Source organism: Kitasatospora sp. NPDC005856, from assembly GCF_040629945.1.
GTDB lineage: Bacteria > Actinomycetota > Actinomycetes > Streptomycetales > Streptomycetaceae > Kitasatospora.
This window is the reverse complement of sequence record NZ_JBEXWT010000007.1, coordinates 56,149-161,949: the sequence shown is the minus strand read 5'-3', so window position 1 is coordinate 161,949 and position 105,801 is coordinate 56,149. Positions and strand designations below refer to the sequence as shown.

Genomic DNA, 105,801 nt, shown 5'->3' with positions numbered 1-105,801 from the left:
CACCGACAGCGGCGCCGGCGCCACCGCGCTGCACTAGGCCTGCCAGGGCGGCAGTGTGGAGGTGGCCCGGCCCTGCGGGGCTGAGCCGGCGTGGGCGGTGCCGTGGGCGGTGCCGGGAGTGCTGCTGGGGGCTGCGGTCTTGGTCACGGAACGATCCTGTCCGGCCCCGGCCTGATGATCGATCACCCCCACTGCCGACTTCGGGGTGGTGCTGGGTACACCCCCGCCGGGGTGGCGGCTCCAGGTGACCGCGTGACCAGCCGTCCAGCCGTCCAGGCGGGCGGGCGGGCAGCAGGGTAGCCGGGCGCTCAGTAGGCGGCGGTGAAGCGGGCCCGGCGGTGGGCGGGCCGCTCGGCCTCGTCCAGGAGCGCGACGGCGAGGTCCTCCATGGAGATCGCCGAGTTGCCCTCGGCGTCGACCAGCAGCTCGTCGCGGCCGGTGCGGAACCGGCCGGTGCGCACGCCGGGCTCCAGCAGTGCGGCCGGGCTCAGGTACGTCCAGTCGACGTCCGGGCCGGCGGCACGGTAGCGGTCGAACTGCTCCCCGCAGGCCAGGGCGATCGGCCGGATCTCGTCGGGGAAGCCGGGGCTGTCGACCAGGGTGGTCCCGCCGCCGCCCGGGACGAGGAGGCTGCCCGCGCCGCCGACGGCCAGCAGCCGCACACCGGTGCCGGCGATCCCGGTCAGCAGGCCCTTGGTGGCGATGGCCAGCTCGTGCTCGCGGCCGGGCGCCGGACGGGTGGCGGTGATCACCACGTCCTGTCCGGCCGAGATCCGGGCGACGTCCTCGGGGTCGCGGGCGTCGCCGAGGACCACGGTGGCGGCGGACGGCAGGCCGTGGGGCTTCGCCGGATCCCGTATGACGGCGGTGACCTGGTGCCCGCGGGCCAGGGCCTCGGCCACGACCCGGCTGCCGACGTTGCCGGTGGCGCCGAACACGGTGATGCGCATGGGGTGCTCCTTGGGGAACGGTGGTGGTGGGAGAGGTGGGTGGGAACGGTACCGGCGGGACGGCGTCAGACGGTCGTGCGAATGGGCTGAGGGGTGTCCGCCGGCTCGGCTTCGGTGGCCGACTCCGCTGTGGTGCGCGGCCGTTGGGTCTGTGCGGCGATCAGCGATCCGAGCACGACCAGCGCGCCGAGCGCCTGGAGCGGGCTGAGGTCCTGGCCGAGCGCGAGCCAGCCGATCAGGGTGGCGACCACCGGGCTGAGCAGGGAGAGGAAGGAGACCGAGGTCGGCGGCAGCTCGCGGAGCCCCCGGAACCAGAGCGCGTAGGTGACGGCCGCGCCGATCAGGCAGAGGTAGGTGTAGCCGAGCACGTTGGCGAGGGTGTAGTGGGACGGCGGCGCGCCCTCGGTGAGCAGCGTGACGGGTACCAGCAGCAGTCCGCCGGCGGTGAGCTGCCAGCCGGTGGTGGCGAGCATCGGCGCGGGGGAGACCCAGCGCTTGGAGAGGACGATGCCGGCGGCCATCACCACGGCGCCGCCGAGCGCGGCGAGCAGCCCGATGGCGTCCAGCTCGGCATTGGCCCGCAGCACCAGCAGGCTGACGCCCGCGACTCCCGCGATGCCGGACAGCACGGTGCGCAGGGTGAGCCGGTCGCCGAGGATCAGGGCCGAGAGCCCGGCGGTGACCAGCGGCTGGACGGCGCCGACGGTGGCCGCGATGCCTCCGGGCAGACGGTAGGCGGCGATGAAGAGCAGCGCCTGGAACGCCCCGATGTTGAGGGCACCCAGGATCAGTGAGCGCCACCACCAACTGCCCTGCGGCAGGCGGCGGGTGAGGGCGACGAGGAGCAGCCCTGCGGGCAGGCAGCGGATGACGGCGGCGAGCAGCGGGCGGCCGGGCGGCAGGAGTTCGGTGGTGGCCAGGTAGGTCGTGCCCCAGACCGCCGGGGCGAGGGCCGTCAGCAGGACGAGGGCGAGGCGATTTCTTAGCACTAAGGCAATGTATCTCAGCGCTAAGGCATCGTTCGCCGGATCGGGCGCGTGATGTGGCTCACAGTTACCTCACCGCTAAGGAAACGAGTGGGGATCGCCTACCCTGAACCCGTGGCAGATCATGTGGACCGCGTCGTCGCGCAGTGGGGCGCCGAGCGCCCCGACCTGGACGTCTCCCCGATGGAGGTGTTCGGCCGGCTCAAACGCCTCTACCGGCTGGTGGACGCGGAACTCAACCGCACCTTCGCCGAGCACGGACTGGACGCCGCCTCCTTCGACGTCCTCGCCACCCTCAAGCGCAGCGGCTCGCCCTACCGCCTCACCCCCACCGGACTGATGCAGTCCTCGATGGTCACCTCAGGCGCCATCACCCAGCGCCTGGACCGGCTGGAGGCCCGCGGCCTGGTCACCCGTACCCGCAGCGACCAGGACGGCCGCAGCCGCGAGGTCGCCCTCACCCCCGAGGGACACGCCCTGATCGACCGCGCGCTGCCCGACCACCTCGCCACCGAGCACCGCATGCTGGCGGGCCTCGACGAGGGGCAGCGGGCCGCGCTCGTCGAGGTGATGCGCACCCTGCTGGCGGACCTCGCGGACAGTTCGGAGTAGTCCGCTCCGGCCGGTCCACGAGGCCCGCCAGGCGGGTCGATGAGCGCCGGGTCGCCGGGTCGCCGGGTCGCCGGGTCGGCTGCACCCGTGGGCGCGGTCGAGACCCCCGTCCACGACCCCGCCCACGGGCACGCTCCGGCCGGAGTCCGTCCCGCCTCCCCCGACCCGGCCCGGCCCGCGTCAGGACCGAGGCCTGACCGCCACCGCCTCGAAGAAGGCGTAGTGGAAGGTCCCGCCCGGCCCGGCCGCGCGGCGCAGCTCAGTGATGCCCCGGTCGAAGTCCTCCGGGGTGGTCAGCCCGGCGGCCAGCGCCTCGGCCCGGACGGACTCGACCATCGCGACGAAGGTCCGCAGGGTGAAGCCCTCCACCAGCGCCGGGCGGGCCCCGTCGGCGTAGACCGTGCGCGGGCGGACCGACACCCGGGCGAACCCGGCCGCGGTCAGCAACGGGTGGAGGCGGCGCCCGATCAGACCGTCGCCGCCCGCCAGGGCCTGCAACCGGACCAGGTGGTCGATGGTGCGCCGGGCCGCCGGGCCCTCGGGGTGGAAGAAGGCCGAGCCGTGGTCGCCCTCGATCACCGTGATCGTCCCGCCCGGCCGCAGCACCCGGCGCAGCGCGGCCAGCCCGGCCACCGGGTCGGGCAGGTGCTCCAGCACGAAGCACAGGAAGACGTGGTCGAACGAGGCGTCCGGGAACGGCAACCGGTGCAGGTCGCCGTGGTGCCAGGTGACGTCCGCGGCGGGCGCCTGCGCGGCGACCCGGGCGCGGGCCCGCTGCAGCGACTCCGCCGAGAGGTCTGCCGCCGTCAGCCGGATTCCCGGGTTGGCGGCCAACAGGTGCACGGTCTGCGCCCCCACTCCGCAGCCCGCCTCCAGCACCCGGCTGCCGGCCGGATACGCCGTGCCCGCGTGCAGCAGCTCGGCGAGGGTGTCGGCCTGGTCCCCGAGGCGCTGCGCCTCGGTCTGCGAGTAGCCGTGGACGTAGTCGTGGTGGTCGTCCGGGCGCTCCGGTGCTGCCGGTTCCGCGGGCGTGGGTGTTTCCGTGGTCATGGCCCCACCCTCGCCGCCACTATGGTCCGGTGAACAGGTCCAAAGTGGCGGAACCCGACCGGTCCAAAGAGACCGGTGCCGACTTCCTGCAGCTCGACACCGCCGACGCCCCGCCCGGCGGACTCACCGACTGGCTGACCGGCCGGCTGCGCGCGGCCGTCGCCGACGGTCGGCTCCCGGTCGGCACCCGGCTGCCCGCCAGCCGGGTGCTGGCAGCCGAACTCGGCGTCTCCCGCGGGGTGGTGACCGACGCCTACCAGCGCCTCGCCGAAGAGGGGCAGGTCGCCGGCCGCGGGCGGGGCGGCACGGTCGTGGTCGCGGCCCCCGCGGTACCGGCGGAGGCGCCCGCGGCACCGGTGGCGGAACCGCCCCGCCCGGCGACCACGCTCTTCCGGGCCGATCCCGGCCCCGAGGTCTTCGACCTGCTGCGCGGCACCCCCGCCCGGATCGACCTCACCCCGGGCGTGCCCGACCTCGCGGCATTCCCCCGCACCGCCTGGCTGCGCGCCGAACGCGCCGCCCTCGACGGCCTCGCCGCGTCCGACCTCGGCTACGGCGACGTGCGCGGCACCCCGGCCCTGCGCCGCGCCGTCGCCCACTGGCTGGCCCGCAACCGGGGCATCCGCGCCGATCCGGACGAGGTGCTGATCGTCGCCGGCACGGCCCAGGCGCTCGCGCTGCTCGGCCGCGCCCTCGGGCGGGCGGGCATCGACGAGGTCGCGGTCGAGGACCCGGGCTCGCTCGGCGCCCGGCAGCACCTCGCCCACTGGCTCGCCGCCACCCCGCCGGTCCCGGTCGACGCCGAGGGCATCCGGGTCGACGCGCTGCGCGCCACCGGCGCCCCGGCCGTCCTGCTCACTCCCGCCCACCAGTACCCGACCGGCGTCGTGCTCGGCGGCGACCGGCGGCGCGAACTGCTGCGCTGGGCGGAGGAGGGCGGTCTGGTCATCGAGGACGACTACGACGCCGAGCACCGCTACGACCGCCCGCCCGTCCCGGCCCTGCGCGCCGCCCTGCCGGGCCGGGTCTGCTACGCGGGGAGCATCTCCAAGCTGCTCGCTCCGGCGCTGCGCACCGGTTGGCTGCTGGTCCCGGCCCGGCTGCGGGAGGCCGTCCTGGACGCCAAGCGCTTCGCCGACCTCGGCAACCCGGTGCTGACCCAGCTGGTCCTCGCCCGGCTGATGGAGTCCGGCGACCTCGACCGCCATCTGCGGCTGCTGCGCCGCCGCCACCGTCGCCGCCGGGACGCCATGATCGCCGCCATCCGCACCCACCTGCCGGGAGCCACCGTGCACGGCGCGGCGGCGGGCCTCCACCTGATGCTGACGCTTCCGGAGAGCCCCGGCCGCAGTGACACCGAGCTGGCCGCAGCCGCCCTGGCCGAGGGGGTCAAGGTGCAGCCGCTCTCCTGGCACGCCCGGCTTCCGTACCCGCCCGGCCTGGTGCTCGGGTACGCGGCGGGTTCGGCGGCGGAGATCGCGGAGGGGGTCGCCGTCCTGGGACGGCTGGTCCGACGTTCGAGGGTGTCGCCTTGAGGATATTAAGGCGGATTATCGGATGAATCCGGTGGAGAGGGGAGTGCCCCACCGCACCCCTGGGTACGTTGACGTGCCGAAGTCACATGTCGACCCGGGAGGCCGGATGGCCCCGTTCCGAAGTCTCGCCCAGTTCGGGGTGCTGCTGGCCGTCATGGGGATCGCGCTCGGCCCGGTGCCGCTCGGTTCGTCCGCCCGGCCGCCGGGCGCTCCGGGAGCGTCGAACACTCCGGGCGCTGCGAATGCCCCGGGGGCTGCGAACGCCCCGGGCGCTGCGGGCGCTACGGGAACCGTGAACGAGAGGAGCGCGGCGATGGCCGGCCTGGAGCGGGAGGACCCCCGGGCGCTCGCCGGGCGGCGGATCGTGCTGTCGTACTCCGGCCCGACACCACCGGCCGGGGTGCTCCGGACGATCCGGGAGGGGCGGGCCGCCGGGGTGATCCTGTTCGGCGAGAACGTCACCAGTCCCGGGCAACTCGCCGAAGCGGTGACGGAGTTGAAGCAGGCCGCGGCCGAGGCGCCGCACCCGCGCACCCTGCTGCTGATGACCGACCAGGAGGGCGGCAAGGTCCGCAGGCTGCCCGGCGCGCCCGAACTCTCCGCCCGTCGCGTCGGGTTGGCGCCGGACGCGGTCGCCGCGGCCGCGGAATCCGGGGCCGGCGCCGCCCGGACCCTCGCCGACGCCGGGCTGAACCTCAACCTCGCCCCGGTGCTCGACGTCTACGACACGCCGGACAACTTCATCGACCACTCCGAGCGCTCCTACGGCCAGGACCCGACCGAGGTCGCCGAGCTGGGCAGCGCCTTCCTCGCCGCACAGCAGGGCCTCGGCGTGGCCGCGACCGCCAAGCACTTCCCCGGCCTCGGCGCCGCGCCCCGGGGCGAGAACACCGACGAGCGCCCCGTCACCCTGAACGTCCCGCTGTCGCAGCTCCGCGCCCGGGGCGAGGCGCCGTACCGGGCGGCCATCGCGGCGGGCGTGCGGCTGGTGATGGCCTCGTGGGCGGTCTACCCGGCGCTGGACCCGGACCACCCGGCCGGGTTCTCGCCCACGATCATCCAGGGCGAGCTGCGTGGCCGGCTCGGCTTCGACGGCGTGACCGTCACCGACGCCATGGAGGCCCAGGCGCTCGCCCCGTACGGCGGCACCGGCGACCGGGCGCTGGCCGCCGCCGGGGCCGGGATGGACCTGTTGCTCTGCTCCGCCCGCGACCCCCGGCAGGCCCAGGAGGCCACCGAGGCGCTGGCCGCCGCCCTGGACGACGGCCGCCTGGACCGGCACGCCTTCACCGAGGCCGTGGCCCGGGTCGACGCCCTGCGCGGCGCGCTGGGCTGAGCCGGCGGGGCGGGGGCGGGGCGGTTCGGACACGGTTCACCCGGGCTCCACGTGGGCGTTGCCCGCAAGGGTGCGGAAGTTCTGCCGGTCCAGGGTGATTGAGCCATCGAAGGGCTGGTTTCGGTCGAGCCCTCACTTCCAAGGGTAAATCTGGGTCAGTGCACAGGAATCGCATGGGAAAGTTCCTGTCGTGGACCTATGAAATGTCATATGTGCCACGCCACCTGTCCCAGTCCGTACCGCCCCCTTCGAGGAGGAACCCATGAACCGGATCGCCCGGATAGCCGCCGGTGCCGTCGGCGCCGCCGCCCTGCTCTCGGCCCCCGTCCCCGCGTTCGCGGCCGCCCCGGCCGTCGCCACCACCACCGTCACCACCTGCGGCAGCTACAGCCTGCAGGCCGGTCTGGCCACCTACGCCTGTGCCGACGTGACCGGTGACAGCGTCGCGATCTACGGGAAGATCGGCCTGGCCGGCCCGCCGTCCCCGGGCACCCCGTGGCCGCCGGCGCCGCAGGAGCTGGTGACCCACCTGTCGGCCGACGTGACCGGCGGCGCCTCGCTCGGCACCGTGAACGGCCGCACCGTGTTCCAGGTGTCCACCGTGCGGGTCGACGGCATCTCGGCCACCGTGGCCTGCGGGTCCACCGTGCACGTGTCCTTCGACGTCGAAGGGTTCTGGAGCGGCCAGGTGCCGGCCACGGTGAACGTGCCGGTGAACTGCTGACGGTTCGTCACCGTTTGAGCCGATCCCGGGAGTTGGCGGACTCCCGGGATCGGCTTTCGCATGCCGCCGAACGGCCGGGTCCCTGCGGCGGACCCGCCCGACGAGGGCCCGTCGGGCGACTTCCGCGGTCTCGCCGGAGCGCTGTCGCGGGTCGACGCACAGTGACGACTTGAAGAAATCTTCATCTGTCGCGATGATGCCTACCGGCCGCGGCATCGAACCCCGCCCGGCCGGACGACCACCGAGCCGGAACCGAGGGAGAACACGGACGATGCCGGTACCGCTGTACCAGGCCAAGGCGGAGTTCTTCCGCACCCTCGGCCACCCCGTGCGGATCCGGGTCCTGGAGCTGCTCCAGGACGGCCCCCGGCCGGTGCGCGAGCTGCTGGCGGAGATCGAGGTCGAGCCGTCCAACCTCTCCCAGCAGCTCGCGGTGCTGCGCCGCACCCAGCTGGTCACGGCGACCCGTGAGGGCAACACCGTGGTGTACGCGCTCAGCACTCCGGACGTCGCCGAGCTGCTGCGCGCGGCCCGCCGGATCCTGACCGAGCTGATCACCGACCAGGGCGCTCTGCTCACCGAGCTGCGTGCCCCCGGTGGTCGGTCCCGCTGAGGCGCGCCCGGCCCGTCCGCCCGACCCGAGGAGAAGCACCACCATGAGCGACAGCACGAGCGACGAGAAGCGGCGCCGCAAGGCGATGCTGATCCGCGCGGGCATCTACATCTTCGCCACGCACCTGTTCGCCGGTTTCGTGCTGCTGCTGTTCGCGCTCGGCGGCCGGAAGTAGCGCGCCGGGAACGGACGGCTCACCGGCGCCGCCCGCCGTCCGGCACCAGGTAGCGGTTGCTGGTGCTGGTCCAGGCCTGCACGCCGGCGACCAGCTCCCGGGTGCCGTCCAGGTACCAGCGCCCGGCCGGGTGGCGGCGCAGCAGCTCGCGGCGCAGTTCCTCGCTCTCCTGCTGCAGTCGCTCCACCCGGGCGCGCACCGCGTGGACCGCTCGGCCACGCGTCCAGCCGTGGGTCCGTTCGAGGGTGAGCACCGTGTTGAACGCGGGCCCGGCTTGGCGCTCCTCGCGCTTCAGCGAGTAGAGGTCGTTGATCAGAGTGGCGGCGTCGGCGGTGTTGGCGCGCAGCCGGTGCAGCGCGGGCTCCGCGTGCAGTGCGGCCGGGGCGTCGGCGCCGTGGACCCGTTCCAGTATGTTCATGAACGGGTAGAGGCAACTGCCGTGCCGGCGCAGCTTCATGGTGTCCGTCAGGTCGAGGCCGAGGGCGGGCACGGTGCCGCGGGCGCGGTGGTCGGCCTCGGCGGGGAAGGTGGCGAGGCAGGACCGCCACTCCCGGACCGCCCGGGCGCGCCACTCGGGGGACATCGAGGCGGTCTGCCGGGCCCACAACTCCCGCCAGGCGAGCAGCAGGTGGCTTTCGGACGGGCTGCCGCCGCGGCCTCCGTCGAGGACCGCGATCAGCGGGTCGACCACGGCGTGGGCCTCGGCGGGGTGGCGGCCGGGCGAGCCGTCGAAGCGGTCGTCCAGGATGGTGAACCAGCCCAGCACGTCCACCAGGAGGTCGAGTTCGGCGCCCCGGACGCGGGGGTAGGCGTGGCCGATCAGCTCCTGCAGTGCGTAGGCCCGGTAGCGGGGCAGTTCCGACGGGGTGAGCAGTCCGCGGCGGACCGCCCAGTCGGCGTGCCGGTCGGCGGTGCGGCGCAGGTCGCGGGGTGGCCGGGGGCCCGCCGGAGCTGTCCGGTTCGTCGGAGCCGCTGAGGTCGGAGCCACTGAGGTCGGAACAGCTGACGCCGGAGCCGCCGGGCCAGCCGGACCCGCTGGACCCGCTGGGCCAGAGGCCACGGCCACGGCCACGGGGATGATCGCCCGGGTGGCGCCCGTGAACGGACACCGGACCGGCGGTGGCTCACTGGGCGAGGAGGGCGCTGTGGCCCCAGGTGAGGACGCGGCGTCGCCCTCGCGGGAGGCCGTCGCGGTGCGTCCGCGCGGGGAGCGCGCGCCGCGCGGCGCGAGCCGCACCCGAAGGCCGTGCGCCTGGACCGTCGTCCACACCACCTCGCGGGCCCGGGAACCCGGCACCGCCACCGGCCGCCAGCGGCGCAGGATCGCCGCGGCCGCGACGGTCAGCTCGGCCCAGGCGAAGGCCTCGCCGATGCACTTGTGCTTGCCCGCCCCGAACGGCAGGAAGGACGGCCGCCCGGAGCCGCCGCCGTCCTGCCAGCGCTCGGGTCGGAAGCTCAGCGGCTCGGGGTAGCGCACCGGGTCGCGGTGCAGCGCGGTGAGGCTGTACAGCAGTTCGGTGCCGGCCGGGACGCGGTACGGGCCGAGCTCGACCGGCACCTGGGCGGTGCGCATCAGGAAGGCGTTCGGCGCGTGCAGCCGCACCACCTCCTGGGTGACGCTGCGGGTGTAGGCGAGCCGGGCCAGCGCCTCCGGGGTGGGCACGGTGCCCGCGGGCAGGTGCTCGTCCAGCTCGGCGAGGATCCGGGCCTCCACCTCGGGGTGGCGCAGCAGCTCGTCCAGCAGCCAGGTGAGCGTGGTGGAGACCGTCTCCGTGCCCGCGCCGAACATGGTGATCGCCTCGGACCGCACGTCGGCCTCGGTGAGCGGGCACCCGGTGGCCGGGTCGGTCGCGGCGCGCAACAGGGCGGGCAGGGTGCGCCGGCCCGCTCCGGGGCCCGTGGTCGCGGTCCGTCCGCGGACGGCCTGGTCGACCACCCGGTTGAGCACCCGCACGGCGTCGTCGAAGCGCCGGTTGACGGGCAGCGGCAGCCGGGCGAGCGCGGGGTTCGGGTAGAGGGACTGGACGATCTGGCCCTTCACCAGGTCCGGCAGCGCCCGGTGGAAGGCGACGGTGGCGTCCTCGCTGAGCCGGGCGTCGAACAGCGAGCGGGTCACGATCTCCAGGGCCAGGTGGTTCATCTCCTTGGCCACGTCGAGGACCTGCCCGGGGCGCCAGCGTCCGGCCCGTTCCTCGGTGACCTGCTGCATCACGGCCAGGTACTCGCCCATCCGGTCCGCTCCGAAGGCCGGCTGGATGATCCGGCGGCGGTCGCGGTGGGCCTGGCCCTCGGACATCAGCAGGCCGTCGCCGAAGGCCGTCTTGAGGGTGTCCTGGACGGCCCCGCGCGGGCAGTCGTGGGCCAGTGCGACGAGCAGGGTGTGGACCAGCCGGGCGTCGGTGACCACGCAGACGGTGCGCGGGCCGAGCCGGATGCGGACCACCCCGCCGTGGCGGGAGAGCGAACCGAGGAAGCCGAGCGGGTCGCGCAGCAGGGCGCCGGCGTGCCCGAGGCCGGGCAGGGCGCCGGGGGCCAGCGGCGGGACGGCGGAGCGGGCCAACGGGGACGGGCCGGGAGCGGTTCTCGGGGGAACGATCAGCTTCCGCGTCTCGGTCAGCAGGGACATGACACTACCTCTCACCAGAGTGGCCGGTGCGGGCGATGCCGGGTGGCAGCGGCGGGCCGGCCGGCAGGCGGGGGACCGCCCAGCGCGGGCCCCGCGCGCGCCCCCGGCGGGAGGGCGCACGTTGAGCAAACGCGCCGGTTTCCCGAGCGTTGCGCCGAATGTGCGGGGATCACTCCAACGGCCGAGTGGATCGACCCTTTCGTGCGTGCTCGAAACTCGGTGTTGACCTGCGCGGATGCGTCCGTACGGGTGGTGGCGTCCTGTCTGTGAGGCAGGGTCTTTGGACCCTCGCCGCACGGGCGTGCGAGGGACAGCATGGATGCGAAGAAGGAGGAACCTGATGACCCGTCTGCGCCACCGGCCGGCCCTCGACGTCCGGGTGGAGATCCGCGGCGAGCTGCCCCGCGAGGACGCCGAGTACGCCCGGGCCCGCGCGCTGGACACCGCCACGGCGCTCGGCCCCGACGCCCGTGCGCTGCGACTGCGGCTGACCCGCTCGCGCGACCGCTCGGTGACCCGGCCCGCGCTGGCCCAGGCGGACGTCGAGCTGGCGGACGTCGGGCCGGTCCGGGTGCAGCTGGCCACCGGCACCGCACGGGAGTCCGTCGACCTGGTGCTCGGCACGCTGGCCGGCCGGGCCGTCCGACTGCGCGAGCAGGGCGACATCGGCTTCGCCGCCGCGCACGAGAGCGCCTACCGCCCGCAGTTCGCCGACCGTCCGCTCGCCCAGCGGCGGATCGCACGGCACAAGGCGGTCGTGCTCGCCCGCCGCAGCCCCGAGCAGGCCGTGCTCGAACTGCTCGCCCTGGACCGGCGGTTCCACCTCTTCGCGGACGCCGCGACCGGGCGGGACGGCCTGGTCCACCGCTGCTCGCCGGGCGGCACGGTGGAACTGTGCGCCGCGGGCACCGGCGCGATGCCCCCGCTCGACCTCGCCGAGGCGGCCCGCCGACTCTGGCTCACCGGCGGCCCGTTCGTCGGCTGGACCGATCCCGGCGACCACCGGGCGCGGGTGCTCTACCGCCGCTTCGACGGTCACTACGGCCTGATAGCGCCGGTATCGGACGGCCGGATCGGGGCAGGAACCCTTTCGGCACAGGACTGACACCACGACGCGACGACCGCACCACGAACTCTCCACGACAAGGGGCCGGGACCATGGACTGCGACGAGGTCATGCTGACCGTCCGGATCACCGCCGCCGAGCGCGCGCTGCTGCGCGACCTCGCGCGCGGGCACGGCGGCGACGTCTCCGACGTGGCGGTGGACGGGCTGCTGGAGGTCATCCCGACGCTGCACGACGACGCCTGCGTCCTCCCGTTGCTGCGCGTTCTGGCCAGGCCGGCGCCCTTCGCGCTCACCCTGTGGCTGCCCGCCCCGGTCGCGGACCTGCTGCCGCTGCTCGGCGAGCGGCTGGTGCGGACCGGCGGCCCCGCGGCCGGGCCGGCCAGCGCCGCGCTCTCCGCGGCCCTGCGGCTCTGGCTCGCCGGGGACCGGGCCGCCCTGGCGGCCGGGCTGGCCCGGTTGCACGGGGGTTACGGCGCCGGCGCGGTGGCGGCGGTGCCGGCGTTCCGGGTGGAGCCGGTGAAGGCCGCCGCCTGATCCGACCTGATCTGATGGTTCGTCATCGCTCCCTGGTCGATGGCATGTTGGGCCGGTCTCGGTCTTCCCGGTCTGCCCGTTCGCCGTCCGGGCGACGTGAACGGCCGGGCCGGCAGCGGAATTCCGCAAGAGGTTTCCGTTATTCCCGGTTGCCCCTCCCGCTCTCCGAAGCGTCGGAAGACCCGACCCTCCCGCCATCGCGGGAGGGCGCGGGTCGTCGTGCGAGGAGAGGGGCGCGATGGGACACCCCAGCGGCGGACTTCATCGGCGGTGCCGCGGAGAGCCGCTCCCCGAGGTGGCTATCAGTCAGATCGCGCCGAATTCAGCCGACTTGAGAAGTCGAGCCGAGCGCGCACGGTGGTTCCAGGCCGGCGCGCCGGGCGGCGGCCGTGCACCTTCGCGGTCGCTCGCAAGCGGCAACTCGCCGAATCCGACCGCGGGTTCACCCCCACCGCGGGCGGCGGTGCGACGGTGCCCGGAACCGGCGGACGGTGGAACCGCGGCGGCCGGCCGCCGGAGCTGCGCCGGCCGAGCGCCGGCCCTTACCGGAACTGGTCGCTGTTGAAGACCTTGTGAGCCGTTCGGGGTAAGGCTGTTCCTGTGAGCCCGTAAAACCGGTCGGCCCGTACGCCGGCCGACCCTTCGACCCGAACCGCCGACGCCCGCGTGCCCCGAGGCCCGCGGGCCGGCAGGTCCGCCGCGCCGGGAACGGCCGCCGCCCACCCAGCGGCAGTCGTCCCCGGCGCCGGCCGTTCCCAGCATCCCTGCCCCCACACCGCCCCGAGGACCCTCCCGTATGCGAACCCACCCCCACCTCACCGCCCTCGCCCTCACCGCCGCGGCCCTGCTGGCGGCGGCCGTACCCGCCGCCGCCCACGGCGACAACGTCCACCTGGACGTCACCGGCCAGCAGAACGGCCGGGTCAGCACCGTCGCGACCTGGGAGAACGACCACGACCCGGTGACCGGGGAGTTCGCCGGCACGCTCTTCGCGACGGCCTCCGACGGCCGCACGGTCGGCCCCTGGCGCCTGGTCACCGTCCCCGGCCTCCAGGGGACGTACACCACGCGGGAGGCCCTCCCGGTCGGGCACTGGCGGGTGACGGTGGACTGCGCCTTCCCCGCCCTCGGACACGGCGAGAGCGAACTCGACGTCGACACCGTCGCCATCGCCGACCCGGTGCCCACGGACACGGCGGGCACGGCACTGCCCGAGGTTTCGCCGCGGTCCGCCGGGGTGACCCCAGCCCCGCTCCGGGAGACCACCGCAGCGCCGGGGAGCACCGCGTCCGCCGTCTCCGCCCGGGAGGCCGCGCCCCGGCCCCTCCACGCGACCACCTCGGACGCCACCACCTGGGCAGCCATCGGCACCGCCTGCGTGGCCGTCGTCCTGGTCGCCACCGGACTCTGGCTGCGCCGTCACCGAGGCTGAGCCGTCGCCGGAGGTGGGCCGTCAGCGTGGCCGAGCCGTCGCCGGAGGTGGGCCGTCACCGGGGCGGGGACGCCCGGAACCGCCCGCCCCCGGAGCGGGGACGCCCGCGCCGCGGAACCGGCCGGGTGCGAACCGACGTCCCTGCGGTCACCGGGCGCCACCGGGCGCCCGACGACCGCAAGGGAGCGTCCGCGCATGAAGAAGGTCCTGATCACCGGCGGCGCGGGTTTCATCGGCAGCACCGTCGCCTCCGCCCTGCTCGACCGGGGGATCACCCCGGTCGTGCTGGACGACCTGTCCCGGGGACGGACCGAGTTCGTCGCGGACCGCGTCTTCTACCGGGGTGACATCGCCGATGCCGCCCTGCTCGACCGGATCTTCGCCGAGCATCCCGACATCGACGCCACCGTGCACTGCGCCGCGAAGATCGTCGTACCGGAGTCGGTGGCCAAACCGCTGTACTACTACCGGGAGAACGTCGCCAAGACCGTCGAACTCCTGGACGCCCTCCAGCGCCACGGCTGCACCCGGGTCGTCTTCAGCAGCTCCGCCTCGATCTACGCCCCCACCCCCGACGCCAGGGTGGACGAGAGCAGCGCGGTCGATGCCGGCAGCCCGTACGCGCGCACCAAGCAGATGATGGAGCAGGTCCTCCAGGACTGGACCCGAGGGGAGGGCGCCGAGCGCCAGCGCGTCATCGCCCTGCGCTACTTCAACCCGATCGGCGCCGACCCGCAGCTGCGCACCGGCCTCCAGGACCTCCGGCCCACCCATGCCCTCGGCAAGCTGATCGAGGCGCACACCACCGGCACCCCGTTCACCGTGACCGGCACCGACTGGGCGACCCGCGACGGCTCCGGCATCCGCGACTACGTCCACGTCCAGGACCTCGCCGAGGCGCACGTGGCGGCGCTGCTGCGGTTCGACGAGGTGATCGCCCCGGGGGTGGCGGACCGCTACCGGGTGATCAACGTCGGCACGGGGGACGGGACCACCGTGCGGGAGCTGATCGCCGCCTTCGAACAGGTCGTCGGCACCGGCCTGGAGGTGCGGGAGGCGGGACCGCGGCCCGGGGACGTGATCGGCTGCTACGCCGTCGTGGACACCGCTCGGGACCTGCTCGGCTGGCGGCCGCGGCGCGGCCTCGCCGAGGGCGTCGCCGACGCGCTGGCCTGGCGGAGGGTCTGGTCCGCCCGGGTCGGCGTCAGCTGACGGCCGGACGTCGCCGGCGGCGCCGGCTGACCGGGTGGACGTCGCTACTTCACGGCCTCGCCGGACTTCGACCAGTTGTCGCGCAGCCGGTCGAGGTAGGACTGCGCCTGGGAGCCGATCTTGACGCCCCGGGCGAAGGCCAGCATGTTGCCCGCGCCCGCGTTGTAGCCGAGGGCGACCAGTTCGTCCCGGGTGAGTGAAACGCCCGGGCGCGCGGGCAGTTGCGCGGCGAGGTCGTGCAGGTGCCAGGCGGCCGCCTGGACGGCCAGGTTCCGGTCGTCCGGGAGCTCCTCCCACTGCCGGGAGGCGAACGGGCGGCCGGGCTTGGTGTCGTCGAAGGCGGCCCGGTGCATGTTGGCGATGCCGAACGAGGCGTCCGGCTTGCCGCGCTGCCAGGCCCGTTCGAGTTCGGGGTCGTGCGGCTTGTACGACTCGTTGTAGAGGATCGCCATCAGCAGCTGCGGGTTGACCCCGGCCTCGGCGGCGTACTGGCGGACCGGCGCCGCGTAGTCGGCCGGGTCGTAGCGGCCCGAGGGCTTCGGGGGTTTCGACGGCGTCGCGGGGGAGCCGGCCGACGGCGCGGCGCCCGCGGAGGGGCCGGAGGCGGCGGCGGTCGGCGACGGGTCGGCGGAGGCCGCGCCGTCGTGGCCGTTGCCGCGGACGAGACCGAGTCCGGCCACCACCACGACGCCGATCACCAGCCAGCGTCCCCGGCCGGACCCCTTCTTCTCCTCGCTCACCGCTGCCGCCCCTCCCCGTTCGCTCGTGCGCCCGTTCGGGCGCCGTGCGGCTGATCGCTCCCTGCGGCAGGTTACTCGGCGGGCTTCCGGTCGCCGTCGAGGTTGTGCAGGAAGTCCTTCGCCTTCTCGACTCCGGTGTCGATCTGCCCGCTGTACTTGCCGTCCGTGCGGTCGTCGATCGCGTCGCCGACCTTGTCCAGGCCCTGCCCGATCACGTCGCCGTGCTCGCGGGCGAGGTCGGTGGCCTTGTCCGCAAGGTTCTTCAGACTCTCAAACATGGTGACGCTCTGCTCCTCTGATGCGTTCCTGATGGTGTGCCGACGTGGCGGGGATCATGACCATCCTAACGACGGCCCACCAGGCGGTTCGCCGCCGCCGGGTGGCGGCGGATGACTTTGCTGAAATGGGTTCGTATGCTCCAGACAGTCTTCTACAGGAATGTAGAGGATGGGATCCCCGCCCGGACGTCACCAGGACCGAAGGCGTCCCGGCACGCGCGGCGGCGCGATCGCTCCGCCGCGGCCGCAACGATCGAGGGAAGTGCGCATGGCCGGTCAGCGGGCGAGAACGCCGTACCAGGACGCGGGACCGCGCACCGAGGACCGCGCCCTGCCCGCCCAGCGCTCCTGGGCGGCCGGTGCGGGAGCCCCAGGCACCCCCGGGGGCCTCGCGGGCCCCGGGGCGCCCCGGCCGGCCCGCGGGCCGCGTCCAGGGGCCGCCCGCCGTCGCCAGCAGGCACGTCGTCGCGGCGGGCGGGCGGTCGCGCTCTCGGCGGTCGGGCTGCCGCTGCTCGGGGCGGTCGCGGACGCGCTCGACGGGCCGGGCGTCGGACTCCTCTTCGGGGTGGGCTCGGTGCTCGGGACGGCGGCCGCGGCAGTGCTGTGCAGCCGGGCGGGTCGGTGGTGGGTGGTGACGGCCGCGCCGGTCGTGGTGCTGCTCACCGCCTCGGGCGTCGAGTACCTGGCGCACCCCGGGAAGTACCGGGGCGAGAACCTCGGCACCGGTGCGCTGCGCTGGGTGGTCGGGGCCTTCCCGGTGATGGCCGCAGCCGTGGCGGTGGCGCTCGCCGTGGTCGCGGTCCGCGCCGTGTCGGCCCGCCGCCGGCCGGCGCCGGAGCGCCGACGAACCGGCCGGACGGCCGCCCCGGTCGGAAGGGGCCGCCGTGGCTGAGCGCGGCAGCAGTCGTACCGGTGGCAGCAGCCGTACCGGCGGCCGCGATCGGCGCGGGCGCGCCCTGCGGCGTCGCGCCGCCCCGCTGACCGTCGCCGGGCGCACCCTGGCCTGCACCGTCTCGGCCGCCGTGCTCGGCGCCAGCGGCTTCACCTGGTACGAGTACCGCAGCCTGGACGACGGCATGATCAAGTCCACCGCGCTGAGCGAGGCCAAGAAGAACGCCCCGCCGCACCTCGACAAGTCCGTCAACCTGCTGCTGATCGGCCTGGACAGCCGCAAGGACATGGACGGCAACGACCTGCCCAAGCAGTTCGTGGAGGACGAACTGCACGCCGGCTCCAGCGGGATCGGCGGGTACAACACCAACGCCCTGATCGTGCTGCACATCCCGGCCAACGGCGGCAAGGTCACCGCGCTCTCCGTCCCGCGCGACGACTACGTGCAGACCGTCGGCGCGGACGGGAGGATGCACAAGATCAAGGAGGCGTACGGCATCGCCAAGGAGGCCGCCGAGCTGAAGCTGGCCGGCAAGGGGCTCTCCAAGGCGATGCTGGAACGGCAGAGCCGCGAGGCCGGCCGCTCGGCCACCATCCAGACCGTGCAGAGCTTCCTGAACGTCCCGATCGACCACTTCGCGGAGGTGAACCTGATCGGCTTCTACGACATCGCCAAGGCGGTCGAGCCGATCCAGGTCTGCCTCAACCACCCGGTGGACGATCCGATCATCGCCCGGACCGCCACCCACGAGGGCGGTGGCACCGGCCTCAAGCTCCCGGCCGGGATCAGCTCCCTCAACGCCGCGCAGGCGCTCTCCTTCGTGCGCCAGCGCCACCACCTCACCAACGGGGACCTCGACCGCACGCACCGGCAGCAGGCGTTCCTGTCCTCCGTCGAGTACAAGCTCAAGCAGCAGGGCATCCTGAACGACTTCGGGCAGATGCAGAAGCTGTTCGCGGTGGTGAAGAAGGACGTGGTCATCGACAACGAGTGGAACATCCTCGACTTCGCCCAGCAGGCGCCCAACCTGACCGGCGGCAACGTGGAGTTCAACACGCTGCCGATCAGCGGCTTCAAGACGGTCGGCGGGCAGGAGGTCAACACGGTCAACCCGGTGCTGATCAGGAAGATCGTCCGGCAGCTCTTCAACCACGAACCGGCGCCGCCCCTTCCGGCCACCACGCCGCCCGGGGACGCGCCGAGCGAAGCGGCCCCGTCGGCCTCCGCCACCCCGAGCGTGCCGCCCAAGTCGGTGGTCGACGTCAACGCGGCCGCGGGGGCGGGCGCGGCGGCCGAGGAGTCCAGGGCGCTGGCCGAACTCGGCTACCAGGCGGGCCGGATCGGCGACGCCCCGGCCAGGACCAGGTCCACCACCGTCGCGTACGGGTCCGGCGCCAAGGGCGACGCGCAGCACCTCGCCGCCCGCTACGGGGTGAACGCGTTCTACTCCTCGGCCGTCCCCGCGGGCCGCATCCTGGTCACCCTCGCCGTCACCCGGAGTCCGAGCCCGAGCCCGACGGCCGTGCCGTCGGGCGCCGCGGCCGCCGACCCCGCCGCCGACCCGGCGGCGGGGCTGCCGATGCAGGGGCCGGCGGTGAAGGCGGGCGGCATCCCGTGCGTGGACTGAGCCCGGCGCGTTCCTTCTCCCGTGCGGAACGGTCCACCCGCCGACGGCCGCCGTCCGGCACCCTGTACACGCCGAGAGGTGAGTCAGCGGCAGAGGGCCGCGTCCAGGGCGTCCGCCATGTGCTGCGCGCCGACCCCGTCCGGGATGGTGGTGACCGTGATGGTGGCGGCGCGACCGTCGTCGGTGACCCCGTTGCGGGAGCGGTAGCCCGGGGCGGTCCCGCCGTGGCCCCAGGAGAGGCCGCCACAGGAGAGCGGCTTGCTCTGCAGACCCAGCCCGTAGCGGACCCCCGGGCCCAGGAGCTCGGCGGGGACGGTGGTGCGCATCTCGGCGAGCTGCGCCGCGGGCAGGAGTCGGCCGCCGAGGAGCGCGGTGAAGAACGAGTTGAGATCGGTGTTGGTGGAGACGATCGCCCCCGCCGCCCAGGCCATCGAGGAGTCCATCTCGGTGTAGTCGATCGGAGGCGCGTCCGGCGAGCTGCGGTAGTAGCCGTGAGGGTGGGCCTCGTGGATGCGGGTGTCCCCGGGGGTGGGGAAGTAGGTGTGGCGCAGGCCGGTGCGGTCGATGACGCGCTTGGTGATCTCCTCGCCGACGGGCCGTCCGGTGACCTTCTGGACGAGGAGTCCGGCGACGATGTAGTTGGTGTTGCTGTACTCCCAGCTGGTACCCGCGGGGAAGCGGGCCTTCTGGGCGAGGGCGCCGTCGAGGAGGTCGCGGGGCTCGAAGTAGCGGTACTGCACCGTGGTGAAGTCCGAGAGCGCGGGGGCGTCCATGTAGTCGGGCAGGCCGCTGGTGTGTTGGAGTAGCTGACGGACGGTGATGTCGCGCCCGTCGATTCCGTCGCCGCGCAGCAGGCCGGGGAGGTAGGTGTCGACGGACGCGTCGAGGCCGATCCTTCCTTCGGCGACGAGCTGGAGGACGACGACGGCGGTGAAGGTCTTGGTGTTGCTGCCGGCGCGTATCTGCCCGTCCACGGGGACCTTGGCCCCGGTGGTGAGGTCGCCGACGCCGGCGGTGTAGCTGCGGGTGCGGCCGTCGCGGCCCTTGACGGAGGCCAGCGCGGCGGGCAGGCCGTCATCCTTCACCAGCGCGTTCAGACTCGACTGGACACTGTCCGGCCTGCCACCCGCGAACGCCGCGGTCGGTGTCAACGCCCCGGCCGCCACGACGCCGGCGGCCACGGCGGCCACGGCCACCGCCAACCCGCGCCGGCGTCGGTGGGCCCGGTTGTGCTGTACGAACTCGTTCACGGAGGAACTCCTCTGCGGGAGGGGCGAATTGGTGGGGCGCGCGGGTTCTGCGCGCAGGTGCGCGCAGAACCCGTTGGTCGTACCGGTGTGGACGCTCAGGCCGGATCGGGGAGGGTCAGCGGCACAGGACGGCGTCCACCGTGGCTTCCGCGTGCTGCTTGGCCGTTTCACCCGGGATCATGGTCACCGTGATGCTGACGGCGCGGCCGTCATCGGTGGCGCCCCCGTCGGTGTCGTAGCCCGGGATGGTCCCGCCGTGGCCCCAGTACACGCCACCGCACGACAGCGGCCGGCTCATCAGGCCCAGCCCGTAGCGGACGCCCGGAGCCATTCCCTCGGCGGGGACGGTGGTGCGCATCTCGGCGAGCTGCGCCGCGGGCAGGAGCCGGCCGCCGAGGAGCGCGGCGTAGAACGAGTTGAGATCGCTGTCGGTGGAGACGACGGCGCCCGCCGCCCAGCCCCAGGACGGGTCCAGTTCGGTGTAGTCGCGGAACGAGCCGTCGGCTTCCTGGTGGTAACCCTTGGGGTGGGCCTCGCGGATGCCGGTGTCCCCCGGGGCGGGGAAGTAGGTGTGGCGCAGGCCGATGCGGTCGACGATGCGCCGGTTGATCTCCTCACCGAGCGGCCGTCCGGTGACCTTCTGGATGATCAGGCCCGCCATCAGGTAGTTGGTGTTGCTGTACTCCCAGCGCGTGCCCGGGGCGAAGTGGGCCTTCTGGGCGAGTGCCGCGTCGAGCAGTTCACGCGGTTCGTAGTACCGCTTCGGACCGGAGAGGATCGCGCCCTTGTCCACGTATTCGGGCAGGCCGCTGGTGTGCTGGAGGAGCTGACGGACGGTGATGGTGCGTCCGTCGATGCCGTCGCCGCGCAGCAGGCCGGGGAGGTAGGTCTCCACGGGGGAGTCCAGGCCCAGCTTTCCCTCGGCGACGAGCTGGAGGACGACGACGGCGGTGAAGGCCTTGGTGTTGCTGCCGATCCGTACCTGCCCGTCCATGGGGACCTTGGCCCCGGTGGTGAGGTCGCCGACGCCGGCGGTGTAGTTGCGGGTGCGGCCGTCGCGGCCCTGGACGGAGGCCAGCGCGGCGGGCATGCCGTCGTCCTTCACCAGCGCGTTCAGACTCGACTGGACGCTGTCCGGCCTACCGCCCGCGAACGCCGTGGTCGGTGCCAGCGCCCCGGCCGTCATGACCCCGGCGGCCACGGCGGTCACCACCGCTACCGCCCGGTGTCGGCTGCCCCGGCGGGAGAGCGGGAAGCGGCTGTGCGGTGCGTGCTCGTACACGAGAGGACCCCTCCGATGAATGGCGCCGGTGATTCCGGGCCTTGATCAAGAGGACCATTCGGGGGCACGGGAGTTCGTCCGCACCCAGGACGAAACCGCGCCCGGGAGTGGACTCCGGGAGTCGCCCCCGGCCGGGACCGTACTCCTGGCCACCGGCTGGGAGTCGAGGGGCCGCAGGTTCAGCTCGTGTACGAGGTGCGCCTTGCGCGCTCCGGTGCACACCGGCGGCGTGGCGACGAGAGCCCCGCCCGGCGCGGGGCGCCCCTGACCGGCCCTAGGGGGTGGCCCATCCCTGAGGGGGAGTGGTCCATCGTTCGAAGGTAGGTCCAGGGTCGGAGCCGGGTTGGACCGTGGGCTGACGACCCGGTTCGCCGACACCTGTCAACGTGTCAGTTGCCGTAAATCACGGGGGTGTTGAAGTCACCCTTCGACATGGACACGGGAAGGCGGGCGGACATGGCGGAACACACGGGCGGAACGGGTCCGGGCGGTCGCGGTAGCGGGCGCACGGGGCGCCGGCGCGGCCGCCCGGCCGCGCGCCTGGTGGCGCTCGCGCTGGCGGGCGCGGGCCTGGTGGGGGTGACGGCCCCGGCGGCCGGTGCCCTCGGCGCACCGGGACCGGTCGGAGTGGTGACGGTGACCGCTGCCCAGGACCCGGCGCAGGACGCCGCCGGCCGGGGGCCGCGCAAGGGCGTCGACCCCAGGGCCCTGGACGCCGCGGTGCAGGCCATCGTCGACTCCGGCGGCGCCTCGGCCTCACTCGCCCGGGTCGGCGAGTACGGCCTCACCCGGTGGAAGGGCGCCGCCGGGACCGCCGACTACGCGACCGGCGCCCCCGCCTCGGCGACCGGCCGGTTCCGGATCGGCAGCGTGACCAAGACCTTCGTCTCCACCGTCGTCCTCCAGCTGGTCGCCGAGGGGCGGCTGGGCCTGGACGACCCGGTGGAGCGGCTGCTGCCGGGCGCGGTGCCGAACGGCCCGAACATCACCCTGCGCCAGCTGCTCAACCACACCAGCGGGCTGTTCGACTACACCGAGGACCACGCCTTCGACCCCACGGCGCCCGGCTCCCTCGAACGATGGCTGGAGTCCGGCCGCTACACCCGCTGGACACCCCAGCAGCTCATCGCCCTGGCCAACAACCACCCGGCGTACTTCCCGCCCGGCCAGGGCTACCACTACTCCAACACCGACTACGTCCTGGCCGGACGGATCATCGAGCGGACCACCGGCCGCACCTGGCAGCAGGAGGTGGAGCGCCGCATCATCCGCCCGCTGGGCCTGACCGGCACTTCCATGCCCGACCACGAGACGGCCGTCCCCGGCCCGCACGCGCACGGCTACTTCGACCTGCCCACCGGTCGCGTGGACGTCACCGATCTGGACCCGAGCATGGCGGGCGCGTCCGGCGCGGGGATCTCCACCACCGCAGACCTCAACACCTTCATCACCGCCCTGCTCGGCGGACGGCTGCTGCCCCGGCCGCAGCTCGCCGAGATGATGACGGTCACCCCGCAGAGCCAGGGCGGGTACGGCCTGGGCCTGGAGCGGACCACCACCGACTGCGGTGAGCTCTGGGGCCACACGGGCGGCATCCCGGGCTTCAGCACCTTCCTGTACACCGCTCCCGACCTGCGCCGTCAGCTCTCCGTCTCGATGAACGGCAGCGGCCTCTCGACCCCGCTGCCCACCCGGAAGGCCTTCGAGAAGCTGGTCGGCGCCGCGACGTGCACCGGCTGACCCCACTCCGCCGGGCCGCGCGGGTCGCCGTAGGTGCCCCCAGCCCTGCCCGTACTCGGCCGCCGGCCTCAGTCCGTGCGGGCCGGTGGCGGCGGCGCAGAAGGAGACCCGCGGGTCTGCACGCAGCCGGGGATGTTCCTGGCCTCGACCGCGCCGTGGTACGTGCCGTGCCGGGTGGTTCGGGGCCGGCTCCGCCCGGCGGCGCGGGCGGAGCCGGGCTGCCGTTCAGGAGGAGAGGCGGTTCAGTGCCGCGGTGGCGATGCCTTCGACGTGGGTCGGGGCGTCGGTGGGCCGGCCGGTGAGCTCGACGACGGCGACCCTGGTGCCGCTGCGCAGCACCGCGACCCCGCCGCTGACGGTGCCGTCGCCGTTGTAGGCCAGGTACCAGCGGGCGGTGCCGCCGGTGACGGTCAGGTTGTGGGCCGCGCCGTAGTACCAGTGGCCGGCGGGCTCGTCCTGGCACTCCTGAACGAGCGCGACGAGCTGCTGCTCCCAGGAGGCGGCCGCGGTCCCGGTGGGGGCGCTCGCGGCCGACTCGAACAGTCGGCCATCGGTGTCGAAGGTCCAGGTCACGGACGCGTACCCGGTGGCCTTGTCCTTGGTCAGGTCGCGCATCGTCTCCTCGCCGGAGCACGCGGACAGCCCCTCGCGTCCGGTCAGCGCAATGGTCGCGCCGACCGGGTTCAGGCCCCGCTGGAAGTCCTCGCTCTGGACGAGGTCGGCGGAGCCGAGCCCGGGCGTGGCGGCTGCGGCGGCCGCCGGGCGGGCGGCGACCGCGGTGTGGTGCGCGGCGTCGTGCGCGGCCCCGTCGGCGGTGGCCGACTGGGTGCCGACGACGCCGGCCGTGATCAGCGCGGCGGCGAGGCAGGCCGCGGCGGCGACCCGGTTGCGGCGAACGGACTTCTGCTGGACGGTCTGGTTCTCGGTCATCTGGTCCCCCTACTGGTCGGGACGCCCGGTGCGTCCTCGTACAACCGGGGAGATGCCGCCGGAGGAGGGAAAGTTGGAGCCCCGACCGGCTGTTTCACAGCTGTGACAGAGCGGTCCTGACGACGCGGTCCATCGCGGCCGTGCCCAGGCAGGCATCGACCTCCAGCACCCCGTAGTGGTTGCCGCTGCGCAGCACGGCGATGCCGCCGCAGGGCTCCTTGCCCTCGGGCGCTGTGCCGTTGGTGTTGAGGGATCCCTGGTAGGCGCCCATCCAGCTCGCGGTGACGTCCGGGGCGAGCTGCAGCGTCGTGGTCCTTCCGTAGACCCAGTGCCCCGGCGCCTGCTCCTGGCAGGGCACCTCCTCCAGCAGCAGGCGCGCGGCGTAGTTCTGTGCCAGGGAAGGGCTCCGGGCCTCGGCGGCGACCTCGCGGGCGACCTGGCCGACGCGGTCGGCGGCCACCGTGGGGTCGCCTGGGGTGGTGCGGGTGCTGGTCATCAGTCCGCGGAAGTGGGCGCCGGGCCCGCCCAGGGTCTGGGTGAGGGTCTTCTCGCCGGAGCAGGCCGCGTTGGCGTAGACCCCGTCGCCGTACCGGTCGGTGACGTGGATCCGCCGGGTGTCGATGTCCGGGCTGAACGCCGCGGGTTCCAGCAGGTTCGCGGTCGTCATCGGCCCGGTCGCACCGGTCGGCGAGGCGGAGCCGGCGGCCGAGGACGCGGGCGTCGGGCCGGACACGCCGGGCGTAGCGAGAGCGGACGCGCCCTGGGACGCCCCGTCGACCGCGGCACCCGAGCGCGCCGCCGGGTGCGCGGTGGTGCCGGGGGGCGGTGGCAGGACGAACCGGCCGGTCGCCAGCCCGAGCGCGGCGGCTGCCACCAGGGCGACGACGGCGGACCGGGGCCGGACGACGGCGTGGCCGCCACCCGCCGCGGGACCGCCGGTCACAGACCGGTGACCAGGCGCTCGCGCATGAAGCGGCGGGCCTGGTGGATGCGGTCCTTGACCGTGCCCAACGGGGCGTCCAGCTCCTCGGCCACCTGGGCGTAGGTCAGGTCGCCCAGGTCGCGCAGCACGAAGGACTCCACCAGGGTGGGATGCTGCCGCTCCAGCGCGACCAGCGCCTCCATCAGGTCGAGCCGGGTCCCGGCGATGACGCTGGTGGTGCGCGGGTCGACGGACTCGGGGAGGTCGGCGTGGCTGTCCTCGGCGCGCCGGCGCATCGAGCGGTAGGTGGACCGGGCGGCGTTCGAAGCGATCACCGTCACCCAGCCCAGGAAGGAGCCGCGGCCGCCGTACTCGCCCAGGTGCGTGCTGACGGACAGCAGCGCGTCCTGCGCGGCCTCCTCGGCGTCGGCGTGGTGGGGCAGGAAGCGCGAGCAGCGACGCAGCACCACCGGCCGCAGCTTGGCCAGCAGGTACTCCATCGACCCCGGATCCCCCGCCTGAGCAACTGCCACGAGCCGTTCCAGCTCGCCTTCCTCGAACACCCGGATCCCCCTGTTTCGCCCCGCCTGGCAGCCGACCCGTCGAACGGGAGTTCCGTACTCCCCCCGACTCCGGCAGAATGCTGCCACATGCGCAAGCTCGGCCGTTACCTCCTCCTGGAGCGGCTCGGAGCCGGCTCCTTCGCGACGGTCTGGAAGGCCTACGATCCGGAGCTCGACACCGAGGTCGCGGTGAAGGTGCTGGCCGAGAACTGGGCCGCCAACGCCGATGTGCGCGAGCGGTTCCTGGCGGAGGCGAGGCTGCTGCGCCGGATCGCCAGTCCTCGGGTGGTCCGGGTGCACGACGTCGGGGTGCAGGAGGACCGGCCCTACTTCGTCATGGACTACGTACGCGGCGGCACCCTGGCGGACCGGGTCGGGCAGTGCGACCCGCAGGAGGCGCTGCGGCTGGCCGCGGAGGCGGGCTACGCGGTCCAGGTCCTGCACGAGGCGGGCGTGGTGCACCGCGACGTCAAGCCGTCCAACCTGCTGCTCGCCACCGGCCCCGCGCCCGCCGCGGTGCTGGTGGCGGATCTGGGCAGCGCGAAGCACCTGGCCGACGCATCCGGGCTGACGGTGACCACGGGCACGCCCGCGTACATGGCGCCGGAACAGGCCTTCCAGACCGGCGGGTTCGACGGGAGGGCCGACGTGTACGCGCTGGCCGTCGTGGCCTACGAGCTGCTGACCGGGCAGAAGCCGTTCGGCCCGGGCGGACGCGCCGCAGCCCTGATGACCGACCAGCCGACCGCCTCGACGCTGCCGGCGCTCCCCGCCGGAGCGGAGCTCCCACCGAACGTCGCCCTGCTGCTACGGGCCGCGATGTCCGTCGAGCCGGCGGACCGACCGCCGACCGCCCGGGCCTTCGCAGACGCGCTGCTGGCTCCGGTCCCGCAGTGCCAGCCCCTGGAAGGCCCGGGGTGGCTGACCCCGCGCGCGGTCCGTCTGGCGTCGGGCACGGTGTTCACGGCGACGGCCCTACTGAGCTGGCTGCAGCGTTGAGTCCGGCAGGGGCCGGTCCGCACCGGCGGTCGTGTCCTGGTGTGCTCGCGGCCCGCAGGAGCCGCCTGGAGACCAGCGCCGCCTGATCCGCGATCGCTTGGCCTCCGAGGTGTCACTCCCTTGACGTCACTCCCTCGGGGAAGCCCCACCGGCCACCGGACACCGGCCGAGAACGCCTCAGTCTCCGTGCCCCGCAGCGCCGCTGTCAGTCCGTATGGTTCCGGGTTCCGCGCCCCTCCGCGGGTGGCTACCGTCCGAACCGTCGGACATCCGGCGGTCAGGACGGGCCGCCGCCACGCGCCCTCTGGAGGTCACGGTGAACCACCCCACCCGCAGGAGCATCCTCAAGTCCGCCGGCGGGCTCGGCGCCGCGCTGGCGCTCGGCGGCGCGAGCGTCCTCGCGACGGCCTCGGCCGCCCACGCCGCCGACGACGGCTTCGGCCTGCACATCACCGACCGCAACGAGGGCGACGCCCGGATGTGGTACTACCGCTTCCACACCGCCGAGATCGGCTGGGACCCGGCCGTCAACGTGCTGCTCCCCGACGACTACCACACCAGCGGCCGCACCTACCCCGTCCTCTACCTGCTGCACGGCGGGCTCCAGGACTTCATCGAGTTCGACCACCGGGGCGTCCGCGACTGGACCATCGGCAAGCCGCTGATCGTCGTGATGCCCGACGGCGGCCAGGCCGGCTGGTACTCCAACCCGGTCAGCACCAACGTCGGCCCCCGCAACTGGGAGTCCTTCCACATCAACCAGCTGATCCCCTGGGTCGACGCCAACTTCCGCACCTTCGCCGAGCCCGAGGGCCGCGCCGTCTCCGGCTTCTCCATGGGCGGTTTCGGCGCCCTGAAGTACGCGGCCAAGTACTGGGGCCACTTCGCCTCCGTCAGCGCCCACTCCGGCCCGGCCAGCCTGCGCCGCGACAACGGTGCGGTCGTGCACTGGGCCAACGTCTCCGCCGCCGTGAAGGACCTGGCCGGTGGCACCATCTACGGTGCGCCGCTGTGGGACCAGGCCAGGGTGACCGCCGACAACCCGGTCGAGCGCCTGGAGAGCTACCGCAACAAGCGGATCTTCCTGGTCGCCGGGACCAGCCCCGACCCGACCAACCCGTTCGACCAGTTCAACGAGCAGGCCGTACTGGCCGGTCAGCGGGAGTTCCGCGCTCTGCTCGACGGCGCCGGCATCCCCTACGAGGCCCACGAGGAGCCGGGCGGCCACTTCATCCGCCCCGACATGATGCAGCGCGACATCGACGGCATCATCGGCCGCCTCCGCAAGGCGTGAGGGGCGCTCCGATGGTCTCCCGCATCTCGCGGCCGGTCCTGGCCGCGGTCGCCCTGCTGCTGCCGGTCACCGTGCCGGTCGCCCCCGCCCTGGCTTCTCCCGGCGTCGCCCCCGCCACGGCCGCTCCCGCCCAGGCCGCCGGTTTCGCGGCGGCCTGTCCGGCCCGCGGCCAGATCTCCCAGCACTACTCCGCGGAGCACAACGGCATCGACATCGCCAACGACTACGGAACCCCGATCTACGCGGTCGGCGACGGCAGGGTCATCCTGTCCGGCACGGAGCCCGGCTACGGCCAGTGGATCCGCATCCTGCACCCGGACGGGACGATCACCGAGTACGGGCACATGCAGCGCCGGGACGTCTTCGAGGGCGACGACGTGACGGCCGGCCAGCAGATCGCGCTGATGGGCAGCGAGGGCAACTCCACGGGCCCGCACCTGCACCTGCGGGTCTGGGCCGACCCGAACGCGTCCCAGCGCACCGACCCGGAGCCCTACCTCGCGGATCGCGGCGTCACCGTGCCCTGCGTTCCCGGAAGCGGCCCCCGTCCCGCCCCGCTGGTGTATCCGGCGGAGTCCGGCCGGGTGGTGTCGGCGCGGTCCGCGGACGGCCGCCTGGAGGTCTTCGCCGCCGGAGCGAACGGCGTCTCCCATGCCTGGCAGACCGCGATCAACGGCGGTTGGTCGGAGTGGGAGGATCTCGGCGGCCCGGCCGGTGCGGAGCTCGCGATCGGCCCGAACGCGGACGGCCGGTTGGAGGTGTTCGCGATCAACGGTTCCACCTTCCAGCACCGTTACCAGCTCCAGCCCTCCGGTGGCTGGTCCGGTTGGGAGGACTTCGGGAGCGGTGGTCACGACATCGCCGTCGGAGCCAATCAGGACGGCCGGCTCGAGGTCTTCGCCTCCGGTCCGGTCGGTGTCTTCCACCGTTACCAGACGGCACCCAACGGCGGCTGGTCCGGTTGGGAGGGCACCGGTGGGGGCCCGGCCAACAGTGAGATCGAGCTCGGCAAGGCGCCGGACGGCCGTCTGGAGGTGTTCGCCGTCAACGGCACCACCTTCCAGCACCAGTGGCAGACCGCCGTCAACGGCGGTTGGTCCGGTTGGGAGGACTTCGGCACCGGCGGCCACGACCTCACCGTCAGCCACAACCAGGACGGCCGGCTCGAGGTCTTCGCCTCCGGCCCCGCCGGCGTCTACCACAAGTACCAGACCAACCCGACCAGTTGGTCCGGCTGGGAGGCCACCGGCGGCCCCGCCGACTCCCGGCTCACCAGCCAGCAGACCGCGGACGGCCGGGTCGAGGTCTTCGGCATCAACGGCAGCACCGCGCAGCACATCTGGCAGACCGGCCTGAACGCCCCGTACGGCCAGTGGGACACCTTCGGCACCGGCGGCACCGAGATCGGCGCCGCCACCAACGCCGACGGCCGGATCGAGGTCTTCGGCTCCAACACCGACGGCGTCCACCACAAGTGGCAGACCGGCTTCTCCACCTGGTCCGACTGGGCCTGGCTGAACACCACCCACGGACCCGCCGTCGATCGAGGAGCCACCCCGTGACCGGCCCGCAGCGCGCCCGCCGGGCGCCCCACCGCGTCCTGCTGTCCGCGATCGCCGCCCTGGGCGTGACGGGGGGCCTGATGGTCGCCGCCCCCTCCGCACCGGCCGCCACCGGCAGCGACCTGTGCGCCGAGGTCGCCTACCGGGCGGGATTCCGGGGAGAAGCCCTGGTGACCGCGATCGCCGTCGGCCTCGCCGAGTCCAGCTGCAACCCGCTGGCGTCCAACACCCAGGGCAACACCCCGAACACCTCCACCGACCGCGGCCTGTGGGAGATCAACGACCACTGGCACAGCGAGGTCTCCGACGCGTGTGCCTACGACGCCCAGTGCAACGCCGACGCGACCTACAAGATCTCCAACGGCGGCCTCGACTGGCACCAGTGGTCGACCTACAGCGCGGGCGCGCACCTGCGGCACATGGACGAGGCGCGGGCCGCCGCGGACCGGCTCGGCCACCACGAGCCCGGCCCCGCGCCGCTGGAGTACCCGGCGGAGTCCGGCCGGGTGGTCTCGGCGCGGTCCGCGGACGGCCGTCTCGAAGTCTTCGCCGCCGGCAGGAACGGTATCTCGCACGCCTGGCAGACCGCGATCAACGGCGGTTGGTCGGAGTGGGAGGATCTCGGCGGCCCGGCCGGTGCGGAGCTCGCGATCGGCCCGAACGCGGACGGCCGGTTGGAGGTGTTCGCGATCAACGGTTCCACCTTCCAGCACCGTTACCAGCTCCAGCCCTCCGGTGGCTGGTCCGGTTGGGAGGACTTCGGGAGCGGTGGTCACGACATCGCCGTCGGAGCCAATCAGGACGGCCGGCTCGAGGTCTTCGCCTCCGGTCCGGTCGGTGTCTTCCACCGTTACCAGACGGCACCCAACGGCGGCTGGTCCGGTTGGGAGGGCACCGGTGGGGGCCCCGCCAACAGTGAGGTCGAGCTCGGCAAGGCGCCGGACGGCCGTCTGGAGGTGTTCGCCCTCAACGGCACCACCTTCCAGCACCAGTGGCAGACCGCCGTCAACGGCGGTTGGTCCGGCTGGGAGGACTTCGGCACCGGCGGCCACGACCTCACCGTCAGCCACAACCAGGACGGCCGCCTCGAGGTCTTCGCCTCCGGCCCCGCCGGCGTCTACCACAAGTACCAGAGCAACCCCACCAGTTGGTCCGGCTGGGAGGCCACCGGCGGCCCCGCCGACTCCCAGCTGACCAGTGGGCGCTCGCCGGACGGCCGGGTGGAGGTGTTCGCCATCAACGGGAGTACGGCGCAGCACATCTGGCAGACCGGCGTGAACGCCCCGTACGGCCAGTGGGACACCTTCGGCACCGGCGGCACCGAGATCGGCGCGGCGAACAACGCCGACGGCCGGATCGAGGTCTTCGGCTCCAACACCGACGGCGTCCACCACAAGTGGCAGACCGGCTTCTCCACGTGGTCCGACTGGGCCTGGCTGAACACCACCCACGGACCCGCCGTCGGCTGACCACGCCCGCAACCCCTGGAGCACAGCGATGCACCCGATCAGCAGGCGCGGCCTGCTGCGGGCGGCCGGAGCGGGAGCACTCGTGCTCCCGCTCCCGGGCCGCACCGCCCCAGCGGCATCCGCCGACGCCGCCGGACCCCACCTGTGGGTCGGCGCCGGCCCGTTCCGCCAGGTCTACGACCCCTCCACCACGCGCCGCCGCTACCTCAACGACCACACCCTGGTCCGGGCCGGCGACCGATGGCACCTGTTCAGCATCGTCGGCGACAGCGCACCGCCCGGGCAGGCGCCCGACAGCGCCGCCGAGGTCTCGCTCGCCCACGCCTCGGCGCCTTCGCCCGCCGGGCCGTGGAGCAGCCACCCGGACGCGCTGACCGTCGACCCTTCGTACTTCGGCGAGGAGCACCTGTGGGCCCCGCACGTGGTCGAGTCGGGCGGCGTCCACTGGATGTTCTACGCGGCGGGCGGGCGCGCCGGGGCGGCGATCAACGCCGCGACCTCCACCGACCTGTCCACCTGGACCAGGCTGACGTCCGGGCCGCTGTTCCGCGGGACCGCCGCCCGCGACCCCATGGTGCTGCGGATCGGCGCCGAGTGGGTGATGTACTACACCGAGCTGTCCGCCCCCGGCGGGCGCCACCAGGTCTGCTACCGGCGCTCCACCGACCTGCTGACCTGGGGCGAGCCCGGCGTGGCCTTCGCCGACGCGGCCACCGCCGAGGACGGCGTCTCGGTCACCGAGTCGCCCTTCGTGGTGGCCCGGGACGGCTGGTACCACCTGTTCCTCGGGCCGCGCAACGGCTACGAGGGCACCGACGTCCTCGCCTCCCGGGACCCGTTCCGCTTCTCCCTCGACGGCCGCGCCGGCCATGTGCCCGGCCACGCCGTGGAGGTGGTCACCGACGGGCAGCAGTGGTGGACGAGCGCCGCCGGCTGGTTCCGCCGCGGCCTGTACCTGGCCCCGCTGGACTGGCGGTCCACCCCACCGCCCTGGCAGAGCCCGGACAACCCGGTCGTCGCCACGGACGTCCAGGGCCGGCTCAACGTGTTCGCCCTCGACGCGGCCGACCGGTCGATGCTGCGCCGCGTCCAGACCGACCCGGACACCGACACCTGGTCGGACTGGGAGGTGTTCGGGACACCCGCCGGCGCGGTGCCCGTACTGGGCCGCAACGCCGACGGCCGGCTGGAGGTGTTCTCGCTCGCCCCCGACGGCGCCAACCTGCACCACCGCGTCCAGCGGACGGACGGCAGCTGGACGGACTGGGAGGTCTTCGGCGGCCCCGCCGGCGCCGCCCCCGCCGTCGCCCGCGATGCCGACGGCCGCCTGGAGGTCTTCGCGCCCGCCCCCGACGGCGCCCTGATCGCCCGCCGCCGCCAGACCTCGCCCGGCTCGACCGGCTGGGACGACTGGGACGCGGGCTTCAGCGGCCCGGTGGGCGCGCCGCCGGCCGTCGCCGCCAACGCCGACGGCCGGTTGGAGGTGTTCGTGCTCGCTCCCGGGGGCGCGGCACTGCTGCACCGCTGGCAGACCTCGGCCGGCGGCGCCTGGTCAGCCTGGGAGCACTTCGGCACACCCGCCGGGGCCGCGCCACGGGTGGCCCGCGACGGCACCGGGCGGCTGAACGTCACCGCGATCGCTCCCTCCGGCACGGCCGCCTTCCAGCGCCGCCAGTCGGTGCCCAGCGGCGGCTGGGACACCTGGCAGCCGCTGCTCGGCTGGTCAACCGCCGCACCACTGACGATCGCCGGCGCCGACGGCCGACTGGAGGCCTTCACCCTCTCTCCCGGCGGCGAACGGCTGGCCCACCGCTGGCAGTCCGCCCCCGCCGGACCCTGGGCGCCGACGGACGTGTTCGGCGAGGACTTCGGCGAACCCGGCCTGCCGCTCGCCGCGCCGCCCTCGGCCGCGTCCGACTCCACCGGACGGCTCCACGTCTTCGCCGTGGCAGAGGACGGCCGGTTGCGCACCCGCGTCCAGGACCGGCCCTCCGGTGGCTGGCGGCCGTGGGCCGCCTTCGGCGACCGCCGGGTGGCACCGCTGCGTCCGGGGGTGCCGATGCCCTGACCGAACATCCGTACACTCCGCCACCGGCTTGTCAAGTAGCCTGCACCTCCGGTTTATTGTCGTACGCGAAGAGGTACCGTTCGTCCGTCCGGCCAGAGCCGGCGCGCGGAACGGGGGAGCGGTGCGCGGGGACGGAGGAACGGTGCGCGGGACGGGGCAGCTGTGAGCGGGATCGTCGTCCACCTGCCGGAGGTAGACGGCAACGACGCCGTGACCCTACGGCTCGGCCCGGGAGAGCGAGCGCGCTTCGGCCGTGGCTCCGTGCACACCCAGGTGGAGCTGCGCCTCGGTGACGAGTCGGTCTCCCGGCTGGCCGGTGAGATCCAAGCGACCGACGACCACTGGCAGTTGAGCAACCTCAGCAACACCCACGCCTACCTGGTGGAGAACCCGGAGGGCGCCGGCGAGTACCTGCGGGTGCCGCCGCGGCGGATCGGCGCACCGATCCCCTTCGAGTTCTCCCGCGTGGTGCTGCCCTCCCGCCGGGACACCCCGCTGTCCTTTCAGGTCTTCGCACCCGACCACGTCTACCTGGACCCGGACACCCGCGGCGGCTCCCGGGAGAGCCGCACCATGACGGCGTACTCCCTGGACGAGACCGCCACCTACTTCCTGGTCCTGGTCGCGCTCTGCGAACCGTGGCTGCGCGACCACTCTCCCGCCGCGGTGCCCACCACCCCGCAGGTCGTCGCACGCCTCCACGGCCACCCCGCCTGCACCCGGCTCACCGCCCGCGCGGTCAGCTCGCACCTCGACTACCTCGCCGACGAGAAGCTCCGCATCGAGCTGCCCGACGGCGACCGCGCCGACCGCCGCAGCGGCAAGCGCGAGGCCGTCGTGGGGCTCGCCCTGAAGTTCGGCATCGTCCGCGAGGAACACCTCGCGCTCCTGCCCAGCCCCGGACCCGTCCGGTCCGGACGGTAGGGAGGGCCAGTGATGCCGCAGGACCCGGTCTTCCCCGGGGACAGCGAGGAACTGCTCCCGGCCGGCCACCGGGTCGGCGAGTGGACCGTCACCGAGCCGATCGGCGAGGGCGCCTGGGCGACGGTGTACGCCGCCCACCGGACCGACCGCACGGACGACGGAGCGGATGACGACGCGGACGACACCGTCGCACTCAAGGTGCTGCCGACCACCGGACTCGCCCCCCGCCAGGCCCGCCAGGTCGCCGAAGCCGCCCGACGCGAAACCGAGTTGGCCCGCACCGCACCCCACCCCCGACTGGTCCGGCTGCTCGACACGCTCGTCCTGGCCGCCCCCGACCAGCCCTCACTCGACGGCGCGACCGTCCTGGTCATGGAACGCGCCCGGTGCACCCTGCGCGACCTGCTCGCCACCGGCGTCGACGAGGCCGAGGGCACCCGGATCGTCACCGGCATCTGCGAGGGCCTGGCCCACCTGCACCGCTCCGGCTGGGTCCACAGCGACCTCAAACCGGAGAACGTCCTCATCGGCGCGGACGGCGAGGTCCGCCTCTCCGACTTCGGCCTCGCCATCGAGCTCACCGGCACCCACGGCCACGGCGCCCCGATGGGCACTCCCGATTACCTCCCGCCGGAACGCTGGAAGGCGCCCCTCGGCGAACACGGCGTCAAGGTCCGCACCACCGCCGACATCTGGGCACTCGGCATCGTCATCCACGAGGTGTTCGCCGCCGGCGGCCGACCGTTCCCCGGCACCACCCCCACCGCCCGTTGCGCCGCCGCGCAGCAGTACGCGGAAGGCCGCGCCGCCCTGCGGCTGGCCGCGGCCGTCCCCCCGTTCTGGCGCGCCCTGTCCGCCGACTGCCTCGCGCCCACCCACACCGCCCGGGCCCCGCACACCGCGGAGAGCCTGCTCGCCCGCATCCGCGCCCACCGGCCCGACCACCCCGACCGGCGCCCGCGCCGCACTCTCAGCCCGCGCCTCCCGTACCCGCGGCCTCGCCGGCGCACCGCCCTGCTGGCCCTGGCCTCCTGCGCCACGGTCGCCGCCACCGTCACCGCCCTGTGGCCGCACCCGGGGCCGTCCGGGCAGTCCGCCCACGTCCGGGTCTTCAACGCCGAACGCGGCTGCCAGGACCGCACCGACCGCGACCCCCAGTGCAGCCTCGGCCTCGCCGTCGACCCCCTGCGCCCCTACACCGCCGACAACGTGGTCCCCGTCCGGGTCTGGCACGACGACACCCTCGACGCCGACTGCCAACTCCCCGCCGGCCTCCCCGTCATCAACGAGGAGGATCTCGCCTCCACCCTCTGGTACCGCATCCGCCTGCCGGGACCCACCACCGGCTGGCTGCCCGCCGTCCGCACCAGGGACCGCCCTGCCCTGGTCCCCTGCCCGTGAGCACCGCCGGCCGTCGCCCGCACACGTAGGGGCACCCCGAAGTACGGGCCGGCACTGCCGCCCGCACCAGCCCCTGCCCCGCCACCGCCGCGGCGTAGTCGCGAGTCCTCACCGGCGCCGCGCCGGGGCGACTATGACCGGACTTCGCTCCACCACCGGCCCGGCCGCCACGGAGTCCTGGTCCACCCGCAGATCCGTGGTCGGACACCCGCATGTGCATCCAGGCTTCATCCGCGTATGCGATATCTGTGCCCGGTACGCCCGGTCCACCTCACCGTCCCCGGCCAACAGCAACTCCAAGGTCCGACGCACATCCCCGCTGAGCGGTCCCCACACCTCTGGTGCCCTTCTTCCGATCGCTGGGTTCGGCGTTGCGACGCCCCCGTCCCTTGTCTCACGCGACAGAGCAGCCTATTCCGTGCCGACCTGCGAGATCAGGATCAGATTTCCTGGGAGCGGACGACGACCCACCGCCCGGAAGATCACAATCCGCAGCCAGTGGGTAGTCGACCTCGATCTGCCCGAGGTACTCGGGCTGGTCGGCGGTGAAGCACGACGGGCCGCGGCGACCCGCCGACGGCCTCCACTGAGGGGCCTTCAGCCCCGGCCGGGGCGGGCGTCGCGGAGGGGCTCCCGGTCGAGGACCTCGACGTACATGATCCGCCCGTCCACGACGTCCAGGACGAGCATGCCGTCGGCCGGCGAGAGTGTGACGCACCGGTGACCCGGGCCGAACGGCTGACCGACCGGGTGCGGAGCCGTCCGGAAGCCCTGGCAGAAGTCGTCGTCGCAGCCGCACGCGGCGACCAGCCGGAGGCTTCGGACGGTGGCGGCCAGTTCGCGCTCGCCCTCCTGCTCCAGGAGATCGACCAGCTCGGCGGCCAGCTCCGGGAAGACCTCGCGGACCAGCGGGTGGCTCGGGTGCTCCGGCGCCGTCACGGGCGGGGCGCCTTCACACCGTGGGCGGCGGCGTACTCGGCGGCGAGCCACGGGCCCAGGTCGTCGATGAGGGTGGCCAGGGCGGCCCGGTCGGTGGTGGGGGTGCGGGCGATGGCGGCGGCGAGGCGCGCCTGGGTGGCGCGCTCGGGGTAGTAGCCGGCGAAGACCTCGGCCGAGGCGGCGAGGTCGCTGGTCCAGCCGCCCCAGCGCGGCATGACCAGGGTGAAGCAGGTGCGGACGAGGCGGCGGGAGACAGCGCGAGAGAGGCTGCGCAGTTCGGCCTCCGTGCCGGCCGCCGCCAGGCGCTCGCGCCAGCGCGGCAGGACGAGGGCGAGGTCGCCGTTGGTCTCCCGGGCGAGCAGCGAGGTGGGGCGGTAGCGGGGAAGCCGGGCGGCGAGGTCCTCGCCGAGCAGCGGGGTGCAGAGGCAGGCGACGAACCAGCCGAGGTCATGGCGCTCGAGCTCGCCGAGCAGGGTGCCGGTGCCGGCGAGCACCACGCCGACCCCGTTCACCTGCGCGAACTCGCCGTCCAAAGCGGCTTCGAGGGCGTCGGCCCCGGCCCGGTCCGCGGCGGTGGGCTCGTGGTGCAGGGCGAGCAGCAGGTCGAGGTCGGAGACACCGGGGACGGCGGTGCCGCGCGGGACGGTGCCGTAGAGGTAGACGCTGTGCAACCGGTCGGGGGCGAAGGCCGCGGCGATCCGCTCCCGGGCGGCGGCGACCACCGGCGCGAACGCCGGCGGTACGCGGTCGAGCGAGCCCTCCCGTGCGATGCAGCCGTCCCGGTCCAGCCCCTGAGTCGTGGTCATGGGGGCACTCTGCCCCACCGCGAGGATGCTGACCAGCGAATATCCGCAGGCCGACGGAATTGTCAGTGGGGCGTGCAAGCATCCGTCGCACACGAACACGAACGGCGTGAGGGGACGGGCATGGGCACCTGGGACATCGGGCACTTCGACAACGACTCGGCGGCGGACTTCGGCGGCCGCCTGGACGGTACGGCGCCGGGCGAGCGCGAGGCGGTGCTGTGGTCGGTGCTGCTGCTCGCCGTCCAGGCGGAGGAGTACCTGGACTCGGACGAGGCGACGGACGCGGTCGCCGCCGCCGCGCTGGTGGCGGCGCAGTGCCCGGGCGGGGCGGCGGTGACCACCGCATACGGCCCGAAGGAGCCGGTGCCGCCGCTCGCCGCCGAGCTGCGCCCGCTCGCGGTGGCCGCGCTCGACCGGGTGGTGGCGGAGGAGTCGGAGCTCGCGGAGCTCTGGGACGAGACGGAGAGCGGTCCGGCCTGGCGCGAGGGCATACGGGAGCTGCGGGAGGTCCTCGCCGCCTCGGCGCCGTCGTCGGCGGCGGAGGCGCCGGTGGCCGGGAGCTGAGCGGCGGTCACCGGCGGGCCGCCGTCCACCAGTAGCCGAGCGCGGTGAGGCTGGTGGCGGCGCCGAGCAGGCAGACGGCCGTCCAGCCGCCGTGGTCGTAGACGACGGTGGAGAGGATCGCGCCCGCTCCGCATCCGGCGGAGTAGAGCAGCATGTAGCCGGCGGTCAGGCGGCTCCGTGCCTCGGGGCGGACCTGGTAGAGCAGGTGCTGGTTGGCGACGTGGACGGACTGCAGGCCGTAGTCGATCACCACCATGGCGAGCACCAGCCACCAGAGCGAGTGCGGCAGCAGTGCGGCCGGGAGCCAGCCGATCAGCATGGCCAACAGGCCGATTCCGGCGGTGCGTTCGGCCCGACCGCGATCGGCCTGACGGCCGGCGTACCCGGCGCCGAGCGCTCCGGCGGTGCCGGCGAGGCCGAAGAGCCCGATCTGGGTGTGGCTGAGGTTGAAGGGCGGGGCGGCGAGCGGGAGCACCATCGGGGTGAGCAGCACGGTGACGGAGGTGAAGGAGAGCAGCGCGAGGACGGCCCGGGTGCGGAGCACGCGCTCCTGGGCGAAGAGCGTGAACACCGAGCCGACCAGGCGCGGGTAGCCGATCCGCTGGGCAGTGCGGTGCCGTTCGGACGGGACGGTGGCCGCGACGGCGAGGGCCATGGCGGCGGTCGCGACGGCGGAGACGACGTAGACGGCCCGCCAGCCGGCCAGGTCGCCGATGGTTCCGGCGACGGTTCGGGCGAGCAGGATGCCGACCACGATGCCGCTGGTCACGGTGCCGACCACCCGGCCCTGGTCGCCCGGAGCAGCGAGCTGGGCCGAGTGGGCGACGACCACCTGGGCGACGACCGCGAGGACACCGACGGCGGCCATCGCGGCGAGCAGCAGCGGAGCGGAGGGGGCGAGTGCGACGGCGAGGAGGGCGAGGACGGACAGGCCGAGCTGGGAGGTGATCAGGGTGCGGCGGTTGACGAGGTCGCCGAGCGGCACGAGCAGCAGCAGGCCCACGGCGTAGCCCGTCTGGGTGAGGGTGCCGACCAGGCCGATGGTCGCGGCGTCGATGCCGAAGTCCCGGGCGATCAGGTCGAGCAGGGGCTGTGAGTAGTAGACGTTGGCCACGGCGAGACCGCAGGCGACGGAGAGCAGCCAGGCGACGGCGGGTGACAGGCCGCGTGCCGGGGCCCCGGAGGGCTTGCCCGGCCCGCCAGGCGAGTCGGCCGCGGCGGAGGCGGTTGCGCGGGCGGGAGAGGTCATGGGCGGGACTCCCTTGAAGGGCACGGTGGTTTCAAAGTGCTACCGTGCCACCATGGCATAGCCTGGTTTCGATAAGCAACCACATCCTGGTCGGTAGGCTTGGGTGCCGACCGGTGAGGGCTGAGAGGTGCCGGTGAGGGCTGAGAGGTGGGAGAAGTGCCGAAACGCACCACGCACGAGGAGTCGGCCTGCCCGGTCGCCCGTCCGCTCGATGTCGTCGGCGACGGCTGGACACTGCTGATCGTCCGTGACGCCTTCGACGGGCTGAGCCGCTTCGGGCAGTTCCAGAAGAACCTCGGCCTGGCCAAGAACATCCTGTCGGCCCGCCTGGCCAACCTGGTCGCCAACGGCGTGTTCGACCTCGCGCCGGCCGCCGACGGCAGCCCGTACCAGGAGTACGTGCTCACCGAGAAGGGTCGTGCGCTGTTCCCGGTGATCACGGCGCTGCGCCAGTGGGGCGACCAGTGGTTCTTCGAGGAGGGCGAGCCCCGGGCGCGACTGGTGGACCGCGAGTCCGGTGCGCCCGTCGCGCCGGTCGAGGTGCGCTCGGCGGACGGCCGGGTGCTCGGCCCCGAGGACGCGAGGGTGCTGCTGCCCTGAGGCGCACCGCCGCCGCCTCGCTCCTCGTGGCAGCGGGTGTGCGGGCGTCGCCGAGCGTGCCCGTCGGCCGTCGGTCACCCTGGAAACCTCACCGGGAGCCGGCCGGCTGCCGGACCGGGAGTGGGCCGGGAGCGGGTCGACCTGGAGTGACTCGGAGCCGGTCGGGCTGGGCCCGAGCCCGGCCCCGAGCCCGGCCCGACCTCCCGAGTGCCCCGCGAGCGACGAGGAGGCGGCATGCAGCAGCCCACCACCCGGGCCGCGGGCCCGCCCGGCGCCGTACGCGGCTGGCTGGACGCGCTCGCCGTCGTGCTGGCCGGACTGGTCGCGATGGCGGCGGTGGCCGCGCTCGGCCTCTGGCTGGCCGGCGTCGACGACCTCCCGGACGGCGGCTTCCCCGCAGTGCTGGCCGCGACGCTCGCGCTCGCGGTCGGGGGGACCGTCCAACTCGACGGCGGTGCGGGTGACTTCGCGGCCGTCGGGGCCGGGATCAGTGCGATGCCGCTGGGCGTCTCGGTGGTCGGCGCGGTCGCGATGGCCGAGGTGTTCCTGCGCCGGCTGCGCTTTCGCGCCGTCGCGTCCGGCGGTGAACTGCTCGGGCGGATCGGTCGGACGGCGCTGCTCTGGCTGCTCGCCCTGGCCCTGCTGACGCTCGGCGCCCGGCACAGCTTCGTCGTCCCGCTCGGCGGCGACCTGGCCGAGTCGATCGGCGGAGCGCTCGGGCTGACCCCGGAGGTCGGCTTCCACGCGGACGGCGTGACCACCGTCGGCATCGGGCTGGCCTGGCTGCTGGTGGTGCTCGTACTCACCTTCGCGGTGTCCCGGCGGGCCCCGCTGCCGCCCGCCCTGGTGCGCCACCAACTCGCCGTCCGGCCGGCCGCCTTCGCGCTCTGGCTGGTCCTGCTGGCGTACCTGGCGATCGGCGTGGTGGCCGGGGTGCTGACCGCCGTCGTCCACGGCAACACCCGGCAGACCCTGGCGGTGGTGCTGCTCGCGCTGCCGAACCTGGCCTGGACGGCCTTCGGCGTCGGGCTCGGTGCCGAATGGCAGGGTCGGCTGGTCGGTGCGCTCGGCCTGCCCGTCCCCAAGCCGCTCAGCGCCGTGCTGCGCGCCGCCCCCGAGGGCGGGCAGGCGACCATCGACCTCGGCACGCTCGCGGAGCAGGACGCCCGGAACTGGTGGCTGCTGCCGCTGGCCGCCGTCCTGCTGCTCGCGGCCGCGTTCCTGGCGGCCCGCCGTACGCCGCGTACCGTCCGGCTCTGGCAGCACGCCGTCCGGTTCGCGCTCGCCGCCGCCGTCACCATGCTGCTGGTGGGTCTGTGGACCAGGGTGGACGCCGCCTACGGGCTCTCGGTACTCGGGGTCGGCCTCGGTCAGGGCGGGCTGGCGGACCTGCTGGGCGCCGTGCTCGGCGCCGAGAACCCGCTGGCCGGGCTCGGCGGCGGCAGCCTCACCCTGCGCCCGGTGCTCTGGACGGCGGTGCCGCTCGCGGCGGGCTGGGGACTGCTGACCGGCGCGCTGGGCTCCCTGCTCGCCGCTCGGGTCCGACACCGCGGCGAGGTGCCGGCGGACACACGGTGACGGGCACACGTGACGGGCACACGTGACGGGCACACGGTGACGGGCACACGGCGCCGGGTGGCGGGTGTCGGGCGAGGGGCGCCGCATGAAGGGCTGCGCGGTCCGGCTCAGAACAGCCGGTGGCCCTGCACCCACATGGTCTTCCGCCCGTCGGCCCCGATGAGCCGCAGCTTCTTGACGCCGTCGTGGACGCCGGCGCTGAACAGCAGCGAGGGGCCGACGATCGCGCCCGCGGCGGCCAGGCCGACGAGCAGGCCGATGTTGTCGACCGCCTGCTCGTCGCCCTCCTCGACGGTCTGGCCGCCCAGCTGGATCAGCAGGGGAATGGTGGCCAGCAGCGAGAGCACCAGCAGCCAGCCCAGCGCCCGTTGGACCTGTCGCTTGACCCGCGCCTTGGTGGCGGTCTCCACCCGGACGGCGAAGGACCGCCCGCAGCGCGGGCAGATGACGCCGATCTCCCGGTCCCCGCCGGTGGGCCGGGGCGAGCCGCCCTCCGGCAGGTGAGTGATGCTCCAGTCGACCTTCGTCACGGTGGCCCCGTGCTCGACGCTCACCCGGCAGCCGAGGCTGACGACGTACCGGTCGCTGATCGGGTCCCTGGCCACGGTTGTCTCCCCCCAGCCTCCGCGACGCTCGCGGGATAGGCGGATCGTAGCCCTTCCGGGGGGCGTCGAGAATGGTGGCGTCAGCTCAGAAAGCCTCCGCCAGAAGGATGATGGCCGCCGGGACGGCCTGGCCGAGTGCGCCGCGCCACAGCTTCGGTTCCGAGGCGAACAGGGTGGTCCCTCCCGCGACCATGAACGCGGCCACGTAGAGCACCATCGCCCGCCCGGCCCCCGTGTGCCCGGTGTGCAGCAGGACCAGGCCGGTGACCAGGCCGAGCGCCAGGAACAGGTTGTAGAAGCCCACGTTGACGCGCCAGAGCCGGACCTCCGGGGCGTCCGCCGTGCTGCCGGTCAGCAGCCGGCGCACCCGTGGGTGCCCGTACAGGAAGCTCTCCAACGGCCACACGATCAGGTGGATCGCCGCGGCGACCACGGCGAAGACCTGGCTCACGGCGTTCATGGCGGACGGCTCCTCCTGGCGGGGCGACGACGGCGGGGCGACGGCGTCGGGTAGGCGACCGGGGCGGCCCGGACGCGCGACCGCGGCACCGGGGCGGCCCGGACGGGGGGCCGCGGCGGCGCGGGCGGGCCGGTGCCCGCGCGGCGCCGACGGCGGGTCGTCGAGGTGCGCCCGGGTCGGGCCGGTCAGCGGCGACTCGGTGTCGGTGACCAGTGCGGGGGGCGATGCGGCGGGTGCGCCGGGGCGCTCTCCCACGGGCGCATTCTATCGCCGGTGCCCTCGCCGCGGCGGCCGAGGGACCTGCCGGAACGCCAGATTGGACTGGACCACTGCCTTCGGGCGCCACTATCGTTCGGCGTGCCCACGGATCGCGCGCCGGGCCGGAACGCCTGCCGCCGGATCGCGCGCCGCCGCCGGAACGCATCGCGCGTCGCCGGAAGTCGTCGAGTGCCTCGGAACGGAACCCATGAGCATCTGGCCGCAGCTGCGAAGATCCCGGACCGTCCGGACCGGGCGGGCCACCGGCCGGGTGTTGCGCTGCGGACTGATGGACACCATGCTCGCCGATCTCGCCGTCTCGGTCGTGCTCTGCTTCGAGCACCCGCTGGACGACGACCGGCTCGCCGCCGGTCTGGCCCGCGCGCTGGAACGGGTGCCGGTCTTTGCCGGACGCCTGCGCACCGTCGAGGGCGTCCTGGAAGCGGTCTGCGACGACACCGGAGTCCCGTTCGAGGTCTACACCGTGGAGGGCACGCTCGCCGAGGCGATGGGCCGGGTGACGGCACCCGGTTCCGACCTGGTCGCCCCGCTGGACGCCCCCGCCGCACGTGACGGCGGCGTCCCGCTGCTCACCGTGCGCCTCACCGGCACGGCCGACGGCGGCACGGTGCTCGGCTGCTCCTGGCACCACGCGGTCGGCGACCTGCACAGTTTCATGCTGCTCCTGCGGATCTGGTCCGCGGCGGTCGAGGGCGAGCCGCTTCCGGATGCCGAACTCGTCGACGACCAGGACGAATTGCTGGCCGAGGTGCTCCCCGACGAGGACTGCGGCCGGCCCGGCTTCCGGGTGCCCTCGGCGGAGGAGGCGGAGCTGCTGGCCCGCGAGGTGGCGGCCGGGCCGCGGGCCAACCGGATCGTGCAGATCGCCTTCACCGACGCCGAAGTGGCTCGGATGCTCGAGGAGTTCGGTGCGGCCGCCGGACGGAGGCTCTCCTCCGGGGATGTGCTGTGCGCCCATCTCCTCAGCACACTGCGGGAGTTGGACGCGGACGAAGCCGAGCGGATGCTGACCGTGCCGGTCAACGCGCGCCGCTGGCTGGGTCTGTCGCCCGCACTGGTCGGCAACCTGCTGAGCGAGGTCCACGTGCCGCACCGGCCCGGGGACGGCCCGGCGGTGCTGGCGGGCGCGCTGCGCACGGCGGTCGAGCGGTTCCCGATCGAGCACCTCAACCTCCGCGCCAACCTGTGGTTCCTGGCGACCCTCGGCCGCTCACGGTTGCGCGACTGCGTGCCACTGGGCTTCGACCCGGGCGCGCGCCGGTTCAGCTTCTCCAACTGGTGCGGCTTCGGCGCCTACGCGGTGAGCTTCCAGGGGCGGCGACCGGTGCTCTTCAGTCCCGCCGCCAACTATCCGCTTCCCTGGGTGAGTTGGACGGTCGAGGGATTCCGCGGCGAGGGTCGGCTGGCCACCGTGGTGCTGCCGGCCCGGCTCGCCGCCCGGGTGCGCGGGGCGGAGGGCCGGGCGGCGCTGCACCGCTTCCGTCGGGCCGGGGATCAGTTGCCCGCGTCGGCCGGGGTGCTGCCCAAGGTGATCTGAGCGGTCGCGGAGGAAGACCTCGGAGCCACGGAGGAAGGCCTCAGAAGGAGCGCTCGATCGCGGTCCACAGCTGGAGCCGGGCGCGCAGCGCGGTGCGGACCGTCTCGGCGCAGGAGTCCCACTTGTCCTGGTCGTCGCCGCACAGATCGATCAGCATCTGCATCGCCATCGGGGTGTGCTGCTCGCCGTCGACCTCGATGTGACGGGCCAGGTAGTCCTTGAAGACGGTGAGCGAGCCCGCGGGGTCGTCGATCCGGATGACCTGGGCGAACATCTCCGGGATCAGGTCCTCGCGGCCGAAGGCGAAGGCGGCGGCCCGGCAGTGCACCGGCGCGTTCTCGACGATCGACCAGGTGGTGGTGGTGAAGTCCAGGGCCGGCTGCGGCACTCCGGCACTCTTCAGGGCGTCCGGCACGGCGCTGCCGGAGCCCAGTAGGGCCAGGAACTCCTCGATCGGGCGCGGGTCGGCGCCGGCCTGTCGCATGCCCTCCACGTACAGCTCGAAGTGGCTGGTGTAGCCCTCGCCGAGCTCGTCGCTCTCCTCCACCAGCACGATCTCGTTGATCAGCCGGCGGCTGGCGGTCGGCCCGTTCGGGACCCACGGCACGTCCACGCAGGTGAGGTCGCGCTGGAGGCTCTTGAGCAGCGACATGAAGTCCCAGACGGCGAAGACGTGGCTGTCGAGGAAGGTGCGGACGCGCTCGATGCCGGTGAGCGCGCGGTATACCGAGTGCTCGACCACCTCGCGGCGCAGCGGGTCGATGGCCTGCTGGAGGCTGGTCAGCCCCGGGTGCGAACGGTCCCAGTGGTAGCGGTTTGCGGACAACGTGACTCCTCGGATCGTTGGTCTCGGACGGTCAACGGCTGTACGGGGCAATCGGTCCAGGGTTCTACGGCGCTCGACGGTAGCGACGGGTCAGCGTGCGGTCAACGGGCCCTTCGTGCCGTCAGCGGGGCTTCATCACGAGGTCCAGCGCGTGCCGCAGCTGCTCGCGGCCGGGCTGGACGGCACGGTCCAGGGCGGGGGCGAAGGGCAGTACGGCGCCGTCCGGGCGGGTGATCCGGCGGGGCGGGGCGATCAGGCGCATCTCCTCGGCGGCGGTGGCCAGCACCTCGGCGCCGAAGCCGCAGCTGCGGTTGGAGTCGTCCAGGACGACCAGCCGGCCGGTGCGTTCCAGTGAGTCGGCGAGCGCCTGCCAGTCGAAGGGATGCACCGTGCGCGGGTCGAGGACCTCCACCGAGAGGTCCGGCGCCAGTTCCTCGGCGACCGCGAGGGCGTCGTGCACCAGGTGCCCGAGGGCGACCACGGTGACGTCGGCGCCCGGCCGGTGGATCCGCGCCCGGCCCAGCGGGACGGGGGCGACGTCCCAGGTGACGGTCTCGCGCACCGGCAGCGCGGCGGCGGGCGCGAACACCACGACCGGGTCCGGGTCGCGGATCGCCGAGCGCAGCAGCCCGTAGGCGTCGGTCGGGGTGGCGGGCACCACGGTCTTCACCCCGGCGTGCGCGAACAGGCTGTACGGGTGGTCGGAGTGCTGCCCGGCCCAGCCGTCCCGGGAACCCGAGCCGGGCACCAGGCAGGTCAGCGGGACGGCGGCCTGGCCGCCGGTCATCAGCGAGAACTTGTGGGCCTGGTTCACGAGTTGCTCGAAGACCAGGAACAGCAGGGACGGGATCTGGAACTCCAGCACCGGACGCCGGCCGGCCAGCGCGGCGCCGACCGCCATCGAGGTGAAGGCCTGTTCGGACAGCGGGGTGTCGACGATCCGCTCCGGCCCGAAGCGGTCCAGCAGGCCGAGGGTCGGCCCGGCCAGACCGGCGCCGATGTCCTCGCCGAAGACGCAGACCGCCGGATCGGCGGCGAGTTCGTCGGCCAGCGCCCGGTTGAGCGCCTTGGTGTACGAGAGCCTGGTCACGGTGTCGCTCCCGCCCGCGGCCGCAGCCCGTCGGCGTACAGGTGGTCCAGCGCTCCCGCAGGGTCCGGGTGCTCCGAGGCGAGCGCGAACTCCTCGGCGCCGGCCAGCTGTTCGGCCACCGAACGGTCCAGCTCGGCGACCGTCGCGGGGTCGAGGAGGGCGGCTGCCCGGGGGAGCGGGTCGCGCTCGCGCCAGGCCTCCACCTCCTCCGGGGCGCGGTAACGCAGCTTCATCCGGCGTTCCATGGTGTGGTGGCCCTCGTAGCGGTAGGTGCGGCAGGCCAGGAACCCGGGGCCGCGGCCGGTGCGGGCGCGCTCGACGGCGCGCAGCGCGGCGGCGCGGACGGCCTCGGTGTCCATCCCGTCCACCTCCTCGGCGGGGATGCCGAAGGCGGCGGCCCGGCCGGTGGCGCTGCCGGCGACGGCGGTGGCGGCGGGCAGTGTGGTGGCGTAGCCGTTGTCCTCGCAGACGAACAGCACCGGCAGGCGCCACATCGCGGCGAGGTTGAGCGACTCCAGCAGGACGCCCTGGTTGAGTGCGCCGTCGCCGAAGAAGGCCACAGCGACCGCTGTCCGGCCGGGACCGGGCCGCGCGGCAACGGACCCGTCGGCTATCACCCGGCCGGCCGCCGACCGTTCGGGCGAAGTGGCGGCCCGGGCCGCCGCCCAGGCGGCGCCGACCGCGATCGGGGCGCCGGCGCCCACCATGCCGTTGGCGCCGAGGATGCCCAGGGAGAAGTCGGCGGCGTGCATGGAGCCGCCCCGGCCGCCGTTCGACCCGTCGACCCGCCCGAGGAGTTCGGCGAGCAGCCGGTGCGGCGCGGTGCCCCGGGCGAGGACGTGGCCGTGGCCGCGGTGGGTGCTGGCGAGCCGGTCGCCCGGGCCGAGCGCCGAACAGACGCCGACCGCGACGGCCTCCTGCCCGATGTACGGGTGGATGCCGCCGGGGATCGCGCCGGACTTCACCAGGCCGAGCGCCAGCTCCTCGAAGGCGCGGATCAGCCGCAGCATCCGGTAGCGCTCGGCGGGGGTGCCCAATGGGGCGGGGCGGGCCTGGGTACCGTCGCCTCCCGACGGAACGGCACAGGTGCCGGCGTCGTCGGCGGCGGTGGTGCGTGCGGGAGCGGTCACGGCCGTCCCCGCCAGATCGCCGGGCAGAACCGCGGGTCCGCGTAGTCCGGCCGGCCGTCCTCCGTGCGGCGCACCAGCACGTCGTGGTTGTACACCACCGGCTCGCCGTCCGGCCGGTCGTGGCGGCGGTACTCGTTGGTGCCGTCCTGGAGGTGCAGCGAGATCGCCCGGCGCGGGTAGGAGGCCAGGTTGGGGCCGCTGCCGTGGTAGGTGCGGCAGTGGTGGAAGGACATGTGGCCGCGCGGGATCAGCATCGGCACCTTGAGCACCTGCTGCCCGTTGTGGGCGGCGTTGGCGGCCAGGATGCCCTCCAGCTCGGAGCCGTCGCGGTCGGCGAAGTGCCGGGTGGAGTCCTCGCCGCAGGGCAGTTCCCGCCAGCGGTGGCTGCCGTCGACCATGGTGATGGTGCCGTTCGCCTCGCGGCAGTCGTGGAACGGGATGAAGGCGGTGAGCATCTCGTCCGAGGTGCAGGTCTGCCAGTAGTGCTTGTCGAAGTGCCACGGCACCCGGTTGCTGGGCTCCTCGGGCACCGGGGGCTTGTAGATGAGCGTCGACTGGAAGATCCGGATCTCCTCGGTTCCGGCGAGCAGCGCGGCCACCGCGCCGATCAGCGGCTTGCGCAGGATCGCGCCGATCGCGTCGCTCTCGTGGTGCACGTAGTCGTTGTGCCGCTGGACCGGCCCGTCCTCGGGCCGCCAGGAGGCCAGCCGGGGCGGCCGGACGGGCAGCTCGTGGTCGCGGTGCCCGGCGTAGTACAGCTCGGTGGCGGCCTGGAGGGTGTCCAGTTCCTCGTCGCTGAAGAGCCTGCGGGAGAGGTACCAGCCGTGCTCGCGGTAGTGCTCCACCTCTTCGGGGGTGGGCAGCAGGGCGCGCTCGGCCTCGGTGAGCCGGAACTCGGGGGCTGCGGCCATCGGGCGGGCCTCCTTCGGATGTGCGGGGCCGTGCCGTTCGACGGCCTCGTAGAGGGCCTTGATGTTCGCGGTGCCGAAGGTACCCGCTCCCTGCCGCTCGATCAGTTCGAGGAAATAGGTGCGCCGGGGGTGTGCCGAACGGGCGAAGATCTGGAACAGCTGGCCGCCGTGGTCCTGGTCGACCAGGACGTGCAGCTCGCGCAGGGTGGCCACCGGGATGGCCGTCTCGCCGAAGCGCCCGGTCAGGGCGTCGAAGTAGGCGTCCGGGGTGCTCAGGAACTCCACGCCGCGCTCGCGGGCGGTCCGGACGGCGCGGGCGATGTCGCGGGTTCCGAAGGCGAGGTGCTGGACGCCGGCTCCGCCGTGTGCGGCGAGGAACTCGTCGATCTGGCCGGGGCGGCGGGCGGTGTCGGGCTCGATCAGGGTGAAGGTGACCCCGCCGGAGGCGCTCTGCACCACCTTGGAGTCCATCGCCTGCTCGCCGACCTCGATGTACTCCTCGAAGATCGTGCGGAAGCCCAGCGCCGTCTCGCAGAACCGCACGGCGTCCGCGAGCGTGCCGGCCGGCAGGCAGATCGCGACGTGGTCGAGGTCGTCCAGCAGGCGGGACTCCGGGGTGGGCTCGGCACCCGGCAGCGGCACCAGGCGCAGCGCGGTGTCGCCGAAGCCCCCGATCAGGGCGCCGGCCCTGTCGAGCACCCGGGCGCCGTGGCGCTCGGCCTGCTCCAGCGCGGCCGCCGGATCGTCGCAGCCGAGCGCGAGGACGGCGACGCCGTCCCCGTGCCGGGCGACGTACTCGGCCACCGGATGCTCGGGGTCGGGCGCGGAGCTCAGCCGGAGCCGGATGGTGCCCTGGCGCAGCCCGACGGTGCGGGCGCCGTCCGGCGCGGTGGTGGGGGCGTCGACGGTGAAGCCGTAGTCGGCGCGGAGTCCGGCCGCGGTCTTGTCGGCGTCCGCGCAGTGGAACTCGACGTGGGCGATGGTCTGGATGGACAACGGGATCTCCCCCCGGAGGGAATGGTGGATCGGGATCGGCGCGCTGTCGCCGCGCGGCGGTGGGCGGCGGGTGATCTCCGTCGGGTGACGGCACTCGGTCGGCGGCACTCGGCCGGCGGCGCTCGACGGCACTCTGATGACGGCACCCGGCCGACGGCCGGTGGCGACCGCTAGCGGGCGGCCCGGGTGGAGGCCGGGCCGAGGATCAGGCTGAGGTTGTGGCCGCCGAAGGCGAAGGCGTTGCTCAGCGCGGCGCGCACCGGGGCGGATCGGGCGGCGCCCCGGACGTGGTCCAGGTCGCAGGCGGGGTCGGGGTCGGTCAGGTTGAGGGTCGGTGGCAGGGTCCCCCGTGCCACCGCCAGGGCGGTCACCGCCGCCTCCAAGGCACCCGCGGCGCCCAGGAGATGGCCGGTGGAGCCCTTGGTGGAGCTGACCGCGGGCGGGTGGGCGCCGAAGACGGCGTGCAGCGCGGCGGTCTCGGCCACGTCACCGAGCCTGGTGCCGGTGCCGTGGGCGTTCACGTAGTCGACGTCCTCCGGGGCCAGGCCCGCGTTGGCGAGTGCCGCGCGCATCGCGTCGGCGGCGCCGGTGCCGTCGGGGCGGGGCATGGTCGGGTGGTGGGCGTCGGTGGAGGCGCCCCAGCCGAGGACGTCCGCGTACCCGGCGGCACCGCGCGCCTCGGCGTGCTCGGTGCGCTCCAGGACCAGGACGGCGCTGCCCTCGCCCAGCACGAAGCCGTTGCGGCGGGCGTCGAAGGGCCGGCTGGCCTCCTCCGGTTCCTCCCACCCCTGAGCCAGCGCACGGGCGTTGGTGAAGGCGGCGGCGATGGTGGGGTGCAGCGAGGACTCGGTGCCGCCGCACACCACCACGTCGGCGTCGCCGGCCCGGATCAGTCGCAGCCCCTCGGCGATCGCCTGGGCGCCGGCCGCGCAGGCCGTCACCACGGCGGAGCTGTAGCCCCGGATGCCGTGCTTGATGGCGATCCGGGCGGCGGCCATGTTGGAGAGCATCCCCGGCAGCAGGTACGGGCTGACGCCGGGTCGGCCGCGCTCCAGCCGGCGGTGCGACTGCTGCTCGAACGTCTCCAGTCCGCCGCCGCCGGTGGCCAGGACCACGGCGGTGCGGTGCGGGTCGCAGTCCCGGCCGACGGTCAGGCCGGCGTCGGCGAGCGCGTCGTCGGCGGCGGCCAGGGCGAGCAGCACGAAGCGGTCCACGCAGCGGGTCTCGGTCGGTGGCAGCACCTCCCGGCCGTCCACGGCGGGGGCGATCCCGGCGGCGGGCAGCCAGCCGTGCGCGGGGTGTCCCTCGGGGACGGCCCGCAGGCCGGAGCGGCCGGCGGCCAGCGCCTCGAACACCTCGGTCGGCTTGCGGCCGAGCGGGGAGACCAGGCCGATGCCGGTGACGACGGCACCGGGCCGCGCGCGAACCTCGCTCCGCTCACTCATGCGCCCACCGCCGCGAGGTGGGTTTCCCGCAGCAGGACCTTGCGGACCTTGCCGGTCGGGCCGAGCGGGATGTCGTCGGGGGAGACCACCAGCACCTTGCGGACGGTCGCGGCGGCGGCCTCGTCCAGGGCGGCGACCACCGCCTCGGTGCGGTCCGCGGTCCCGTCGGCGTCCGCGGCGAGGAGCAGCAGGACGTCGGTGACCACGCGCTCGCCGTCCCGTACCGCGACCACCGTGCAGTCCAGTACGTCCGGGCAGGCGGCCAGCACCCGCTCCTCCGACATCGCGGTGAACAGCCGCTTGCCGCCGCCGAGTTCCACCGAGTCGACGGCCCGGTCCACGTGGTAGTAGTAACCCTCCTCGTCCCGGTACATCAGGTCCCCGGTGAGGAAGCGGCCGCGCAGCCGGGTACGGAAGGTGGTGGCCGAGTCGTTCCAGTAGCCGAGCGCCAAAGTGGGTGAGGCGGTGGCGAGTTCGCCGACTTCGCCGGGGCCCAGCGGCTCGCCGTCCGGGCCGACCACCTCGCAGTCGACGAAGGTGTGCGGGCGGCCGACGCAGCGGCCGTAGCGCTCGGTGCCGGGGCCGTGGGTGATGAAGAAGTGCGAGTGGCCCATCTCGGTGGAGCCGAGGCCGTCCACGAACTGCGAACCGGGCAGCCGGGTGCGGCCGGCCCGGGTGACGGTCTCCCGGCTGCCGGTGGCGATCAGGCGGCGGATGTGCACCTCGTGGGCGCAGTCCCCGGTGTTCCACCAGAGCGCGACGGAGGTCAGGTCGCGGGCGGTGAGGTCGTGCCGGGCGAGGTCGGCCCAGGTGGCGGCGAAGCCGATCACCCCGGTGGGCCGCCACCGTTCGATCGCCGCCAGGACGCCGTCGCCGGACTGCCGGGAGAGCAGGGCGAGTTCGGTGTGCGAGCTGAGCGCGAGGTTGAGGGCGATGAGGGTGGCGGCGTGCGGGGCGGGCAGCGCGCTGAGCATCCGGTCCTGGCCCTGCGGGCGGGGCAGCCGCAGCCGGTGGCGGATCGCGGCGTACAGGCTCGCGTGCGAGTGGACGACGGCCTTGGGCATTCCGGTGGTGCCGGAGGAGTGGGTGATCGCCACCGGGTCGCCGGACCAGTGCCGGTACGGCTCGGGAGCGGCGTCCGGGTCACCTGCCCCGAGGGAGGCGATCTCCGGCAGCAGCGGCGCGCCGGGCTCGTGTCCGGCCAGTGCGGCCAGGTGGGCGGGGTCGGCGAGGACGCCCGCCGCGCCGAGTCGGGCGATGTAGCGGGCGGCGCGCTCGCCGTCCAGGTTGGGGTTGAGCAGTGCGGGGACGGCGCCGAGCCGGGCCAGGGCGAGGAAGGTGAGCACGTGGTCGGCGGCGTCGCTCGCGTAGACCACGACGGGGTCGCGCCGGGTGACGCCCAGTCCGTGCAGGGCGGCGGCGCGGGCCCGGACGGCGCGGTCCAGCTCGCGCAGGGTGAACGGCTGCCAGGCGGGGTGGTCGTCCACCGGGGTGTCGAAGCTGAGCAGCGGCACGTCCAGGTCGAGCCCGAGCGCGATCCGGGCGGTCAGGACGTTGCCGGCGCCCACGTCGGGGTCGTCCGCGAGCTGGGTGCGGAGGCTGCGGATGGTCACGGGGGTGGATCCCTCCCTCGGGGCCGGTGGACGGCCCGGGCGGCTGATCGGGTGGCGGGGTCGGCCGCGCGGGCGGCGGGTGCGGGCGGCCGCTCGGCCGGCTCTGGCGGCGGCCGGCGGCGGATGTCGGGACGAGGCGGGTGCGGGCGGGGCGCTGGTGTGCCGGGTGTGCGGCTGCTTCAGGCGCCGGGCCTCGATGGTTGCTACGGCCGGCGGTGGGCGGTGGGTTCAACGGGGCCGGGGCCCGCGTCCGGCCCGGCGAGCAGGACGGCGGCGGCCTGGTCTCCGTCGGGTGTCTGCTCGACGGCCACGGCCAGCACCAGGTCGGCGTCGCCGTCCTCCAGCAGCAGCGCGGCGAGTTCGAACGCCTCCGGCGGGACGCGGCCGGGTGCGGCCTCGGCCGGGCAGATCGCCGTGATGGGGCCGGTCAGGCCCCAGCGCGCCGCGATGTGCCCGAGGACGGCGTTGGGGTTGGACTGGAAGAACAGCAGCGGGCCGGTCCGCTGTCCGGGTTCGGCGCCGCGCTCGATGGCCCGCGCGGTTTCGAGGTCGCCGCTCGCGCTGGCGAGCAGCAGGGCGGTGCGCCCGGGTGTGGGCGGCTCGCCGTAGTGGGCGCGCAGGCAGCGCTCGGCGGTGTCGGCGACCAGCGGGTTGAAGCCGGAGGCGGCGAAGCCGGGCAGCGGTGGCGGGGGCTCGTCCAGGCCGGGCGCGGGTCGGCGGGCCTCGGCGAGGATCCGCAGTCCGTGGGAGTGGTCGGCAGGGGTGGTCATGGTGGTGGCTGTCATCCCGGGGCCAGCAGCAGCGCGGTGTTGGCGCCACCGAAGGCGGAGTTGAGGCTGAGGGCGTACGGGGGGCGGGCGGCGCGCGGGCCGTCCAGGACGAGGTCGAGCGCGAGGTCCGGGTCCGGGCCGAGCCAGCCGGCGTTGACCGGGAGCATTCCGATGTCCAACGCGCCGATGGTGGCCGCGAGTTCGAGCAGCGCCGAGGCCTCCAGGGCGTGCCCGTGCACGGATTTGCCGGAGCTGACCGGCAGGCGGTCGGTATGCGGGCCGAACACCCGCCGCAGGGCGCGAGCCTCGGCCCGGTCGGCGAGCGTGGAACCGGTGCCGTTGGCGTTGACGTAGCCGACCTCGGCCGGGTCGATCGCCGCGCGGCTGAGCGCGGCCCCGATCGCCCGGACGACCCCGCCGCCCTCCGGTTCCGGGCGGCAGACGTGGTGGGCGTCCCCGGCCCGGCCCCAGCCGGCCAGCCGGGCGAGGGAGCGCGCGCCGCGCCGTTCGGCGGCCGGGGCGGACTCGACCAGGACGGCGGCGGCCGCGTCGGCGAGCAGGGTGCCGGTGCGGCCGGCACTGAACGGGCGCGCCTCGCCGTCCCGGGCCAGTGCCCGTCCGGCGTCGAAGACCGCGAAGACACCCGGTTCGACCAGGTGCCCGGCTGCGACCAGGACCCGCTCGTGCCGTCCGGCCGCCACCAGGGCGCCCGCGTCGGCGACGGCGGTCGCGGCGGCCACGCAGGCGTTGGTGTACACCCGGGTGACGCCCGGCGCGCCCCAGGCGGTACGGACCCCGGCGGCCACCGCGGCAGCGGTCGCGCGGGTGCGTTCGTCGCTGTGCAGCGCGAGCAGCACCGGCAGTCCGGCGCCCTCGGCGGCGGTCAGCCCGGCCTGTCGGCAGGCCTGGCCGATCGCGTCGAGCACGGCCCCGGCCAGCGGGAAGGTGCCGGCCAGCGGCACGGTGTCGGGGAGAAGCGCGGCCCGGGTGGTGCGGCGGGCGCTCACGTCGAAGCGGGTGACCGGGCCGAACAGGGCCTGCCCGTGGGTGGCGGCCTCGGTCAGCGCGGCAAGCCCTCGCCCGGCGGCGCTGAGCACCCCGACACCGGTGACCACCGGGTGGCCGGCCGCGCGGCCCGGCGGTCCGGATCCCGTACCGGCGGGGATCACGGCCGCGCGCCCGCGCGGTCGGCGAGGACGGCCTCGCGCAGCAGTTCGGTGGCGTCGTCGACGGTGCTCACCGCGCCGAAGCGGTCGTCGTCCAGGTCCAGCTGGAGTCCGTAGCGCTGCTCGAACTCGGCGACGAGCCAGGTGAGTTCGAGCGAACCGAGGTCCTCGGGGACGGCGTCGACGGCGCGCTGCCCGAACGCCGCCAGCATGGTCAGGACCTCGGCCCGGTCCGGCAGGGCGACGGGGGGCGGGGAGGCGCTCACGCGGCGCTGCCGGAGGCGGCGGCGAGGGCGTCGATCCGGCGGGTGACGTCGGCGGTGAACTCGTCCAGCGTCATCAGCGCGGTGGTCTCCATCTCGTCCAGGTCGAACTTGATCCCGAACTCGTCCTCGACCTGGACCGAGAGGTCGGCGAGCGCGAGCGATTCGAGGTCCAGTCCGGCCGGGCCGAGGTCGGTGTCCCCGGTGACCTCGGAGACGTCGTACTGCATCTCGGCGAGTGCTGCCAGGACGAAGGCGCGGATGCGGTCCTGCATGGTGGTGGGCTCCTTGTCGGGGTGGTGGTGCGAAGGGATCGGGCGCGGCCGGGTGCGTCCTGCCGGTGGAACGCGGTCAGCCGGAGGCCGGTCGGCCGGTGGCCGCGGCCTCGCGCAGGACGGCCGGGTCGCGCAGCAGCTTTCCGGTGGCGGTGCGGGGGAGCCGGTCCAGTCGGGCGAGCCGGCGCGGCCGCTTGTAGGCGGCCAGACGGCGGGCCAACCCGTCCTGGACGGTGGCGAGGTCGGTGTCGGGTTCGGTGGCGAGGTAGGCCTCGATCGCGCCGCCGTCGAAGACCACCACGGCCTCGCGGACCTCGGGCAGCGCGGTGAGCGTCTGCTCGATCTCGGTGAGGTCGACCTTCAGGCCGCCGATCGACACCTGGGAGTCCAGTCGGCCGAGTACGGTGACCAGGCCGTCGGCGGTCAGTTCGGCGGCGTCCCGGGTGTGCAGCCAGCCGTCCGACCAGCGGGTCGGATCGTCCAGCCCGGGGTACGGGGAGGACGCCGTGCCGATCTGCAACTCGCCCTTCACCAGGCGGAGTTCCATGCCGTGCACGGGCTGCTTGGCGGGGTGGAGCGTACCGGGGAGGTCGGTGGCGATCACCCCGGTCTCGGTCATGCCGTACATGGTGCCGAGCGGGACGCCGTAGCGCTCGGTGAACAGCGCGGGCAGCCCCGGGCGGACGAGTTCCCCCGCCACGACCATCCGCCGCAGCCGGGGCAGTGGCGGGGGAGCGACCGTCCCCGCCAGCAGCTCGGCGTGGAAGGGCACTCCGATCACGGTGGTCGGCCGGTCGCTCGCGGCGACCTCGGCGAGGATGCCCGCCGCCGTCATCCGCTCCGGAACGGTGAGCGCGGCCCGGGCGTGCAGGCTGTTGAGCAGCCCGCCGACCAGGCCCAGCACGTGCACCACCGAGGAGAGCAGGACGACCCGCTCGCCCTCGCCGGGGAACTCCACCAGCCTGCGGTAGCAGTCGAGTTCGCGCAGCAGGTCGGCCGCGGTGCGGGCGATGACCTTGGCCGGACCGGTGGATCCGGAGCTGAGCTGGATCAGCGCGTGCCCGGTGCGGGCCGGGAGTCCGTCCGCCAACGGAACGGCCACCGGCTCGACTTCGGAGAAGCCGCGCAGGGTCGCCACGGAGCGATGGGCGGAGCCTACCAGCACCTGCGGGGCCAGCCGCGTCACCGCCGCGTCGACCTCGTGGTCGGTCAACCGGTGGTCGAGCAGGGCGACCTGGGCGCCGAGACGCCAGCACGCCAGCAGCGTCGCGACGAACGCCACCGAGGGCGGCAGTCGCAGCGCCGCCGTCCCGCCGGGGCCGAGCCCGGCGGCTGCCAGCCGGTCGGACTGCTCCGCGACCAGGGCGCGCAGGGCGTCCCGGTCGAGCGGTGCGCCGAGGTGCAGGCACTCCTCGTCGCCGGGGCCGGCCAGCAGCAACCGGTCGACCCAGGAGTCCGGGGCGTCGGAGTGCGGCGGGAAGGCGGCCGGAAGTACGGAGGGGGAAAAGCCGGTCAACGCGGCTCCACACAAGTGAGGGGATTTGACATGAACGCCGTTAACAAATCCAAACGGCCGATTCCGTGGCCAGACCATGGCACAGACGTTTGGTCAAATCAAGGTCTATACCAATGTGGTTGTTGCTCCTACGCTGCCCAACCGGGACCGGCCCGCGCGTGGCCGTCCTGGAACGAGGAATGCCCGTGGGAGCTCTCACGCCGGCCGGGATCGAGCGCGCGGCGCGCACCCGACTCCCACCGGAAATATGGGACTTCATCGAAGGAGGCAGTGATGCCGAACGCACCCTGGCGGCCAACCGGGAGATGTTCGCACGCCATGCGCTGCGCCCGCGCACCCTGGTCGACGTCTCCGCCTGCGACCCCGCGCTGACCCTGCTCGGCGCGCCGCTGAGCATCCCGCTCGGGATCGCCCCGATGGCCTACCACCGGCTGGTCGACCCGGAGGGCGAGACCGCCACCGCGCGCGCCGCCGGTCGGGCCGGCGCCCTGCTGGTCGCCGGGATGTTCGCCAGCCGGACCCTGGAGGAGATCGCCGCGGCCGCCACCGGCCCGCTCTGGCTCCAGCTGTACTGGCTGCGCGAACGCGCCGTCCTGGCCGCCCTGGTGGAACGCGCCGAGGCGGCCGGCTACCGCGCGCTGGTGCTGACCGTGGACGCCCCCAGGATCGGCCGCCGGCTGCGCGACCTGCGCAACGGCTTCGCCATCCCGCCCGCAGTCCGCGCGGTCAATCTGGACCAGTCCCTGATGTCCGCCAGCCACCGCGCCACCGGCGGAAGTTCGGGTATCGCCGAGCACGCCCGCGAGCAGTTCGACCCCACCCTGAGCTGGACCGATCTGGCCTGGCTGCGCGAACGCACCCGGCTGCCGCTGGTCCTCAAGGGCATCCTCACCGCCGAGGACGCCCGGCTGGCCGTCGAGCACGGCGTCGACGGCCTGCTGGTCTCCAACCACGGCGGCCGCCAACTCGACGGGGCGATACCGTCCCTGGCGGCACTCCCGGAAGTGGTCGAGGCCGTGCCCGCCGAACTGCCGGTGCTGCTCGACGGCGGCGTGCGCAGCGGCACCGACATCGCGATCGCCCTCGCCCTCGGGGCCCGCACCGTCCTGATCGGCCGCCCCGCGCTCTGGGGCCTGGCCGCCGACGGCGAGGCCGGGGTGCACCGGGTGCTCGACCTGCTGCGCGAGGAACTGGAGCACACCATGGCCCTGTTGGGCCGCCCCCGGCTCGCCGACCTGGACCGCACGGTCCTCGCGCCCTGGCCCTGCCCGGCCGGCTGACGCCGCACCCGCGGCCGTCGACCCGGTGGCGCCCCGGTCGTCGACCGGGCCGCACCCGCGCGGCCGTTGAACCGCGCCGCACCCGCGCGGCTGTTGAACCGGGCCGCACCCGCGCGGCCGTTGAACCGCGCCGCACCCGAACCGCGTTCTCCCACCAGGAGGTTCCGACACCATGACCGAGCAGAGCGAGCGATTCCCGGGCTGGGACTGGGACGACCCGGACGGGCTGGCCCCCCGGCTGGACGCCTTCAGCGAACAGGTCGCCACCTGCGAGACGCTCGAAGCGCACCCGGGCGGGCTGCCGCGCGACCACGCGGGCCTGCGCGAACTCGGCATCACCGGAATCGAGTTCGCCGCCTTCCGGACCGCTCACCCGGAGGGGCTCGGGACCGACCTCGCCACCCTGCGCAGCCCCGACACCGCCACCGGGCCCGCCACCGCCACCGGGCCCGGCACCCTCTACCGGGTCGACGGCGACCGCTGGTTCACCCGGCTGGACATCGCCGAACCGCTGCCCTTCGCCGATGCCAGCGTCGACTGGGTGTACGCCGAGCACCTGATCGAGCACGTCACCATGCCCGTCGCCATCGGCTGGCTGCGCGAGGCCCGCCGGGTGCTGCGCCCCGGCGGCGTCCTGCGCCTGACCACGCCCGACCTCGCCCGCTACCTGGTCGGCTACGCCACCGGCGACGGCTTCCTCGCCAAGCACCGGCGCCGGCTGACCACCCTCGGCTTCGGCCCGCCGATGCCCGCCCGCCCGGCCTTCCTGGTGAACCAGATCTTCCGGTACTTCGGGCACCAGTGGATCTACGATCTGGACGAACTGCGGCATGTCCTCACCCAGGCCGGCTTCGCCCCCGAGAGGATTCGTCCGTGCGCCTACCGGCAGGGCATCCGGCCGGACGTCGCCGACCTCGACACGGCCTTCCGCACCGACGAGACCGTCTACGTCGAGGCAGACCGCTGAGCCCTCCGCACCGAACGGATCCGCCCATGCCCCTGCACCCCCAGGCCGAGGCGCTGCGCGCCCGCCGTGCCGACAGCGGTACCCCGCCGCTCTACACCCTCACCCTCGCCGAGGCCCGGGCCGCCGACCTCGCGGACATCCGCGCGGCGGCCGGCACGCCCGAACCGGTCGCCGCCGTGGAGGAGCACCGCATCCCCGGTCCCGGCGGCGAACTCGCGCTGCGGCTCTACCGCCCCGAGCCGCCCGGCCGCCGACTGCCCGCCCTGCTCTACCTGTTCGGCGGCGGCTGGACGCTCGGCTCGCCCGACACCAGTGACGCGATCTGCCGCCGGCTCACCAACGCCATCGGCTGCGTCACCGCCTCCGTCGGCTACCGGCTCGCCCCCGAACACCCCTTCCCCGCGGCGCTGCACGACTGTCGCGCCGCCCTGCTGCAACTCGTCCTCCGGGCGGATGAGTTCGGCATCGACCCGGACCGGCTGGCGGTCGGCGGCGACAGCGCCGGCGGCAACCTGGCCGCCGCGCTCACCCTGCTGCTGCGCGCCGACGGCGGCCCCGCCCTGCGTCACCAGCTGCTGGTCTACCCCAACACCGACCACGGCGCCGACACCCCCTCGCTGCGCGCCCACGACGACCCGGCGCTGTTCAACCGCCGCTCGGTGGCCTGGTACTGGGGCCACTACCTGGCCGACGAGGACGACGGCGCCAGCCCGTACGCCTCCCCGCTGCGCGCCGTCACCCTGGCCGGTCTGCCGCCCGCGACCGTCCTGACGGCCGAGTACGACCCGCTGCGGGACGAGGGCGAGCAGTACGCCGAGGCACTGCGCGCCGCCGGGGTCCCGGTGGAGCTGCGCCGCTACCGGGGCATGCCGCACGGCTTCTTCGCCATGACCGGCACCCTGGACGCCGCCGCCGAGGCCCAGGCCTTCGCGGCGGAGTGTCTCCGTGAGGCACTGCGATGAAGCCCTGCTCGGACGCCCCGCACGCCTCCCCGGCCGATCCGCGCCCGGACGCGTGACCGTCCTCTACCGGGCCACCACCCGCCTGCCGGGGGCGTGGCGAAGCCGGCGGCCCGTGTGACGGCCCGAGGTCACGCGGGCGGGCCCCGGTACGCCACGGGCGGTGCGCAACGCCAGAGGGGCCCGGCTCACCGGGCCCCTCTGGCGGGTGTCGGTCGGCGGGTGTCGGTCAGCGCACCCGGGTGGAGAACAGTCGGGCCGACCAGTAGACCGCCAGGACGGTCATCACGACGACCACCAGCAGCCCCTGCCAGACCACGCTGTCCCCGGCGTGCCCGGAGAACAGCGCGCGCATGCCCTCCACGGCCCAGTAGAAGGGGTTCCACCTGGCCGCTTCCTGCAGCCACCCTGGCGCCAGCGTGAGCGGCAGCAGCACCCCCGACAGCAGCGCGATCGGCTGCGCGATGGTGTTGACCACCGGCGACATCGCCGCGTCGGTCGGCACCATCAGCGCGATGCCGAAGGAGATCGCCGAGGTCATCAGCGCCAGCAGGCCCAGCAGCAGGTAGGCGAGCAGCAGGTTCAGCGGGTTCACCCGCAGCCCGAACGGCAGCGCGATCAGGGTGATCAGGACGGCCTGCACCAGCAGCGCCACCATCTCCCGCAGCGCCCGCCCGAGCAGCAGCGCCAGCCGGCTCACCGGGGTCACCCGGGAGCGCTCGATGATGCCGGCCCTGAGCTCGCCGAGCAGGGTGAAGCCGGTGAACAGCCCGCCGAAGATGCACAGGACCGCCAACAGGCCCGGCACGTACACCTGGTAGGCGTCGGCGTAGCTGTTGGCGCCCTCCGGGGCGAGCACCTTCTTCAGCAGCGGGGCGAACAGCAGGAGGTAGAACACGGGCTGGATGATGCCGACGGCGATCCAGACCGGGGTGCGGATCATCAGCAGCAGCTGGCGCTGGAAGACCAGCCAGGTGTCGCGGGCGAGCTTCACGGTCTCCCCAGGGGGTTGTGCGGGTCCGGGCGGTACGGGGTCAGGACTGCTGCAGCGAGCGGCCGGTGCGGGCCAGGAACACGTCGTCCAGGCTGGGCCGTTGGAGCTGTACGGTGCCGGGCGTCACGCCCGCCGCGTCCAGGGCGCGCAGCAGCTGCGGGATGGCGGCGGCGCCGTCCTCCAGGTACAGCCGCAGCCCCTCGTCGCCGTTCCGCTCCAGCCGGTGCAGGTACGGTTGCGGGCGCAGCACCGCGGCCGCCCGCTCGAAGGCCGCCTCCCCGGCGTCCAGCCCGACCAGGACGACGTCGCCGGAGATCTCGCGCTTGAGCGCCTCGGGGGTGCCCTCGGCCACCACCTCGCCGTGGTCGACGATGGCGACCCGGTCGCAGAGCGCGTCGGCCTCGTCCAGGTAGTGGGTGGTGACGACCACCGTCATGCCCCCGGTGCGCAGCCGGCGGATCTCCTCCCAGACGTGCGCCCGGCTGGCCGGGTCCAGCCCGACCGTGGGCTCGTCCAGGAACAGCACCCGGGGCTGGTGGATCACTCCGAGCGCGATGTCCACCCGGCGGCGCTGACCGCCGGAGTAGGTGGCGCACGGGCGGTCGCCGAAGTCGGTCAGGTCGAAGGCCTTGAGCGCGTCCGCGGCGGCCTGGACGGCCTGCGCCTTGGCCGCGCCGTACATCCGGGCCTGGAGCACCAGTTCCTCGCGGCCGCTGACGTGGTCGGTGGTGCCGCCGCCCTGGGCGACGTAGCCGATCCGGCGGCGGACCCCGGCGGGGTCGGTGAAGAGGTCGGCCCCGGCGATGACGGCCCGGCCGCCGTCCGGGCGGATCAGGGTGGCCAGCATGCGCAGGGTGGTGGTCTTCCCGGCGCCGTTGGGGCCGAGGAAGCCGTAGATCTCGCCGGCGGCGACCGACAGGTCGATGCCGCGGACGGCGTCGACGGTGGTGCTCCCGCCGCTGCGGCGGGAGGTCTTCTTGCGGTAGGACTTGCGCAGTCCCGCGGTCTCGATCAACCGGAACTCCCGTGCGGGGATGGGCTGCCACGGCACCTGGAAAGGCGGGGCCCGGCACCTGCGGAGGGCGGTGCCGCTGCGACACCCTAGGGCGAACCCCGCCCCGGAAACAATGGCCTAGACCAATGGACGTGCGCTTCGCCGGTCTGCTAAGGGGAGGGCGATCCGGGGGCCGGCACGGGTCGAGGCCGGTCGGGGGCCGCTCGGCCGAGCGCCTCCAGTCGGTCCGCCGCGGCCGCCGCACCACCCCCGGCCAGCAGTTGGCTCCCGACCCGTACCGCCCGCTCGCGGTGGTCCGTCGAGTCGAGGACGGCCAGCAGCGCGTCCGCCAGCCGCGCCGGAGTGACGCGCGCGAACGGCACCCGCAGCCCGGCGCCCGTCGCCGCCACCTGGCCGGCCACGATGGGCTGGTCGTGCCGGATCGGCGCGGTGACCAGCGGCAGGCCGTGCGCCAGCGCCTCGCCCACGGTGTTCATCCCGCCGTGGCAGAGCACCGCGTCCAGCTCGCCGCGCGCCATCAGCTCCAGCACCGGAGCCCGGCCCACTGCCACGGCCCGGAAGGGGAGTTCGGGCAGCAGCTCGCGCGGCGCGGCGAACACCGGCTGCACCTCGTCGCCGCACAGCTCCAGCGCCCGGACGGACCGGGCGAGGAAGTCCGCGCCCAGCTCGCCGGCCAGCGTGCCCATGGTGACCAGCACCCGCCGCCGGCCGGGCAGCAGCCGCTCCCACGGGAAGTCCGGATCGTGCGGCCGCGCCGAGATCACCGGCCCGACCAGTGCGTGCTCCGGCGGCGGGGCCGAGCCGGTGAGCGCCTGACCGGTGGTCGCCAGCACCAGGGCGGGGGAGGAGCGCGGGTCCAGATACTCCTCGGAGGGCAGCCTCGCACGCTCCCACAGCCCCCGCAGCAGCCCGGTCATCCAGGCTTCGACCTGCGGCAACGCCCGGTAGGGGCGCCCCAGTTCCATCGCCCCGGGCGCGAAGGAGGCCCACGGCAGGCCGTGTCGGTGCGCGACCAGCGCGCCCGCCGGGGTGTGCTGGTCGACCAGCAGTACGTCCGGACGCCACTCCCGCACCACCGCGTCCAGCGGCTTCAGGGTGAAGCGTGCGTACGGGACGATGAAGCCCTCCCAGAGCGAGCGCAGCGCGGCCAGCCCGTGTCCGCCCTGGGCCCGGAACGCCCGGGTGCCGGTGCCGAGCACCCGGGCCTGGGGGTCGAGCAGCGGGCGCAGCACCGATTCGGTGCCGGTCCAGGCGACCTGATGGCCGCGCGCGGTCAGTTCGGCAGCGATGCCGGCGGCCGGATTGACGTGGCCGGTCAACGGCGGCATCACCAGCAGGAACCGGGTCATCGCGGGCCCTCCTCGGGGAGCAGCCGCTGCACGTCGGCGACGGTCAGGGCCTCCAGGGCGGCCAGGTCCAGCCCGGCGCGCAGCGCGGCCAGGTCGGCCTCCGGGCCGAAGCGCTCGCTCAGCCGCCCGGCCAGTTCGGCGAGTTCGTCCTCGTCCAACAGCAGGTCGCCGTCCAGCCTGGCGTCCGGGGTGACGTGACGCGCCCAGCCGGGCGGCGCGCCGGCCACCTCGACCAGCAGGGCCACCAGCTCCGGGTTCAACGGAGCTCCGGGGTAAGGGGGTTCAGGGTTGGGCATGAGAGATCTCCCACCTGCTCGACGGCACGGGGGTGAACGCCGCCGCACCGGAGGGCAGTTGGCCGGAATCCGGGGAACGGCGGCGACGGAGGGGGCCCGAGATCACTTGTGCGACCCGGCGGGCGTCGGAATACTAGCCCGCGTGACCGCACTGGAGGCAGTGGCCGTTCACCTCCCCCCGCACGCCGTTCCCATCGAGGCGGCGGGCGAGCGCATCGGCCTGACCCCACGTCAAATCCGTCTCTTCCGCCGCTTCCACGGCCTGGACCAGCTGCGTCTGGATCCGGCCGGGACGCTGCCCGACCTGCTCGACGCCGCCCTGGACAACCTGGCGGAGCTGCGCGGACGCGAACACGACATCCGCTTCGTGATCCACGCCCGCAGCATGCCGGTGGCGGTGCCCCACCCGCTCAACCCGCTGCACGACCTGCTCGACGCCCGTGGGCTGGCGCACGCCAGCGCCTTCACGGTGACCCACCACGCGTGCGCGGTGGGCCTGCTGGCCATCGACCTGGCCGGCCGGCTGCTCGCGGCCGAACCCGACCCCTCGGCGCTCGCGCTGGTGCTGACCGGTGAGAAGACCTTCACCAAGGACGCCCAGGTGGTGCCCGAGACCGGTATCTTCGCCGAGGGCGCGGCCGCCTGCCTGGTCAGCGCCGGCGGCGAGCGCCACCGGATGCTCTCCTTCGTGGTGCGCCAGCGCCCGGAGTTCGACGGTCGGCTGGCCGAGGACCCCGACCTGCTCGCCCGCTACCAGCGCGAGTACCCGAACGTGATGGTGGAGGCGATCGAGGCCGCCCTGGACCAGGCCGGTCTGGACCTCCGTGACCTGGCAGCGATCCTGCCGCACAACGTCAACCAGGCGTCCTGGCGGATGATCGCGCGCCGGATCGGCTATCCGATCGAGAAAGTCGTGCTGGACAACGTGCGGTCGGTCGGGCACAGTTTCGCCTCGGACGGCCTCATCAATCTCCACACCGCCACCACGCGGGGGCTGCTCCGCCGCGGCGACCACTACCTGATCGCCGCCGCCGGTGTCGGAGCCACCTTCTCCGCGATGGCGATGCGGTACTGACGGCCCGCCGACTCCGTCGAATCCGCCGGCGGCCGCCGTCCGTACGGCGACGCCGGATTCCCGCGCCACCTCACACCGCACCACGACACCACCCCAGAGCCCCGGGGCGCCCGCAAGCCCCGGATCACACATCCCACGTACGACGGGACGGGACACCCATGTCAGAACCCGCGGTCCAGACCACCGACCCCGAGCTGCGCGAGCGCATCCTGCACGGCATCGGCGAGCTCCTGCCGCGCGTCCTCAAGCGCGAACTGCCCGAGATCCCGCAGGACGCCTGCCTCTTCGACGATCTCGGCCTCACCTCGGCCGGCACCATCGAGCTGATCCTGGAGTTGGAGGAGTCGCTCGACATCCAGGTGGACGTCGAGCAGATCACCGAGGACGACCTGCGGTCGGTCACCAGGCTGGCCGACTACGTCGCCGGGCACGTCATCCCCGAGGACTGACCGGGTGGCCCCCGGCCCCACCGGCCTGCGGATCACCCGGGCGCTGGCCCGCCGGTTCGACGGCCGCTCGGAGACCTCGCTCGACCCGGACCTTCGGGTCTTCGTCTCCGACCTCGTCCGCCCCTACGGCCTGCCGCTGCGCGAGGACCTGCTGGGCGCGGGCGTCGGCCACTCCTACGAGGAACTGGCCGCCGGAGTGCTGCGCGAGGCGCTCGCCGAGGGCGAGCCCGCCGACCTGCTGATCCTGGCCTTCGACACCCCGGACGTCCGGCCAGGCGCGCCGTCCTCGCTGGCGCTGAGTCGGTCCGTCCCGGGCAGCCCGCTCGCCTTCGCGGTCTGCGACCAGGGCGGTGCGGCGGCCTTCACCGCGCTGCGGCTGGCCGCCGGCCACCAGCGCACCGGCACCTGTCGCCGGGCCGTGGTGGTGCTCGCCGAACAGAGCACGCTGCACTACGAACCAGCCGGACCGGTGCCCTTGCCCGAACGGCACGCGGTGGTGGTGCTGGTCTGCGAGGAGGCCCCGGGCGATGGCCTGGCCGTCCGGCAGACCCGGGGCGTGACCTCCCCGACGGAGACGGCCCGGGCCGAGGTCGACGAGCTCGGGCCGGAGGCGGCGCTGCTGCTCGGCCCGGGTTTCGACGCGGGGGAACCGCCACCGGCCCAGCCGTTCACCGGGCTCTGGGCGGAGCTGGCCGAACACCTCCCGCAGTGGCGGGCGGACGGGCGGCCCGCGCTGCTGGCCGGCTACGACCGCCGGCTCGGGGTGCTGAGCACGCTCGCCCTGCCATGACGACGATCGACCTCTGGCTGATCGATACGCGTCAACCAGCCGCCTCCGTCGCCGAGTTGTGGCAATCGCTCGACCCGGACGAGCGGGCCCGGGCGTCCCGGACGGACCCAGGGCTGCGAGAGCGCTTCACCGTGGTGCACGGCGCCGTCCGGCAGCTGGTCGCCGCCCGGCTCGGCATCCGCCCGGCCGGACTGGTCTGGCGCTACGGGCCGAACGGCAAGCCCGAGCCGGCGGGGGCCGACGGGCTGGGGGTCAGCTGGTCGGCCTCGGGCGAGGTCGCGGTGCTGGCCCTCGCCGAGGGGCGGGCGGTCGGCGTCGACGTCGAGCGGCTCCACGACCCGCGGACGGCCGAGCGGATGGCCGCCCGCTGGTTCCCGTTCGAGGAGGCGCGGTTCGTCGCCGAGCCGGTCGATCCGGCCGAGCGGGCGGCACGGTTCACCACGCTGTGGTGCCGCCGCGAGGCCTGCGTCAAGGCGTATGGCGGGCGGCTCGCGCAGTCCTTCGGCGTGCCCGTCGCCGGTCCGTCGCCGGTGCCGGTGGCCGATCCGGGTGGGCTCGGCGCCGGCCCGTCCCGGCTCTGCGACGTGCCCGTCGCGGGGCCGTTCCGAGCGGCCGTCGCGGCCCTCGGAGGATCGTCGATGCGTGTCGACTGTCATGAATGGAACGGATAGGTGCTCAACGGATGGGCGCTCACATGAAAGTGATCACCTGAAGGGATGATCACGGCAGTCCGCGGGGCGCTCACCCCCACGGGGCGCCGCGGTCGTCCGCCGCTCCCCACGGAAGGGCCTCCCAGGTGCAGGCCGAGGTCGCCCCCGAGGTGAGCCCCCACGGGCTCGGCACCTCCTCGTCGTCTCCGTCCTGCACCGGCAGCCGGTCGATCACCGCGACCAGCGCCGGCGGCAGCTGCGGGGCGAGCCCCCGGTGCACCCGGGAGAGGATGTCCCGTCGTACGTCGTCCGGCAGCAACGGCCGGTCCATCCTCAAAGCCCTCGGCCCGGGCGGACGTTCGACTGTCGCCAGCTGGTCCGACCAGGCCCGCCAGTAGTCGGCGTCGTCCGTCTCGCCGAGCATCAGGTGGTGCAGGTGCAGGCAGTAGGCGGCCGTGCCGCTGCCCGAGCCCGCCGCGAAGCGCCACCAGAACTCGGCGCCCTCCTCCTTTCCCGTGGCGAACAGCAGCGCGCCGAACACCTCGGCTCCCTCCGGTTCGATCCGGTGCGCGTTCACCAGCAGGTCGAGTCCGTGCGAGGCGTCCGGCGCGCCCAGCACCAGGGCCACCACCAGTCCGAGTTCGAAGGCCGCCTGCTCGTGCTCGGACGGCAGGTGGGCGGGCGCGGCCGTGAGCCGGGCCCGGCGCACCGCCGCGATCCGCTCCGCATGGGCGCGTTCGGCCCGGGGGACGCGGAACACCCTGTGCCCACCGTCCGCCGGTTCCGCTCCGGCCGGGGCACCGTCGTCCGGTGTGGCCGTCACAGCTCCCCCTCGGCGTCCGGGAGTTCGCCCACCCCGAGTCGGCGGGCCAGGCGGTCCCGGGCGTGCCGGAGGTTGGAGTGCACCGTCGCCGCCGGCCGTCCCAGGTACGCCGCGATCACCTTGACGTGCAGACCGAGCAGGTACCGCAGGATCACCACGTCCCGCTGCCGGTCCGGCAGTTCGAGGATCGCCGCGTACAGCCGCACCTCGTCGGCCTCGCTGTGCAGCAGTCCCTTCGCCACCTGCTTGAAGGCCCCGATCACCGCCGCGAAGGTGACCGCCTCCACCTCCACCGGCTCCTCGGCGGCCACCCAGTCCGAGACGTGCCGGTTGGCCAACCGCCAGGCGTACGCGGCCGGTTCCTCGAACCGCAGGACCTGCGGCCAGCAGCGGGCCAGATCGGACTTCACCGCCCCGACCACCAGCGCCGCGTCGGCCTGGTTGCCTATCCGGGTCAACGCGAGGGCGTGCCAGGCGGGTTCGTGCGTCTCGCAGAAGGCGGCGTAGGCGACGCCGAGGCGGAGTTCGGGGTCGGACCGTGGGGTGCGGGCGGAGCCGGCCGCCGGCTCCGCCTCCGTTCCGCGGATGTGCGCCACGGCCGTTCCGCCCCGGAACCTGCGCGCCGGGGCACCCCTGTCGATCGTCATCGAGCCTGCTTTCCGTGGCCGTCGGCTGCTCACCCGGCCACCCGAGGGTCGGGCTGTCGGTGCCATCCTCATTCCATCAGGCCTGTCACTCCAGGATGCAATCCGAATACAGATGGTCATCTCATGGGCTCCGTCGGTTGGTTGGAATGCTCCGAAGCTGTTCGGAACCGCGAACCGTCCCGCCTATCGTGGTCAGGAACGATCGATCGGGAACGGAACCGGGGGAGAGCGCGATGGGTCTCTACGACGGGGTGGACCTGCGGCTGCACGTGCCGCACTCGGCGCGGATGTACGACTACTTCCTCGGCGGCTTCACCAACTTCGCGGCCGACCGCGAGGCCGCCGGCCAGGCCCTCGCCGTCGCGCCGTGGCTGCGGGCCGCCGCCCGCGTCAACCGTGCCTTCATGCAACGTTCGACGCGTGCGCTCGCCGAGGCCGGGTTCGACCAGTTCATCGACATAGGCACCGGCATCCCCACCTCGCCCAACCTGCACGAAGTCGCCCAGAGCCTCCGGCCGAACGCCCGGGTGGTCTACGTCGACAACGATCCGATCGTGCTCTCGCACGCCCAGGCCCTGCTCACCGGCACCCCCGAGGGCCGCACCGCGTACGTCGAGGCGGACGCCACCGACCCGGCCGGGCTGCTCGCCGCCCCGGGCCTGCGGGAGACCCTCGACCTGTCCCGCCCGGTCGCGCTCTCCCTCAACGCCCTGCTCCACTTCGTCCCCGACACCCACGGCGCGTACGACCTGGTCGAGCTCCTCAAGTCCGCCCTCGTGCCCGGCAGCGCCCTGGTGCTGACCCATGTCAGCCCCGAGTTCGCACCCGAGGACATCGCCAGGCTGACCCGGATCTACGAGGCCGCCGGCACCGCGGCCCAGGCCCGCACCCGGTCGCAGATCGCCCGCTTCTTCGACGGCTGGACCCTCCTCGACCCGGGGCTCGTCCCCATCGCGCAGTGGCGGCCCGCCCCCGGTGAGGTGCCCGGCGCCGCCTCGGAGGTGTCGCTGTACGCCGCGGTGGCCCTCCGACCGTGAAGCTCCGGATGAATTCGCGCTGCTGACGAACCATCGGCACACGGACCGCGTCCTGCTGATCAAGAACGCGGCTCACGCCGCGAGCATCGAGGACATTCGATCAGAGGGGGAGCATGTACTCGCAGCCTTCGGAGGCCCGTCACAGCCGCCGCGCCGTCCTGGGCCTCGGCCTCGGCCTCGGAGCGGCCGTCGCCGTCACCGCCGCGACCGCCGTCCCGGCACTGGCGGCGACGGCGGGCGACCCGACCGCAGGGGGCGGCCTCCACCCGGCCCTCGCCGCGCTCGAACAGGAGCACTCCGCCCGCCTCGGCGTCTACGGCCGCAACCTCGTCACCGGCCGGACCGTCAGCTACCGTGCGGACGAACTCTTCCCGATCTGCTCGATCTTCAAGACCGTCGCCGTCGCCGCCGTCCTGCGGGACCTCGACCGCGACGGCGAGTTCCTGGCCAAGCGGATCCGGTACACCGCCGAGGACGTCATACGGGCCGGCGGCAAGGTCGACCCCGTCGACCGTGGGGCCGCGCCGATCACGGGCAAGGAGGAGAACGTGGCGAACGGCATGACCGTCGCCGAGCTGTGCGCCGCCACCATCGACTACAGCGACAACACCGCGGCCAACCTGCTGCTCCGTGAACTCGGCGGACCGACCGCCGTCACCCGCTTCGCCCGTTCGATCGGCGACCGCGTCACCCGACTGGACCGCTGGGAGCCCGAGCTCAACAGCGCCGAGCCCGACCGGCGCACCGACATCACCACCCCGCACGCCATCGCCCGCACCTACGGCCGACTCGCGCTCGGCGACGCCCTGCCGCCGGCCAAGCGGGACCAGCTGACCGCCTGGCTGCTGGCCAACACCACCAGCACCAACCGCTTCCGCGCGGGCCTCCCGGCCGACTGGGTCCTGGCCGACAAGACCGGCACCGGCCGCCACGGCACCACCAACGACGTCGGCATCGCCTGGACCCCGGCCGGCGCCCCCGTCCTGCTCGCCGTGCTGGTCACCAAGCCGGCGGACGAGGCGGCCGCGAAGGACGAGCCCCTGGTCGCCCGGACGGCCGGGCTGCTCGCGGGCGCGCTCGGCTGACGCCGCGCGGTCGGTTGACGCCGAGCTCCTGCCGCTCGCTCGGCTGACGCCACGCTCCCGACACCCGCCCGGCCCCCGTCACACGATGCGGGCCGGGCGGGCGGCGGGGTCATCCCAGCGGTGCCCCTCATCCCCCGCGTCCCACCCGCGCGTCCCCGTCTCCCCGGGCACAGACTGGTGGTGGATCGACGCTGCCCCGCGAGGCAGGGAGAGGCATGCTGCTGGGACTCACCACCGCGCTGGTCGCGACCGTCTGCTTCGGCTTCGGGGCGGTCTTCCAGGCGCGCGGGGCGCGGGCGGCCCCGCGCGCCGACCGGGTGCGGGTGGGGCTGCTGGCCGCGCTGGTGCGGTCCTGGCAGTTCATCCTCGGCACGCTGCTGGACATCGTCGGCTTCGCGATGAGCATCGTCGCCCTGCGCACCCTCCCGCTCTTCCTCGTCCAGGCCGTCACCAACGCGAGTCTGGCCGTCACCGCCGTGGCCGCCGTCCGGCTGCTGGGCGCGCGGCTGCGCCGGGGTGATCTCGCGGGCATCCTCGCGGTGGTCCTCGGTCTGACCCTGCTGGCGCTCGGCTCCGGCCCGGAGGGCCGCGACCACGCCGCGCCCGCCTTCCACTGGGCGCTGCTCGCCACCACCGCCGTCATGCTGCTCGCCACCGTGGTCCTGGTGCGCCGGGAGGGCAACGCGGCCGCGGTCGGCCTGGGGCTGCTGGCCGGGGTCGGCTTCGGGGTGACCAGTCTGGCCGTGCGGGTTCTGGACGCCTCCGGCCCGGTCGCCGTCCTCACCGATCCCGCCGCCTACGCCCTCGCCGTCGGCGGCCTCGGCGGCTACCTCGCCTACGCCCTGGCCCTGCAGCGCGGTACGGTCACGGCCGCGACCGCCGCCGGGACGGTGACCGAGACCTTCGGTCCGGCGCTGATCGGTGTGACGGTGCTCGGCGATGCCGCGCGCCCCGGCTTCGAGTGGTGCGCGCTGACCGGCTTCGTGGTCGCGGTGGGCGGCACCTTCGTGCTCTCCCGCTTCGGCGAGCTGGAGGGCGAGTCCGCCGAGCTGTACGCCCCGCACCGGGACACCGAGGCGGAGCCCACCGTCCCGCCCCGGTAGCCCGGACGGCTCCGTCATGCGAAGGTGACTTGCCGGACAAAACGGACGGCGACACGGCCACAGAGCGGCAGGTGCCCGATGGCGGAGGAGTCCCACTCCCGACCCCGGAGGTCAGGCCCGAAGGACCCCGAGGACCCCACGGACTCGACGGATCCCACGGCCCCGAACACCGCGGCGGCCCCGAAGGCCCCGAAGACCGCGGCGGCCCCGGAGGGCCGGTCCGACCCGGCCGACCGCCCGGTCGCGCTGATCACCGGTGCCTCCTCCGGGATCGGCCACGCCACCGCCACCCGCCTGGCCGACGCGGGCTGGCACACCCTGCTCTCCGGCACCGACCGCGCCCGCCTCGACGAACTCGCCGACCGCACCGGCGGCCGCGCCCTGCCCGAGGACCTGAGCAAACCGGACGGTCCGGCCCGCCTCGCGGAGGCCGCCCTGGCAACGACCGGCCGGGTGGACGCCCTGATCGCGAGCGCCGGTCTGGGCTGGCGCGGCCCGTACGCGCGGACGCCCTCCGACACCCTGGACCGGATGATCGAGGTCAACCTCGCCGCCCCGCTGCGCCTGGTCCGCCTCCTGCTGCCCGGCATGCTGGAACGCCGCCACGGCCGGATCGTGCTGCTCGGCTCGATGGCCGGCCAGGTCGGCGTCCGGGACGAGTCGGGGTACGCCGCCACCAAGGGCGGGCTGACGATGTTCGCGGAGAGCCTCTGGTACGAACTGCGCGGCACCGGGGTGGGGGTGCGCCTGGTCCTCCCGGGGGCGGTGGACACCCCGTTCTTCGACCGGCGCGGCACGCCGTACCAGCGCGAGCGCCCGCGCCCGGTCCCGGCGGAGCGGGTCGCGGACGTCGTGGTCGCGACCATCACCACGGAGCGCGACCGGCTCTACGTCCCGCACTGGCTCGGCTTCCCGGCCCGCATCCACGGGGTGGCCCCGGGTGTGTTCCGCCGGATGGCCTCGCGCTTCGGGTGAGCGCCGCCGCCCGCCGCCCGGGGACGCCCGTCGTCGCCCGCCGCCCGTGGGTGCCCGTCGTCGCCCGCCGCCCGGGGACGCCCGTCGTCGCCCGCCGCCCGTGGACGCCCGCCGCCGCGGCCCTCGCCGTCGCCGCGGGGGCCGAGTTCCTGCACCTCGCCCCGGCCGCCGTCCGCCTGCCGCCGCTGCGCCGCACCCTGGCCCGCCGCACGGCCGGTCACGGCACCGCACCGGGCCACGTCGCCCTGACCTTCGACGACGGCCCCGATCCGCGCAGCACCCCGTACGTCCTCGACGCGCTGGACGAACTCGGTGCCCGCGCCACCTTCTTCCTGCTCGGCGCGATGCTGGAGCGGGCCCCCGCGCTCGGCCGCGAGCTGGTGCTGCGCGGCCACGAGGTGGCCGTCCACGGCTGGCACCACCGGCAGCAGTGGTACCCGGCCCCCGTCCGCGACCTGCGCGAACTGCGCCGCGCCGCCGAGGCCGTGGCCGGACTCTGCGGCGCCCGTCCGCTCTGGTACCGCCCCCCGTACGGCGTCCTGACCGCGGGCCCGGCCCTGGCCGCCCGCCGTCTCGGCCTGCGCACCGTGCTGTGGACGGCCTGGGGCCGGGACTGGACGGCGCAGGCCACCGGCGAATCCGTCTACGCGACCGCCCGTCCGGGCCTCACCGGCGGCGCCACCCTCCTGCTGCACGACTCCGACTGCACCTCCGCCCCCGGCTCCTGGCGCGCCACCCTCGCCGCCCTCCCCCTGATCGCCGCACACTGCCGCACCCACCGCCTCACCCTCGGCCCCCTCCGTGACCACCGGGTGCCGCCGCCGTGGGGCCGGACCCGTCCGGTGTGACGGGCGCGTCGCGGGACCACGACAGGTCGACCGTCCCGGGGGCGTGAAGGCCCCGCCCGCCCCGGTCACCCCAGGCCCACCCGCCGCAGCGCCGCCCCGAACCCCGACTGCCAGGCCGCCGGCGTCGCGCCGGCGGACGGCGCGGGCTCGGGGCGGCGGAGCGCGGCGAGGGCGTTGCGGACGACCTCGGCGGGGTGGGCGGTGGCGACGTCGGCGTGCCCGAGTTCCAGTTCGTGCTGGAGGTTGTCGCGCCCGTGTCCCTGCACCACGTCGAGGAGCAGCAGCCGTCGGCCCAGCGCCCTGGCCTCGCTGCAGGTGTCGCCCGAGCTGGTGACCACCAGGTCGGCGGCGGCCATCAGCGCGGGGACGCGGTCGGTGTAGCCGAAGGGGTGCAGCCGGGGCTCCCGGCGCGCGGCGGCCCGCAGCCGGCGCTCCAGTTCCCGGTTGTGCCCGGCCACCGCGAGGACGTGCGGTCCGGCGGCGGCCAGCGAGGCGGCGGTGCGGGCGAGCGGGCCGAGCCCCCAGGAGCCCGACATCAGCAGGACGCACGCGGCGCCCGCCGGCACGCCCAGTTCCGCGCGCGCCGCGGCCCGTTCCGGCGGCTGGTAGAACGGCTGCCGCAGTGGCGCCGGCACGACGGCGATGTCGGCGTCCGGCCGGTAGCGCCGCACCGCGCATGCGGCGACCTCCGAGGTGACCAGGAACAGGTCCGTCCCCTCCTGCACCCAGAGCCGGTGCGGCGTCACGTCGGTGCAGAACACGAAGTGCCGGAACTCCCGCTCCGGCGCCTGCCGCAGCAGCCGGTTGACCGCCGAGGTCGCGGTGGCGAACACCGAGACCACCAGCTGCGGCCGCTGCGCCGCGATCAGCCCCCGCAACGCCGGGACCAGCCTGCTGCGGGCCGCCGCGTCGGCGAGCAGGGCGATCCGGGCGCCGGGCCGCAGCGCCGAGAAGTGGAAGGCGTCGTAGACCCCGGGCAGGTCGAGCAGCCGGCGGAACACGGCCTCCCCGGCCGCGCCCGAGCGCTGCCCGAGCAGGGCCATGGCGTCGACGGTGCGGGTGCTCCAGCCGCGTTCCCGCAGGGTGTCGGCGCAGGCCTGCGCCATCACGTCGTGGCCCTGCCCGAGCGAGCCGGAGACCAGGAGGGCGTGCGGCATCGGGCGGCCCCGTCAGGCGCCGGCGGCCGAGCCGACGGTGGCCCGGTACCAGTCCGCGTACTGCCGCACGCCGTCGGTGAAGTTGGTGCTCGGTGACCACCCAAGCAGCCGCTTGGCCTGCGCCGAGGAGATCCGCCGCCCGGCGTAGTCGGCCTTCCGCCCGTCGATGTGCTCGATGGTGACGGGGCCCAGCAGGGCGTCCACCGTGTCGGCGATGTCCCGCACCGAGACGGCCGTCGAGCCCTCCAGCGCGAAGGTCTGGTCCTCGGCGTCGGGGGACAGGGCCCGGACGTGGGCGTCGGCGAGGTCCTCGACGTAGACGAAGTTGCGGCTCTGCCGGCCGTCCCCGGCGATGGTGATCGGCCGGCCGGCCAGCGCGGCCTGGACGAACCGGGCGACGACCAGTTCGTCCCGCATCCGGGGGCCGTACGGGATGCCGTAGCGCAGGATGGTGAAGTGCTGCCCGTAGAGCTCGCGGTAGCTGTGCACCAGCATCTCGGCGGCGAGCTTGGTGGCCACGTACAGATGTCCGCTGTGCTCCAGCTCGATCGGCACGTGCTCGTCCAACTCCTGCTCACCGCCGTCGAGTTGATCGTCGGTGAGGGCGGCGCCGTAGACCCAGACGGTGCTCGCCAGCACCGTGCGGCTCAGGCCGCTGCGCCGGGCTGCCTCCAGGACGGCCTCGGTGCCGTCGATGTTGGTCCGCACCGCGCGGACCGGGTCGGCGCTGACCTGCTCGACGTCGGCCATGGCGGCCAGGTGGTAGACCACCTCGCTGCCGGCCAGCGCGGCGGTGAGGGCCTTGAGGTCGAGGACGTCGAGCCGCGCGTGCTCGGCGTCCGGGTTGAGGTACTTGTCGGTGGTGTCCACCGCGAGGACGTCGTGGCCGGCCGCGATCAGGTGGTCCACGACGTGTGAGCCGATGAACCCGCAGCCCCCGGTGACGGCTATCCGCACGATCTTGCTCCCTTCGCTCCGGCTACCCGGCCAGTCGCCGGTACACCGCGGAGACGGCGTCGATCACCTGCTCCGTCTCGTCCTCGGTCATGTCGGAGTGCACCGGCAGGCAGACCTGCCGGGCGCAGACGTCCTCGGCCACGGGCAGCGGCCCGCGCCGGTACGGGGCGAACACCGGCTGGAGGTGCAGCGGCAGGTCGTAGACCTCGCCGGACAGCCGCACCCCGTGCTCCTCGGCCGCCGCCCGCTTGAACTCCGCGCGGTCGACTCCGGGCGGCAGCAGTGCCACGTACTTGTAGTAGTTGCCGCGGCAGCCGGGCGGTTCGGTCACCGGGTCCAGGCCGTCCAGCCCGGCCAGCGCCGCGTCGTAGCGGCGGGCGACGGCCCGGCGGGTCTCGATGAACTCCTTGAGCCGGCGCAGGTGCACCGCGCCGATCGCGGCGTGCGGCTCGCTCATCCGCCAGGAGTAGCCGAGCTTCAGGTGGTGGTTGGTGGTGAAGGAGCCCTTGCCCTGGTCGCGGTAGATCCGGGCCTCGTCGCGCAGCTCCGGTGACTCGGTGAGGATCATCCCGCCCTCGCCGCTGGTGGTGACCTTGGTCGGGTAGAAGGAGAAGGCCCCGGCCAGGCCGAAGGTGCCGGCGGCGCGCCCGTCGAAGCTGCTGCCGTGGGCGTGCGCGGCGTCCTCGACCAGCGGGATGCCGCGCCGGTCGCACAGCGCGCGCACGGCGTCGACCCGCGGGCCGACCAGCCCTCCGATGTGCACCAGGACGACGGCGGCGGTGTCCGGGGTGAGCGCCGCCTCCAGGGACTCGGGGGAGAGCGCGAGGGTGGCCGGGTCGACGTCGGCGAAGACCGGCCGCCCGCCCGCGTGCACCACCGCGCCGGCGGTCGCGTAGAAGGTGACGGCGGGGACCACCACGTCGCGGCCCCGGACGTCGACGCTGCGAAGGATCACCTCCAGCGCCGCCGTGCCGCTGCTCACCGCGACGGCGTGCGAGGCGCCGTGCTCGGCGGCGAAGGCCTGCTCGAAGCGCTCGGTCCACGGACCGAGGGTGAGCGCGCCGGTGGTGAGCATCTCGGTCACCGCTTCGGCGACCGCCGCGCGGTCGCTCTCGTCGAACACGATGCGGGCGGCTGGAACGCCCATGGGGCACCTCCGGCGGCGGGCTGCGGAAACAGCACCGATCGGGTCGGATCCTCCCGAACCGCACGTCAGCGGACGGGTCAGGCACATCACGCTACTTCGCCCACCGGTCCGCAGCCCGTCGTCGCCGCCCGCGCGGGTGACCTGATCGGGCTCCGCCGCAGGTCCGGGACCTACTTCCGGTGCAGGGCGTGCGCTCCTCCGTGCGGGGGAGGGCACTACTGCGTCCGCAGTACGCAAACGGCCTGCGCAGGGACGACGACGGAACGGGGGTCGGCGATCAAGGATGGGTCATGCTGCGGCGGACCGCGTCCACCAGGACGCCCGGCCCGCAGTGGCGCGTCCCGTCCCCGACCGTTCCGACCGTCTCCGAGAACCTCATCCGAAGGAGTCCGCTCTCCCGTGGCCACGTTCCTCTACCGTCTGGGCCGGTGGGCCTTCGTCCGGCGCCGGCTGGTGACCTTCCTCTGGGTCGCCGTGCTGGCAGCCGTCGGAGTCCTGGCGGCCAAGGCGCCCGCCGCACCCGACGACGGCTTCGCGATGCCCGGCACGGAAGCGCAGAAGGCCTTCGACCTGATGAACGAGCGCTTCCCCGGCGGCCATGCCGACGGGGCCTCGGCGCGCCTGGTGTTCGTTGCCCCCTCCGGCCAGAAGATCACCGCCGAGCCCAACCGGCAGGCGGTCGAGCGGACGGTCGGCGAGCTCGCCGGCACCGAGCAGGTCACCGGCGCGGTGGACCCGTTCAAGATGCAGGGCGCCGTCTCCCAGGACGGCACCACCGCCTACGCCACGGTGAGCTACGCCGCCAAGGCCGGCGAGGTGTCCGAGCCCGCCACCGAGACCCTGGAGCGGGCCGCCCAGCACGGCCGGGACGCCGGGCTCAAGGTCGAGATCGGCGGCACCGCGCTGATGGCCAAGCCCGAGGCGGGCGGCAGCAGCGAGGCGATCGGCATGGCGCTGTCCGCCGTCGTCCTGGTGATCACCTTCGGCTCGCTGGTCGCGGCCGGCCTGCCGCTGCTCACGGCGATCGTCGGCGTCGGCCTCGGCATGGCGCTGATCACCGCGCTCGGCAGCACGCTCGGGCTCTCCACCACCACCGGAACGCTCGCGATGATGCTCGGCCTCGCGGTCGGCATCGACTACGCGGTGTTCATCGTCTCCCGCTACCGCGCCGAGCTCGCCGAGGGCCGGACGCCCGAGGAGGCGGCGGGCCGGGCCGTCGGCACCGCCGGGTCCGCGGTGGTCTTCGCCGGCCTCACCGTGGTGATCGCGCTCGCCGGCCTGTCGGTGGTCGGCATCCCGATCCTGGCCAAGATGGGCTTGGCCGCCGCCGGGACGGTCGTCATCGCCGTGGTGATCGCCCTCACCCTGGTTCCCGCGCTGCTCGGCTTCCTCGGCCGCAAGGTGCTGCCCCGCAAGGCCCGCAAGGCCCGGGGCGAGGCCGCCCCGGCCGCGAAGAAGGAGAACGGCGGTGCCCGCTGGGCCCGCTTCATCCTGCGCCGCCCGTTCGCGGTGCTGCTCGGCGGCGTGATCGGCCTCGGGGTGCTCGCCGCTCCGGCGCTCGACCTGCGGCTCGGCCTGCCGGGGGACGAGTCCAAGCCCACCTCCACCACCCAGCGCCGCGCCTACGACCTGCTCTCCGAGGGCTTCGGCCCCGGTTTCAACGGTCCGCTGACGGTCCTGGTGGACGCCAAGGGCGTCGCCGACCCGAAGGCCGCCGCGAACGAGGTCGCCAAGAAGGTCTCCGGCCTGCCCGGGGTCGTCGCGGTGACGCCGCCGATGTTCAACCAGGCGGGCGACACGGCGCTGCTCAACGCCGTCCCGGCGACCGGCCCGAGCGAGGCCGAGACCAAGGACATCGTGCACGCCATCCGCGACGACGCGGCCGGTCTGAAGACGGCCACCGGTGCGACGGTCCTGGTCAGCGGCACCACGGCGATGAACATCGACGTCTCGCAGAAGATGTCCGACGCGCTGCTGCCCTACCTCGCGGTGGTCGTCGGCCTTGCCGTCCTCCTGCTGATGGTGGTCTTCCGCTCGGTCCTCGTCCCGCTGAAGGCGGCCCTCGGCTTCCTGCTGTCGGTGGTCGCCGCGCTCGGCGCCGTCGTCGCGGTCTTCCAGTGGGGCTGGCTGGCCGACCTGATCGGCGTGGAGCAGACCGGCCCGGTGATGAGCATGATGCCGATCTTCATGATCGGTGTGGTCTTCGGCCTCGCCATGGACTACGAGGTGTTCCTGGTCACCCGGATCCGTGAGGGCTTCGTCCACGGCGAGCAGCCCGGCGAGGCGATCGTCACCGGCTTCCGACACAACGCCCGGGTGGTCACCGCGGCCGCGTTCATCATGATCGCCGTCTTCGCGGGCTTCATCGGGATGAGCGAGCCGATGATCAAGATGATGGGTCTGGGCCTCGCCGCGGCGGTCGCCTTCGACGCCTTCATCGTCCGGATGACCATCGTCCCGGCCGTCCTCGCCCTGCTCGGCCGTCGCGCCTGGTGGCTGCCGCGCTGGCTCGACCGCCTGATACCCGACGTGGACGTCGAGGGCAGCAAGCTGGAGACCAGTGCCCCCGAGTCGGTCCAGGCCCGGGAGTCGGTCACCGTCTAGGCCGCTGCCAGCCCTGGCCCGGCTCCGTCCGGGCCAGGGCGGGCTGCGCCCCGGCCCGGCCTCGGCACCACGCCGGCACCACGCCGGGGCCGGGCCGGTGCCGTCCGGCTCGGACACCGGTTCGAGCCCAACCGTTACCGTTGCTGTCGGGGCCCACCGCGCGCGCGGAGGCCCCGAGGCGGCCCGCCACGTCCCCACCGGGGGCCGGCGCGGCACGAACCGGAGCTGCCCGGGAGCGGGCACGGCCAGCGTCCCCGACCGGAGAGCACGACCATGAGCGACACCTGGCAGCGCCTGCGCCGCGACCACCCCCGGCTGCTCGACGCCGCCGGAGGCGTGGCCCTGATCACGGTCACCGCCCTCGGCGCCACCACCGACCAGACCGCCGGGCGGTTCGTCCGAGCCGACCCGACGACCTGTGGCATCGCGCTCATCGCGGCCGTCGCCGTGTTCTTCCACCGCCGCTGGCCGCGCGCGGTGGTCGCCGTCACGCTGCTCTGCACCATGGTGCTCGCCTGGAGCAGCCCCCGGCTCACCCCGATGCTGGCCACCCCGCTGCTGCTCGCGCTCTACTTCCTCGCCGTCCGCACCGACCGCGCCACCGCCCTGCGGGCCTCGGTCATCACCGCCGTCCTGCTCACCGGGATCGCCCTGTTGTTCGGCCCCGGCGGCCCGGTCGGCGAACGGATCAGCGTCCTGGCCTGGGCCCTGCTGCCCGGCGCCCTCGGCGACTCCATCCGCAACCGCCGCGCCCACCTCGCGGCCATCGAGGAACGCGCCGAGCGCGCCGAGCGCACCCGCGAGGAGGAGGCCCGTCGACGGGTCGCCGACGAGCGCATCCGGATCGCCCGCGACCTGCACGACGTCGTCGCCCACCACATCGCCCTCGCCAACGCCCAGGCCGGCATCGCCGTCCACCTCATGGACAACCACCCCGTCCAGGCCCGCGAGGTGCTCAGCCACATCACCGACGCCACCGGCTCGGCCCTGCAGGAACTGCGCGCCACCGTCGGACTGCTGCGCCGCGCCGAGGAGCGCGCCCCGCTCGAACCCGCCCCCGGCCTCGACCGGCTGCCCGAGCTGATCAACACCTTCGAGCGGGCCGGCCTGCCGGTCCGGTTCACCGTCGACGGCGAGGCCCGCCCGCTGTCGCCCGGCGTGGACCTCACCGCCTTCCGGATCGTCCAGGAGTCGCTGACCAACGTGGCCAAGCACGCCCACGGCGCCGACGCCGAGATCACCCTCGCCTACAGCGGCAGCCGGGTCGCGGTCAGCGTCGCCAACGGCCGCCCGACCGCGACCGGCCGACCCCGTGCCGTCCCCCTGCCTCAGCACCCGCCGACCGAGGGCGGCTTCGGACTGATCGGCATGCGCGAGCGGGCCGGCGCGGTCGGTGGCCGGCTCAGCGCCGACCGGCGGCCCGACGGCGGCTTCCTGGTCACCGCGGAACTGCCGCTGCGCACCGGCGCCCGCGACGACGGCCCCGAGGCCGCCGGCGCCTTCACCGCCGCCGACGTCGCCCGGGCCGCCAGGGCCGTGCGCGCCGCCCGTACCTCCCACACCGATCGTCCGACACCAGCCGAAGGACAGGACGGCGCCGCCCGAGCGGACGACGCCGTTCGAGAGGAGAGTGACCACGCATGACCATCCGGGTACTGCTCGCCGACGACCAGGCCCTGCTGCGCGGGGCCTTCCGCCTGCTGATCGACGCGGAGGAGGACATGGAGGTGGTCGGCGAGGCCGCCGACGGCCGGGAGGCCGTCGCGCTCGCCCGGGCCACCAAGCCCGACGTCGTGCTGATGGACATCCGGATGCCCGGCGTCGACGGCCTCGGCGCCACCGCCGAGATCTGCGGCGACGAGGAGCTGTCCGGCACCCGGGTGCTCATCCTCACCACCTTCGAGATCGACGAGTACGTGGCCCAGGCGCTGCGCGCGGGCGCCGGCGGCTTCCTCGGCAAGGGCGCCGACCCGAAGGAGCTGCTCGCCGCCGTCCGCACCGTCGCGGCGGGCGAGGCACTGCTGTCGCCGGCCGCCACCCGGGCCGTGATCGACCAGTTCCTGGCCCAGCCCGAACCGGCCTCCGCGGCCTCCACGAGTGAGCGGCTGGCCGTCCTCACCGCCCGTGAGCGGGAGGTGATGTCGATGGCCGCCACCGGCCTCACCAACGAGGAGATCGCCGAGCGGATGTTCGTCAGCCCGTTCACCGTCCGCACCCACGTCCACCGGGCGATGTCCAAGCTCGACGCCCGCGACCGCGCCCAGCTCGTCGCCATCGCTTACCAGACCGGCCTCGTCCCGCCCGGCCGCCAGGTCTGAGTGCCCCGAGGGTTCCCCTCAGACCCGGGCCCGCTCCGCGCCCGGGCGCGGTGGGCGGACCCGGGGGAGCCCGAAGGCGGACATCTCCTTCTCGTCGTAGTCGTAGGAGAGGAAGCCCAGCGAACGGTAGAAGGCGTGGTTCCGCACGCCCTCCTGGGTGGACTCGTGGTCGGTGGAGAGCAGGAAGAACCGGCAGCGCGCGTAGCGGTCCGTCAGGTGCTCCATCAGCTCGCGCCCCACGCCCTCATCGAACGGGCCCGCCCTGTTCAACGTGGTCTGGACCAGTGGGTTGAATCCGTGGACCGGCCGGCGACGTGGTGTCCGGCCGGCGCGCCTCGTCCGCGTCGTCGCCGTCAGGGCTTGCGGGCCACCCCGCCGTACATGCTGACGCGGTCGGCGCCGGGGCCCGGGGCGGTGTCGGGGCGCCAGAGGGGGACGGTGGTCACGCCCGGGTCGAGCAGGTCGAGGCCGTCGAAGAAGGCCCGGACCTCCTCGCGGGAGCGGCCGACGAGGGGTGCGGTGGCCTTGTCGTAGACGCCGGTGACCCGGTCGCGGATCTCGGACGGGATGAAGTCGGCGGTGCCGTGCGAGAGGACCAGGTGGCTGCCGGCGGGCAGGGCGTCCAGCACGGCGGTGAGGGCCCGGTGGGGCCGGTCCTCGTCCCGCAGGAAGTGGAGGACGGCGGCGAGGACGAGTCCGACCGGGCGGGAGAAGTCGAGCAGCTCCACCGCCCGGACGGCGTCCAGCAGGGCGGCGGGCTCGCGCAGGTCGGCCTGGATGACGGTGGTGCGGCCGGGGCCCGAGCCGGCCATCAGGGCGCGGGCGTGGGTGAGCACGATCGGGTCGTTGTCCACGTAGACGACCCGCGCGCCGGGTCTGGCCGCCTGGGCGATCTCGTGGGTGTTGCCGGCCGTCGGGATGCCGGTGCCGATGTCGAGGAACTGGTCGACGCCGAGGTCGGCGACGCACCGCACCGCGCGGGTGAGGAACCCGCGGTTGGCGACGGCGGTGGAGCGGAACTCCGGGTTGGCGGCGAGCGCCTTCTCGGCGGCGGCGCGGTCGGCGGGGAAGTTGTCCTTGCCGCCGAGGTAGTAGTCGTACATCCGGGCCGGGTGCGGCACGTCGGGCCGCAGGTCGGCCGGGATGCCGGCCTCGCCGGACTCCCACATGTTCTCGTATCCCACGACTGCCGTCTCCTTCGTCCGGGCGCCACTGACGATCCACTCGCGGCCCTGCTGGCGGACAGCCTAAAGCCCAGGTCACGGCCCTGGTGCCGGTTGGTCGGGTCACCCCCGTATGTCCCTTTCGCCGGGCGGGAGGGCTCATGGGCTCGCCGCGCGCCCCGGCCGCTCCCGGCGCAGGATGGGAGACCGGGGCAGTGGAACAGCCGGGGACGGGAGGCCGGGCCATGGTCATCGCGATGGCGGACATCCGCGAGTGGCGCGGCCACGCCGTGGTCGACGAGAAGAGCCGGCGCATCGGCTCGCTGGAGTCGGTCTACGTGGAGACGGCCAGCGACGAGCCGTTCTTCGCCACCGTCGTGGTCGGGTTCGCCGGCCGGCGCCGCCTGGCGTTCGTCCCGCTGGAGGGGGCGATGGCCGGACCGGACTACCTCCGGGTGGCGTACCCGCGCAATCAGGTCAAGCAGGCTCCGGCGATCGGCACCGACGACGTACTGCCCGCCGAGGACGAGCCCGCCGTGTTCGCGCACTACGGGCTGCCGTACGCGACCGGCGCGGGCGGGGAGCGCCGCCTGGCCCGCCGCTGAGCCGCGTCCGTTCCCGTTGCCGATCCGCGCCCGTTCCCGTTGCCCAGCCGCGCCCGTTCCCGCTGGCGACCGCGCCCGGGCGGGTGGGTCGGGCACGATGTTCGCCACCCGGGAATGAATACCCCGCCGGGTACACTTATCCATCGACAGTCGATGTGAAAGGCGGCCCCGACATGCAGGTGGACGAGGAGGCGGTCGGCGCGGTCCTGAACCGGCTGCGTCGCGCGCAGGGCCAGTTGGCCGGAGTGATCGCGATGATCGAGGCGGGCCGGGACTGCAAGGACGTGGTCACCCAGCTCGCCGCCGTCTCGCGCGCGCTCGACCGGGCGGGGTTCAAGATCGTCGCGAGTGGCATGCGCCAGTGCATGGCCGCCGCGGACGAGGACACCCCGCCGATGAGCGAGGCCGAGCTGGAGAAGCTCTTCCTCGCCCTGGCCTGACCAGCGGCACACGCCTCAGGAGCACGGCCCGACGAGGGTCGCGGTGGACCGGTCCGCCGCGGCCCTCGCGCCTGTCCGGGGAGGTGCCCGCCGCCCCGTGCCCCGAAGTGCCCGCGCCGCAGGCCCGCCGCCGCCCGCGGAAGCGCTTGCGCCGGCCCGCGGGAGCGCTTGCGCCGGCCCGCGGGAGCGCCCGCACCGGCCGCGGAGGCACCCGCGCCGCACGCCCGCAGCCGCACCCATCGAAGTTCCCGCACCGCCCGACACTCCGTCATGCGTCGTTCATGCGCTGGTCGCCGGCCTTCGGGTGAATGAGGCCGCCCGCAGTTGTACAGCCAACTGAGGGTGCCCCTCCTCCTCCCAGCCTCCGTGACCAGCCGTACCCGGCCCGGCGAGCCGTCCCCCGGCGGACCCGGTCCCGGGCGGCGGACAGGACAACCGTGGCCGCAGGCAGCGCCCTGACGCTCAGTTCCTCCGACAAGCCCACCGAAGGCGACCGGCTCACCTTCCACTGGACCACCGACGCCCCCGACGCCAAGAACTGGGTCGGCATCTACGACGGCGGCCGCCAGCCCGGCAGCGGCGGCTCGCTGCTGTGGAAGTACACCCCGGGCACCTCGGGGGACGTCCAGCTCGACACCTCCGCGCTGACCGGCGGCCCGTACACCGCCTACCTGCTCGCCAAGGACGGCTACGGCATCCTCGCCCGGACCGAGCCGTTCACCTTCCGCCCCGAGCCCGCCGTCGTGCGCCCGCACGCCGCCGTCGACGCCTTCACCGCCACGCCCGTCGCCCCGGGCGCCGCCGTGACGGTCCGGATCGGCGGCCTCTGGTCCCGCCCGACCGGCAACCCGGCCGGCTCCGCCACCCACCGCAAGCTCGCCGGCCCGGCCTGGGCCTCCGTCAGTGCCGACGGCACGCTCACCGGCACCGCCCCCGCCGCCCCGGGCAAGAACCCCGAGCTGGTGGTCGTCGGCGTCAAGGACAGCACGGGCGCCACCGACACCGTCACCGTCCTCGTCCCGGTCGTGGATCCGGCCGCGCCACTGCGCCTCAAGACCGCCAGCTGGAACCTGCACGACGCGGGCGCGGCCCACACCGACGCGCTGGAGAAGCAGCTGCGGGTGGTGCTCGCCCAGGGCTTGGACGTGCTCGCCCTGCAGGAGACCGCGGGGGAGCGGGCCAAGGCCCTGGCCGACGCCCTCGGCTGGTACGCCTACCAGAGCCCGGGCAGCGTCGGCATCCTCAGCCGCCACCCGCTCACCGACGTCACCGCGCCGACCGCCGAGCTGCCCGCCGCCGCGGCCACCCTGCGGCTGCCCGGCGGCCGCAGCGTCCGTTTCTGGGCCGCCCACCTGGACGAGGCGGGCTACGGCCCGTACGCCGTCCAGGACGGCCGGACCGCCGCCGAGGTGGAGGCCGCCGAGAACGGCTCGCTGCGGCTGAGGCAGGCCAGGGCGCTGGCCGCCGCCGTCCGCGCGGACATCGCCCGGCGCACCCCGGTGGTGCTGGCCGGTGCGCTCTCCTCGCCCTCGCACCGCGACTGGACGGCCGCCACCGCCGCCGCCCACCAGGGTGTCGGCCCGCTCGCCTGGCCGGTCACCGTGGCCCTCCAGGGCGCCGGACTGACCGACGCCTTCCGCGAGGAGTGCCCCGACCCGGTCAAGGCCCCGGGTGCCACCTGGTCGCCCACCCGCAAGCGGCGCGGCGACCGCCCCGAGCCGCAGGATCGGATCGACTACGTCCAGTACGCGGGCCCGCTGAAGCTGCTCGAGGCGCACACCCTGGTCGCCGACTGGCCGCAGCCCGAGCCCGGATCCGCCGCCAACGAGTGGCCCTCCGACGCCGCCGCCGCGGTCGCCACCTTCCGGCTCTGAGCTCCCCGGCTCCCCAACCCCCAGCTCCGAGAGGCCAGTTCGTCATGCCCGAGCTCTCCCGTCGCACCTTCGTCGGGGCCACCGCGGCCGCCGGCGCCACCGCCCTGACCGGTCTGACGGCCACCCAGGCCGCCGCCGCCCCGGCCCCGGCTCCGGCGCCCGCCGTCGGTGCCAAGCCCGCCGCCCCGCTCACCGGCACCGTCAAGGACGTCAGGCACGTCGTCGTCCTGATGCAGGAGAACCGTTCCTTCGACCACTACTTCGGCACCCTGGCCGGTGTCCGCGGCTTCGGCGACAAGCAGGCGCTCCAGTTCCCGGACGGCACCGACGTCTTCCGCCAGCCCGACAGCCGGCGCAGCGACGGCGGCGTGATGCTGCCGTACCGGATGGACACCGCCAAGTACAACGCGCAGAACGCCGGCGGCCTCCCGCACGACTGGGCCACCGGCCACCAGGCCATCAACAACGGTGCGATGAACAAGTGGATCGCCGCCAAGGGCGAGCGCACCATGGGCTACTTCACCCGCGACGACATCCCCTACCAGTACGCCCTGGCCGACGCGTTCACCGTCTGCGACGCCTACTTCACCTCGCTGGCCGGCCCGACCGACCCCAACCGCCTCTACCTGTGGACCGGCACCGCGGGCCCGGGCCGGGACGGCACCACCGGCCCGTGGATCGACAACACCCCGGTCACCGACAACCCCGTCGCCGACTGGACCACCTACGCCGAACGCCTGCAGGCGGCCGGTGTCTCCTGGCGCGTCTACCACAACCCCAGCAAGGACGACCGCACCGGCGACTACGACGACAACGCGCTCTCCTACTTCAAGCAGTTCCACGACTTCCCGCACGACGACCCGCGCTACGTCAACGCGATGACGAAGTTCGACCCGACCGACTTCGACCGCCACTGCAAGGACGGCACCCTGCCGACCGTCTCCTGGCTGGTCGCGCCCTACCTGTTCTCCGAGCACCCGGAGGCCGGCCCGGCCTACGGTGCCCACTGGGTCGACCAGGCCCTGCGGTCGCTGATGTCCAACCCGGAGGTCTGGCGGCACACCGTCTTCCTGGTGATGTACGACGAGAACGACGGCTACTTCGACCACATGGTCCCGCCCACCCCCGAGCCCGGCACCCCCGAGGAGTTCACCCAGGGACGGGCCATCGGCCTCGGCAACCGGGTGCCGCTCTGGGTGGTCTCGCCCTGGTCGCGCGGCGGCTGGGTCAACTCCCAGGTCTTCGACCACACGTCGGTGCTGCGCTTCATGGAGCTGGTCACCGGAGTGGCCGAGCCCAACATCTCGGCCTGGCGCCGGGCCGTCTGCGGCGACCTCACCAGCTGCTTCGACTTCGCCGCCCCGGAGCACTCGATCCCGTCCCTGCCCGACACCAAGGCCCTGATGGCCCGGGCCGACGCGGGCACCAAGCTGCCCGGCGTCGCGCTGCCGGCGGTCGGCGCCCAGGCGATGCCGGTCCAGGAACGCGGCGAGCGCCCGCACCGGCCCCTGCCGTACCAGCCATGGGCCGACGTCGAGGTGGACCGGAAGACCGGCAAGGTCACCTGCACGATGAGCAACGACGGCTCGGTGGCCTTCCCGTACACCGTCTACCCGAACATCCTGCTCCCCTTCGCCGGCACCCCGTACACCGTCGCCCCCGGCGCCACCGCCCGGTACGTCTGGGACGCCGCCGCCACCGGCGGCCGCTACGACTTCACCGTGCACGGCCCGGACGGCTTCGTCCGCCGCTTCGCCGGCACCGTGGTCCGGGACGGGCAGGACGGCCAGAACGACATCGGCGTGCCGATCGTCACCGCCGACCTGCGTGGCAACCGCAGGCTCACCCTCCAGATGGCCAACGACGGGATGACCGACGTGGCCTTCACCGCCGCGCCCAACGACTTCGCGGGCACCGCGCGGACCGTCTGGGTCAAGCCCGGCAAGCAGGCCGACCTGGCCTGGCCGCTGGACGGGCAGGGCCGCTACGACGTCGTCGTGACCGCCCACACCGGTCAGCGCTTCGTCCAGCGTTACGCGGGTCGGGTGCACTGAGCCCCGCCGGTCCGGCCGGGGGCGCCGATCCGGTGACCCCCGGCCGTGGCTCGGCCGCGCCGACGGACCCCGCCGATACCGTCGGGCGCATGCAGAAAATCACCACCTGCCTCTGGTTCGACGACCAGGCCGAAGAGGCCGCCGCCTTCTACACCACGCTGCTCCCCGACTCCCGGGTCACCAGGACCACCCACTACGGCGAGGCCGGCCCCCGCCCGGCCGGCTCGGTGATGACCGTCGAGTTCGAACTCGCCGGCCGGTCGTACGTGGCCCTCAACGGGGGCCCCGAGTTCCGCTTCACCGAGGCGATCTCGCTCCAGGTGGAGTGCGAGGACCAGCAGGAGGTCGACGGCCTCTGGGCGAAACTCACCGCCGACGGCGGTCAGCCGGGCCCGTGCGGCTGGCTCAAGGACCGCTACGGTCTCTCCTGGCAGATCACCCCCCGGGTGCTGCTCGACCTGGTCGCGGGCGAGGACCGGGCCAGGGCGGACCGCGTCTTCGCGGCCATGCTGCGGATGCAGAAGATCGAGATCCAGCCGCTGCTCGACGCGGCCGAGGGGTGAGCGCATGACCGCCCCGCTCAGCCACCGCGGCATCACCTACCTGCGGGCCACCCCCGAGCGGGTCTGGCACGCGCTCACCAACGCCGACGAGTCCGGCCTCTACTGGGGCCACCGCAACGTCTCCACCTGGCTGCTCGGCGCACCCTGGGAGCACCAGCGGACCGACGGCTCCGGCACCGCCGACGTCATCGGCACCGTCGAGGCGGTCGACCGTCCGCACCGGCTGGTCACCACCTGGGCCGGGCCGCAGGAGGAACGCACCGGCTGGCCGTCCCGGGTCACCTTCGAGATCCAGGGCTGGCAGGACCTCACCCGGCTCACCGTCATCCACGAGAACCTCGCCGACGAGGCCCAGCGGGCGGACGCCGAACAGGGCTGGTCGGCGGTGCTCGCCAACCTCAAGACCTACCTGGAGACCGGTCACCCGCTGCCGCAGCAGCCCTGGCTGATGCCCTGACCGCGACACCGCTGGGAAGCGCCCGGCCTACGCCGCCGGGCGCTTCGCCCCGTCGGAGGTCCGTCCGCCGCGGGCCCGCTCACCACGGGCCTTCTCCCCGCGGGCCCGCTCGCCGCGCAGCAGGCGGCGCAGCCAGGCGTAGCGGGAGAACCGCTCCCGGTTCGCCACCGAGGCCCGGTCCAGCTCCTCCATCAGCCGCCGGCCGCGGTGCTCCAGGTCCATCTCGTCCAGGATGCGGTCCACCTCGGCCAGTATCGAGCCGTGCAGCTGCCACGCCTCCGGGTGCTCCTGGACCTTGCGCAGCAGCACCTGGGCGACGTTCTCCCGGCAGACCCAGGCCGCCGCCAGCTCGGCGGTCAGCCGCTCCTCGGCGTCCTCGGCGCTGCGGCTGACCTGGGTGGTCACCAGCACCGCGTAGCTCACCAACGCGCCGCCCACGTGCGCCAGCAACTCCTCCAGCCCCACCGCGACGTCCGGCGGGAAGAGCCGTTCGCCGGGGGCGCGCCGTTTGGCCAGGTCGGTCAGCGAGCGGGCCAGCACCCGGATCACCACGACGCAGATCTCCAGGGTGTCCAGCCCGGTGCGCAGCACCAGCCGGGACAGCAACCCCTCACTGATCCGCGGGTTGAGGCGCAGGCTGTCCTCCGCCTGGCGCAGCGCCGCGTCCACGTCGGCGATCGCCTGGTCCAGCCGTCGGGCCTCGTGCAGCCGCTCGGCGGCCCGGGCCACCGGGGTGGGGCGGCCCAGCTCCTCGGCGATGTCCAACAGCAGTTGGCGGGCCCGCCGGGCGAGGTCCTCGATCGATTCCCCGGCGGTGTCCACCCAGACCGGTGGTGCGAACAGCAGGTTGAACAGCAGGCCGACGGCGGCGCCGATGAGCGTCTCCAGCACCCGGTCCCAGGCCTGCGAAGCCAGCTTGGTCACGCCCAGGATCAGCATCGCGCTGATCGCGACCTCCTGGACGAACTCCTCGACCCGCACGAACCGGCCGACGACCAGCGAGGCCAGGATGATCAGCCCGAGGCTCCACCAGGAGAGCCCGACCACGGCGCTGAACCCGATCGCGATCAGCACCCCGACCACCACCGAGTTGACCCGGCGGATGCTGGTCTTGAGCGTCGAGTAGACGGTGACCTGGACGACCAGCAACGCGGTCAGCGGTGCCGTCAGCGGGGCGGGCTCGCTGCTCAGCTGTGTCGCCACCACATAGGCGAGGGTGGCCGCGACGGTGGCCCGGACGGTCTGGACCACGAAGGGTTCTCGGGCGCTGCGGCGGACCAGGTCCGCGAGTCTCTCCGGGAGAAGGGCCATGTCGCCCTTCTTTCCCCGCGGCCGCCGTTCACACCGCTCTCGGGGTGCTCCGGCACCCGTACGCCCGTACGCCTGTTACGCCCGTATCGGGCCGGGGGCCGTGCCGCCTACTGGCCGTCGCGGTTGAAGCGCAGCTTCCAGGGCGCCAGCGCGGACTCGACCTGCACGCCCATGCTCATCTTGGAGGCGCCCTCGATCCGCTCCTCGAAGCGGATCGGCACCTCGCGGATCGACAGGCCCTGCTTGACGACCCGGTAGTTCATCTCGACCTGGAACGAGTAGCCGTTGCTCCGCACGGTCGGCAGGTCGATGGCGCGCAGGGTGCTCGCGCGCCAGGCCTTGAAGCCGGCGGTGGCGTCCCTGACCCCGAGGCTCAGGATCGCGTTGACGTAGAAGTTCGCCCAGGCGGACAGCGCCTTGCGGTGCCAGGGCCACTCCTCGGCGGTCGAGCCGCCGGGGACGTAGCGGGAGCCCAGCACCACGGCGGTGTCGTCGGCGAGCAGCGTCTCGACCATCACGGGTATCGCCGAGGCCGGGTGGGAGAGGTCGGCGTCCATCTGCACCACCACGTCGGCCCCCTCGTCCAGGGCCTTGGCCATGCCGGCCAGGTAGGCGCGGCCGAGACCGTCCTTCTCGGTGCGGTGCAGCACGCCCACGGTGCCGCCGGAGTCGGCGGCCAGCTTGTCGGCGATCTCGCCGGTGCCGTCGGGGGAGTTGTCGTCGACCACCAGCAGGTGCAGGTTGGGCACCGGAAGCTCCGCGAGCATTCCCGCGAGGACCGGGAGGTTCTCCCGCTCGTTGTACGTGGGGACGACCACAACGACCTTGGGGGAGGCCTCGACCATGTTCTGTTTCCCTCGTGCCTGCTCCGGATGAGACCGTGCGAGTCTAACCGGCGTGGTGGCCGCCTCCTGCCCCGGCCGGGGTCGGAAATCCGTTCGACCGCGATGGGCCGATGCGGGGGGCTGCCGCCGCCCTGTCCGAACGCCGTGTTCCGCCCGGCCGCCCGGCTCTCACCGGAGCAGCCGCGCCGCGCGGACCCGGACTCCGGCCCCGTGGAGACCTTCACCCCGCCGGCCGCCGGCTGAGCCGGGCCCGCTACGCCGTGCCGTAGACGGCGGCCAGGTTGTCCCGGGCCGGGCGGGTGCGGCTGGCCGGGCCGGAGGCGAAGGCGCGCAGGACGTTCTCGGTGACCTGGCGGACCACGTCCCCGGCGTGCGAGTCGATGCCGTGGTCGGCCCGGCCGCCGCCGGGGCCGAGGGCCTCCAGCGCCTCGACCCAGCGCATCGTCCCGGTGGCGAACACCCCGGCGCCGCTCGGCACGGTGTAGTAGGCGGTGTCCGAGTGGGAGCGGCGGCCGTCGCACACCACGGGGGAGTGGGCGATCACCTCGATCGGGCGCGGGGTGGGGAAGCCGGTGTGCACCCGGTCGTACTCGACCCCGACCAGGTGAGGGAACGACGCCCCCGCCGCGACGCCCGTCCCCTCGAAGGCCCAGTGCTCGGGCGAGGTGACCACGTACGGGGCGTCCACCGGGTAGCCGTCGTAGACGACGCCGAGCATCGAGCTCTCCGGGTCGGCGCCCGGGCCGGCCCGGAAGTCGGTGGTCGCCGGGGCACCGGCCTGGTGGCCCGGGTCCTGCCCCCAGGCGTCCTTGTAACAGACCACCGTGCGGTCCGGCCCGAGCTCGGTCGGCTCGAAGCGGACCCGGCGGAAGCAGCAGTTGGCGCCCAGGATCGCCAGGTTGGTCCCGGCGTCGCGGGCCGCGGTGACGTTGGCCCGCTGTTCGGGGGACCAGTACTCGTCGTGGCCGAGCGACAGGACGGCGCTCGCCCCGGTCAGCAGGCCCGGCTCGCGGGCCACGTCGATGCCGGTGGTGTACGCGAGCGGCAGGCCGAGCCGCTCGGCGAGGGCGACCAGCGGCGCCTCGTAGACCAGGAACAGCCCGGCGCCGTGGTCGTAGTCGTACGGCCGGTCGAAGACGACCTTCAGCGAGCGGGTGGCCAGGGTGCCGGTCGGGCCGTTGTAGAGGCTGTAGCCGCCCCACTCGTTGTAGGCCTGCCAGGTCGCCGGGGCGCTCATGATCACGGTCCGGCCGGCGGTGCTCGCCGAGCGGACGGTGAGCGGGACGTAGCGCCGGCCGGAGCCGTCCTCGGCGTCCAGGCGCAGCAGGTAGGCGCCCTCGGGCCAGCCGGCGGTGTCCACCGTGAGGGTGCGCTGCCAGCCGGTCAGCACGGTCCGGGTGGCCTGGTCCACGTGCGGTGCGGGCTGCTCGGCGCCGGGCACGTGCTCGCGGCGCCAGACCAGCCGGGCGCGGGCGCCCTCGTACCAGCCCATCCGGTAGGCGGAGACGGCGAAGGCCGCGGCGGGGGTGGAGACGTGCAGGCCGAAGGACTCGCCGGGCAGGACGCTGACCCGGTCGGCGAAGCCCGCGATGGCGTCGTCCGGGCCGGGGTCGGTGATCTCCCAGTCGGGGTTGCCGGGGCGCGAGCGCTCGCTCGTCGCCCCGGTGTGCCCGTCGGCGGTCGGCCCGCCGGTGGCGGGGGCGCCGGGAGTGCCGGGGGCGGCCGTCGGGGAGGAGGGCTGCGCGGCGGCGGTCGGGTCCGGTCGGCGGGGGCCGCAGGAGGTGGCGGCGGCCGCCATCAGTCCCAGGCCCAGAATCCTCCGCCGGCTCGGCTCCGCCACCGCGACCTCCCTGTTTCCGTGTTGCCGTTTCCGCGTTCCGCGTTCCGCGTTCCCGTTCCGCGCTCCCGTTCCCGGTTCCCGGACGGTCCCGGGCCCGGTCCGTGTTCGTGGGCGCGTCCCGGCGTGCCGGGTGCGCGCGGACATCCTCGCGTGTTTCGCGAGGTCCGTGCAGGGTGCCGCGCCGCACCGGCCGTGCGGTCGGCCGGTGCGGCGCGGCCGGGGAGGGCCCGCCACCGGGGAGGGCCGTACGGGCGCACCCGGGCGTGTCGGCCCGCGCGGTTGCCCGGCCCCGGCGAGCCGCTCCCCTAGCCTGACCAGGCCCGCCGTGCGGCGGCCGCGGGGGTCCGGAGCCGTGCGTGCCCGGCCGAGTCGTGGACAGGGGTGCTCGTGGTTTCGTCGGGGTCGGCCGAGCCGGGGGCTGCGCCCTCCTCGCGGAGCGGGCGTTTCCGCGCCTGGATGCTGGAAGGCCTGGCCGACATGGCCAAACAGCACCCCGGCCCGCACGCCGAGGTCCCGCACGAGGAGGGCCGGCGCTGGTGGCGGGTGATGTGCCTGACCGGTCTGGACTACTTCTCCACGCTCGGCTACCAGCCCGGCATCGCCGCGCTCGCGGCCGGCCTGGTCTCGCCGCTGGCGACCATCGTGCTGGTGATCGTGACCCTGCTCGGCGCGCTGCCCGTCTACCGGAGGGTCGCCCAGGAGAGCCCGCACGGCCAGGGCTCGATCGCGATGCTGGAACGGCTGCTCTCCTTCTGGCAGGGCAAGCTCTTCGTACTCACCCTGCTGGGCTTCGCGGCCACCGACTTCATGATCACCATCACCCTGTCCGCCGCCGACGCCAGCGCGCACCTGGTGGAGAACCCGCACCTGCACAGCGCCCTGACCGGCAAGCAGGTCCTGCTGACCATGATCATGATCGCGCTGCTCGGCGCGGTCTTCCTCAAGGGCTTCAGCGAGGCGATCGGCCTGGCCGTGGTGCTGGTCGCGGTGTACCTCTCGCTGAACGTCGTGGTGGTGGCCAACGGGCTGTGGCACGTGCTCAGCGAGCCGCACCTGTTCAGCGAATGGACGGACGCGCTGACCACGGAGCACGGCAACGCGCTCGCGATGATCGGCGTCGCGCTGATCGTCTTCCCGAAGCTGGCGCTCGGCCTGTCCGGCTTCGAGACCGGCGTGGCCGTGATGCCGCACATCGAGGGCGATCCGGACGACACCGAGGAGAAGCCCACCGGCCGGATCCGCGGCGCCCGCAAGCTGCTGACCACCGCCGCCGCGATCATGAGCGTGTTCCTGATCACCACCAGCTTCATCACCACGCTGCTCATCCCGGCCGACCAGTTCAAGGCCGGCGGCCAGGCCAACGGGCGGGCGCTCGCCTACCTCGCCCACGAGTACCTGGGCAACACCTTCGGCAGCGTCTACGACCTCTCCACGATCGCCATCCTCTGGTTCGCCGGGGCCTCCGCGATGGCCGGGCTGCTCAACCTGATGCCCCGCTACCTGCCCCGCTACGGGATGGCCCCGCACTGGGCCCGCGCGGTGCGGCCCACCGTCATCGTGCTCACCCTGATCGCCTTCCTGGTGACCTGGATCTTCGACGCCAGCGTGGACGCCCAGGGCGGCGCGTACGCGACCGGCGTGCTGGTGCTGATCAGCTCCGCCGCCATCGCCGTCACCATCGCCGCCCACAAGGCCGGGCAGCGCGGCTGGCGGGCCGGCTTCGCGGTGATCGCCGCGGTGTTCCTCTACACCACGGCGGTGAACATCGCCGAGCGGCCGGACGGCGTCAAGATCGGTGCCTGCTTCATCGCGGCCATCATGCTGGTCTCGTTCCTCTCCCGGCTCAAGCGCGCCTTCGAGCTGCGCGTCACCGACGTGGTGCTGGACGACGTCGCCGAGCGGTTCGTCCGGGACTACATCCACCGTCCGCTGCGGCTGATCGCCAACGAGCCGAACAGCCGGGACCTCGCCGAGTACCGCGACAAGATCCACCAGATCCGGCGGGACAACGACATCCCGGCCGAGGACGACCTGGTCTTCGTCGAGGTCACCGTGCTCGACCCGTCGGACTTCGAGGCCGAACTGACCGTGCGCGGCGAGGTGCTGCACGAGCGCTACCGGGTGCTGACACTGGAGAGCTCCAGCGTGCCGAACGCCCTGGCCGCCCTGCTGCTGCGGGTGCGCGACCTCACCGGGCAGCAGCCGCACATCTACTTCGAGTGGACCGAGGGCAATCCGTTCGCCCAGTTCCTCCGGTTCTTCCTGTTCGGACAGGGCGAGATCGCGCCGGTCACCCGCGAGGTGCTGCGCGAGGCCGAACCGGACCGCTCACAGCGACCGGCCGTCCACGTGGGCTGACCGGGGCCGGCCCTTCGCGCGGGCTGACCAGGGCCGGCTCGCCGTGGCGGAGCGGTCCCGTCGGCCGGTCAGCGGTTCTGATGGGATCTGCTCCACGAAGGGGCGACGATGGCCACCAGGGCGACGGCGAAGGCGACCTGCAGGATGTGGCGGATCCAGTCGATCCCGCCGGTGTGGCGGACGCCGATCCAGCCGGAGACGGCGTTGCCGAGCCAGGCTCCGGCGGCGCCGAGCAGCATGGTCAGCCACCACGGGATCGACTGCGGTCCGCGCAGGATGAGCTTGGCGATCACGCCCAGCACGAAGCCGATGAGCAGAATCCACAGGAGCTGGAACATCGCGGTCCACCTTCCGGGCGCTCCCGGGCGCGACGGCCCGGTGCGCCGAATCGCCGATGACGCGGTTCGTCCCATGATCACCCCGATCGGGCGAACGGGCATGTCGACAGGAGCGAACGGGCGTGTCGACGGGAGGCCACGCGGGTCAGCGCCGTGTCGACGGGCCGCGCCGGGCGGGGATGGGCGAGAACGCGCCGCAGGTCGGGCCGGAAAGTCGCTGTCCGACGTCGCGGCCGCACGGATAGGAATGGGCGGGACGCGGACGCACCGCGTCACCGAGAGGAGCCGATCCCCGTGATACGCCTTCGCAACCTCGCCCTGACCCTGGGCGGTGCCGCCGCCGCGCTGACCCTGACCATGGGGACGGCCCAGGCCGCGCCCGGTGACACCAGCACGAGCTGCTCCTCCTCGCTGACGCCGAGCGGCTACGTGGACGTCCAGTGGTGGAACAGCGCGGGCTGCGGCTCCGGGTTCACCCCGAACACCAAGAAGATCATGCAGCTCACCGGCTACCCGGTCGGCACCGTCGTCAACGCCTGCGCGTCCACCTGGCCGCCGGCCGGCTGGACGATCGTGAGCACCTTCTACAGCTCCGGCTGTCAGTACTCCGCGGTGCCGAGCCTGGAGAAGAACTCCTGGCAGCTCAAGCGCGTCTCCTGACGCCGGCGCACGATCCGGCGACCGGGCACGATCCTGTGGCGGGACACGATCCTGTGGCGGGACACTGCTCCGCCACAGGGCACTGCCCCACCACGGGGCACTGCCCGGCGCCGGCGCACGACCCGACGGGGCCGGGGCCTCAGTCCCGGACCGCCGCGACGGCCTCGCGGACACTCGGGTGCGGATCCTCCGCCAGGACGTCCAACAGTTCGGCGACCCCCGGGGTGGACCAGCGGCCGACGGTCAGGGCCAGATCCTCCCGCACCCCCGGGTCCGGATGGGAGGCGAGGCCGGCGAGCCGGTCCACCGGGCCGCGCCGGCGCATGCCGAGCCAGTACAGGGCGGAGTGCAGTTCGGCGGGATCGCCCGGTTCGCCGGCCGCCGCGATCCGCGCGAGCAGCGCGGGCACGGGCGGCGGCGGGCCGTCCAGCGGGTGCGGACGGCGTTCGCGCAGCCGGCGGCTGCCGTACCCGCCGTAGATCCGGCAGCCCTGACAGGTGCAGGGCCGGGTGCCGTGGGCACCCGGCAGGTAGCGCCAGCCGGTGGCCTGCGGTACGGCGCGGACCCGGTGCACCTCCCGGGCGCCCACCGCGCGCGGCAGGAACACCTCCCAGCCGCGCGGGTCGGCCAGTGCGCCGATCCGCCGGACCGCCTCGGCCGCCCGCAGCCGCCGCTGGGCGTCGAGGGCGCCGTCCCGGTAGTGGCCGACCAGGACCTCCTGCTCGTCGTCCAGCCTGAGGTGCACCGCGATCAGCGCGCCCTTGGGGCCGAACCGGGCCAGCTCGCGCAGCCACTGGTGGGTCAGCGTGTACGAGGGCAGCACGGGGAAGCAGTACACGCCGCGCGCGCCGCCCTGGCCCCGGCTGTCGGCGCGGATTCCGGCGCGGCGGATGCGCGGCGCGTTCGCCGCGGCGGTCAGGTGCACGAACATCGCCATGGGGCGCGATCCTAGCGAGCGACCGGGGGGCGTTCCGAGCCGTTTTTCCGAGCCGCTGTTCGGTCCTTCCCTCCGGGGGCGTGGCCCGCCCGGTCCGGCCTGGCCGGTTGCGGCTGCAGTGGCAGTGGCAGTGGCAGTGGCAGCGGCAACGGCCTTTGCCGCGGCCGAAGGCGACGGTGCGTCAGTCGGTGTTCGCTCGGCGCTCGATCAGGGCGGCCAGTCCGTCCAGGATGCGCTCCAGGCCGAACTCCAGCGCCTGGTCGCGGCCGCCCGGGTCGGCCATGGCGGCGGCGACGGCGGGGAAGCGGTCGGCGTGCTCCTGGACCACGGCGCCGAGGGCGGCGAGGAGTTCGGCCTCGGGGTTGTGGTCCGGGCCGGCGGCGCGGGACTGTGTGGCGATCCCGCGCACGTGCCCGGTGAGCAGCACGGCGGCGTCCATCCGTTCGGGGCCGTTCAGCCCGTGGCCGTCGAGCGCCGCCACCACCCGCTCCAGCCAGGCGAGTTCCCTCGGGCCGATGGCCCGTGCACCGACAGTGGCGTCCAGCAGCCACGGATGCCGGGCGAAGGAGTCGGCCAAGTGGTGGGCCCAGACGGTGAGTTGCTCCCGCCAGCCGGCACCCTCCGGCGCGTCCGACGGTGCGTCGACGGCCGACTCGACCATCAGGGCGATCAGTTCGGCCTTGCCGGGGACGTAGCGGTAGAGCGACATCTTGGTGAAGTCGAGCAGCCCGGCCACCTTCTGCATGGAGACCGCGCCGAGCCCCTCCGCGTCGGCGATCTCGACCCCCGCGGCGGCGATCCGCTCCAGGCTCAGGGCCGGCTTCGGCCCCCGGGTGGGCTTGGCCGGCGGACCCCAGAGCAGTCGCACCGTGTCGTTCGCCGCCTCGGCCATCATTCGCTCCCGTCCTGCGCCGCCGCCTGGGGGTTGTCCTTCCAGGCCAACTGTGTCTACCGTACACAGCAACGAACAGTGTCCGCGAGACACAGTTTTTGATCCCCGGACGGAGTGATTTCCATGAGCACCAGGGTCCTGATCTCGGGCGCGAGCATCGCCGGCCCCGCCCTGGCCCACTGGCTGGGCAGGTACGGCTTCGAGGTGACCGTGGTCGAGCTGGCCCCCGCAATGCGCGACGGCGGTCAGGACGTCGACTTCCGCGGCCGCACCCATCTGACCGTGCTGGAGCGGATGGGAGTCCTGGAGGAACTGCGCACGCTCGGGACCGGCGGCAGTCCGATGACCTTCGTCGGTCCCGACGGGCGCCGGCTGCTGCACCTGCCCGCCGAATTCGCCGGCGGCGACCTGGAGGTCCCGCGCGGGGAGCTGGCCCAGCTGCTCCACCGGCACAGCAGGGCTCGCGCCGAGTACGTCTTCGGCGACTCGATCACGGCGCTGGAGGAGACCCCGGGCGGGGTCCGGGTCGCCTTCCGGCACGCGGCATCCCGCGAGTTCGACCTGGTGATCGGCGCCGACGGACTGCACTCCAACGTCCGCCGGCTCGCCTTCGGACCCGAGCAGCGCTACGTCCGCCACCTCGGCTACTACGCGGCCACCTGGCAGCTGCCCAACGGCCTCGGGCTGCCGCCGGGCGGGATCGGCCTCAACGTCCCCGGCCGGCTGATGTCCGTCGGTGCCACCCACCGCGACCCGAGCCGGGCCGGCGCGTTCTGCCTCTTCGCCTCGCCCGAGCTGCGCTACGACCGCCACGACCCCGCGCGGCAGAAGGCACTGGTCCGGGCCGCCTTCGCGGGCCTCGGCTGGCGGGTGCCACAACTGCTGGAGAGCCTGGACGTCGCCCCCGAGCTGTACTTCGACTCGATCAGCCGCGCCGACGTGCCCGCCTGGTCGACCGGCCGGATCGCCCTGATCGGTGACGCCGCCTGCGGGGCGACCATCGGCGGCATGGGCACCGGCACGGCGGTGGTGGCCGCGTACGTCCTGGCGGGCGAGCTGGCCCGGGCGCGCGGGGACCACCGGGCCGCCTTCGGGCGGTACGAGCGGCTGCTGCGCGGCTACGCGCAGGGCTGCCAGAAGGGCGGGGACCGGACCGGGCCGTTCCTCGCCCCGCGGACGGCCGCGGGTCTGCGGTTCCGCAACGCGCTGCTCAACCGGCGCTGGGCGCTGGAGCGGATGCTGGAGCTGGGGAAGCAGGTCAGCAGCGTCGAACTGCCGGACTACGAGAGGGAGCCGGGCCGTCGACCGGGGGTCGCGGGCTGAACGCGGGCGCCCGGCGGTGCCCCGTCCCGCCTTGTCCCGCCTTGCTCTGTTCGGCCTGCCTGCCCGGCTGTAGGGGACGTGTTCGCAGGTCGGGGCCCAAGGTCCCACCCGTTCGGCCCCATGGCCCCTGGCGATCGGGGCCGCCACGAGCGATGCTGCCGGTACCGGCCGGGACGACCCGTGCCCGGTCGGACCAGGATCGTTGGACGAGGTGAACCGGCGTGCGGCATGCCACCGTCGAATCCGTGATGACCAGCCCCGTCGTCCTGGTCTCACCGGAGACCGGATTCCGGGAGATCGTGGCGCTGCTGAGCGACTACGACATCACCGGCGTACCCGTGGTGGACGCGGAGACGCGGCCGCTCGGCGTGGTCTCGGAGGCCGACCTGCTCCGCACCCTGGCCGCGCAGGAGGACCCGGCCAGCCTGCTGCCCGCGCCGGAGTCGGTGCAGGCGGGGCCGGACGGCGAGGTGACCGCGGCCGACCTGATGACGGCGCAGCCGGTCTGCACCACCCCGGACACCAGCGTCGTCGCGGCGGCTCGGCTGATGAGCCGGCACGGCCTGAAGCGGCTGCCGGTGCTGGACGAGGACGGACGGGTGATCGGCATGGTCAGCCGCGGTGACCTGCTGCGGGTGTTCCTGCGCGAGGACGTGGTGATCCGGCGCGAGATCGTCGAGGAGGTGCTCGGCCGGATCGACGGGGTCAGCCCGGCGCAGATCGGGGTGGAGGTCAATCAGGGGCGGGTGGTGCTGAGCGGCACCGTGCCCGAGCCGCACCTGGTGCCGATCGTGCTCAACCTGTGCCGCTCGGTGGACGGGGTGGTCTCGGTGACCGACCGGCTCGGGGCCGAAGGGGCGGCGCCGGTCGGCTGACCGGCTGCGTCGGCCGCCCCGAATCGCACGTTCGCGTCGGACCCGAACGATCCGCTTCGCATACTGCGGAGGGTATCGGGTAACTCACCCTGTGTGCCCGGTGGTGTGGACCTCCGGGACGCCGGAGCTTCGGGGAGGCGGCCGTGACGGTCGTGTTCGACGCCGACTTCACTTCGACCAGTCAGTGGATCGCCGGGCGCAGCAGCGCCTACCCCCGGATGGGGCCGACCAACCGGAGCGACCACAAACTCGACTACCTCAGCCGCGACTACTGCCCCGACGGAGTGTTCGCGGCGGTGCGGCGGCACAGCGGCGGGTTGTGGAGCTGCAACCTGCTGACCACCGAGGGCAGTCCGGACGGTTTCCAACTCCGGGCCGGGGACGTGCTGTCGGCGAGCGTGACGCTGCCCGTCGAACTCGGCGCCTGGCCGGCGATCTGGACCTGGCGGGACGGCGGCAACGAGGTGGACTTCTTCGAGTACCACCCGGACAACCCCGACCTGCTGGAGATCTCCAACCACGTCCGGGGCGGCTACCGGTACTGGCACGGCGCGAGCGCCGGGATCGGGCCGGGGGCGACCTTCGATCTGCGGGTGGTGCTCGGCGCGAACTCGGTGGACTGGTACGTGGAGGACGAACTGGTCTACGCGGACCTGCACGGCGTCGGGGCCGGGTGGCACGCGTACCTGATCGTCAACATGTCGGTGGCGGACGGGACGTACCACCCCCGGCCGCCGTACGGCGGGCCGGACCGGCTGAGCTGGGTGTGCCGCAGCCTGCAGGTCGAGCGCTGAGCGGGTGGGCGTCGAGTGGCCGGGCGGGCCTACGGGGTGGCGTGCCTACAGCTCGTGGGGTGCGAAGGCGGCGATGATCGGGCGACGGGGCGTGTAGCCGCCGCGTGGGTCGAGCGGGGTGAGCAGGGTGTGCGGGTCGCGTCGGTCCTGTGGTTGGTGCAGGCCGGTCACGCTGGGGGAGCCGTACGGGCCGGAACGCTGGAACCAGACCGCCCGGCGGTGCGGGCCGATGTGGGCGGGGTCGGTCACGTACAGGTCGTCGCGCGGGGCACGCTCGTTGCCCGGGGCGAGCGCCGCGTCCACGGCGCGTTCGGCGATGGCGTGCAGCAGCGCGGTGGCGGTGGACTCGGCGGCGGCCGGCGCGATGGCGAGGGCGGTGAGCTCGGCCCAGAGCGCGGTGGTGACGTAGTCGATGGGGGAGTGGCCGAGTGCCGGATGGGGGCGCGGGTCCGGGTGGCGCCGCAGCACACCGGCGGCGACGAGCTGCTCGGGGGAGCGGTCGTCGTCCTGTCCCTGGAAGGCCGTGAGTGGCTGGTGAGCCGTGGGCCACTGGGGGTGGGGCGCGGGCGGCGGGTGGTGGGTCACGAGCGGCACGCTACCCCGGTGGGTGCCGCGCAGGAGTGCCGGACCGTTTTCTCAGGCTTCCCTCACGCCGCTTTCACCACTGACGGGCGCAGGATGGTGGTAGGCGCTGCTCACCTCGGCGGGCCCCGACGGGGCCGGAGGAGGAGGTCCTGATGAGGTACTGGCACGGACACGGCCACGGCATGGGTGGCTGGGGTGTGGGGTTCATGGCGTTCGGGACGCTGCTGCTCCTGGTGATCGTCGTGCTCCTGGCCGTCGCCCTGTTCCGCTACGTGTCGCGCTCGCGGCAGCCGATCCCGCCCGGTCGGGCGGCTCCGGGTGTCGGTGGATCCGGGGCGGGTGGCCCGCAGGGCTGGGGCCAGGCGGATCAGGGGAGCCAAGGAGGCCAGGGGACGCCCCCGGAGCAGTTGCTCGCGGAGCGGTTCGCACGGGGTGAGATCGACGCGGAGGAGTACCGACACCGACTGGAGACGCTGCGCTCGGCGAACGGGCCGGGTGGCGGTTGACCCCGGAGTGACGCTCGGATGGGCCCGCAGCACTTCGCGTGCTGCGGGCCCACTCGAGCGGCGGGGCCGGAGTGACCGGTCAAAGAGCCTCGGCGGCCAGCCGACGGCCGGGCGCCTACTCGACGACCAGCTCGACCGGGATGTTGCCCCGGGTGGCGCGGGAGTACGGGCAGACCTCGTGCGCCTGCTTGACCAGCAGCTCGCCGGTCTCGCCCGCGAGGGACTCGGGCAGCTCGACGCGCAGCACGACGGCGAGGCCGAAGCCGGCCCCGTCCTTGCCGATGGACACCTCGGCCGTCACCGAGACCTCGCTGGTGTCCACCCGGGCCTGTCGGCCGACCAGGCCGAGGGCGCTGGCGAAGCAGGCGGCGTAGCCGGCGGCGAAGAGCTGCTCGGGGTTGGTGCCCTGACCGCTGCCACCGAGCGCCGGCGGCATGGCCAGTGCGAGGTCCAGCTGTCCGTCGGAGCTGACGGCACGGCCCTCCCGGCCGTTGGCGGTGGCGGCTGCGGTGTAGAGCGCGTCCATGGTGGCGTCCCTTCAGGTCCTGGATGTTCCTGCGGTCGGTTGTCCGGGCGGTCGTCCGCCCGGTGCGCTTCGCGGCGGCCGCTGGGTCGTCGCTGCGCTGAAACAAGTAGAGCACGCAATTCAATTGCGCACAACTCAATGGCGTGATGGCGATCGGTACCATGGGTTCATGACCACCCACCCCGGCCTGGCCGACGAGGAACTGCTCCGCCTCGACCAGCAGATCTGTTTCTCGCTCAACGCGGCCTCCCGTGCCTTCGGTGGCGTGTACCGGGTGCTGCTGCGGGACCTCGGGCTGACCTACCCGCAGTACCTGGTCATGCTGGTGCTGTGGGAGGAGGGTGAGCTGCCCGTCAAGCGGATCGGCGAACGGCTGAGGCTGGACTCCGGGACGCTCTCCCCGCTGCTCAAGCGACTGGAAGCGGCCGGGCTGGTGCGCCGCGAGCGCAGCCCGGAGGACGAGCGGTCGGTCACCGTCCGCCTGACCTCCGAGGGGTCGGCGCTGCGCGAGCGGGCCGGCCAGGTCCCGCGCCGACTGCTCGCGGCCACTGCGCTGCCGGTCGAGGACCTCGCCGCGCTGCGCGGGCTGCTGGACCGGGTGACCGCCGCGCTGGACGCGGCGGAGGTGGAGCCGGCCCCGTAGGGGGGTGGCATGCCCCCGTCCCCCGTGCGTGCGGGGTGGGTGCGGGGTCTCGCGGGTCCGCGGGGCGGGGTCGTCGGGTGGGGTCATGGGGTGGGGTGTCGGGCGGGGCTGCGGGGTGGCCCGGGTGGGTCTGTCGGGGCCTGGGGGTCAGGGTGGGGTGGTGGGGCTTGTCAAGCGGCTCCCTCGTTCACTGTGATGTGGGTCACATGGTTGCCCCTTCGGTCGGGCCCCGGGGGGCGAAGCGGCAGGTCAGCCGTGCTGTTCGGAAGTGAACGGAAACCTTCGGCAATTGTCCGCCCGATCCGGTCGACATCCCGGAGCTCCCGGACGGTTACACCACGAGCCCCCAAGGGGCCGTCGGCGTGCCACCCGGTGGGCCGGCCAGCTGACCGACGAAAGGGGGGCCGCGTGAGCACTCCCGGGCCGGGCGAGGAGCGGGGCCTGCGAGCCGACCCGCTCGGCGACCTGCCGAACGACTTCGAGGCCTTCTTCACCCGCGAGAACTCGGGCTACCTCCGCTACGCCCAACAGCGCCTGCGGCACCGTGAGGACGCCCAGGACGCCGTCCAGAACGCGGGCACCACGCTCTACAAGAACTGGCGCCGGGCCCTGGCCAGCCCCGATCCGCAGGCCTTTGCCTTCAAGGTCGTCAAGGACGCGGTCGTGGACGTGCTGCGCGAGCGCCGCCGCGCCGAACGCAAGCGATTGCGGGTGATCGCCCAGCGCCGTCCCGACACCAGCCAGGACGAGCTGAACGAGCTCGCCGAACTGGACGCCCTGGACTGGGCGATGGAGGAACTCGCGCGGGCCGCGCCGGTCCAGGCCGACGTGGTCCGGCTGCGCCAGGCGGGACTGTCGTACCACGACATCGGACGGTCCCTCGGTATCGCCCACACCACCGCCAGGACCTACTACAGCCTCGGGCGGCGCCACCTGGAGTACCTGTTGGAGCACCCGGACGACGGCGGGGCGCGGACATGAGGGCGGACATGAAGGTCGTGGACCTGCTGCGTGTGCACGCCGTCGAGCTGACGCGGGAGTTCGACGACCACGATCCGGTGGATTTCACGCGCCGGCTGGCCGAGCGGCTCGCCGCCACCCGACGGCCCGCCCCCACGGTGCGCGAACGTCCCGCCCGGCCGCCCGCCGGTGTCCGGCCGCCGCATTCTCCGCTCTCGGGACCGAGCCCCGGCGCGGCCGTGGGGGCGGGCTCAGGGCTGGGTGCCGGGGCCGGCGTGGGCGCCGGCTCCGGCCCGGGGTCGGGGCCCGGTCCCGATGCCGTCCCGGGGCAGCCCCGGTGGGCCGGAGGACGGGCGGAGCTGCGGCGCGACCTGCGGCACCTCTGCGCGGGGGTGGCGGGCGCCGTGGAGCCGGGCGAGCTGGCCCTGGATCTCGAACTCGCCGAGAAGACGGCTTTCCGCACCCTCGGCTGCCTGCTGTACGGCATGGGCCGCACGGCGGACGGCGTCTTCTGGTGGCGGATAGCCGCCCAGTACGGGGACCAGTTGGCCGTGCACTGCCTGGCGGTGCACTACACCGCCGAGGGCGAGCGGTGCGACGCGGCCCACTGGGCCGCCCAGGCCCAGGACCTCAGCGCCCCGGGCCGGCTGCCGGAGCTGGCGCCGGACGTGCGGCCGGGTGGGGCGGCGGAGCTGGCGCGGCTGCTGGCGGAGCGCTACGACGGCGAGATCCTGCTGACGGTGCGGGAGGCGGTCGCGGCGCGGCCGAGGGCCGACCCCGGGCGGCTGGGGGTCCGGGCCGTGCGCGGGCGGGGGGTGGTACGGATTCGCTGACCGGTGCGGACGCCGGGGCCTGCTGGTTGGGCGGGGCGGGGCGGGGCGGGAGTGGGCCTGGGTGCGGGCGTGGGCGCGAGTGGGTGCGGGCGTGGGGGAGAGTGGGCGGGCCGGAGTTCAGAGGGTTCAGGTGAGCCCGGACACGGCGGCGCCAAGGTACTCGGCGCCGAGCAGCAGCGGGACGGCGACCATGATCGCCGCGTTGTGCGTGGCCGTCCAGGCCCGCAACTCGCCGAGGGAGTGCCACGCGCGGTCGTCGGCCCGGAGGTGGACGGCGAAGGGCACCAGGGTGCCCAGCGAGCCGAGCAGCACCAATACGGCGGCGGCCACCGCCTTCTCCCCGCCGCCGGTCGGGGCGGCGGCGATGGAGGCGGCCCCGCCGACGGCCGGGACGAGGGTCGTCGGACGGGCCACGACCAGGACCGCGGCGAGACCGGCGGACCGGGCGGCGGACAGCCGGTCGATCGAGAGCAGCCAGACCGGCGGCGCGGTGACCCGGCCGGGGCGGGGCCGCTCGTGCCACTGCCGGGCGGCCAGCAGGAGGAGCACGGTGCCGAGGGCGAGCTTCAGCCAGGACGGCCAGGTCGGCGTGGCGCGGGCGGGGTTCAACGCGGTTCCCGCCGCCAGGACGGCGCCCGCCACCGCGCTAAGGCCGAGCAGCCAACCGATCGTGAAGGCGATCCCGTTGGTCCGGCCGCGCGGGGAGGCGAGGATCAGGAGGACGGCGATCAGCGGCAGCGGGCTGAGCGCGACCGCCACCGCGGAGGCCAGCATCGGGCCGATCGCCTCACCCATCGCGGTACCTGCCTTCCCGTCGCCGGGCGCCGTCCGCCATTCAGCTACGGACGGGCGGGCGGCGCACGGCCGGAGCCGCCGTTCGGGTGAGGGCGGGGCCGCGCGGTGAGTGGGCGGCGAGCGGATGGTGAACGGCGGAGGGTCGCCGCACCACTGGGGTGCGACGGCCCTCCGCGGGCGCGAGGTGCGTCAGTCGGTGCCGGACTCGATCGCCGCGTGGTCGAGCGCGGTCGAGTCCTCCTCGTCACCGGTGCCGGCGGCGATGGGGGCCGCACCGCCCGGGGCGAGCTCGCCGATCAGGCCGCTCCACGGCGCCAGCTGGCCGTGCACCGCGTACTGCTCCAGCTTGCTGCGCGAATCGGCGATGTCGAGGTTGCGCATGGTCAGCTGGCCGATGCGGTCGTCCGGGACGAACGCGGCATCGACGCTGCGCTCCATCGACAGCTTCTCGGGGTGGTAGCTGAAGTTGGGGCCCTGGGTGTCGATGACCGAGTAGTCCTGGCCGCGCCGCAGCCGCAGGGTGACGCTGCCGGTGACCGGGTGGCCGATCCAGCGCTGGATGCTGTCCCGGAGCATCAGCGACTGCGGGTCGAACCAGCGGCCCTCGTAGAGCAGCCGGCCGAGCCGCCGACCCTGGGTGTGGTACGTGGCGAGGGTGTCCTCGTTGTGGATGGCGTTCAGCAGCCGCTCGTAGGCGATGTGCAGCAGCGCCATGCCCGGGGCCTCGTAGATGCCACGGCTCTTGGCCTCGATGATGCGGTTCTCGATCTGGTCCGACATGCCCAGACCGTGCCGGCCGCCGATGGTGTTGGCCTCGTGGACCAGGTCGACGGCGCCGGCGAACTCCTGGCCGTTGATCCGGACCGGGCGGCCGAACTCGAACTCGACGGTGACGTCCTCGGTCTGGATCTCGACCGCCGGGTCCCAGAAGGCCACGCCCATGATCGGGCTGACGATCTCCAGGGAGGCGTCCAGGTACTCCAGCCGCTTGGCCTCGTGGGTGGCGCCCCAGATGTTGGCGTCGGTGGAGTAGGCCTTCTCGGCGGAGTCCCGGTACGGCAGGTCGCGCTCGGCGAGCCACTCCGACATCTCCTTGCGGCCGCCGAGCTGGTCGACGAACGCCTGGTCCAGCCACGGCTTGTAGATCCGCAGGTTGGGGTTGGCGAGCAGGCCGTAGCGGTAGAACCGCTCGATGTCGTTGCCCTTGTAGGTGGAGCCGTCGCCCCAGATGGAAACGCCGTCCTCCTGCATGGCGCGCACCAGCAGGGTGCCGGTCACGGCGCGGCCGAGCGGGGTGGTGTTGAAGTACGTCTGCCCGGCGGAGCGGATGTGGAAGGCGCCGCAGGCGAGGGCTGCCAGGCCCTCCTCGACCAGCGCGGCCCGGCAGTCGACCAGCCGCGCCTGCTCGGCGCCGTAGGCGCGGCCACGGGCCGGGACGTCGGCGAGGTTCGGCTCGTCGTACTGGCCGATGTCGGCCGTGTAGGCGTAGGGGAAGGCGCCGTGCTCGCGCATCCACGCAACGGCGACGGAGGTGTCCAACCCACCGGAGAATGCGATGCCGATCCGTTCACCGACCGGCAGCTTGCTCAAGACCTTCGACATGGATGCACCCTTGACCCGCGTGGAGCGGGCCCCTGATCTAGCGACGTGTGACGGGATTCGGCGTAATCGATCCGATGCCCGAACT

102 protein-coding genes and 1 pseudogene are annotated in these 105,801 nt (G+C 74.2%); 54 read left to right on the top strand and 49 right to left on the bottom strand.

Annotation, left to right across the window (positions count from 1 at the left end):
* Positions 1–308: 308 nt before the first annotated feature.
* A complete protein-coding gene (locus ABZ449_RS07340) occupies positions 309–950 on the bottom strand; it encodes an NAD(P)H-binding protein (RefSeq protein ID WP_360341624.1) in 642 nt (213 codons plus the stop codon).
* Positions 951–1,015: 65 nt separating this feature from the next.
* Positions 1,016–1,939, bottom strand: a complete 924-nt coding sequence (locus ABZ449_RS07335) for an EamA family transporter (RefSeq protein WP_360341622.1) — start codon at positions 1,937–1,939, stop codon at positions 1,016–1,018.
* A gap of 111 nt (positions 1,940–2,050) precedes the next feature.
* Between ABZ449_RS07335 and ABZ449_RS07330 the strand changes: the two genes are divergently transcribed.
* Positions 2,051–2,548 carry a MarR family transcriptional regulator gene (locus ABZ449_RS07330; protein WP_360341619.1) on the top strand — a complete coding sequence of 166 codons (498 nt, stop codon included), beginning with the start codon at positions 2,051–2,053 and terminating at the stop codon, positions 2,546–2,548.
* 180 nt (positions 2,549–2,728) lie between these two features.
* On the opposite strand, the gene ABZ449_RS07325 is transcribed toward ABZ449_RS07330, so the two are convergent.
* A complete protein-coding gene (locus tag ABZ449_RS07325) occupies positions 2,729–3,598 on the bottom strand; it encodes a methyltransferase domain-containing protein (protein ID WP_360341616.1) in 870 nt (289 codons plus the stop codon).
* A gap of 29 nt (positions 3,599–3,627) precedes the next feature.
* On the opposite strand from ABZ449_RS07325, the gene ABZ449_RS07320 reads away from it, so the two are divergent.
* The 5 genes from ABZ449_RS07320 to ABZ449_RS07300 all read left to right on the top strand — a co-directional run bounded on the left by ABZ449_RS07320 (position 3,628) and on the right by ABZ449_RS07300 (position 7,981).
* Positions 3,628–5,133 carry a PLP-dependent aminotransferase family protein gene (locus tag ABZ449_RS07320; RefSeq protein WP_360341613.1) on the top strand — a complete coding sequence of 502 codons (1,506 nt, stop codon included), beginning with the start codon at positions 3,628–3,630 and terminating at the stop codon, positions 5,131–5,133.
* A 292-nt stretch (positions 5,134–5,425) separates the two neighbouring features.
* Positions 5,426–6,469 carry a glycoside hydrolase family 3 N-terminal domain-containing protein gene (locus ABZ449_RS07315; protein ID WP_360341610.1) on the top strand — a complete coding sequence of 348 codons (1,044 nt, stop codon included), beginning with the start codon at positions 5,426–5,428 and terminating at the stop codon, positions 6,467–6,469.
* A gap of 262 nt (positions 6,470–6,731) precedes the next feature.
* Complete coding sequence (locus ABZ449_RS07310) at positions 6,732–7,193, top strand: hypothetical protein (protein ID WP_360341607.1); 462 nt, start codon at positions 6,732–6,734, stop codon at positions 7,191–7,193.
* Positions 7,194–7,464: 271 nt separating this feature from the next.
* A complete protein-coding gene (locus tag ABZ449_RS07305) occupies positions 7,465–7,806 on the top strand; it encodes a metalloregulator ArsR/SmtB family transcription factor (protein ID WP_360341604.1) in 342 nt (113 codons plus the stop codon).
* A 43-nt stretch (positions 7,807–7,849) separates the two neighbouring features.
* Complete coding sequence (locus ABZ449_RS07300) at positions 7,850–7,981, top strand: DUF6126 family protein (protein WP_359902629.1); 132 nt, start codon at positions 7,850–7,852, stop codon at positions 7,979–7,981.
* Positions 7,982–8,000: 19 nt separating this feature from the next.
* On the opposite strand, the gene ABZ449_RS07295 is transcribed toward ABZ449_RS07300, so the two are convergent.
* A complete protein-coding gene (locus ABZ449_RS07295) occupies positions 8,001–10,607 on the bottom strand; it encodes a cytochrome P450 (protein WP_360341601.1) in 2,607 nt (868 codons plus the stop codon).
* Positions 10,608–10,947: 340 nt separating this feature from the next.
* Here ABZ449_RS07295 and ABZ449_RS07290 point away from each other — a divergent pair, with 340 nt between their 5' ends.
* The 4 genes from ABZ449_RS07290 to galE all read left to right on the top strand — a co-directional run bounded on the left by ABZ449_RS07290 (position 10,948) and on the right by galE (position 14,853).
* Positions 10,948–11,712 carry a sigma 54 modulation/S30EA ribosomal C-terminal domain-containing protein gene (locus tag ABZ449_RS07290; RefSeq protein WP_360341598.1) on the top strand — a complete coding sequence of 255 codons (765 nt, stop codon included), beginning with the start codon at positions 10,948–10,950 and terminating at the stop codon, positions 11,710–11,712.
* A gap of 53 nt (positions 11,713–11,765) precedes the next feature.
* Positions 11,766–12,209, top strand: a complete 444-nt coding sequence (locus tag ABZ449_RS07285) for a hypothetical protein (RefSeq protein WP_360341595.1) — start codon at positions 11,766–11,768, stop codon at positions 12,207–12,209.
* Positions 12,210–13,005: 796 nt separating this feature from the next.
* Positions 13,006–13,641, top strand: a complete 636-nt coding sequence (locus ABZ449_RS07280; protein WP_360341592.1) for a hypothetical protein — start codon at positions 13,006–13,008, stop codon at positions 13,639–13,641.
* Between the two features lie 195 nt (positions 13,642–13,836).
* Positions 13,837–14,853 (top strand): UDP-glucose 4-epimerase GalE, encoded by a 1,017-nt coding sequence (gene galE / locus ABZ449_RS07275; RefSeq protein WP_360341589.1) that lies wholly within the window; start codon positions 13,837–13,839, stop codon positions 14,851–14,853.
* Between the two features lie 44 nt (positions 14,854–14,897).
* On the opposite strand, the gene ABZ449_RS07270 is transcribed toward galE, so the two are convergent.
* Positions 14,898–15,593 carry a transglycosylase SLT domain-containing protein gene (locus tag ABZ449_RS07270; RefSeq protein WP_360341586.1) on the bottom strand — a complete coding sequence of 232 codons (696 nt, stop codon included), beginning with the start codon at positions 15,591–15,593 and terminating at the stop codon, positions 14,898–14,900.
* 71 nt (positions 15,594–15,664) lie between these two features.
* Positions 15,665–15,871 carry an antitoxin gene (locus ABZ449_RS07265; protein ID WP_360341583.1) on the bottom strand — a complete coding sequence of 69 codons (207 nt, stop codon included), beginning with the start codon at positions 15,869–15,871 and terminating at the stop codon, positions 15,665–15,667.
* 268 nt (positions 15,872–16,139) lie between these two features.
* Between ABZ449_RS07265 and ABZ449_RS07260 the strand changes: the two genes are divergently transcribed.
* Both ABZ449_RS07260 and ABZ449_RS07255 read left to right on the top strand, forming a co-directional pair.
* Complete coding sequence (locus ABZ449_RS07260; RefSeq protein WP_360341580.1) at positions 16,140–16,763, top strand: DUF6542 domain-containing protein; 624 nt, start codon at positions 16,140–16,142, stop codon at positions 16,761–16,763.
* Entirely contained in the window at positions 16,756–18,390 is a 1,635-nt protein-coding gene (locus ABZ449_RS07255) for an LCP family protein (RefSeq protein ID WP_360341577.1), read from the top strand. The genes ABZ449_RS07260 and ABZ449_RS07255 overlap by 8 nt, the downstream gene beginning before the upstream one ends.
* An 83-nt stretch (positions 18,391–18,473) precedes the next feature.
* On the opposite strand, the gene ABZ449_RS07250 is transcribed toward ABZ449_RS07255, so the two are convergent.
* Together ABZ449_RS07250 and ABZ449_RS07245 are read right to left on the bottom strand one after the other, a co-directional pair.
* Entirely contained in the window at positions 18,474–19,640 is a 1,167-nt protein-coding gene (locus tag ABZ449_RS07250; protein WP_360341574.1) for a serine hydrolase domain-containing protein, read from the bottom strand.
* Positions 19,641–19,755: 115 nt separating this feature from the next.
* Entirely contained in the window at positions 19,756–20,826 is a 1,071-nt protein-coding gene (locus ABZ449_RS07245; protein WP_360341645.1) for a serine hydrolase domain-containing protein, read from the bottom strand.
* 552 nt (positions 20,827–21,378) lie between these two features.
* On the opposite strand from ABZ449_RS07245, the gene ABZ449_RS07240 reads away from it, so the two are divergent.
* Positions 21,379–22,662 (top strand): serine hydrolase domain-containing protein, encoded by a 1,284-nt coding sequence (locus ABZ449_RS07240; RefSeq protein WP_360341571.1) that lies wholly within the window; start codon positions 21,379–21,381, stop codon positions 22,660–22,662.
* A gap of 39 nt (positions 22,663–22,701) precedes the next feature.
* Here ABZ449_RS07240 and ABZ449_RS07235 read toward each other — a convergent pair.
* From ABZ449_RS07235 to ABZ449_RS07220, 4 genes and pseudogenes are all read right to left on the bottom strand, one after another.
* Positions 22,702–22,838 (bottom strand): annotated as a pseudogene (locus tag ABZ449_RS07235) (LLM class flavin-dependent oxidoreductase); the annotation flags it as partial.
* Positions 22,839–22,887: 49 nt separating this feature from the next.
* Positions 22,888–23,592, bottom strand: coding sequence for a hypothetical protein (locus tag ABZ449_RS07230; RefSeq protein WP_360341568.1), 705 nt, complete (start codon positions 23,590–23,592; stop codon positions 22,888–22,890).
* Between the two features lie 94 nt (positions 23,593–23,686).
* The gene (locus tag ABZ449_RS07225) at positions 23,687–24,535 is read right to left on the bottom strand and encodes a hypothetical protein (protein ID WP_360341565.1); all 849 of its coding nucleotides are present in this window, start codon (positions 24,533–24,535) and stop codon (positions 23,687–23,689) included.
* Positions 24,532–25,047, bottom strand: a complete 516-nt coding sequence (locus ABZ449_RS07220) for an RNA polymerase sigma factor (RefSeq protein ID WP_360341562.1) — start codon at positions 25,045–25,047, stop codon at positions 24,532–24,534. The genes ABZ449_RS07225 and ABZ449_RS07220 overlap by 4 nt, the downstream gene beginning before the upstream one ends.
* Positions 25,048–25,164: 117 nt before the next feature.
* Here ABZ449_RS07220 and ABZ449_RS07215 point away from each other — a divergent pair, with 117 nt between their 5' ends.
* The 7 genes from ABZ449_RS07215 (at position 25,165) to ABZ449_RS07185 (ending at position 34,794) form a co-directional block, all read left to right on the top strand.
* Positions 25,165–26,076 (top strand): serine/threonine-protein kinase, encoded by a 912-nt coding sequence (locus ABZ449_RS07215; protein ID WP_360341559.1) that lies wholly within the window; start codon positions 25,165–25,167, stop codon positions 26,074–26,076.
* A 316-nt stretch (positions 26,077–26,392) separates the two neighbouring features.
* Positions 26,393–27,370, top strand: coding sequence for an esterase family protein (locus tag ABZ449_RS07210; protein ID WP_360341556.1), 978 nt, complete (start codon positions 26,393–26,395; stop codon positions 27,368–27,370).
* 11 nt (positions 27,371–27,381) lie between these two features.
* Complete coding sequence (locus ABZ449_RS07205) at positions 27,382–28,932, top strand: peptidoglycan DD-metalloendopeptidase family protein (protein ID WP_360341553.1); 1,551 nt, start codon at positions 27,382–27,384, stop codon at positions 28,930–28,932.
* A gap of 80 nt (positions 28,933–29,012) precedes the next feature.
* Entirely contained in the window at positions 29,013–30,401 is a 1,389-nt protein-coding gene (locus ABZ449_RS07200; protein WP_360341642.1) for a hypothetical protein, read from the top strand.
* A 28-nt stretch (positions 30,402–30,429) separates the two neighbouring features.
* The gene (locus ABZ449_RS07195) at positions 30,430–32,469 is read left to right on the top strand and encodes a glycosyl hydrolase family 32 (protein WP_360341550.1); all 2,040 of its coding nucleotides are present in this window, start codon (positions 30,430–30,432) and stop codon (positions 32,467–32,469) included.
* A 162-nt stretch (positions 32,470–32,631) separates the two neighbouring features.
* Positions 32,632–33,393, top strand: coding sequence for a serine/threonine protein kinase (locus ABZ449_RS07190; RefSeq protein ID WP_360341547.1), 762 nt, complete (start codon positions 32,632–32,634; stop codon positions 33,391–33,393).
* Between the two features lie 12 nt (positions 33,394–33,405).
* Positions 33,406–34,794 (top strand): serine/threonine-protein kinase, encoded by a 1,389-nt coding sequence (locus ABZ449_RS07185; RefSeq protein ID WP_360341544.1) that lies wholly within the window; start codon positions 33,406–33,408, stop codon positions 34,792–34,794.
* A gap of 597 nt (positions 34,795–35,391) precedes the next feature.
* Here ABZ449_RS07185 and ABZ449_RS07180 read toward each other — a convergent pair.
* Entirely contained in the window at positions 35,392–35,733 is a 342-nt protein-coding gene (locus ABZ449_RS07180; protein WP_360341541.1) for a hypothetical protein, read from the bottom strand.
* Positions 35,730–36,539 carry a nucleotidyltransferase gene (locus ABZ449_RS07175; protein ID WP_360341538.1) on the bottom strand — a complete coding sequence of 270 codons (810 nt, stop codon included), beginning with the start codon at positions 36,537–36,539 and terminating at the stop codon, positions 35,730–35,732. The genes ABZ449_RS07180 and ABZ449_RS07175 overlap by 4 nt, the downstream gene beginning before the upstream one ends.
* Before the next feature lie 120 nt (positions 36,540–36,659).
* On the opposite strand from ABZ449_RS07175, the gene ABZ449_RS07170 reads away from it, so the two are divergent.
* Positions 36,660–37,103, top strand: coding sequence for a DUF4259 domain-containing protein (locus ABZ449_RS07170; RefSeq protein WP_360341535.1), 444 nt, complete (start codon positions 36,660–36,662; stop codon positions 37,101–37,103).
* 7 nt (positions 37,104–37,110) lie between these two features.
* Here the strand turns inward: ABZ449_RS07170 and ABZ449_RS07165 are convergent, their stop codons facing one another.
* Entirely contained in the window at positions 37,111–38,352 is a 1,242-nt protein-coding gene (locus ABZ449_RS07165; protein ID WP_360341532.1) for an MFS transporter, read from the bottom strand.
* Between the two features lie 156 nt (positions 38,353–38,508).
* On the opposite strand from ABZ449_RS07165, the gene ABZ449_RS07160 reads away from it, so the two are divergent.
* Both ABZ449_RS07160 and ABZ449_RS07155 read left to right on the top strand, forming a co-directional pair.
* Entirely contained in the window at positions 38,509–38,952 is a 444-nt protein-coding gene (locus tag ABZ449_RS07160; RefSeq protein WP_360341529.1) for a helix-turn-helix domain-containing protein, read from the top strand.
* A gap of 234 nt (positions 38,953–39,186) precedes the next feature.
* Entirely contained in the window at positions 39,187–40,530 is a 1,344-nt protein-coding gene (locus tag ABZ449_RS07155; protein ID WP_360341526.1) for a streptophobe family protein, read from the top strand.
* Positions 40,531–40,637: 107 nt separating this feature from the next.
* Here the strand turns inward: ABZ449_RS07155 and ABZ449_RS07150 are convergent, their stop codons facing one another.
* Both ABZ449_RS07150 and ABZ449_RS07145 read right to left on the bottom strand, forming a co-directional pair.
* A complete protein-coding gene (locus tag ABZ449_RS07150) occupies positions 40,638–41,135 on the bottom strand; it encodes a hypothetical protein (RefSeq protein ID WP_360341523.1) in 498 nt (165 codons plus the stop codon).
* 85 nt (positions 41,136–41,220) lie between these two features.
* Positions 41,221–41,850, bottom strand: a complete 630-nt coding sequence (locus tag ABZ449_RS07145) for a DUF1304 domain-containing protein (RefSeq protein WP_360341520.1) — start codon at positions 41,848–41,850, stop codon at positions 41,221–41,223.
* Positions 41,851–42,061: 211 nt separating this feature from the next.
* Between ABZ449_RS07145 and ABZ449_RS07140 the strand changes: the two genes are divergently transcribed.
* Positions 42,062–43,411, top strand: a complete 1,350-nt coding sequence (locus tag ABZ449_RS07140; protein WP_360341517.1) for an acyltransferase — start codon at positions 42,062–42,064, stop codon at positions 43,409–43,411.
* A gap of 40 nt (positions 43,412–43,451) precedes the next feature.
* Here ABZ449_RS07140 and ABZ449_RS07135 read toward each other — a convergent pair whose 3' ends face one another.
* The 11 genes from ABZ449_RS07135 to ABZ449_RS07085 all read right to left on the bottom strand — a co-directional run bounded on the left by ABZ449_RS07135 (position 43,452) and on the right by ABZ449_RS07085 (position 55,412).
* Positions 43,452–44,237, bottom strand: coding sequence for a DUF3050 domain-containing protein (locus ABZ449_RS07135; RefSeq protein ID WP_360341514.1), 786 nt, complete (start codon positions 44,235–44,237; stop codon positions 43,452–43,454).
* Between the two features lie 121 nt (positions 44,238–44,358).
* Positions 44,359–45,327: a transketolase C-terminal domain-containing protein gene (locus tag ABZ449_RS07130; RefSeq protein ID WP_360341511.1), complete on the bottom strand. Its 969-nt coding sequence runs from the start codon at positions 45,325–45,327 to the stop codon at positions 44,359–44,361.
* Complete coding sequence (locus ABZ449_RS07125) at positions 45,324–46,457, bottom strand: thiamine pyrophosphate-dependent dehydrogenase E1 component subunit alpha (protein WP_360341508.1); 1,134 nt, start codon at positions 46,455–46,457, stop codon at positions 45,324–45,326. Before ABZ449_RS07125 ends, ABZ449_RS07130 begins: the two co-directional genes overlap by 4 nt.
* Positions 46,454–48,364: a 4-hydroxyphenylpyruvate dioxygenase gene (gene hppD / locus ABZ449_RS07120; RefSeq protein ID WP_360341505.1), complete on the bottom strand. Its 1,911-nt coding sequence runs from the start codon at positions 48,362–48,364 to the stop codon at positions 46,454–46,456. The genes ABZ449_RS07125 and hppD overlap by 4 nt, the downstream gene beginning before the upstream one ends.
* Positions 48,365–48,534: 170 nt before the next feature.
* Positions 48,535–49,809, bottom strand: a complete 1,275-nt coding sequence (locus ABZ449_RS07115; protein ID WP_360341502.1) for a beta-ketoacyl-[acyl-carrier-protein] synthase family protein — start codon at positions 49,807–49,809, stop codon at positions 48,535–48,537.
* Positions 49,806–51,422, bottom strand: a complete 1,617-nt coding sequence (locus tag ABZ449_RS07110) for a class I adenylate-forming enzyme family protein (protein ID WP_360341499.1) — start codon at positions 51,420–51,422, stop codon at positions 49,806–49,808. The genes ABZ449_RS07115 and ABZ449_RS07110 overlap by 4 nt, the downstream gene beginning before the upstream one ends.
* A gap of 203 nt (positions 51,423–51,625) precedes the next feature.
* A complete protein-coding gene (locus ABZ449_RS07105) occupies positions 51,626–52,192 on the bottom strand; it encodes a hypothetical protein (protein ID WP_360341496.1) in 567 nt (188 codons plus the stop codon).
* 11 nt (positions 52,193–52,203) lie between these two features.
* On the bottom strand, positions 52,204–53,361 hold the full coding sequence (locus ABZ449_RS07100; RefSeq protein ID WP_360341493.1) for a beta-ketoacyl synthase N-terminal-like domain-containing protein: 1,158 nt from the start codon (positions 53,359–53,361) through the stop codon (positions 52,204–52,206).
* Positions 53,358–53,624 (bottom strand): acyl carrier protein, encoded by a 267-nt coding sequence (locus ABZ449_RS07095; protein WP_360341490.1) that lies wholly within the window; start codon positions 53,622–53,624, stop codon positions 53,358–53,360. Before ABZ449_RS07095 ends, ABZ449_RS07100 begins: the two co-directional genes overlap by 4 nt.
* Positions 53,621–53,896: a phosphopantetheine-binding protein gene (locus tag ABZ449_RS07090; RefSeq protein ID WP_360341487.1), complete on the bottom strand. Its 276-nt coding sequence runs from the start codon at positions 53,894–53,896 to the stop codon at positions 53,621–53,623. The genes ABZ449_RS07095 and ABZ449_RS07090 overlap by 4 nt, the downstream gene beginning before the upstream one ends.
* Positions 53,897–53,972: 76 nt before the next feature.
* Entirely contained in the window at positions 53,973–55,412 is a 1,440-nt protein-coding gene (locus ABZ449_RS07085; RefSeq protein ID WP_360341485.1) for a long-chain fatty acid--CoA ligase, read from the bottom strand.
* Positions 55,413–55,591: 179 nt separating this feature from the next.
* Between ABZ449_RS07085 and ABZ449_RS07080 the strand changes: the two genes are divergently transcribed.
* The 3 genes from ABZ449_RS07080 to ABZ449_RS07070 all read left to right on the top strand — a co-directional run bounded on the left by ABZ449_RS07080 (position 55,592) and on the right by ABZ449_RS07070 (position 58,621).
* Complete coding sequence (locus tag ABZ449_RS07080) at positions 55,592–56,692, top strand: alpha-hydroxy acid oxidase (RefSeq protein WP_360341482.1); 1,101 nt, start codon at positions 55,592–55,594, stop codon at positions 56,690–56,692.
* Between the two features lie 172 nt (positions 56,693–56,864).
* Positions 56,865–57,659, top strand: coding sequence for a methyltransferase domain-containing protein (locus tag ABZ449_RS07075; RefSeq protein ID WP_360341479.1), 795 nt, complete (start codon positions 56,865–56,867; stop codon positions 57,657–57,659).
* A 26-nt stretch (positions 57,660–57,685) separates the two neighbouring features.
* A complete protein-coding gene (locus ABZ449_RS07070) occupies positions 57,686–58,621 on the top strand; it encodes an alpha/beta hydrolase (protein ID WP_360341476.1) in 936 nt (311 codons plus the stop codon).
* Positions 58,622–58,847: 226 nt separating this feature from the next.
* Here ABZ449_RS07070 and ABZ449_RS07065 read toward each other — a convergent pair whose 3' ends face one another.
* The 4 genes from ABZ449_RS07065 to ABZ449_RS07050 form a co-directional block, all read right to left on the bottom strand.
* Positions 58,848–59,612 (bottom strand): ABC transporter permease, encoded by a 765-nt coding sequence (locus ABZ449_RS07065; RefSeq protein WP_360341473.1) that lies wholly within the window; start codon positions 59,610–59,612, stop codon positions 58,848–58,850.
* Positions 59,613–59,652: 40 nt separating this feature from the next.
* A complete protein-coding gene (locus tag ABZ449_RS07060; protein WP_360341470.1) occupies positions 59,653–60,627 on the bottom strand; it encodes an ATP-binding cassette domain-containing protein in 975 nt (324 codons plus the stop codon).
* Between the two features lie 149 nt (positions 60,628–60,776).
* Positions 60,777–61,976, bottom strand: coding sequence for a glycosyltransferase (locus tag ABZ449_RS07055; RefSeq protein ID WP_360341467.1), 1,200 nt, complete (start codon positions 61,974–61,976; stop codon positions 60,777–60,779).
* Positions 61,973–62,236, bottom strand: coding sequence for a hypothetical protein (locus ABZ449_RS07050; protein WP_360341464.1), 264 nt, complete (start codon positions 62,234–62,236; stop codon positions 61,973–61,975). Before ABZ449_RS07050 ends, ABZ449_RS07055 begins: the two co-directional genes overlap by 4 nt.
* 178 nt (positions 62,237–62,414) lie before the next feature.
* Between ABZ449_RS07050 and ABZ449_RS07045 the strand changes: the two genes are divergently transcribed.
* The 4 genes from ABZ449_RS07045 to ABZ449_RS07030 all read left to right on the top strand — a co-directional run bounded on the left by ABZ449_RS07045 (position 62,415) and on the right by ABZ449_RS07030 (position 65,257).
* Complete coding sequence (locus ABZ449_RS07045; protein WP_360341461.1) at positions 62,415–63,347, top strand: 3-oxoacyl-[acyl-carrier-protein] synthase III C-terminal domain-containing protein; 933 nt, start codon at positions 62,415–62,417, stop codon at positions 63,345–63,347.
* A 158-nt stretch (positions 63,348–63,505) separates the two neighbouring features.
* Entirely contained in the window at positions 63,506–63,796 is a 291-nt protein-coding gene (locus ABZ449_RS07040; RefSeq protein ID WP_360341458.1) for a phosphopantetheine-binding protein, read from the top strand.
* A gap of 4 nt (positions 63,797–63,800) precedes the next feature.
* Positions 63,801–64,586 carry a hypothetical protein gene (locus ABZ449_RS07035; protein ID WP_360341455.1) on the top strand — a complete coding sequence of 262 codons (786 nt, stop codon included), beginning with the start codon at positions 63,801–63,803 and terminating at the stop codon, positions 64,584–64,586.
* Complete coding sequence (locus tag ABZ449_RS07030; RefSeq protein ID WP_360341452.1) at positions 64,583–65,257, top strand: 4'-phosphopantetheinyl transferase superfamily protein; 675 nt, start codon at positions 64,583–64,585, stop codon at positions 65,255–65,257. The genes ABZ449_RS07035 and ABZ449_RS07030 overlap by 4 nt, the downstream gene beginning before the upstream one ends.
* A 70-nt stretch (positions 65,258–65,327) precedes the next feature.
* Here the strand turns inward: ABZ449_RS07030 and ABZ449_RS07025 are convergent, their stop codons facing one another.
* Together ABZ449_RS07025 and ABZ449_RS07020 are read right to left on the bottom strand one after the other, a co-directional pair.
* Complete coding sequence (locus ABZ449_RS07025) at positions 65,328–65,996, bottom strand: hypothetical protein (protein WP_360341449.1); 669 nt, start codon at positions 65,994–65,996, stop codon at positions 65,328–65,330.
* A gap of 59 nt (positions 65,997–66,055) precedes the next feature.
* The gene (locus tag ABZ449_RS07020; protein ID WP_360341446.1) at positions 66,056–66,706 is read right to left on the bottom strand and encodes a sigma-70 family RNA polymerase sigma factor; all 651 of its coding nucleotides are present in this window, start codon (positions 66,704–66,706) and stop codon (positions 66,056–66,058) included.
* Positions 66,707–66,939: 233 nt separating this feature from the next.
* On the opposite strand from ABZ449_RS07020, the gene ABZ449_RS07015 reads away from it, so the two are divergent.
* The 5 genes from ABZ449_RS07015 (at position 66,940) to ABZ449_RS06995 (ending at position 71,754) form a co-directional block, all read left to right on the top strand.
* On the top strand, positions 66,940–67,743 hold the full coding sequence (locus ABZ449_RS07015) for an SAM-dependent methyltransferase (protein WP_360341443.1): 804 nt from the start codon (positions 66,940–66,942) through the stop codon (positions 67,741–67,743).
* 113 nt (positions 67,744–67,856) lie between these two features.
* Entirely contained in the window at positions 67,857–68,828 is a 972-nt protein-coding gene (gene bla, locus ABZ449_RS07010; RefSeq protein ID WP_360341440.1) for a class A beta-lactamase, read from the top strand.
* A 215-nt stretch (positions 68,829–69,043) separates the two neighbouring features.
* Positions 69,044–69,931, top strand: coding sequence for a DMT family transporter (locus ABZ449_RS07005; RefSeq protein ID WP_360341437.1), 888 nt, complete (start codon positions 69,044–69,046; stop codon positions 69,929–69,931).
* Between the two features lie 78 nt (positions 69,932–70,009).
* Positions 70,010–70,906: an SDR family NAD(P)-dependent oxidoreductase gene (locus tag ABZ449_RS07000; RefSeq protein WP_360341434.1), complete on the top strand. Its 897-nt coding sequence runs from the start codon at positions 70,010–70,012 to the stop codon at positions 70,904–70,906.
* A 176-nt stretch (positions 70,907–71,082) separates the two neighbouring features.
* Positions 71,083–71,754: a polysaccharide deacetylase family protein gene (locus ABZ449_RS06995; protein WP_360341639.1), complete on the top strand. Its 672-nt coding sequence runs from the start codon at positions 71,083–71,085 to the stop codon at positions 71,752–71,754.
* Between the two features lie 65 nt (positions 71,755–71,819).
* Here the strand turns inward: ABZ449_RS06995 and ABZ449_RS06990 are convergent, their stop codons facing one another.
* The 3 genes from ABZ449_RS06990 to ABZ449_RS06980 are packed head-to-tail and all read right to left on the bottom strand — an operon-like array spanning position 71,820 to position 75,015.
* On the bottom strand, positions 71,820–72,911 hold the full coding sequence (locus ABZ449_RS06990; protein ID WP_360341431.1) for a hypothetical protein: 1,092 nt from the start codon (positions 72,909–72,911) through the stop codon (positions 71,820–71,822).
* 12 nt (positions 72,912–72,923) lie between these two features.
* A complete protein-coding gene (locus ABZ449_RS06985) occupies positions 72,924–73,868 on the bottom strand; it encodes an NAD-dependent epimerase/dehydratase family protein (protein ID WP_360341428.1) in 945 nt (314 codons plus the stop codon).
* A gap of 22 nt (positions 73,869–73,890) precedes the next feature.
* Entirely contained in the window at positions 73,891–75,015 is a 1,125-nt protein-coding gene (locus tag ABZ449_RS06980) for a DegT/DnrJ/EryC1/StrS family aminotransferase (RefSeq protein WP_360341425.1), read from the bottom strand.
* A gap of 399 nt (positions 75,016–75,414) precedes the next feature.
* Here ABZ449_RS06980 and ABZ449_RS06975 point away from each other — a divergent pair, with 399 nt between their 5' ends.
* From ABZ449_RS06975 to ABZ449_RS06965, 3 genes are all read left to right on the top strand, one after another.
* Positions 75,415–77,619: an MMPL family transporter gene (locus ABZ449_RS06975; RefSeq protein ID WP_360341422.1), complete on the top strand. Its 2,205-nt coding sequence runs from the start codon at positions 75,415–75,417 to the stop codon at positions 77,617–77,619.
* A 273-nt stretch (positions 77,620–77,892) separates the two neighbouring features.
* Entirely contained in the window at positions 77,893–79,263 is a 1,371-nt protein-coding gene (locus ABZ449_RS06970; protein WP_360341419.1) for a sensor histidine kinase, read from the top strand.
* Entirely contained in the window at positions 79,260–79,937 is a 678-nt protein-coding gene (locus ABZ449_RS06965) for a response regulator transcription factor (protein WP_360341416.1), read from the top strand. The genes ABZ449_RS06970 and ABZ449_RS06965 overlap by 4 nt, the downstream gene beginning before the upstream one ends.
* Positions 79,938–79,955: 18 nt before the next feature.
* Here the strand turns inward: ABZ449_RS06965 and ABZ449_RS06960 are convergent, their stop codons facing one another.
* Positions 79,956–80,177 (bottom strand): hypothetical protein, encoded by a 222-nt coding sequence (locus tag ABZ449_RS06960; RefSeq protein ID WP_360341413.1) that lies wholly within the window; start codon positions 80,175–80,177, stop codon positions 79,956–79,958.
* Between the two features lie 113 nt (positions 80,178–80,290).
* A complete protein-coding gene (locus ABZ449_RS06955; protein ID WP_360341410.1) occupies positions 80,291–81,121 on the bottom strand; it encodes an SAM-dependent methyltransferase in 831 nt (276 codons plus the stop codon).
* Between the two features lie 224 nt (positions 81,122–81,345).
* On the opposite strand from ABZ449_RS06955, the gene ABZ449_RS06950 reads away from it, so the two are divergent.
* From ABZ449_RS06950 to ABZ449_RS06925, 6 genes are all read left to right on the top strand, one after another.
* Positions 81,346–81,705: a PRC-barrel domain-containing protein gene (locus tag ABZ449_RS06950; RefSeq protein WP_360341407.1), complete on the top strand. Its 360-nt coding sequence runs from the start codon at positions 81,346–81,348 to the stop codon at positions 81,703–81,705.
* A gap of 173 nt (positions 81,706–81,878) precedes the next feature.
* Complete coding sequence (locus ABZ449_RS06945; RefSeq protein WP_360341404.1) at positions 81,879–82,145, top strand: metal-sensitive transcriptional regulator; 267 nt, start codon at positions 81,879–81,881, stop codon at positions 82,143–82,145.
* A 437-nt stretch (positions 82,146–82,582) separates the two neighbouring features.
* Positions 82,583–84,019 (top strand): endonuclease/exonuclease/phosphatase family protein, encoded by a 1,437-nt coding sequence (locus ABZ449_RS06940; RefSeq protein ID WP_360341401.1) that lies wholly within the window; start codon positions 82,583–82,585, stop codon positions 84,017–84,019.
* A gap of 44 nt (positions 84,020–84,063) precedes the next feature.
* A complete protein-coding gene (locus tag ABZ449_RS06935; RefSeq protein ID WP_360341398.1) occupies positions 84,064–86,073 on the top strand; it encodes a phosphocholine-specific phospholipase C in 2,010 nt (669 codons plus the stop codon).
* Between the two features lie 89 nt (positions 86,074–86,162).
* Complete coding sequence (locus ABZ449_RS06930; protein WP_360341395.1) at positions 86,163–86,636, top strand: VOC family protein; 474 nt, start codon at positions 86,163–86,165, stop codon at positions 86,634–86,636.
* Positions 86,637–86,640: 4 nt separating this feature from the next.
* Positions 86,641–87,093, top strand: coding sequence for an SRPBCC domain-containing protein (locus ABZ449_RS06925; protein WP_360341392.1), 453 nt, complete (start codon positions 86,641–86,643; stop codon positions 87,091–87,093).
* 27 nt (positions 87,094–87,120) lie between these two features.
* On the opposite strand, the gene ABZ449_RS06920 is transcribed toward ABZ449_RS06925, so the two are convergent.
* The 3 genes from ABZ449_RS06920 to ABZ449_RS06910 form a co-directional block, all read right to left on the bottom strand.
* Positions 87,121–88,404 (bottom strand): aromatic acid exporter family protein, encoded by a 1,284-nt coding sequence (locus tag ABZ449_RS06920; RefSeq protein ID WP_360341389.1) that lies wholly within the window; start codon positions 88,402–88,404, stop codon positions 87,121–87,123.
* 107 nt (positions 88,405–88,511) lie between these two features.
* Entirely contained in the window at positions 88,512–89,249 is a 738-nt protein-coding gene (locus ABZ449_RS06915; RefSeq protein WP_360341386.1) for a polyprenol monophosphomannose synthase, read from the bottom strand.
* 253 nt (positions 89,250–89,502) lie between these two features.
* Entirely contained in the window at positions 89,503–91,047 is a 1,545-nt protein-coding gene (locus ABZ449_RS06910; RefSeq protein WP_360341636.1) for a N,N-dimethylformamidase beta subunit family domain-containing protein, read from the bottom strand.
* A gap of 519 nt (positions 91,048–91,566) precedes the next feature.
* On the opposite strand from ABZ449_RS06910, the gene ABZ449_RS06905 reads away from it, so the two are divergent.
* Entirely contained in the window at positions 91,567–93,447 is a 1,881-nt protein-coding gene (locus ABZ449_RS06905) for an amino acid transporter (protein ID WP_360341383.1), read from the top strand.
* A 68-nt stretch (positions 93,448–93,515) separates the two neighbouring features.
* On the opposite strand, the gene ABZ449_RS06900 is transcribed toward ABZ449_RS06905, so the two are convergent.
* Positions 93,516–93,785 carry a GlsB/YeaQ/YmgE family stress response membrane protein gene (locus tag ABZ449_RS06900; protein ID WP_360341380.1) on the bottom strand — a complete coding sequence of 90 codons (270 nt, stop codon included), beginning with the start codon at positions 93,783–93,785 and terminating at the stop codon, positions 93,516–93,518.
* Positions 93,786–94,079: 294 nt separating this feature from the next.
* Here ABZ449_RS06900 and ABZ449_RS06895 point away from each other — a divergent pair, with 294 nt between their 5' ends.
* The gene (locus tag ABZ449_RS06895) at positions 94,080–94,445 is read left to right on the top strand and encodes a hypothetical protein (RefSeq protein ID WP_360341377.1); all 366 of its coding nucleotides are present in this window, start codon (positions 94,080–94,082) and stop codon (positions 94,443–94,445) included.
* A 139-nt stretch (positions 94,446–94,584) separates the two neighbouring features.
* Here ABZ449_RS06895 and ABZ449_RS06890 read toward each other — a convergent pair whose 3' ends face one another.
* Together ABZ449_RS06890 and ABZ449_RS06885 are read right to left on the bottom strand one after the other, a co-directional pair.
* Complete coding sequence (locus ABZ449_RS06890; RefSeq protein ID WP_360341374.1) at positions 94,585–95,382, bottom strand: HEAT repeat domain-containing protein; 798 nt, start codon at positions 95,380–95,382, stop codon at positions 94,585–94,587.
* Between the two features lie 181 nt (positions 95,383–95,563).
* Positions 95,564–96,277, bottom strand: coding sequence for a TetR/AcrR family transcriptional regulator C-terminal domain-containing protein (locus ABZ449_RS06885; protein WP_360341371.1), 714 nt, complete (start codon positions 96,275–96,277; stop codon positions 95,564–95,566).
* A gap of 120 nt (positions 96,278–96,397) precedes the next feature.
* On the opposite strand from ABZ449_RS06885, the gene ABZ449_RS06880 reads away from it, so the two are divergent.
* From ABZ449_RS06880 to ABZ449_RS06870, 3 genes are all read left to right on the top strand, one after another.
* Positions 96,398–97,597 (top strand): FAD-dependent monooxygenase, encoded by a 1,200-nt coding sequence (locus ABZ449_RS06880; protein WP_360341368.1) that lies wholly within the window; start codon positions 96,398–96,400, stop codon positions 97,595–97,597.
* 248 nt (positions 97,598–97,845) lie between these two features.
* Positions 97,846–98,472 (top strand): CBS domain-containing protein, encoded by a 627-nt coding sequence (locus ABZ449_RS06875; RefSeq protein WP_360341633.1) that lies wholly within the window; start codon positions 97,846–97,848, stop codon positions 98,470–98,472.
* Positions 98,473–98,615: 143 nt separating this feature from the next.
* Positions 98,616–99,266: a beta-glucanase gene (locus tag ABZ449_RS06870; protein WP_360341365.1), complete on the top strand. Its 651-nt coding sequence runs from the start codon at positions 98,616–98,618 to the stop codon at positions 99,264–99,266.
* Between the two features lie 45 nt (positions 99,267–99,311).
* Here the strand turns inward: ABZ449_RS06870 and ABZ449_RS06865 are convergent, their stop codons facing one another.
* Complete coding sequence (locus ABZ449_RS06865) at positions 99,312–99,851, bottom strand: hypothetical protein (protein WP_360341363.1); 540 nt, start codon at positions 99,849–99,851, stop codon at positions 99,312–99,314.
* 152 nt (positions 99,852–100,003) lie between these two features.
* Between ABZ449_RS06865 and ABZ449_RS06860 the strand changes: the two genes are divergently transcribed.
* Positions 100,004–100,357 carry an SHOCT domain-containing protein gene (locus ABZ449_RS06860; protein WP_360341360.1) on the top strand — a complete coding sequence of 118 codons (354 nt, stop codon included), beginning with the start codon at positions 100,004–100,006 and terminating at the stop codon, positions 100,355–100,357.
* A 115-nt stretch (positions 100,358–100,472) separates the two neighbouring features.
* Here ABZ449_RS06860 and ABZ449_RS06855 read toward each other — a convergent pair whose 3' ends face one another.
* Positions 100,473–100,883: an organic hydroperoxide resistance protein gene (locus tag ABZ449_RS06855; protein WP_355266881.1), complete on the bottom strand. Its 411-nt coding sequence runs from the start codon at positions 100,881–100,883 to the stop codon at positions 100,473–100,475.
* A gap of 169 nt (positions 100,884–101,052) precedes the next feature.
* On the opposite strand from ABZ449_RS06855, the gene ABZ449_RS06850 reads away from it, so the two are divergent.
* The 3 genes from ABZ449_RS06850 (at position 101,053) to ABZ449_RS06840 (ending at position 103,319) form a co-directional block, all read left to right on the top strand.
* A complete protein-coding gene (locus ABZ449_RS06850) occupies positions 101,053–101,526 on the top strand; it encodes a MarR family transcriptional regulator (protein WP_360341357.1) in 474 nt (157 codons plus the stop codon).
* A gap of 408 nt (positions 101,527–101,934) precedes the next feature.
* Positions 101,935–102,507: a sigma-70 family RNA polymerase sigma factor gene (locus ABZ449_RS06845; protein WP_360341354.1), complete on the top strand. Its 573-nt coding sequence runs from the start codon at positions 101,935–101,937 to the stop codon at positions 102,505–102,507.
* An 8-nt stretch (positions 102,508–102,515) separates the two neighbouring features.
* The gene (locus ABZ449_RS06840; protein WP_360341351.1) at positions 102,516–103,319 is read left to right on the top strand and encodes a hypothetical protein; all 804 of its coding nucleotides are present in this window, start codon (positions 102,516–102,518) and stop codon (positions 103,317–103,319) included.
* A gap of 126 nt (positions 103,320–103,445) precedes the next feature.
* On the opposite strand, the gene ABZ449_RS06835 is transcribed toward ABZ449_RS06840, so the two are convergent.
* Together ABZ449_RS06835 and argG are read right to left on the bottom strand one after the other, a co-directional pair.
* Positions 103,446–104,114, bottom strand: a complete 669-nt coding sequence (locus ABZ449_RS06835; RefSeq protein ID WP_360341348.1) for a GAP family protein — start codon at positions 104,112–104,114, stop codon at positions 103,446–103,448.
* A 189-nt stretch (positions 104,115–104,303) separates the two neighbouring features.
* Positions 104,304–105,716, bottom strand: a complete 1,413-nt coding sequence (argG, locus tag ABZ449_RS06830; RefSeq protein WP_360341345.1) for an argininosuccinate synthase — start codon at positions 105,714–105,716, stop codon at positions 104,304–104,306.
* Positions 105,717–105,801 lie beyond the last annotated feature (85 nt).

Bases quoted from the DNA above. Each gene is read 5' to 3' on its own strand.
- ABZ449_RS07340 (WP_360341624.1), bottom strand. From the start codon at position 950: ATGCGCATCACCGTGTTCGGCGCCACCGGCAACGTCGGCAGCCGGGTC.
- ABZ449_RS07325 (WP_360341616.1), bottom strand. From the start codon at position 3,598: ATGACCACGGAAACACCCACGCCCGCGGAACCGGCAGCACCGGAGCGC.
- ABZ449_RS07310 (WP_360341607.1), top strand. From the start codon at position 6,732: ATGAACCGGATCGCCCGGATAGCCGCCGGTGCCGTCGGCGCCGCCGCC.
- ABZ449_RS07305 (WP_360341604.1), top strand. From the start codon at position 7,465: ATGCCGGTACCGCTGTACCAGGCCAAGGCGGAGTTCTTCCGCACCCTC.
- ABZ449_RS07300 (WP_359902629.1), top strand. From the start codon at position 7,850: ATGAGCGACAGCACGAGCGACGAGAAGCGGCGCCGCAAGGCGATGCTG.
- ABZ449_RS07295 (WP_360341601.1), bottom strand. From the start codon at position 10,607: ATGTCCCTGCTGACCGAGACGCGGAAGCTGATCGTTCCCCCGAGAACC.
- ABZ449_RS07290 (WP_360341598.1), top strand. From the start codon at position 10,948: ATGACCCGTCTGCGCCACCGGCCGGCCCTCGACGTCCGGGTGGAGATC.
- ABZ449_RS07285 (WP_360341595.1), top strand. From the start codon at position 11,766: ATGGACTGCGACGAGGTCATGCTGACCGTCCGGATCACCGCCGCCGAG.
- ABZ449_RS07280 (WP_360341592.1), top strand. From the start codon at position 13,006: ATGCGAACCCACCCCCACCTCACCGCCCTCGCCCTCACCGCCGCGGCC.
- galE (WP_360341589.1), top strand. From the start codon at position 13,837: ATGAAGAAGGTCCTGATCACCGGCGGCGCGGGTTTCATCGGCAGCACC.
- ABZ449_RS07265 (WP_360341583.1), bottom strand. From the start codon at position 15,871: ATGTTTGAGAGTCTGAAGAACCTTGCGGACAAGGCCACCGACCTCGCC.
- ABZ449_RS07260 (WP_360341580.1), top strand. From the start codon at position 16,140: ATGGCCGGTCAGCGGGCGAGAACGCCGTACCAGGACGCGGGACCGCGC.
- ABZ449_RS07245 (WP_360341645.1), bottom strand. From the start codon at position 20,826: ATGACGGCCGGGGCGCTGGCACCGACCACGGCGTTCGCGGGCGGTAGG.
- ABZ449_RS07240 (WP_360341571.1), top strand. From the start codon at position 21,379: ATGGCGGAACACACGGGCGGAACGGGTCCGGGCGGTCGCGGTAGCGGG.
- ABZ449_RS07230 (WP_360341568.1), bottom strand. From the start codon at position 23,592: ATGACCGAGAACCAGACCGTCCAGCAGAAGTCCGTTCGCCGCAACCGG.
- ABZ449_RS07215 (WP_360341559.1), top strand. From the start codon at position 25,165: ATGCGCAAGCTCGGCCGTTACCTCCTCCTGGAGCGGCTCGGAGCCGGC.
- ABZ449_RS07205 (WP_360341553.1), top strand. From the start codon at position 27,382: ATGGTCTCCCGCATCTCGCGGCCGGTCCTGGCCGCGGTCGCCCTGCTG.
- ABZ449_RS07200 (WP_360341642.1), top strand. From the start codon at position 29,013: ATGGTCGCCGCCCCCTCCGCACCGGCCGCCACCGGCAGCGACCTGTGC.
- ABZ449_RS07195 (WP_360341550.1), top strand. From the start codon at position 30,430: ATGCACCCGATCAGCAGGCGCGGCCTGCTGCGGGCGGCCGGAGCGGGA.
- ABZ449_RS07185 (WP_360341544.1), top strand. From the start codon at position 33,406: ATGCCGCAGGACCCGGTCTTCCCCGGGGACAGCGAGGAACTGCTCCCG.
- ABZ449_RS07175 (WP_360341538.1), bottom strand. From the start codon at position 36,539: ATGACCACGACTCAGGGGCTGGACCGGGACGGCTGCATCGCACGGGAG.
- ABZ449_RS07170 (WP_360341535.1), top strand. From the start codon at position 36,660: ATGGGCACCTGGGACATCGGGCACTTCGACAACGACTCGGCGGCGGAC.
- ABZ449_RS07165 (WP_360341532.1), bottom strand. From the start codon at position 38,352: ATGACCTCTCCCGCCCGCGCAACCGCCTCCGCCGCGGCCGACTCGCCT.
- ABZ449_RS07155 (WP_360341526.1), top strand. From the start codon at position 39,187: ATGCAGCAGCCCACCACCCGGGCCGCGGGCCCGCCCGGCGCCGTACGC.
- ABZ449_RS07140 (WP_360341517.1), top strand. From the start codon at position 42,062: ATGAGCATCTGGCCGCAGCTGCGAAGATCCCGGACCGTCCGGACCGGG.
- ABZ449_RS07115 (WP_360341502.1), bottom strand. From the start codon at position 49,809: ATGAGTGAGCGGAGCGAGGTTCGCGCGCGGCCCGGTGCCGTCGTCACC.
- ABZ449_RS07105 (WP_360341496.1), bottom strand. From the start codon at position 52,192: ATGACCACCCCTGCCGACCACTCCCACGGACTGCGGATCCTCGCCGAG.
- ABZ449_RS07090 (WP_360341487.1), bottom strand. From the start codon at position 53,896: ATGCAGGACCGCATCCGCGCCTTCGTCCTGGCAGCACTCGCCGAGATG.
- ABZ449_RS07080 (WP_360341482.1), top strand. From the start codon at position 55,592: ATGCCCGTGGGAGCTCTCACGCCGGCCGGGATCGAGCGCGCGGCGCGC.
- ABZ449_RS07075 (WP_360341479.1), top strand. From the start codon at position 56,865: ATGACCGAGCAGAGCGAGCGATTCCCGGGCTGGGACTGGGACGACCCG.
- ABZ449_RS07070 (WP_360341476.1), top strand. From the start codon at position 57,686: ATGCCCCTGCACCCCCAGGCCGAGGCGCTGCGCGCCCGCCGTGCCGAC.
- ABZ449_RS07055 (WP_360341467.1), bottom strand. From the start codon at position 61,976: ATGACCCGGTTCCTGCTGGTGATGCCGCCGTTGACCGGCCACGTCAAT.
- ABZ449_RS07040 (WP_360341458.1), top strand. From the start codon at position 63,506: ATGTCAGAACCCGCGGTCCAGACCACCGACCCCGAGCTGCGCGAGCGC.
- ABZ449_RS07030 (WP_360341452.1), top strand. From the start codon at position 64,583: ATGACGACGATCGACCTCTGGCTGATCGATACGCGTCAACCAGCCGCC.
- ABZ449_RS07020 (WP_360341446.1), bottom strand. From the start codon at position 66,706: ATGACGATCGACAGGGGTGCCCCGGCGCGCAGGTTCCGGGGCGGAACG.
- ABZ449_RS07015 (WP_360341443.1), top strand. From the start codon at position 66,940: ATGGGTCTCTACGACGGGGTGGACCTGCGGCTGCACGTGCCGCACTCG.
- bla (WP_360341440.1), top strand. From the start codon at position 67,857: ATGTACTCGCAGCCTTCGGAGGCCCGTCACAGCCGCCGCGCCGTCCTG.
- ABZ449_RS07005 (WP_360341437.1), top strand. From the start codon at position 69,044: ATGCTGCTGGGACTCACCACCGCGCTGGTCGCGACCGTCTGCTTCGGC.
- ABZ449_RS07000 (WP_360341434.1), top strand. From the start codon at position 70,010: ATGGCGGAGGAGTCCCACTCCCGACCCCGGAGGTCAGGCCCGAAGGAC.
- ABZ449_RS06990 (WP_360341431.1), bottom strand. From the start codon at position 72,911: ATGCCGCACGCCCTCCTGGTCTCCGGCTCGCTCGGGCAGGGCCACGAC.
- ABZ449_RS06980 (WP_360341425.1), bottom strand. From the start codon at position 75,015: ATGGGCGTTCCAGCCGCCCGCATCGTGTTCGACGAGAGCGACCGCGCG.
- ABZ449_RS06970 (WP_360341419.1), top strand. From the start codon at position 77,893: ATGAGCGACACCTGGCAGCGCCTGCGCCGCGACCACCCCCGGCTGCTC.
- ABZ449_RS06965 (WP_360341416.1), top strand. From the start codon at position 79,260: ATGACCATCCGGGTACTGCTCGCCGACGACCAGGCCCTGCTGCGCGGG.
- ABZ449_RS06950 (WP_360341407.1), top strand. From the start codon at position 81,346: ATGGTCATCGCGATGGCGGACATCCGCGAGTGGCGCGGCCACGCCGTG.
- ABZ449_RS06945 (WP_360341404.1), top strand. From the start codon at position 81,879: ATGCAGGTGGACGAGGAGGCGGTCGGCGCGGTCCTGAACCGGCTGCGT.
- ABZ449_RS06935 (WP_360341398.1), top strand. From the start codon at position 84,064: ATGCCCGAGCTCTCCCGTCGCACCTTCGTCGGGGCCACCGCGGCCGCC.
- ABZ449_RS06930 (WP_360341395.1), top strand. From the start codon at position 86,163: ATGCAGAAAATCACCACCTGCCTCTGGTTCGACGACCAGGCCGAAGAG.
- ABZ449_RS06925 (WP_360341392.1), top strand. From the start codon at position 86,641: ATGACCGCCCCGCTCAGCCACCGCGGCATCACCTACCTGCGGGCCACC.
- ABZ449_RS06920 (WP_360341389.1), bottom strand. From the start codon at position 88,404: ATGGCCCTTCTCCCGGAGAGACTCGCGGACCTGGTCCGCCGCAGCGCC.
- ABZ449_RS06915 (WP_360341386.1), bottom strand. From the start codon at position 89,249: ATGGTCGAGGCCTCCCCCAAGGTCGTTGTGGTCGTCCCCACGTACAAC.
- ABZ449_RS06910 (WP_360341636.1), bottom strand. From the start codon at position 91,047: ATGGCGGCCGCCGCCACCTCCTGCGGCCCCCGCCGACCGGACCCGACC.
- ABZ449_RS06905 (WP_360341383.1), top strand. From the start codon at position 91,567: ATGGCCAAACAGCACCCCGGCCCGCACGCCGAGGTCCCGCACGAGGAG.
- ABZ449_RS06900 (WP_360341380.1), bottom strand. From the start codon at position 93,785: ATGTTCCAGCTCCTGTGGATTCTGCTCATCGGCTTCGTGCTGGGCGTG.
- ABZ449_RS06890 (WP_360341374.1), bottom strand. From the start codon at position 95,382: ATGGCGATGTTCGTGCACCTGACCGCCGCGGCGAACGCGCCGCGCATC.
- ABZ449_RS06885 (WP_360341371.1), bottom strand. From the start codon at position 96,277: ATGATGGCCGAGGCGGCGAACGACACGGTGCGACTGCTCTGGGGTCCG.
- ABZ449_RS06880 (WP_360341368.1), top strand. From the start codon at position 96,398: ATGAGCACCAGGGTCCTGATCTCGGGCGCGAGCATCGCCGGCCCCGCC.
- ABZ449_RS06875 (WP_360341633.1), top strand. From the start codon at position 97,846: ATGACCAGCCCCGTCGTCCTGGTCTCACCGGAGACCGGATTCCGGGAG.
- ABZ449_RS06860 (WP_360341360.1), top strand. From the start codon at position 100,004: ATGAGGTACTGGCACGGACACGGCCACGGCATGGGTGGCTGGGGTGTG.
- ABZ449_RS06855 (WP_355266881.1), bottom strand. From the start codon at position 100,883: ATGGACGCGCTCTACACCGCAGCCGCCACCGCCAACGGCCGGGAGGGC.
- ABZ449_RS06850 (WP_360341357.1), top strand. From the start codon at position 101,053: ATGACCACCCACCCCGGCCTGGCCGACGAGGAACTGCTCCGCCTCGAC.
- ABZ449_RS06840 (WP_360341351.1), top strand. From the start codon at position 102,516: ATGAAGGTCGTGGACCTGCTGCGTGTGCACGCCGTCGAGCTGACGCGG.
- ABZ449_RS06835 (WP_360341348.1), bottom strand. From the start codon at position 104,114: ATGGGTGAGGCGATCGGCCCGATGCTGGCCTCCGCGGTGGCGGTCGCG.
- argG (WP_360341345.1), bottom strand. From the start codon at position 105,716: ATGTCGAAGGTCTTGAGCAAGCTGCCGGTCGGTGAACGGATCGGCATC.